Genomic DNA, 111,601 nt, shown 5'->3' with positions numbered 1-111,601 from the left:
GGAGACGGGTGCGGGCGGCTTTATTCTTCCGGGTGACCGTGTGGATGTCATCGTGTCCTATGAAGCCGAGGAAGAGGGCGGGACACGCCGCCGTTTCTTCGTGGCCGAAACCGTTGTCGAGAATGCGCGCATCCTGGCCATCGACCAGTCCTTTGGCGATGATCCCGATGCCGAAGGTGTAGTGGTTGGCGAGACGGCGACGCTGGAGCTGACACCGGAGCAAGCCAATGCGGTCGTTCTGGCGGTCGCGCGCGGAGAAATCTCGCTGTCGCTGCGCAGCCTTTCCGATGGCGAGGGCGGGCCGCGCCTGGTTTCGCGCCAGTCCAACCCGAACCTGTCACGCCCGGATCCGGAAAATGTCGAACCGCTGCGCGACGAAGATCAGATGGTTGTCTATCGCTATGGTCAGGCCCGCGTGGTCTCGGCCGGTGACAACTAGGAGGCCGGACATGTTACGCGCTCTCATACTCGCGCTGGTGACGATGCTTCCTGCGGGAACGGCATTGGCACAATCGGCAACAGAATCGACCACCATGCAGGTCTATATCACCCGCGCGGGCTACGGTCCGGCATCGGAAGTGCTGGAGCTGCCGCTCAACAAGGCGGCGATCATCCACCTGCCCGTCGATGCTGCGGATGTGCTGGTCACCAATCCGGAAGTGGCCGATGCCGTGATCCGGACGCCGACCCGCGCCTATCTGCTGGGTCAGGCGGTCGGTCAGACCAATGCGTTTTTCTTCGATGCCGAGGGCAATCTGATCCTCGATCTGGATATCCGGGTCGAGCGTGACATGCGCGCCTTGCAGGAGGCGATGGACCGCTTCCTTCCGGATCGCCGCGTTACCGCAGAAGCCATGAACAATCATATCGTCCTGTCCGGATCGGTGCGCAGTGCCTCGGAAGCCGATACGGCTCTGCGGCTGGCGCAGCGCTGGACGGACAATCCGGAGAATATCCTGTCCATGCTGGCGATTGAAGGCCGGGAGCAGGTCATGCTGTCGGTGCGCATCGTCGAGATGCAGCGCACCATTGTCCGCCAGCTCGGGATCAATCTGTCCGCCGCCGGTCAGCTGGATGATGTCGCCTTCAATATCGCGACCGAGCAGGAATTTTCCCTTGTGGGCCGCGCTCTCAGCGGTGTCAGCGGCCAGTTCGACTATACCAATACCGGGGGTGGAGATATCCGTACCGCCGGGGCGCTGATCCAGGCGCTGGAACGCGTCGGCCTGGTGCGCACGCTGGCGGAACCGAATCTGACCGCGATTTCCGGGGAAGCGGCCAATTTCCTCGCCGGGGGAGAATTCCCGGTGCCGGTCGGCCGTGACCGCGATGGCAATATCACCGTGGAGTACAAGCAATTCGGTGTCGGGCTCGGCTTTACGCCGGTCGTCCTCTCGGAGGGCCGAATCTCATTGCGGATCTCGACCGAGATCTCCGAACTGACCAATCAGGGGTCTTTGCAGCTGGGTGCGCAGGATGTGACTGATGATCAGGGCAATGTCATCGGCACGGTTGCCGGCCTCCAGATCCCGGGCCTCAACGTCAATCGCGCGGAAACAACCGTGGAATTGCCTTCCGGTGGCAGCCTCGTGCTCGCCGGCCTGATCCAGGAAGAGACACGGCAGAATCTGGATGGAGTTCCCGGTGTCCAGAACCTGCCAGTCCTTGGCGCGCTGTTCCGCTCCCGCGATTTCGAGAACCGGGAAACCGAGCTGGTGATCATCGTGACACCCTATCTGGTGGACCCGATCAACCAGAATGAAGCCGCCACGCCGGCGGACGGTTATGTCCGGACCAGCGAGCTGGAAACGCTTTTCCTCGGCAATATCAACCGCGCCTATGCGGTGCCGGGTGCGCAGACCGAAGGCCGGTCCTGGACCGGTCCTGTCGGCTTCATGATCGAGTAGGGGAGACGGCAAGATGAAGATGACACACGCTTTGACCGCCCTTGTCCCCGCCCTGTTCCTGGCGGCCTGCGGGACCACGGCCACGACGACCAATCTGATGGGCTTTCCAGAAGCCCGTCCGGTGCAGGAAACCGCGCGCATGGACCTGCTGGTCGATGCCGAAGCCGATGGCCTGCTGTGGTCGCAGCTGGGCATGTTCCAGGTCTTTGTCGAGCATTACAAATCCAATGGTCATGGCCCGATTGTTGTTTCCTATCCGCATGGCGGAGCCGAGGATGCGGCTGCCCGTTCGGCGATGAGCGAAGTGCGGGCCTTCCTCGATTCCCAGGGCGTTTCCGCGCGATACACGGAAGAAGGCCCGTATGACGCGTCCGGCATGGGCAATGCGCCGCTGATCGTCAGCTTCCTGCACTATGTCGCGGAAATGCCGGCCGAATGTGAAAACCGGCGCTGGGATGATCTGGTCCGCGAACGCGATAACCAGGCCTATGCCGGGTTTGGCTGCTTCATGGCGCAAAACCGCGCTGCCATGGTCGGTGACCCCTATCATCTGGCCGGGCCGACCGGTTCCGGCGATCCGGACGGGGTCCGCCGTCAGACCGTGCTTGATACTTATCGCCGGGGTGAACCCACCGGCACGCCGCGCCGCGACGATGAAAGCGGCGCGGTTTCCTCTGCGGTTGAATAAAGCTGGATAGACATAATGGCTGAACCACAGACATATGATGATGATTTCCTGGATGAGGACGAGTTTCTCGATCCGGCAGAAGTCGAACGCCGTCTGCTGAGCGATGGGGGCGAGGACGGGTTCGAGGAATTCGGCGATTTCGACGGATTCAGCGAGCCGGCCGAAGAGTCGCGCCCATTCGGTTCACGTGCCGCGCCGGCTGCGCCCAAAGCGCCGGTTGAAGCGCCGCGCGAGGAGTGGGACGAGCCAGAAGATGTTGCGCCGTCCGAGCTTTCCTCGCCAGAGGCCGAATTTGACGCTTTCGAGCCGGATGCCTTTGCGCCGGAGCTGATTGATCCGTTTTCCGGCGAGATCGACGACGATATTCCCGACCAGCCGATTCCGCGGATCACCATCCATGCCTTCTGCGAGCGTCCGGAAAGCGGTGCGCTGGTCCACAATGCCGCGAATGACCGGCGTTTGTCCAAGACCCATGTCGATGTCGAGCTGGGCGGATTGCCGGCGGCGATTGAACGCTTCGCTACCCAGTCGACACCCGATCTCCTGATCATCGAGACCGGCATGCGCGGGCAGGGGCTGTTTGACCAGCTTGAAGAACTCGCCGGCAGTTGTGATCCGGGTACCAAGGTCATCATCATCGGTGCCGCCAATGACATTTCGCTCTACCGCGAGCTGATGAAGCGCGGTGTCAGTGAATATCTGGTGCCGCCCATGTCGCCGCTGCACCTGATCCGCACGATTTCCGGCCTCTATCTCGACCCCGAAGCGCCGTTTGCCGGCAAGACGATTGCCTTTATCGGCGCCAAGGGCGGTGTCGGCGCATCGACGGTCGCACACAATACGGCCTGGTGCATTTCCGAGAATTCGCAAGCCGACTGCGTGCTGGTCGATATGGACCTGTCTTTCGGCACGGCGGGGCTCGATTTCAACCAGGACCCGGCGCAGACGCTGGGCGATGCGCTGACCGATCCGGATCGGCTGGATGACGCCCTGCTTGACCGCCTTCTGGTACGCTGCACGGAGCGCCTGTCCCTGTTCTCGGCTCCGGCAACGCTGGACAAGGACTGGGATTTCGGTCCGGAAGCCTATGAAACCGTGCTCGACAAGGTGCGGCGTCAGGCGCCTTTCATCACGCTGGATCTGCCGCATACCTGGTCGCCCTGGGTGAAGCACACCCTTCTGGCTGCTGATCAGGTCGTGGTGACCGTGACACCGGAGCTTGCCTCTCTGCGCAATGCCAAGAATCTGTTTGATCTCATCCACGCCTCACGCCCGAATGACGAGCCGCCGAAAGTGGTGGTCAATATGGCGGGGATCGCCAAACGCCCGGAAATCCCGGTCAAGGATTTCGCCGAGGCGCTGGGCGTTCAGCCGGCTCTGGTTCTGCCATTCGAGCCCCACCTCTTCGGCAAGGCGGCCAATGACGGGCAGATGATTGCCGAGGTCGATCCGAAATCGAAGGCCGCGGAAGGGTTCTCGCACCTGGCGGCGCTGCTGTCCGGCCGGATTGCGGCGCCTCAAAAGAAAGGTCTTTTCGGAGGCCTGTTTGGAAAGTGATGTAAGCCATGTTCGGTAAGCGCGACGCCATAGCGCAAAGACCAGAACCGAAGCCGGCCCCCGCGCCGGCTTCCGCTGCGCCTGCGAGCCGTCCGGCGGCCCGCACCGAGGCGCCGGCTGCGCCCAAGCCGGCGGCGAAGCCCGCGGCAGTGGTCGGTCCGAAGCCGGCCCCGAAGGTGAAGCCCGTAGCCACAACGGCGGATTCAAAGCGCACCGACGAATATTACGCGACCAAGACGACCATCTTCAACGCGCTGATCGACACGATTGATCTTGGCGCGCTGGCACAGCTGGACAATGAAACCGCTGCGGAGGAAATCCGCGACATCGTCACCGAGATCATCTCGATCAAGAATGTCGCGATGTCGATTGCCGAGCAGGAACGCCTGCTTCAGGACATCTGCAATGACGTGCTCGGCTATGGTCCGCTGGAGCCCTTGCTGGCCCGCGACGATATTGCCGACATCATGGTCAATGGCGCGGGTGATGTGTTCATTGAGGTCGGCGGCCGGGTGGAGAAGACCAATATCCGCTTCCGGGACAATGGCCAGTTGATGAATATCTGCCAGCGGATTGTGAGCCAGGTCGGCCGCCGGGTGGATGAATCCAGCCCGATCTGTGATGCCCGCCTGGCGGATGGCTCGCGGGTGAATGTCATCGCGCCGCCGCTGGCGCTGGACGGTCCGACCCTCACCATCCGGAAGTTCAAGAAAGACAAGCTGCGGATGCAGGACCTGGTCGATTTCGGCTCGATCACGCCGGAAGGGGCCAAGGTTTTGTCTATTATCGGAGCGTCGCGCTGTAACGTGCTGATCTCTGGCGGCACCGGTTCGGGCAAGACGACTCTGCTCAACTGCCTGACCGCTTTCATCGGCGAGGAAGAGCGGATCATCACCTGCGAGGACGCCGCGGAACTGCAATTGCAGCAGCCGCATGTGGTGCGCCTGGAGACGCGTCCGAAAAACCTGGAAGGATCGGGCGAGGTCACGATGCGGGATCTGGTCAAGAACTGCCTGCGGATGCGCCCGGAACGGATCATTGTCGGCGAGGTGCGCGGCCCGGAAGCCTTCGATCTACTGCAGGCCATGAATACGGGTCATGACGGCTCGATGGGCACGCTGCACGCCAACAGTCCGCGCGAAGGCCTGTCACGGCTGGAATCGATGATCACCATGGGCGGCTACAGCCTGCCCTCGAAAACCATCCGGGAAATGATCTCCGGTTCCATCGATGTCGTGATCCAGGCCTCGCGGATGCGCGATGGCTCACGCAAAATCACGCATATTACCGAAGTGATGGGCATGGAAGGCGATGTCATCATCACCCAGGACCTTTTCGTCTACGAGATGGACGGGGAAGACGGCGATGGCCGGATCCTCGGCAAGCACAAATCCACCGGGATTGCCCGGCCGCGCTTCTGGGACCGCGCCCGCTATTATGGCCTGGAGCGCGAACTCGCGGCTGCGCTTGATGCGGCGGAGGACTAGACCATGCAAGGCCAGCTTCCCCTGATGTTTGCTGCCGTGGCCGCCTTCATCGCCGTTGGCGGTGTCGGCTGGGTCGTGGCGGGAGCCATGGGCGATGGCCAGAAAGCCGCCCGCCGCAAGGCGGTTGTGACCAGCAACGGACCGCGCAAATCCCGTGCGCAGCAGACGGATCAGACCGTTCAGCGGCGCAAGCAGGTGCAGGATTCGCTGAAAGAGATCGAGGACAAGCAGAAAAGCGCGAAGAAAAAGTCGCTGACGCTGAAATCGCAGATCGAACAGGCGGGCTTCAGCTTCTCGCCGAAGACTTTCTGGATCGCGTCCGGTGTGCTGGCAGTGCTGGCTTTTCTCGGCGCGGTGATCACCGGGCAGAGCCTGCTGATCGCGGCCGGATTATCGATTGCCGCCGGGCTGGGCCTGCCGCGCTGGTATCTGGGGATGCGCCGCGCCGGACGGCAGAAGAAATTCACTGGCGAATTCGCCAATGCGCTCGACATTATCGTGCGCGGTATCAAGTCGGGCTTGCCGCTGAACGAATGCATCAAGGTGATTGCGCGCGAATCCGCCGAGCCGGTGGCGTCCGAATTCACAAAGCTGGTCGAGGCGCAGGCGGTCGGCGTCTCGCTGGAAGATGCGATCAAGAAAATGGTGCAGCGCATGCCGCTGCCGGAGCTCAACTTCTTCGCCACGGTGCTGACCATCCAGGCCAAGACCGGCGGGAATCTGGCCGAAGCGCTGGGCAATCTGTCCGCCGTGCTGCGCGCCCGCAAGATGATGCGCGAGAAAATCAGCGCGCTGTCGTCCGAGGCCAAGGCTTCGGCCATGATCATCGGGGCCTTGCCGCCGGGTGTTCTGGCCATCGTCTATTTCACAACCCCGTCCTACATGACCGCCATGTTCGTCGAACCCAAGGGGCAGCTGATGCTGCTGGGCGGCGGGCTGTGGATGGGGCTCGGCATCCTGATGATGCGCGGCATGATCAACTTCAAGCACTAGGGGGCGGCGATGAGCTTTTCAGATATCGCTGACCTCGTCACCAACCCGCAATTCCTGTGGTCGGTGATTGCCGCGATCGCGGTCTTTGCCACCGTGGTGACGCTGACCTCGCCCATGATGGGGCAGAACAAGCTGGATAAGCGGATCAAGGGTGTCCAGAACCGCAAGGAAGAGCTGCGCCGGAAATCGCGCGAAGCGATGGAGGAAGCCCATGCCTCCAAGCTGCGCGGCAAGGAAAACAAGGGCGTTACCAAGACGATTGTGGAAAGCCTCAATCTCCAGAAACTGTTCGAGGACCCGGATCTCAAGGACAAGCTGACCCAGGCCGGTTTCCGCGGCAATGGCCCGGTCATGACCTTCTATTTCTTCCGGCTGGCGGCCCCGATCCTGCTGTTTGGCGGTGCCGCGCTCTATGTCTTCTTCGTCAATGATTTCGGCCTGCCGACCATTACACGCTGGAGCCTGGCGGCCGGTATCGGTATTTCCGGCTATTACGCGCCGAATCTCTATCTCACCAACGCGGCGGCCAAGCGCCAGCAATCCATCATGCAGGCCTTTCCCGACGGGCTGGACCTGTTGCTGATCTGCGTCGAGGCGGGCATGTCGATTGAGGCAGCGTTCCAGAAAGTGTCCGGCGAGGTCGGGGCGCAATCGATCGAGCTGGCGGAGGAATTGTCGCTGACCACGGCGGAGCTCTCCTATCTCCAGGACCGGCGGACGGCATACGAGAATCTGGCCAAGCGTACCAATCATCCCGGCGTGAAAGCCGTGGCCACGGCGCTTATCCAGGCGGAACGCTATGGTACGCCGCTGGGACAGGCCTTGCGGGTGATGGCGAAGGAAAACCGCGATATGCGGCTCGCCAATGCCGAAAAGAAGGCGGCCGCCCTGCCGGCGAAGCTGACGGTTCCGATGATCGTCTTCTTCCTGCCGGTGCTTTTCGTGGTCATTCTCGGCCCCGCCATCATGCGCTACCAGTCGATGTAGGTTTCGCCTGTCTGGCGTTCAGGCTCGCCAAGTTCTATTCGCATGCTAGAAACACCTCATGCTAGGCCGCAGAAAAAGCGAAGAACGGGCCCAATCCAATGTGATTGCCAGCCGCGCCAGTGAAGCCGCGCTCAAGGCGTTGGGCGGTGGCGATGTGGCGCGTGCCCGTGACGAGCTGACGGCGGTCCCCAAACGCATCGAGTTTGCCGAAACCGGCTGGAAAGTGGCTCTGGTGCTGGCCCTGACGGATCTGTCGGCCGGCAAGACGAAAAACGGCCTCAATCAGCTGATCAAGGTGTTCGAGCGGCTCGACGACACCAGCCTGTCGCGGGACGACAAGGGCTATCTGCGCCTGTTTGCGCTCTACCGGGCGATCGAGAATACGCGGGATGGCCGCCCGCCTTCGGCCTTGCGGGATCATGCCGAGAATTTCCGCTTTGACACGACGCTGGTCGATCCGGCGCTGAAGGCGCTGTTTCCGCTCAAGCGTGTCGAGGAAAAGCCGGATGACATTCCGCCACCACCGTTTCCGGCGGGCATGGGATCGACGGAAATCTGACCGGGACTAAGGCGCGCCGCTGTCGTCGCGAATGGCATCCCAGCGGCGTCCGGTGGTCAGCATGGCACGGATATAGGCCATATTGGCTTCTGCCGTCTGCGGGCTGACATCAACACGGGCCATGGCCTCGGCTTCTTCAAAGCGGCCCTGAAGGGCGATGACCAGGGCCAGATTCTGGCGCACGGTGGCCGCGGCCGCCGGACTCGCCATGGCTTCGCGCAGCAGGCTTTCCGCGCGTTCCGCCTCGCCATCAAAGGCATAGGACAGCGCCAGATTGGACAGGATGGCCGGCTCGCCGGGCGCCAGCTGCAGGGCTTCGGTATATTTCTGACGGGATTGCTGGCGCAGCCCGGCCTGCTCATAGGCGACGCCGAGAATATTCAGCACCTGCCAGTTGCCGGGGCGGGCGGTATTCACGCGAGTGAGGGATTCAATGGCTGCGGCGCCGCGTCCCGCTTCGGTGAGGGCGGTGCCATAGGCCAGCTGGAGGTCGACATCCTGCGGGAAGAGCGCCATGGCCTGCCGGGCCACCGTGGCGGCGCGCTGGGTCTGGCCGAGGCTGCGCAGCACGCGGGAGAGCTCGACAGCGGCCTCGCGGTCGCCGGGATTGAGTTCATGGGCTTCGGCCCAGAATGCCGCCTGGGTGAGCAGGTCCTGGCTGCGGATCGCCTGCCGTTCAGCGGCGCTGGCCGGTACAATGGAGGCGCGCTGGGTGAGATCCTCGGCCAGGGCCTGTTCCTGTTCGGTGCGCGCGGTGGCGCAGGCCGTCAGCATGGCGATTGATGCCATCAGGGTAAATTTCGTCAGGGTCCGCATGGGCGAAGTCCTTTACCGGCAGAATCAGGGGATTAGTCTTCGCCGCGCCGGTCAAGATTACGTTAATCTGTTCCGGTGGTTTGATAACACATAGAGATTTTCCGGAGCCGCGCCCGTGACCGACATATTCCCGACCAATTCTCCATCGGCCCGCCGCCTGCTGGTAGTGGCCGCCAGCCTGGCCGGGGATTTGCCCGCGCCGCTGAACGAAACGGGACGGGCCATTGCCAGAGCCAACAGCTTCAAGGGCGAGGCCGGACAGATCGTTGTGATGCCGGAGACTGCCGGCGTTGACGCCCTTATCGGGCTGGGCAATGCAACCGACGCCTTTGCGCTGGGCGATGCCGCCAAACAGCTTCCGGAAGGCGACTGGTCGCTGGAAGGCGATCTGGGTGAAATCGATCCGACGCTGGCGATGGTGGCCTTCGGGGCCGGTGCCTATCAGTTCTCCCGATACAAGAAGCCTGGCCGGGCGCCTGCCCGGCTGACACCGATTGCCGGGGCGGATGCGGCGGAAGCGGAGCGGGTCGTGCGGTCGATCTGGCTGGCGCGCGATCTCGTCAACACCCCAGCCGGTGATATGGACCCGGATGCCCTGCAGGCGGCGGCGGAAGCCCTGGCGCGGGAGTTCAAGGCCGACATCCGCACCACGACCGGCGACGAATTGCTGAAGCAAGGCTATGGCATGTTGCATGCCGTCGGACGGGCCGCGCACAGTGCGCCGCGCCTGATCGAGCTGGAATGGGGGGATCCGGACCATCCGCGCCTTGCCATTGTCGGCAAGGGAATCACCTTCGATTCCGGCGGGCTGGACATCAAGGCGTCGGCCGGCATGCGGCTGATGAAGAAGGATATGGGCGGGGCGGCCAATGCGCTGGCGCTGGCCCGCCTGATCATGGATGGCAAGCTGCCCGTGCGCCTGCACCTGCTGGTGGCGGCGGCGGAGAATGCGATCAGTGCCGGGGCGTTCCGGCCGGGCGATATTCTTACCTCGCGACTCGGTCTGACGGTTGAAATCGACAATACCGATGCCGAGGGGCGGCTGGTGCTGGGGGATGCGCTGACGCGGGCGGTCGAGGACGAACCGGATCTGATCCTCGATTTTGCCACGCTGACCGGTGCGGCGCGTGTGGCGCTGGGCCCGGACCTGGCGCCCTTCTATACCGATGATACGGCCTTCGGTGAGGCGTTGTGCGCGGGCGCGGCGAAAGTCGCCGACCCGGTCTGGCGCATGCCCTTGTGGGATGGCTATGACAGCCAGCTCGACGGCACGATTTCCGATCTGAAAAACATGGGCGATAGCGGTTTTGCCGGATCGATCACGGCGGCGCTTTTCCTGCGCCGGTTTACCGGCGGCCGCCGCTGGTGCCATTTCGACATTTTCGCCTGGAATCCCAAGGACCGGCCCGGCCGTCCCACGGGCGGTGAAATGCTGGGGTCACGGGCGGCCTGGGAGGCCCTGAAAGCACTGTACGGGAAATAGGATGACGCATCCGAGACTGCTTGCGGCCCGCGGCGATGTGGCGGCCGCCCACCTGAAAGGACAGATCGAGGCCGGGCGCTATGTCGAGCCGGTGGACATGCAGGTCACGGCCGGTGTGGCCGCCATCCGCCGCACGCCCCGCGATGACGGGCCGATGGATACGCAGGCACTGTTTGGCGAGGTCTTCGCCGTGCTGGAGGAAAAGGATGGCTGGGCGTGGGGTTTTTCGCGCCATGACGGCTATGTCGGCTATATCGACATGGCGGCGCTGTCCGCGCCCGTCCGCCCGGTGACGCACCGGGTTTCGGCGCTGCGCACCTATCTGTTCTCCGGGCCCGATCTGAAATCGGCGCCGCATTGCCTGTTGTCGATGAATGCCAAGATCAATGCGGGGGAAAAACGGGGCCGCTTTGTCGATGCGGGCGGGTCAGGCTGGGTATTTGAAGGTCATCTGGTTTCCCTAGACCATGCAGAACCGGATTATGTGACCGTGGCGGAACGATTTGCGGGCACGCCCTATCTGTGGGGCGGCAAGGAAAGCCTGGGGCTGGATTGTTCCGGCCTGGTGCAGACCTCACTGGAAGCGGCCGGTATCAGCATATTGCGCGATACCGATATGCAGGAAAGCGAGCTGGCGGCACGATTTTCCACGATCGCGGCCGATGCGCCGCGTCAGCGCGGTGATATTGTCTTCTGGTCCGGTCATGTCGGGATCATGGTGGATGAAACCCGCATCCTTCATGCCAATGCGCATTACCTGCAGACGGTGATCGAGCCGGTGTCAGAAACGGAAAGGCGAGCCGTCAGCAACGACTCGCCTGTCACATCGGTTTTCCGGCTGACGGCCTAGTTTCCGCCCTCATCAGCGGTTTCGTCCGGCAGTTGACCTTCGCCCGCCTGATCCTCGATCACGGCCTCGCCGGCGTCTTCCAGCGCTTCGATCTGGTCGTCAACATCCGCAGCGGTTTCCGTCATCCCGTCATCAGCGGCGTCCATCTCATCGCCGCCGGTGGTGCCGGTCTCGTCTTCGGCCGGAGCAGGGGCCGGGAATGCCACCGGGTTATCCGACAGGGTCTGGAGATAGGCGAGGAGGTCGGCGCGATCCTCGTCATTGCGGATGCCGGCAAAAGCCATCGCGGTGCCGTCGAGCCAGCCGCGCGGATTGGCAATGAAATGATCGAGGTTTTCATATGTCCAGTCACCTTCGAGGCCGGCCATGGCCGCGGAGTATGAAAATCCGTCATAGGAGCCGATATCACGGTCAACAATGTCCCAGAGATTCGGCCCCTGGAGGTTGCCGGCGCCCGGCGCGGCATTGTGGCAGGAGACACAGCGGCGGAAGGTGCGTTCGCCCGCGGAAGCATCGGCGCTGGCCAGTAGCGTGCCCAGGTCCACGACGTCTTCCTCGACCGGTCCGGCTCCGCCGGTGCCGCCCATAACGGCTGCAAGGTCAATCGGATAGGCCAGGGCGGCCTCTTCGTCGCCGCCATGCTCCTCAGGGAAAACGATATCCCCGACCACACCGATCACCATCACCATCAATACAAGGCCGATGATGACAGCGGCTACTTTGTTCCAGAAAAGATCGCCCATGCTGGTCCCCAGAGAAGTCTGAATAATTTCGCGGTGTTTGCCATGCGTCCTGCGGGCAATCAACCAGTTGATGTTGTCAGTCACTTACCGGGCGGGGGCAGCTTCGTCCAGTGGCGCATCGTCGCGGGCTGCAGGAGGCGCAGGCTGGCCGGACCGGTGCCATTATTCAGTCAATATTCATCGCCAGAATAATATCTGCAAAAATTGAGGGATGGCCCTTGCGAAACAGAATTTGCGGGCACACCTCATTGCCAATGATCGGTGGTCGATTGTATTGAAAGACAGATGTCTTCCCACGAAAGGACTCAAAAATGTTGCGCACACTTGTTTCTGCCTCTGCCATAGCGCTTGCCGCGGCTTCGGTCTCCTTCGCCGATGATGGCGACTTCACATGGAGTGCCGGATATTCGGCTATCGAAATCAGCGATGGCGGACAGTCCGTTGATGTCGGCGCGGTCACCTTCCGCGGCGGCTATGAATTCACCCGCCATTTCGGTTTTGAAGGCCAGCTTGATGTCGGTGTCAGCGATGACAGCATCATCATTGCCGCGACGCCGGTGGATGTCGAGCTGAACTATGCCGCCAGCCTGTTCGGCATTGCGCGGGCTCCGGTTTCCGAGAATGCCAGCCTTTTCGTTCGCGCTGGCTATACGGCCGCTGACGTCGAAGCCTCCATTCCGGGCGTTTCGGTGACCAGCGATACGGATGGCTGGGCCTATGGCGTGGGTGGCGAGGTCTTCTTTGACCAGCGCAATGGTTTCCGCGCCGGTTACACACACCACGACTTCGATTCTTCGGATGCCGATGTGTGGAGCCTTTCCTATGTCCGCCGCTTTGGTGGCGGCCGCTAATCCGGCCCTTTTTTCGGAATAGTGGGTAATAATGACGGCCGCGCTGGTTCCAGCGCGGCCGTTTTTCCTTGCTCAACCGGTCGTCGCCCAGACTTCAAGCAGGCGGCGCGCAATCGCGATTTTCGGCGGCAGATCGACGTCGGGATGATCTCCGGCCAGCATGCTGCGGACCTCGTCCCGCGAAAACCAGCGCGCCTCTTCCAGCTCATGGCGGTCAATGGTGATGCCCACCGACACGGCTTCGATGATCAGGCCGATCATGAGTGACGAGGCAAAGGGCCAGGGCTGATCGGCGACCACCCGTGTGGAATCGGGATCGGTCCGGATTCCGGCCTCCTCCCAGATCTCGCGTGCGCAGGCCGCGGCGATGGTCTCGCCCGGCTCCATGAAACCGGCGAGCGCTGACCACATGCGCGGCGGCCAGGGCTGCTGGCGGCCCAGCAGACACCAGTCATCCTTGACCACCAGCATGATGACAACGGGATCGACGCGCGGAAAATGCTCGGTGGCGCAGGACGGGCAGGCGCGCTTGCGGCCCGCTTCGAGCTCCAGCGTCGGCGTGCCGCAATTGGCACAGAAGCGGTGGCGGCGGCGCCATTCGATCAGCGAGCGCGCCTGTGCCAGAATGCCCGTCTCCTCGATGGCCAGCTGCATCGCCGCCGAGCGTGTGTCGGTGATTTCGACGCCGCCGGGAAGGGCCGCCTCCGGATCGAGTTCCACCGCATAAAGCGGATTGCCGTCCTCAAGTCCCAACAGGACAGGCGCATTGATCCGGGCCATGTTGGCGGTTTCGGAGAAGGGCCGGCGCAGCAGGGCGCGGCCATCAAGTGCCGGATCGCCATTCAGGAACAAGAGGGCGTGTGCGCCGTTATGTTTCTCCAGAGCGGCGAGCGCCTGCTCGTCGCGGCGGATGTCCTCGGCGCGATCCAGCGGCGTCAGGCAGAAGGCCAGTGGCGGCAGTGGGTTCATGGATGACTTCCCGTTCGCGAACGCCGCCTGTATGTGGCAGAGCAGAGGCCGGGTAAACCGTTGAACCGTATCCGGTGCAGCAAAGGACATACGGTATGGCAGGCCAGCGTCTCCATCTGATCCATAATGAATCGTCCGGCGCATTCATGCGTGGACTGGAACTGGATGTGCTTCGCGGAAAGCTGGAAGCGGCTGGCTGGGAGATGGCCGGCGAAACCGCTCTGGCGCTGGACGATCAGCCCGATCCCGCCGCTCTGGCGGGGTCTGCGGATGCGCTTGCCATTGCAGGCGGAGACGGATCGATCAAGGCGGTCCTGAATGCCCTGGCCGGGCAGGAGGGGGCGCCGCCCGCATTGATCCTGCCCTGCGGGACCGCCAATCTACTGGCGCGGCATGTCCACGCCTCCATTGATCTCGACATGATTATCGAACGCTCGGCGTCCGCAACAGCCCGGCCATTGCTGCTGGGCGAAGCCAACGGGCATGTGTTTGCCGTCGCCGCTGCTGTGGGCGTGTCGCCGGCGCTGGTGAAATTCCGCGAAGACATCAGGAAGCTGGGTTTCTGGGGCCGCGCCCGGCGGTCGCTGGCCTCCCTGCGGGTCGGCTGGCGGTCCATGTTCCGGCAGCCCTTTCTGGTCCGGGCTGAAGGCGAGGCCGCGCCGCGCCGGGCGACTGCGATTTACGTCACCTGCCCCGATTCCCCCGTGTCTGAAGGCCAGTTTCTGGTGTTCGGCGGGCGGATGAAAAATGTCGCGGACCTCCTGAGCGGGCTGGCCATGGCGGCGTTGCCGGGTGTGGATGAATCCGGGCGGAACTGGACGGTCGAGACGCGGCAGCTGCAAATCCGCTCCATGCGGCCGCTTCCGGTCATTCTGGATGGCGAGCCGCTCACGCTGGAAAGTCCGCTGACCCTTGAATTCGGCCGGAAGTGTGTTGAAGTCATCATCACATGACCCGGCTGGCCCACATTGCAGACCTGCATTTCGGCGATGAAGATCCGTCTCTTGTGACCGATTTCCTGACCCGCCTGCCGGAGGCGGGTGTGGATGTGGTCGTGGTTGCCGGTGATCTGACCCAGACCGGCTCGCGCCGGGAATTCGCGCTGGCCGCAGACTTCCTCGCCGCGATTGACCCGCCCGTCGTGCTGACACCCGGTAATCACGATACACCGCTGCTGGATATTGCATCGCGCCTGACCCGTCCGTGGCGGCGGCTGCAAACAGCGATGGCCGCCCATGCCGCGCCGCGTTTTGCTGATGACGATATTCATATCGAGAGCTTCAACTCGGCCCGCGGCGCGCAATTCCGGCTTGACTGGTCGCTGGGCGTCATCTCCCGCCGCAAGCTGGCGGCGCCGATCAAGGCGCTGTCCGAGAGCCCGGCCGGAACCCGGATTCTCACCGCCCACCACCCCATCCTGTCACCGCTGGAAAACCGGGGCCGGGCCCGCACCCGCCGCGCCCCGCGCTTCGCGCAACAAATCGCTGAAACGGCAGATCTCGTTCTTACCGGCCATCTGCATCAGCATTTTGCCTGCCCGGTAGACACCGGCGCACGGACAAGCTGGTTTGTCGGTGTGTCGACCGCCTTTTCCTCGCGTACGCGGGAGGAGGCGGCCGGATTCAATCTGATAGACATATCAGACACGCATTTTGACCTGCACCGTTTCGACGCCGTTGATCATGATGGCGGCAAGCGGTTCGAGCAGACCGGGGAGACCCGGCTGGACCGGCAATAACGCTGTCAGCCGCGGCAAGATGCCCATAGCCGGAAAGGCCTGATCTGGCGTAAGGTTATCCAATGAGGCTGATTTTCCTGTTCCTTCTTCTGCTGTTGCCGGTCACGGCACTGGCACAATCGCCGGGTTTTACCGGCCCGGACCGGTCCGGGGCGCTGGAAAGCCTCGTCAATATGATTGCTGATGCAGACCGTCATGGTCTGCGGCCCGAGGACTATCACTTCGAAACCCTGGCCGGTGCGGACCCGACGATTGCGTCGGCGGATATTGACCGCCTCGCGGAATCCGCTTTCCGGAATATGGCGGCAGATTTGCTGACCGGCCGGATCGCGCCGCTCTCGGTGGAGCGGAACTGGCCGTTTGCGCCCCGGAGCGGCGATATTGATGCCGCGCTGTTGCGGGCGCTGGAAAGCGGCGATGCCGCCGGGGAGCTGGCGGGCTTTGAACCGCAAACACCCGCCTATCAGGCATTGATCCGGGCGCGGCAGTTCTGGTTGAAGCAGCCGGAAGAGGCCTGGCCACCGCTGACCACGCGGCGCGATCACATGGAGCCGGGCGATAGCGGTCCGGATGTCCGCGCCCTGCGCGCACGTCTGGTACAGCTGGGGCGATTGCGGCCGTTTTCGCCGGCCGTTCCCGTTGATTCCATCGTCTTTGATTTCATGCCGGCCACGATGCCGCCGGATTACGGTATCGAGGTCGAGACCGCTGTGCGGAATGTGCAGCGTCTGGCGCGGTTGCGGCCGGACGGCATAGCCGGGCCCGCGACCCTGGACTGGCTCAATCGCACGCCGCGGCAGCGCGCCGATACGCTGCGCGCCAATCTGGAGCGTTTGCGCTGGATGCCGGACGAATTGGGAGACCGGCATATCGCCGTCAATGTGCCAGACTTCACGCTTCAGGTAGTTGAAAATGGCGTCACCGTCCGCCGCCATGATGTGATCACCGGGCGGGTGTCGCGTCCCTCGCCGGTGTTGTCGGCGCAGCTGGAATACGTGATCGTCAATCCGTGGTGGGAAACGCCGCACAGTCTCGCCGTGAATGACGAATTGCCGCTGTTCCGGCGGGATCCCGGCGCTGTAGCGCGGCTCGGTTTCCAGGTGCTGGACCGGGCGGGCAATGTCGTGGATGCCTCGGCGATTGACTGGACCACCGTCAGTGCGGCGGCCTTTCCCTACCGGTTGCGGCAGGCGCCAGGACCGCTGAATGCGCTCGGCGTTGTGAAGCTGATCTTTCCCAATCCGCACAGCACTTTCCTGCACGATACGCCGGGACGGGAGCGATTCAATGAATTGCCCCGCGCCCTGTCTTCGGGCTGCGTGCGGGTGCGGGATGCGGATGCGCTGGCACAATGGGCGGTGGATGCGGGCGCGGCGGAGGCGGTTGATATTGGCGCGCTTGTCGAGAGCCGGCGGGAGACCCGAATCGATATTGCCGAAGAAATACGTGTGCATTTCCTGTATCTTACCGCTTTTGTCGATGCGGATACTTCCGTCCGCATGGTGCACGACCTATATGGAAAAGACCCTTCAATCATTGAGGCTATGGACCGGTCCTATGAAGATGATCCAACTCGCAACACTCGGACTCGCCCTGACCGCGCTCTCGCTTCCGGCGCGGGCGGCGGACATGTCGGAGCTTGCCCCGCCTGATCCGGCGACACGCGCCGTCAGCGGTTATGATGCCGGACGCGCCGGGTTCTCCGTGCTGATCAACGAGGCCATCGAAGCCGATTACCGGACCTTCGCGACGCTGGTCATGCCGGGCGAACAGGTGCCGCTCTCGGCCAGCACGGCTGTGCGCTACTCCGCTGAGGCCGGGCTGCAAACGCTGTCATCGACCGATGCGGTCTGGCAGGCCCCGGACACGCCGGGTCACCATGTCATCGAAATCCGGGATATGGCCGGAAATCTGATCCGCCTGAATGCCTTTGTCCTGCGGCCGGCCTCGGAGATCGAGGCGGGTGTGCTCCAAGGCTATGCCATCGGACAATACCCGCAGGAGCCCTATCGCGGACAGGACGCCTATCTGCCGCCGGAGGGCTTCATCGAAGTACCGCCCGAATTGCGCGACCTGCCGGTTTCCCCACATTTCACCCTCGGCCAGTTCCTGTGCAAGCAGGAAGGCGGGCCGGTGCGCTATGCCATTGTGCGCGAGCGGTTGCTGCTGAAGCTGGAACGCTTGCTGGAAGAAGTGAATGCGCATGGCTGGCGTACGGACGGCTTTGTCGTAATGAGCGGATATCGCACGCCGGTCTATAATGCCGGCATCGGCAATGGCCGCTATTCCCGCCATGTCTATGGCGGGGCTGCCGATATCTATATCGACGAGGACAATGACGGGATCATGGATGATCTCAACGGGGATGGTGTGCTCGACCGCCGGGATGCCGCCGCCCTCTACGACTTTATCGACCGTATCCTGGAACGGCCGGACTGGACCGATTTCCATGGTGGTCTCGGCGAATACGGCTCGACATCCGCCCATGGTCCCTTTGTCCACGTGGACGAGCGCGGCTGGAATGCGCGCTGGGGCCGGTCCTGATTTTGTAAAAACAGTTGCGAATCATTCGCAACTGAGGCAGTCTGCTTCCGGATCAGATGAATCACTCCGGGAGGAAACATGCCGGCTGCATCGCGTTTACATTGTGTGGCTCCGTCGTCAGATGTCGGCGCGCGGGCCGCAACAGAGATCGCCGTCAGGGACTGGCTGGAGACGCAGGCGCGTATTGCCAGCTACTGGCGCGACCTTCTGGTCGACCGCAATGGCGATCTCGACCTCATTGAAGCGCTGGATGCGCATGAGCGCTTTTTGCGCGCATCTGCGGTGGGTTGATCTCCTTTCAATCCGTAGGGTCTTTGGCTCGATTGTGTTAGGCTTTCCGTCCAACCGGGGAGTCCTCAATGAATCTGATCCGTTCGGCCATGCTTGCCGCCGTCATGAGTGCCAGTGCGGCGGGGGCGCAAACATCTGTCTCACAAGTTGATAATGACGTCGAAGCCTGCCCGGCCTTCGATTTGATTCAGCAGCGCCTTCTGGAAGTCGTTCGCGGTGTGTCCTTTGAAGGCAGCGAAGATGTCGCGCCGGAAGGCGAGGGACCTGTCGCGGTTCAGTTTATTCTGGATGCATCGGGATCGATGGCCGGCGATGCCGGTGGCCCTTCCAAAATGGACGTGGCCCGCACGGCTTTCATCCATGCGCTGGAGGTGATCGAGGAAGCCAATATTACCGCCTCTCTCCGCGCTTATGGCTTTGACGCCAGTGTGGATCATACAGCGGAAGCCTCCTGCCCGAATACCGAGCGCCTGACAGATTTTCTATCCGGTGAACTCGGTGAGCTGCGCGCCGCTGCAGGCCGTTTGTCGCCCTACGGATATACGCCGATTGCCGCGAGTCTGGAGGCGGCTGCTGCCGATCTTGAAGCCGTCGCGGCGCGTGAACGGTTGATCGTGCTGCTCTCTGACGGGGAGGAGACCTGCCATGGCGATCCGGTCGCGGCGGCTGCGGCCTTGCGGGCGGAGAACATCAATGTCTCAGCCTATGTGGTCGGCTTTGATCTGGACCCCGAACAGGAAGCGCAAATGCGCGCCGTCGCCGAAGCCGCGGGCGGCCGGTATATTCCCGCGCCTGATGGCGAAGCCCTGGCCGCAGCGATGCGGGAAGTGGCTGGGATGACCGTCAGCCGGTCCTCACGCGAATTGATCCGCTGTGAAAACCCGGTGCAGGGCGGTCTGACTCCGGATGACGCGGTGCTTCTGGAACCCGGCATCTACACGATCGGCGAACTCGTTCCGGAAGGTGAGTATCGCTATTACCGGGTGGAAACCGATGAAGGCGAGATGGGCGTCGTGCGGGGCCTCCTGCAAAGTTACGCTTATACGGGCGAGGGTGAGGCAGCGGTAGAAACGCAAGCTGCTCTGGGCGCGATGACAATCCAGATGCTCAATCCGGACGGTGAGCGGGCCGGGTCCGGTTTCCCGCGCGAACGCAACCTGCCGGGAGAGAGCCTGATCGGCTATTATGTCGACACGACGGGCGAGGGTTTCATCATCGGCGTTGGCGATAATTATGAAACCGTGACGCCCTTGAGCCTGTTTGAAATTACCATCGAGGATGCCTCGGATACAGGTGGCGGCGATGCCGATTCCGGGCGCGAGGGGGATTATCCGTCACTTGCCGCGGGTGAGACCGGCACCGGCCTGGTCGGGCATGATGATCTGACCGATCTCTGGCGCATCGACGCAACCGGCAGTGTCGCGATGACCGTTTCATTCGAAAGCGATGACATGCGTTACGGTATCATTGTGTACGACGCAGAAACGGGACGCCGCATACAGCGCGAACGCCCGGAGCCCGGCCACCATGAATTTACGGTCGAGGCGGCCGCGCCGTTCATCGTGGAAATCTCAACCCAGGAACCGCGTCTGGCATCGCGCCACAGCCGTTATGAAATCAGTGTGAATCCGGGCTGAGTCGCATACCTTGTCATGCGGTGCCCGACATCCGATATTGGTCAGTGGAAGATCGGCGCGGACGGACGCCTCGCCAACCCGGTCAGGTCCGGAAGGAAGCAGCCGTAACGAGTTTCGCTCCGGGTCGCTGTCCGGTCTTCCACCTATCTCCGGAATCAGCCCAGAAAGTGGCCATGGACGACGCTCCCGAACCAAAGACGGACACCGATCCGGGGCCGTCTCCGGGGCTCGGGCTTCCGGAGCATGATGCCGGCTATCAGGTGCTGGCGCGCAAATACCGCCCGCTCCGCTTTGAAGATCTGATCGGCCAGGAAGCCATGGTGCGGACGCTGACGAATGCGTTCAAATCCGGCCGTATCGCCCATGCCTATATGCTGACCGGGGTCAGAGGCGTTGGCAAAACCACCACGGCGCGCCTGATTGCCCGGGCGCTGAATTATCTCACCGACGATGTGGATGGCCCGTCCATCACGCTCGATCCGCCCGGTGTGCATTGCGATGCCATCCAGAAGGGCGGCCATGTCGATGTGATGGAAATGGATGCTGCCTCGCGCACGGGTGTCGGCGATATCCGCGAAATCCTTGAAGGTGTCCGCTATGCGCCGGTCTCGGCGCGCTACAAGGTCTATGTGATCGACGAAGTGCACATGCTGTCGAACTCGGCCTTCAATGCGCTTCTGAAGACGCTGGAAGAGCCGCCGCCCCACGTCAAATTCATTTTTGCCACTACGGAAATCCGCAAAGTGCCGGTGACCGTCCTGTCGCGGTGCCAGCGCTTTGACCTGAAACGCGTCGACCGTGATGTCCTCGCCGGGCACCTGTCGGGTATCTGTGAAAAAGAAGGCGCATCGGTGGAGGCTGACGGGCTGGCCCTGATTGCTCGCGCGGCCGAGGGCTCGGTTCGCGATGCGCTGTCCCTGCTCGATCAGGCAATCGTCCAGGGCGAAGGCTCGGACGGACCGGTCACCGCCGTGCAGATCCGCGACATGCTGGGGCTCGCCGACCGGGCCCGGGTGCTAGATTTGCTCGAAGCGGCGCTTGCCGGCGATCACGCCAAAGCCCTGGCCGAGATTGCCTCGCTTTATGATTCCGGCGGCGATCCCGCCATTATTACCCGCGATTGCCTTGACTATGTGCATGCCCTGACCCGGGTGAAAGCCGCGGGACCGGATGCTGATCTCGCCGAAGCGAAGGAGACCGTTCAGCGCCTCGTAATGATCGCCGAAACGCTCTCGATTGCGCAGCTGACGCGCTTGTGGAAAATCCTGCTGGTCGGGCTGGACGATGTGCGGCGGGCCCCCGATCCGCTGACCGCTGCGGAAATGACGCTTTTGCGGCTGGGCTCTGCCGCCTCCCTGCCATCGCCGGAAGATGCGGCGAAACTTCTGCGCGGCGAAGAGGGGGCCGCGCCCTCCGCCCCAAAGCCTGAGCCGGCTGCGCCGGCGGATAAGCCAGCTGCCGAACCTGTGGCGCAGGATGCGGCCGACCCGCCAAAGACGGTTTTTGAAGACCCTTCAGATGAGGCCGCGCCTCTCCTTGAGATCAAGGATGCCCCGGCCTCGCTCGACGACATGGTCGAAGCGATGACGGATCGCACCGATGCGGCCCTGCGGTCGGATCTCATCCGCTTTGTTCGCCCGGTGTCGTTCAAGCCGGGCCGGATTGTGTTTGAACCGGCCGAGCATGCGCCGCCCGATCTCGCACAGCGGCTGGCCAAGCGGCTGCAGGACTGGACCGGCGTGACCTGGGCCGTTCTGCCGACGCATGATTCCCGGGGCGGGGAGACGATTCGCGAACGTCAGAAGCGCGAAGAGCGCGAACATCTGGAACGCGTTTCCCGGGATCCGGCGGTGCAACAGGTTCTGCGGATTTTCCCCGGCGCAGAGATCGTGGACGTCAGACGTCCGGCCGGGATCGAGGACGATGCCGCTGAAAGCAACGCAAAGAGCCAGTCATGAAAGACCTGATGGGATTGATGAAGCAGGCGCAGGAATTGCAGGGCCGCATGAAGGAGGCGCAGGAGAAGCTGGACGCGGAAAGCGTGACCGGCGAATCCGGGGCCGGCCTTGTCCGCATCACACTGTCCGGAAAGGGCGATATCCGGGATATCGCGCTGGACCCCTCAATCCTGGTGGCCAGTGAAAAGGAAGTGGTCGAGGACCTGATCAAGGCGGCGTTCGCGGATGCCCGTGGCAAGATCGAAGCAGTCCAGGCGCGGGTGATGAAAGAGGCGGCGGGCGGATTGCCGCTGCCACCCGGCTTCTCCTTTCCGGGGTGATAGGTGGCGCGGCGAACCGCAAAAGAGTTCGACTCCTTTGAGAATGCTATCGATGCAGCGTTCGGATACGCCTGTACAAAATTTGGGTTTTGTAGCGTGGCAATCGGTTTGAAACAGGAAATCGGGATGAAACCGGAAATATCTGCTCTCGATCTCGCAGCGCTGATTGTTGTGGCGGAGGGCATGAACCCGCTCACAAGCCCTCATGCTGGGGAATTGGAGATGTTTTTCGAGTCGTTCTTCGAAGGGCCGGCGTTGAATAGACAGGACTTTGCATGACCACCCATTCCGCCGGACCTGAAATCGAACGCCTGATCGCGCTGCTGGCCAAGCTGCCGGGGCTGGGGCCCCGCTCGGCGCGGCGTGTGGCGCTGCATCTTCTGAAAAAGCGGGAGGCTCTGATGGGGCCTCTGGCCGATGCGCTGGCGGATGCCGCTGACAAGATCACCGCGTGTTCCACCTGCGGAAATCTGGATGTCTCCGATCCCTGTGCCATTTGCGCGGCGCCGGGGCGTGATCCGGCGGTGATCTGCGTGGTCGAAACAGTCGGGGATATATGGGCGCTGGAGCGTGCCGCCGCTTTCAAGGGGCGCTATCACGTGCTTGGCGGCGTGTTGTCACCGCTTGATGGCGTCCGTCCGGATGACCTCAATATCGGCAAGCTGCTGGACCGGGCGGGTGATCCGGTGGTGACCGAAATCGTGCTGGCGCTGAATGCGACGGTCGATGGCCAGACCACGGCGCACTATCTGGCCGACCGGCTGGATGGCCTTGCCGTGGAGATTACCAGCCTTGCCCGCGGCGTCCCGGTGGGGGGCGAGCTCGATTATCTCGATGACGGCACGCTGACAGCGGCGTTCAAATCCCGCCGGCCGGCCTGAGCCCCGGCTTCCGGTCAGGCGGCTGAAATCTGCGCCCGGAATCCGCGCGCGAATGTCTTCAGTCTTGGCCCCAGATCGGGCTCGAAAGCACTGACCTGCGCCCAGCGGCGGCGGGCCCGTGCCGGCAAGTCACCGAGCTTTCCGGGCAGGAATTTGGCGCATTGTTCTGCGGCATCCCAGGAGTGCAGGCCGAGCGCGGCAAAACCGGGGGCGATGAGACGGCCGGACTCCAGCGGCACTTCATAGGAGGCATAATAGGTCTTGTAGTGGGCCCCGCCCTTGCCGAGATCGACCCGCGACAGGCCCAGCTCCGGTGCGGCCTTGAAGATTTCATGCAGCAGGAGCAGGCCGGGCGAGACTTTTGCAAAGCGCTCGTCATAGGCCGGGAACCAGGAATGATAGACATCACCGGCGCGCAGGCCGAATTCGACGGCGGCCAGTTCGTCGCCGAAATAAAGGGCGAATGTCAGGCCCTGAAAGCCGGTGTCCGTTGAGGTGTTCAGATTGGCCAGAAGCTGACGCGCCCAGCCGATATTGAAGATGTCGAGCTTGCCGGTGGCATCATACTGCTCGGATTTCCAACGGGCGAGCGTATTGAAATGGGCGCCGCCAGCATCCCCGACGACCAGCCTTGCCGGTCCGAAGTCGCGCTCTGCATTGCGCAGGCGGCGGCCGATTTTCTTGAACTGGGATTTGTGCGCCGCCCTGCGGCCGGCGAAATAGGCGTCCGGCCCGTCAGACAGGTCCACCACGACGGAGCCATCGCGCTCGCGGGCGATACCGGGCTTGCAGGCTGCGCTACTCCACCAGTTGTCATACGCCATGAAGCCGGCGCCGAGCCGGGTCAGGAAGTCCTTCGGGCAGATGGACACGCCGGGCTTTACGATGATGCCCTGATAGTCGGACATGGGCGCGCCGACCGGGCGCAGCGCAAAGTGCCGCGGGGCGTGATAGGCGAAATAGCCGATCGTTTCCGCATCCTGCCCGATCACCGCAATGCGGACATCGGAGCGGACACGATCAACAGCCTGCGCAAATTCAGGCAGCAGGTAGGGGCTGACCAGATGCCCGTCCTGATACGCCCAGCTCCGCCACTGGCCGAGTTCGGCTTCGCTCAAGTCCCGTATCGAAACGCTTTTCACGCGCATTCGGCCCGCTCCTCTTTCTCTTGAGAGGAGAAAAGCAAGAAGAGTGCCGGTTTCGGCATGGCAGGCAAAGGATTAGGCTGGTCCCTCATATGACGGGATGATTCGATGTTCGATGCGCTGACCCTTGAGACCATTCTGATTGTTTCCGCCCCGGTCGTGACGCTGGGGCTGCTGGTGCTGTGGATGACAACCAACACGGCAAAATCGCGTCTGGAGCGGGAGCTGACGGAGGTCCGGAACAAGGCGGCGATTGCGGACCGGCTGGAGCAGGATCTGGCGGAAGCGGAAACCGCGCTCCGGCATGCTAATGAGGCGCGGGAAAAGGCTGAAACGCGGTTTGCGCGGCTGGAAAGCGAGCTGCAGTCGGCCGAGCGGCATCATGCCGAGAAACTCGCCGATCTGGAAAAGGCGCGCGAGCAGCTGAAGGAGACGTTCAAGGTCACGGCCAGCGAAATCCTGAAGTCCAGCGGCGAGGAATTGAGCAAGTCGAGCAAGGAATCGCTCGACAAGATGCTCAACCCGCTGCGCGATCAATTGAAGGAATTCCGCGAAAAGGTGGAAACCGACTCGCACAAGCGCGTGGAACAGACCTCCGCCCTCGACCGCATGGTCCAGATCCTCCGCAAGGACGCGCAACAGATGTCCGAGGACGCCGCGAATCTCGCCAATGCGCTGCGGTCCTCGTCCAAGATGCAGGGGGATTGGGGTGAGCTGATCCTGACCAGCATTCTGGAAAAGGCGGGATTGCGCGAGGGCCAGGAATTTCACACCCAGCAGACGGAGACTGACGGGGAGGGCGCGCGTTTGCGGCCCGACGTGGTGGTCGACATGCCGGGCAGCCAGCGCCTCGTGATCGATTCCAAGGTCAGCCTGAAAGCCTTCGAGATGTGCGTGAATGCGGAAAGCGATGATGACCGTGACGCCGCGCTGAAACAGCACCTCGCCTCGATCCGCGCCCATATCAAGAGTCTGCACGAGAAAAACTATCCCCGGCTCTATGAAGGGGTCAGTTTCACGCTGATGTTCATTCCGCTGGAAGGGGCGGCCAGCCTCGCGTTCCAGAGCGATCCGGATCTGGCCGGCTTTGCCTGGGAGCGCGATATCATGATCGCCACCCCCACGAATCTGATGATGGCAATGCGGACGGTACAGAATCTGTGGACGATCGACCGGCAGAACCAGAATGCCCGCGAGATCGCCGACCGGGCCGGTCAGCTCTATGACAAGCTGGTGGGCTTTGTGGAGGAGCTGGACACGGTGGGACAGAGGCTGGATCAGGCGCATGACGCCTGGTCGACGGCAAAGAACCGGCTGTCGTCCGGGCGCGGCAATGTCATCCGCCAGACCGAAATGCTGAAATCCCTCGGGGCCCAGACCAAGAAATCGCTGCCGGCGTCTTATCTTGATGCGGCGGATAACGACGAGGCCTTGCCCGCGCTGGACGCTCCGGACACAGACGAGACTTGAAGAAACACACTGGCTCGCATACTTAATCCCTCATGGCCGTACGCGAAATACTCACCGTCCCGAATCCGATCCTCAAGGAGGTTTCGAAGCCCGTCGACACCGTCGATGAGGAGCTTCGCTCGCTGATGGATGACATGCTGGATTCCATGTACGCTGCTGACGGGATCGGCCTTGCCGCCATCCAGGTGGGTGTGCCCAAGCGTGTCATCGTCATGGATCTCGACTGGGGAAGGGGGGAGCGCAATCCGCGCTATTTCGTCAATCCGGTCCTGTCCGACCCGTCCGACAACAAGCTGCCCTATGAAGAGGGCTGCCTGTCGGTGCCGACCTATTATGACGAGGTGGAACGCCCGGACCGTGTGCGCATCGATTATCTCGATTATGACGGCAAGCCGCAGACCGAGATTGCCGAGGGCATGTTCGCGGTCTGCATCCAGCACGAAATGGATCACCTCGAAGGCGTGCTGTTCATCGACCATCTCTCGCGCCTGAAACGCCAGCGCGCCGTGCAGAAGGTGAAGAAACTGGCCAAGCTCCGCGATCAGGACGACGCGGCTTGATCCTGCGGCCGGCGGTGCCGGGTGATGCCGCCCTGCTGGCCCGTTGGGACGAGAAACCTCATGTCAAATGGTGTACCGGTCTTGACCCGGACCAGCCCCTGCCTGACGTCGAGCGCGAGGACTGGGCTGGTCAGATTGCGCGCGATGTTGACTGGCTGGATATCCTGATCGGTGAGGTGGAGGGCCGCGCCATCGGCGTTGTCCAGATCATCGACCCGCATCTGGAAGAAAGCCATTACTGGGGAGATTGTGCGCCGCATCAGCGCGCGATCGATATCTGGATCGGTGAAGAAAGTGATCTGGGCAAGGGGCATGGCACGAAGATGATGCAGCAGGCGATTGATCGCTGTTTTGCCGACCCCGCGGTCACGACCATCCTGATCGATCCCCTGATCATCAACACCGCTGCGATCCGTTTTTACCGGCGGCTAGGTTTTGTGGATGTCGGTGAACGCCGGTTTGGCGAGGATGACTGTCTGGTGATGGAATTGCCCCGTGCGGTCTGGCAGTTCTGAACGAAAACCGGAGCGGCACCAGCAATCCCACACGCATACGGCTCGACATTCGCGCGCGTATCCTGTCTCCTGCCACTGATTTCATAATGGGCATTGAGCCAATACGTAGAAACATAGAGGCGGGCCTCGTCACCAGGGCGGGATTGGGAGACATGACTATGAGTGGCACATCAGGAAAGATGAGTGGCGTATCCGGAAAACTGACGCTGGCAGGCATTGCGGTGGCCACGAGCACGGTCCTTGCAGCCTGTTCCATGGGCGGCGGACAGGAGCCGGAGGCCGCAGCGCCGGCCGATCTGTTCGAGGCGCTCACGGCCTATTGCGGGCAAGCGTTTGCAGGCCGGGTCGACAGTGAGGATCCGCGCGATGCGGATTGGGTGGGGCAGACCCTTGTCATGCATGTGCGCGAATGCTCGGACGATGAGATCCGGATTCCCCTGCATGTGGGCGAGGATCGCTCGCGGACCTGGGTGGTGACGCGCACAGAGGATGGCTACCGCCTGAAACATGATCACCGGCATGAGGACGGGTCGGAAGACGTGCTGACGCAATATGGCGGCGACTCCTCTGTTGTGACCGCGTCGCGCATCGAATTTCCGGCCGATGAATTCAGCCGCGACCTCTTTGTCCGCGAGGGCATTCCGGATTCCGCGCAGAATACCTGGATGATGGAAATCGAAGGCGGGAGTTTCACCTACGGGCTCGACCGTCCGGGGCGGACATTCCGCGCCGTGTTCGACCTGTCCACGCCGGTCGAGGCCCCGCCGGCGCCCTGGGGATTTGAAGACTGACAGCGGATAGTCCTTGATCTTGGCGGCGCGATTGGCTGAAACGCGGCCATGACCTTGCGCCTTGCCTTCATGGGAACACCGGACTTCGCTGCTGCCTCGCTGGCCGAGATCGCCGCGGCGGGGCATGAGGTGGTGCGGGTCTATACCCAGCCGCCACGCCGCAAGGGGCGGGGCAAGGCGGAGCAGAAAACGCCGGTGCACGCGCTGGCGGAAACGCTGGGGCTGGATGTGCACACGCCGGAAAGCTTCCGCGATCCGGACGTGCTGGCGGATTTTGCCGCGCTGGATCCTGATCTGGCGGCCGTCGTGGCCTATGGACAAATCCTGCCGCAGGCGGCCCTGGATGTGCCGCGCCTGGGCTGCCTCAACCTCCATGCCTCGCTATTGCCACGCTGGCGCGGTGCTGCGCCGATACAGCGGGCGATCATGGCCGGGGACGAGCTCACCGGCGTGCAGATCATGCAGATGGAAGCGGGGCTCGATACCGGGCCGATCCTGCTGTCGGAAACGGTACGCATCTTCCCGTTTGATACGGCGGGCAGCCTGCATGACCGGCTGATGGCCACGGGCGCCCAGATGTGGCCCCGGGCGCTGGCGGCGCTGGAGCGGGGTTCGCTGGAAGCGGTGCCGCAGGCGGACGACGGCGCGACCTATGCGAAGAAAATCAGCAATGAGGAGGCGCGCATCGACTGGCGCCAGCCGGCAGAGACGGTTGCCAACCAGATCCGCGGCCTGTCGCCCTTTCCCGGGGCCTGGTTTGAATGGCCCGCGGACAAGGGCGCGGTCCGCGTAAAGGCGCATATGGCGAAGGCCGAAGATGGTGAAGGCCAACCGGGCCTGGTGCTGGATGACGGGCTGTTGATCGCCTGCGGTGAGGGGGCGGTGCGCCTGACCCGCCTGCAGCGCGAGGGCCGGGCGGCCATGGACGCGGATGATTTCCTGCGCGGGCGTGCCCTGCCGGCCGGCACCGTGCTGAGCTGATGCCCCGCTACAAGCTGACCCTGGAATATGATGGCGGGCCCTTCATGGGCTGGCAGTGGCAGGATCACGGCCCCAGCGTGCAGGGCAGTCTGCAGCGTGCGGCGGCGAAGCTGAATGGCGCGCCCGTCGAGGTCATCGGGGCCGGCCGGACAGACAGCGGCGTCCACGCGCTGGGACAGGTGGCGCATCTGGATCTGGTGAAGGATTTGCGCCCGGACACGGTCCGTGATGCCATCAACCAGCATCTGCGTCCCGACCCGGTTGCGGTGCTGGACTGCGTGGAAGTGGACACGGATTTCCACGCCCGGTTTTCGGCCGCACGGCGGCATTACATCTATCGCATCATCGACCGCCGGCCGCCGCTGACGCTGGACCGGGGCAAGGTCTGGCGGGTGCCGGTGAAGCTGGATGCCGACGCCATGCACGCCGCGGCGCAGTGCCTCGTGGGGGAGCACGATTTTTCCACCTTCCGCGATGTGCAGTGCCAGGCAAAGTCACCGGTAAAGACACTCGACCAGATTTCGGTGCGCCGGGTGGCGGACGAGGTGGAGCTGACCTGTTCGGCGCTGTCCTTCCTGCATCGCCAGGTGCGCTCGATCACCGGGTCACTGGTCGAGATCGGGCGCGGCAAATGGACAGGGACCGATCTGGTCCAGGCGCTGAAAGCCCGCGACCGGGCGGCCTGCGGGCCGGTCGCTCCCGCCGATGGTCTTTATCTGGAGCGGGTAGACTATTAGCGCATCAGCTCGATGAGGGCGAAATCGACGATGACGGGGATGAGCCCCATGACGATGCCGAGCCCGGCCGGGAGGCCCAGCGCGGCGACCGCGATCCGGGCGTGCAGAAAGAAGCGGAAGATCAGATAGACGCTGGTCAGCAGGCTGTAGGATACCGGCGCGCTGGAAAGCCCGGCCAGATAGAACAGGAAGATCAGGCCTTGTAGCAGGAAGAGGAAGAGCACCGCCCAGTTGTGCAGGATTACCCATTGCACAAAGCGGTGCTTCACCCCGGCAATGCGCGTCAGCAGCGCGGCCAGGATCGGGAAAACCAGCCAGATCCGCACCAGATCGATGAGGAAATCGCCGCCCGTATAGCTGTTCTGGAATCCGGGTGACAGCTCGGTAAAGAGCCGTGTCGTGCCTTGCAGGATGAACCAGAAGACCGGCAGAACGAACAGCGCGGCACTGAAGCTGCGGACAAATCCGCCGGCACTCAGATTCAGATGACGCTCCCAGTCATCGCGAAAGGCCATGGCGTGAAGGACAGCCTTCAATCCCGAATAGGCCTCATATATCAGGCGGATCATGCGGCCAGCCCGAAATAGGTTCTGATCAGCCGGGCATAGATACGGGTCAGGGTTTCGATGTCGCTTGTGTCCACGCGCTCATCCACCTGGTGCATGGTGGCACCGACCAGGCCGAATTCGGCGACCTGTGTGTAGTGGCGGATAAAGCGCGCATCGGAGGTTCCGCCGCCGGTGGTCAGGGCCGGTGTCAGGCCGGTCTCGGCCTCGATCGCGGCTTTCAGGGCGCTGGTGAAATGATCCGGCGTGGACAGAAAGGCTTCGCCGGTGACCGTCAGGTCCAGCTCGATCCGGCCTTCAAAGCCGACGCTGGCCGCCTTGGCCTCGGACTCGATCCAGCGTTTGAGCTCATCGCCTGTATGCGCCGTGTTGAAGCGGATATTGAACTTGGCGCGGGCTTCGCCGGGAATGACATTGTGCGGTTCATTGCCGACATCAATCGAGGTGACTTCCAGATTGCTTTTCTGGAAATGCGGCGCGCCCTCATCCAGCACCCGATCGGTCAGATCGTTCAGCAATTCCAGGAGTTTGGGCACCGGATTGTCGGCCAGTTCCGGATAGGCGACATGGCCCTGGCGGCCGATGACGCGGATCACGCCATTCAGGCTGCCGCGGCGGCCGACCTTGATGGTCTCGCCCAGCCGGTGCGGATTGGTCGGTTCGCCGACGAGGACATGATCGAAGCGCTCGCCCTCCTCATGCAGGGCCTCCATCAGGCGTTTGGTGCCGTTGACGGCCGGACCCTCTTCATCGCCGGTGATGAGGAAGACGATGGAGCCGGGAATGTCGTGCGCGGCCTTCACCTGCGCCACAGCGGCCACCATGGCGGCGAGTGCGCCCTTCATGTCGGCGGCGCCGCGGCCCCAGAGGACGCCCTCCTCGATGCGGGCCTCGAACGGGCCATTGGTCCAGCTCGCCGCGTCGCCGGGCGGCACTACGTCGACATGGCCGGCAAAACCGAGCACCGGGCCTTGCGTGCCCAGCCGGGCATAGAGATTGTCGACCTCGTCAAACGGATAGCGCGTTGCCGCAAAGCCGACCGCCTCCAGCGCGCCCTGCAGCACGTCCATCACGCCTTCGTCTTTCGGGGTGACGGAGGGCGCGCGGATCAGCGCCTGGGCGAGCGGGAGGGGATCGGCAGAGGACATATGAAAGAGGTAGCCTTGCCCCGCCGCCCTGCCAAGCGGGATAGAGGTTTTTGCCTCACTGAAATTCATTGAGCATGCCCGGCATCGTTCTATGATTGTGTTCATGTCGAACTTGGAGACGAGCTAATGAAACGCAACTTATTGATACTGATGGCAATCATGAGCTTGGCGACTGGCAGCGCGTACGCACAAGATGCCGACAGCGGTTTGGATATTTCTGATCCGCTTGCCTGGGTCGAGGCCTATGTCTTGGCGATGAATGAGAATGGGGCGGACCAATTCGTCACATTGGGAGTCAGCCTTGGAATGCCGGAGATGCAGATGCGGGCGCAGTCGGCTCAGATTGCTGTCGCGATTAGCCCTGATGGCCTGCTCGAAAATCATGTGGTGAGTTATTCAGCCTGCGGCGATGGTTTCCGCCAGATATTCGTTTACACGCTGTGGGAGCCAATGCAGCCCCTGTTTCTAAAGTTCGACTTCTTGCGGTCAGGCGACACTTGGATCGTTGGTCATTTCAATATCAACACGCAGCTTGCGGCCTTGCCGCCGTTTGATTCTCCTTCTTGTGAAGGAATGCGTTTCTAGTCCCTCAGGAGCTCGTTGATAGCGGTCTTGGCGCGGGTGCGCTCGTCCACGGTCTTGACGATGACGGCGCAGGCGAGGGAGGGGCCGCCCTTGGGATCTGGCAGGGTGCCGGGGGCCACCACCGCATAGGGCGGGACTTCGCCATAAGTGACTTTACCGGTGGCGCGATCGACGATCTTGGTCGAGCCGGAAATGAAAACGCCCATGGCCAGCACCGCGCCTTCACGGACAATGACGCCTTCCACCACTTCCGAGCGCGCGCCGATAAAGGCGCCGTCCTCGATGATGGTCGGATTGGCCTGCAAGGGCTCCAGCACGCCGCCAATGCCCGCGCCGGCGGAGACATGCACATTCTTTCCGATCTGGGCGCAAGATCCGATACTGGCCCAGGTATCCACCATGGCACCTTCCCCGACATAAGCGCCGATATTGACATAGGAGGGCATCAGCACGGCTCCGGGCGCGATGAAGGCGCCCCGGCGCACGGCACAGGGCGGGACGGCGCGGAAACCGGCGGCCCTGAACTCGGCCTCACCCCAGCCTTCGAATTTGGACGGAACCTTGTCCCACCATTTTGCGCCGCCAATGCCGCCCCCGATCACCCCCATCGGATTGAGCCGGAAGGAGAGGAGGACGGCCTTTTTCAGCCATTGATTGACAACCCATTCGCCGCCGGAATTTTCCCCCACCCTTGCCTTGCCGGCATCCAGCAGACCGATGGCCTGTGCCACGGCATCGCGGACCCCGTTCGTCAGGGCGGCGGGATCGTCGCGTCTGTCCCAGGCGGTATTGATGACGGTTTCGAGGGCGGCAAGATCGGTCATGCGGCTTCGTCTTTCGTTTTTGCGGTGGAGAGGAAGGTTTTCAGGCAATCCACGGCAAAATGGACATGGTCCGGGTGATCCTCCGGTCCGGCACTTTCCTCGTCGCGCGGACCCGGCCTGGCCCGCACCAGAATCGTGGTCCAGCCCAGCTCGTACGCGGTCTTGAGGTTGCGGATCGAGTCCTCGAAAAACGCGCTCTCCGGTGCTTTCACGTCAAAGCGCGACGTGAAAAGGTCGAAGCCGGACCGATGCGGCTTGGGCTGGAAGTCCGCCGCCTCGACATCGAACATGTCATCGAAACAGTCCGACAGGCCGAGATGATGGCAGATATCCTCGGCATGTTTCATGGAGCCATTGGTATAGACATAGCGCCGTCCCGGCAGGGCGCGGATATGCGCGGCCAGCTGCGGATCGGGGGTGATTACGCTGTGATCGATGTCATGAACGAAGTCGAGAAAGTCGCGGCCATTGCGCACCTGGCCATTCGCCATCAGCCCGTTCAGCGTGGTGCCGTATTCGCGCCAGTAATCCTTCTGCACCTTGCGGGCATCTTCATGTGACAGGTTGAGTTCGCGGGCGACAAATTCTGTCATCCGGCGATCGACCTGTGACATGACGTCGGCGTCGGACGGGTAGAGCGTATTGTCCAGATCAAAGACCCAGGTCGATACGTGTGAAAGGTCGGGCGGGCTCATTGTCCGGGGTCCTCCGGAGCGGGCTGCTGCGCCGGCACCCTGAAATCGGCAATCGTCAGCTCGACGCGGCTGGTGCCATCCACAGGGTCCGGGATCTGCCGGAAGGGGGCCGTGGAGTAGCCGCGGCCGGCACATTCGGTGCGGCCTTCGGCCACAAAACGGGAGGGCGAATAACAGAAGTTTTCGGTGCCGCCCTGGAGCCGGCCGCCGGTTCCACCCGTGCGTTCGGCATAGAACCAGGCATTGGCCGTGGACAGATGGTCGGCGATCAGGCGGGCGCAGCCTCCGGCGTCCAGCCGCCACCAGCCGCGAGCTTCCCATACGGATTCGCGCTGACGGCCCAGTGCGACCGCAATCCGTCCTTCGGTCTCGTTGCAGACGACCAGGCCGGCCTCGGCATTACGGCGGATTGCAGCGGCTTCCAGAGCGTCGATCAGTTCCGGCCGCGGCGGCGTCCGGGGCAGGCCTTCGGCCTGGACAAAAGCGGCAATCGCGCGGGTCGTGCGGCGGCCATCCAGACCATCAATGAGGCGGATATCATAGCCGGCATCGCGCAGGAGCCGCTGGATTCCGGCTTCCTGAGCGTCCTCGCCAAAATCGGCGGGCTCGACCAGCACGGTGCGGAAGCGGTGTTCGCCGCGCAGGACATCAAACCCACGGCGGTCGAGACCCAGCGCGTCGCAATCGCTGACCGCTTCAACGGCAAAATCGGACGCGCCGACACAGAGGTCGAGCTGTCCGCCCCATTCACGGACGCCGCCCAGATAGGCCGCCGTCGAGCGCGCATAGAATAACAGCGGATCCTCGCTTTCCGGGTCAATCGACGGGCCGGCTTCCACACATTCGCCGGGGCGGATGCGGGTCCAGCCCTCCACCGCGATGTCGCGTTGCGGCGTCGCCCAGCCGAGGGCGGCTTCGACAATGAAGCTGGTCTCATTGCAGATATCCGCCGCCTGCGCGGGCACAGCGGGGAACAGCAAGGCCAGAAAGAGAAGGGCGCGAAACATCATCGCTCTACCTTATCCGGAAAATTCCGGCGTAAACGCGGCAATCGCATCGCGAAGATCATCCAGGCCGGATTTTTTTGTCGACGACGTCCGGATGATTTCCGGGAAGGCGGCGGGTCGTTTGACAATCCGTTTCAACGTGGCCTCCTCCATGGCGGTCAACTCCGCGGGTTTCAGCTTGTCCGCCTTGGTGAGGATGATCTGGTAGCTCACCGCCGCTTCGTCCAGCCCGTCCATCATGGTTTCGTCGGCGGGCTTCAGGCCGTGGCGGGCATCGATCAGAAGATAGACGCGCTTGAGATTGGGGCGGCCCCTGAGAAAGGCTTCTGTCAGTTTCGTCCAGACCTGCGCCGTTTTCTTGGGAGCCTTGGCAAACCCGTAGCCCGGCAGGTCGACCATGCGGATGGCGCCGCCCAGATCAAAGAAGTTGAGCTCGCGCGTGCGGCCCGGTTCGCCGGAGGAGCGCGCCAGCTGTTTGCGGTTGGTCAGCGCGTTGATCAGGCTGGACTTGCCGACATTCGAGCGGCCCCAGAAGGCGATTTCGGGCGTATCGGCGGGCGGCAGGCCGGCGAGGTCCACCGCGCCCTTGATAAACTCGCAGGGGCGGGCGAAGAGCGCACGTCCGCGCCCGGAGCCGGAGCTGCCGGGCTCGGCGGTCAGCTTGCTTCTCCGCCGCGATTGCGCAGGGACTTGATCAGCTTGTCGAGCTGGGTTTCCACGCCCTGACGCCGCATGATGACGTATTGCTGGACGACGGACAGGAAGTTGTTCCAAGCCCAGTAGATCACCAGGCCGACCGCAAATTGCGCAAGCACGAAGGTGAAGACGATCGGCAGGAAGGCGAAGATGCGCGCCTGCATCTTGTCCGGCGGCGGCGGGTTCAGGGATTGCTGCGCCCACATGGTGATGCCCATCAGGATCGGCCAGGCACCAATGGCGAGCGCGCCGCCGATGAGCCACACGCCGGACGGATCGTAAGGCAGGAGGCCGAACAGGTTCCAGACATTTGTCGGGTCCGGCGCGGCCAGATCCTGAACCCAGCCCGGAAACGGCTCATGGCGCATTTCCAGGGTCACGAACAGGGTCTTGTAGAGCGCATAGAAAACCGGGATCTGGAACAATATGGGCAGACAGCCGGCCAGCGGATTGACCTTCTCGCGTTGATAGAGCGCGATGGTTTCCTGTTGCTGTTTCTGTTTGTCATCCGCGTATTTCTCGCGGATTTCCTGCATTTTCGGCTGCAGGTTTTTCATCTTCGCCATCGACACATAGGCCCGGTTGGCGAGCGGGAAGAACAGGATCTTGACCAGAACCGTCACCGCCAGAATGGCGAAGCCGATGCCGCCGAGGAAGCCGGACAGGGTGTGCAGCAGCCAGAAATAGGGGCGGGTCAGGAACCAGAACATGCCCCAGTCGACGGCCATGTCGAAGCGGGAAATGCCCAGATTTTCCTCATAGGCCTGCAAGAGATCGACGCGCTTGGCGCCGGCGAAGATGCGCGCCGTGGTGCTCAGTGTGGCGCCCGGTGCGAGCTCGACCGGCTGGGTGACATAGCCGGACTGGAAGGTGTCATCGCCCTGGCGTGCGATCAGGCGCATCGAGCCTTCGAATTCCATGGACTGATCGGGAATGACGGCGGCCATCCAGTATTTGTCGGTAATGCCCATCCAGCCGCCCGTTCCGGAGCGGGCGGTTTCGTCGCCGGGATTCATGGAGCGGTATTTCTCGTCGAGAATATTGGTGCCCACCACGCCGATCGGGCCTTCATGCAGAATGAAGAAGGGGGACCAGGGCGCCGGCGGCTCTCCGTCGCGGCGCACGCGCGCGAAACGCGACAGGCTGGCGGTCTGGCCCGACGTGTTCTCGATCTCGTCGGCGAAGGTGAACATATAGTCGTCGTCCAGCGAGATCGTACGGCGGAAAACGAGGCCGTCATTGCCCCGGTATTCCAGCACGACCGGGGTTTCCGGTGTCAGCTGATTACCGGAGACCAGCGTCCAGCTGGCATTGAAGCCTGGCGCATCGGTCGGCCCCGCGCCCAGCGCCTGCCAGCCATCCTGAGCATAGAAGGCGTTCGGGCCATCGCGGCGGTGCAGGAACTCGACCGGTGACTCATCGTCGACTTCGGTATCATAGCGTTGCAGGCGCAGCTCATCGATCCGGGTGCCGGTCAGGGACAGAGAGCCGGTGACGGCTTCGCTGACAATCGCGATCCGCTGTTCCTCGGCGGGGGCGGCGGCATCCGCTGCCGCAGCGTTCGAACTCGCTGCAAGGTCCGTCATTTCCGTCTGCACGGCCGTGGATTGTTCGGCGAGGCGCGCAGCCTGCTGACGCTCATTCATCGGACCGAGGACGAATATCTGATAGGGAATCAGAATGGCCGCCGAAATCACGATGGCGAGGATGATATTGCGATTGTCGCCCATGAGAGGGTGTCCCGATCCGCTTTAGTCGTCTGTGTCGCCCGAGGCCGGGCGGGCGAGGGTTTGCAGCGCAGATTGCACATCGTCAAGCAGGCGCGGCCATGCCCGGGTTGAGGTCGTCACACGGGCGATGAACACATAGTCGTTTCCAGCCTCTCCGTGGAGGGGCAATAGCAGCCTTGCCGCTTCTTTCAGGCGGCGCTTGGCGCGGTTGCGGACCACGGCATTGCCGATCTTGCGTGTGGCGGTGAATCCGGCCCGGATTTCGCCGGGCGGACAGCGTCCCTCGCGGGCCTGGATGACGACGCTGGACCGGACCGCCTTGCGGCCTTGCGCCACATACAGAAAATCCCGCCTGACGCGCAGGCGGGATATCTTCATTTCCGTATCGCGTGTGGCGATCAGGCCGACAGCCGCTTGCGGCCTTTGGCGCGGCGGCGGGCCAGAACCTGACGGCCGGCTTTGGTGGCCATACGCGCGCGGAATCCGTGCCGGCGGCTGCGGACGAGCTGGGACGGTTGGAAGGTACGTTTCACGGGCGCGCTCCATTACATGGGCAAATCTCAAGAGGCGCGGTGAATACGCGAGCGATCCGGGGCCGTCAAGAGCGTAAGCCTTGCTTGTTCAGCGGCCCGGTGTGGGCTATCGGCTTGTACGGCGAATGATATGACAAAGCTCTCACCTCCCCTCCGTGCCGCGCAACGATTCCGGAATGTCGTGATCGGTGTCTGCCGGGCAACCGTTGAAAGCCTGCCCGGCCGTCTTCTGCTGTTCACGCTGGGCTTTGTCATGCTGGCGCAGATGCTGATCTTTCTGCCGCTGGCGGCGCAATTCCGCACCAACTGGCTGTCGGATCAGGCCGAGACCGCCTTCATCGCCGCGCTGGCCGCCGATGTCGCCCGGGGCGGGACGCTGGGCGATATGGAGGTGAGCGAATTGCTGGAAGCCTCCGATGCCGTGGCCGTGGCCCGTGTGACCGAGGGCCGGAACGAGCTGGTCCTTTATGGCGGGCCGATTGATGCCCCTCTCATTGAAGCGGATCTGCGGCGCGAAAGCTGGTCGATGCGGATCAGCAGCGCCGCCCGCACCTTCACCGTAACCGACGAACGCTATATCCGCATCATCGCCAATCCGCAGGCGCGGCCCGATGACATCATTGACGTCATCGTGCCGGAAGCGCCGCTGAAAGCGGCCTTGCTGGAGTATTCGGTGGGCCTGTTGCAGCTTTCCCTGTTCATCGCCGTGGTCACCGGGATCCTGCTCTATGTGACATTGCTCTATGCCTTTGTGCGCCCGATGCGGCAGCTGGCGGCGGCGATGGCGCGTTTCCAGAAAGACCCGATGGATCCCAGGCGCGCCATCGTGCCGGATACGCGCAAGGACGAAATCGGCCAGGCGCAAAGGGCGCTGGCGGCGATGCAGGAAGATGTGCGGGCGGCTCTGAAACAACGCGAGCGGCTGGCGGCGCTGGGCGCGGCCATGGCCAAGATCAATCATGATCTGCGCAATGTGCTGGCGTCGGCGCAACTGGTCTCCGACCGGCTGGTGTCGTTCGAGGATGAGCGGGTGCGCAAGATGGGCGCGCGCATGGTGCGGGCCGTGGGCCGCGGCATCCGCCTGACGGAAGCGACGCTGCAATATGGCAAGGCCGAGGAAAGCCCGCCGCAGATGATGCGGCTCAATCTGAAACTCGCCCTGGATGAAGCCGCGGCGGATGCCATGGCGACCGAAGGTGAAGGCGAATGGGTCAATGCGATTGCCGATGGCACGGCGATCACGGCGGATCCCGATCATGTGCACCGGATTTTCCTGAACCTGTTCCGCAATGCTCTGCAGGCCATGACCCTGACCGGCGGCAAAATCCGCCTGTCGGTGAGCGCCGGGGCGGAGGACGGTTACATGCGGATCGAGATTGCCGATGCCGGGCCGGGCCTGCCGCCAAAGGCGCGCGAAAACCTGTTCGAGCCCTTCACCTCCTCGACGCGCCGGGAAGGCACCGGGCTGGGTCTGACCACGGCCCGCGAACTCGCCCGCGCCCATGGCGGGGATATCGTGCTGGTGCGGACGGGCGAGGACGGGACGGTGTTCGCGGTTACGCTGCCGGCAGCAGATTAAGGCTCTCCCACCACGCCTTCGCGGCGCGGGTCGGCACCGCCGGTCAGCGTGCCATCTTCCAGACGCCTGATGATGTGCAGGCCGGAGTTTTCCGTCCGGTTGGCATCCAGGGTGAAGCCCATGGCGCGCAATTCATCGGCGAGCTCTGCCGGGAAGGTTTCCTCGACCCGGACGACATCGCCGCGCGCGACGACATTCGGCAATTCAATGGCCTGCTGCGGTGTCAGACCCCAGTCGAGCATGCCGACAAGGGTTTTCGAGACATAGGCAATGATGGAGGTGCCGCCGGGCGAGCCCGTGGCGAGCTCGAACGCGCCGTCCGCATTGAACACAATCGTTGGCGACATGGAGGAGCGCGGGCGCTTGCCGCCTGCGGGCGCATTGGCGGCCGGACTGCCATCGGCGTTCAGCGGATTGAAGGTGAAATCGGTCAGCTGATTGTTGAGGAAAAACCCGCCGGCCATGCGGTTGGACCCGAACAGGAATTCGACGCTGGCGGTCATCGAGACGACATTGCCGTCCGCATCGACGACCACGAAATGGCTGGTGCCGGGCACATCCGGTGTCCCGGCGGGTACGCTGGGAATGGCCGTGTCGCGGTCGATCAGGGCCGAGCGCGCGGCGATGTAGTTATCAGACAAAAGCGCCTCGACCGGAACGTCCACAAAGGCGGTATCTGCGATAAACGCATCGCGGTCGGCATAGGCGAGGCGGCTGGCCTCGATGAAGCGGCGCCAGCCTTCGGCCGTGTCCGGGCCGGAGGCCGCCATGTCAAAGGGCTCCAGCATGCCCATGATCTGGTTGACCGTCACGCCGCCGGATGAGGGCGGCGGGGCCGAACAGATATTCCAGGCGCGATATTCGCGGCAAACCGGCGCGAGGACTTCGGGCGTGTAGGTGGCCAGATCCTCAAGCGTCATCTGGCCGGGGATGGGTCCGGCGGTGACGGCCTCGACGATGTCCTGTGCCAGAGGTCCTTCATAGAAATTGCGCCAGTCTTCGGCGATGAGGCGCAGGCTGGCGGCATAGCCGGCATTGGTCAGGACATGACCCGCGGGAAGCGCCTCCCCGACCTCGTCGAAGAGATAGTTGCGCATGGCCGGCGACGCCGAGACATCGCGGATCTGGGCCGTCCGCAGAATGAGGGAATGGAGCCGCGGGCTGATTTCGAAGCCGTCTTCTGCCAGCCCGGCGGCAAAGGTGAAATTCTCTGCCCAGTCCAGCGCGCCATGATCTTCATGCGCCGTTGCCAGCATGGCGATAACGCCGGGTACGCCCACGGCGCGGCCACTGGTCCAGGCGGTGAGGAAGGGCAGGGGCGTACCCGTCTCGTCGAGCCAGTGTTCCGGTGTTGTCGCCGCCGGGGCCGTTTCGCGGCCATCATAGACAATGGTTTCGCCTGTGGCGGCATCATAATAGACTATGAAGGCGCCGCCGCCGATGCCGCTCGATTGCGGCTCGACCAGCGAAAGCGTGGTCTGGATGGCGATGGCGGCATCAATCGCGTTGCCACCGTCGCGCAGGGCTTCGAGGCCGGCCTCGACCGCATGCGGATTGGCTGCGGCGACCATGGCCGGGCCGGGCTCGGTTTCCTGCGCAGAACAGGCAGCGGTGGCGAGGCCAAACAGAGTCAGGCTTAATATACGGATCAACACACTTGCTCCCGGTCCAGTCGGTGGCACCATAACGCGAAGCGGAAGCAGCGGAAGACCTGAAGATGGCAAAACCCGGCGCGATGAACACGATGACCGATGTGCCCGGCCTGAAAGTCGGGCAGGCGCAGGATGAGGCTGTGCGGACCGGGGTGACGGTAATCCTGCCGGATGAACGGGCGGTCTGCGGCGTGGATGTGCGCGGCGGCGGTCCGGGGACGCGGGAAACCGATGCGTTGCAGCCGCATACGCTGGTCGAGGCCGTCGATGCGGTCGTGCTGTCGGGCGGTTCGTCCTACGGTCTGGCGGCCGCCGATGGTGTGGCGGGAGTGCTGGGGGCCCGGCGGCGCGGATTTGAATTGATGCCCGATCCGGCCGTGCCGGTCTCGCCGGTCGTTCCGGCGGCGATCCTCTATGATCTCGCCAATGGCGGGGACAAGCATTGGGGCGAGCTTCCGCCCTATGCGGCGCTGGGGCGGACGGCTGTTCAGGCTGCGGCCCGGGACTTCACGCTGGGACGCGCCGGGGCCGGTTATGGTGCCAGCGCCGGACGCCTGCCGGGCGGGACCGGGTCGGCGAGCGTGGTGACGGATGACGGCTATACAATCGGGGCGATTGTGGCGGTCAATTGTTTTGGTTCGGTCAAGGTGCCGGGGACGGACGCCTTCTGGGCCGCCCCGTTCGAATTCGGCGGTGAATTCGGCGGTGTGCCTTTCCCGGCCAGCGTGGATTTCGATGCAGAAGACTGGGGCGTTGCCAAATTCAACCCGGCCCCCGGCACGAATACGACGATTGCCGTGGTGGCGACGGATGCCGTGTTGTCATCCGCTGACGCCAAACGCCTGGCGCAGATGGCTTCGGCCGGGTTTGCCCGTGCCATACGCCCGGTCTTCACGCCGTTTGACGGCGATGTGGTGTTTGCCCTGTCGACGGGACAACGCGCCCTGGCCGATCCGGAGGCTTTCACCCTGTCGCGCTTGGGCTCGCTGGCGGCGGACTGTCTGACACGGGCAATTGCACGGGGCGTTTTTATGGCTGCAAGGGACTGATTTTTGTGGCTTTCGCATTCCGCTCCGGCTAGCGTCGGTTTTTCAGCGCCGGTCTGCGGTGCCTTTCGGGGGATATCCATGCACAGAATTCTTGCCGGCCTAGCCGTGTCTGTTGCCGTGTCCGTTTCGGCTTTCGGCCAGGACATGTTCACAAACGTAGAGTCCATTTCCGCCGCAGACGGCGGCCCGGACATCATCCGGTTCGACGGGCTGTCACCTGACGTCATGCGGATGTCTCCAGGCGATACGGTCGCACTCAATTTCGGGCCGGGTTATGTGGCCGAGCTGGACCGCATGGCGACCCAGTCCATGGGGGCGCAAGTCTGGGTCGGCCGGCTTGAAGGCGGAAGTCTTCTGGATCGGATTTTGATCACGGAAACCAACGGGCACGCTTTCGGCCGGATCGTGACCGAGGACGGCATCTGGCACATCATCCCGGAGGGAAATGGCCATCGCATCATGCAGATGCCGGCAAGTGCTCGGCCACGTATGAGTGCCAATGACATGATGATTCCCGATCCGCTGGTGCTGGCGCGGTTGGCCGAGGCCGGTGAATTGGAATTTTCCGGTGAGATAGCAGAAGCCGTGCCGGTCGGGTCGAACGGCATCATTGATATTGCGGTATTCTATTCCCAGAGCATGACCGCCCATTGGGGTCTGGCGACTGGCGGACGCATTCAGTATCTGATGGCGGTTCTCGATCAGGCGCTTGTTGACAGTGATACGGGATTGCGGGCGCGGCTCGTGCATCTGGATTCCGTCAATCTGACGACCGACAATGCGGATCAGGGCGTCACGCTGGAAAACCTGTCAGGCAATCCAAATGGCAATGCACAGATCACTCAGGATCTGAGCGCTCTGCGGGCAGCTGGCGTCACTTACGGTGCTGACCTCGTTGGAATTATCCAGCGTGCTCTGCCCGGTCAGACGTCTTGTGGCATTGCGTGGACCAACGGCACCAATGGAACGATGGACGCTTCAAATCTGCCCTTTGGGTATTCGGTTTCAGCCGACTGGCTGACACCAGATCAGTCATCTCTTTGTGACCCCGCGACTTTTGCGCATGAAATCGGGCACAATATGGGCTTTGTTCATAACGTCGAGGAGACAGGTCAGGTTGGCGGCGGTGTGCGGACTTTTGCGCACGGTCACCGGGTTGACTGTAATTTCAACACGATCATGTCTTATCCGTCTACCAACGCGCAAATACAGGCCTGCCCGGCAGGATCGCCAAATGGCATTGGCGGCGAAACAACGGCGTTTTTCTTCTCCAATCCGGAGCTGATGCGTTGTCCGCCAAACGGAACTGGCGCTTGCGGACGTCCGTTTAACGATGCTGATCCGGCTGACGTTGCGCGCGCCGCGCGTGAGGAGAGCCGGAATGTCGTGAATTTCCGTGCCGAAGCGCCGCGCGTTGTTTCTTCGGTTCTGCCGATTACACGTTCGGTCCAGAACGGAACGGTCGCCACGGCCTTCGCCACGATCATCAATCCGGCGGCAACCGGTTCCACGGCGACAGGCTGCGGTTTGCGGCTGGCCGGGACGACGCCGGCGCAGTTTTCCTATCAAACCACCACACCGGCCAACGCCTTGTCGGGCACGGCCAACACACCTGCGGATATCGCCGCCGGTGGTGCCCAGAACTTTGTGTTCTCGGTTACCAGTGCGACGGATTTTGCCGACAATCAGGGCCTTCCCCAAGCCTCGACAAATAACGAAACACATCTGTTCGTCGAGGCCTTCTGCAGCAATCGCCGCTCCGGTGAGTATACGCTGGGCCTGAATTCGCTGATCTTCAGCTCCTCTCCGACGCCGGTGCCGGATATCGTTGCCCTTGCGACCTCGGGTGATCCGGGGCGGGTGAATGTGCCGACGACCGGAAATTTCGTCGGCGTGTTTGCCGTGGCGATTTCCAATGTCGGAGCCGCGGGCACGATTACGGCCTCCGGCGATACAGGTGGGCGGGCGCTGGCGATCCAGAATATCGAGGTCTGCCCGACGAACCCCGCTACCGGCGTATGCACGTCGCCGCGGGCCGCCACGGCACAGTTGAATGTCGGCGCCAATGGCACGGCCACATTCGGCGTCTTCGTTCGCGGAAATGGTCAGGCCATTGCCAATGACCCGGCCCAGAACCGCGTTTTCGTCCGCTTCAATGAAGGCGCGAATGCCCGCGGCGCAACAAGTGTGGCGGTCCGGACGCAGTAATTCGCGCCAGGCACGGCGCCGGTCCGCACACGCAGTAGCGCGGCAGAAATGCCGCGCTATTTGCTTGCATCCGACCCCGCATTGGCGGCATTAAGACCATTGCGAGGGGATGAGTATTCCGTGCGGGCTTCAGACGCCCGGAACACTCCGCCGGGACAGGCTTTTTGAATATGACACATAGCTCGCCCATAACGGGCGTGATGATTTGCGGGGCCGGTCATTCCGGCTCTACCCTGCTGGGCTTGATCCTCGGTCGGGCGGACGGAGCCTTCTATGTCGGAGAAGGCGCGAAAATCCGCTATCTCCACGATCTGAACAAGCCGCTGCGCAAACGCGCCTGCAAGGTCTGTGGTGAGGCCTGCCCGGTGTGGTCCGACTTTCACTGGGACCGGGACAGACCGCTTTACCGGCAGGTGGCCGCCCATACCGGTACCCGCATCATTGTCGACTCAACCAAGAATGCCGCCTGGATCCGGGCGCGTTCGGATGAGCTGACGGCGGCCGGTGATCGCGGCGCACTGATTTTCCTGCAGCGTGATGGCCGCGCGGTTCTCAATTCACGTTTCCGCAAATATCCCGAGCGCGATGCCGCCGGGCAGATCCGGTCCTGGATGGATCAGATCATCGACAGCCGGGCGGTGTTTTCGGCCTATGACGGCCCGAAAATCGTGGTGCGCTATGAAGAGCTGGCGACCCGGCCCGAGGCCGTGGTCCGGCAGATCTGCGAGGTGGCGGGCCTGCCTTTCCGGGCAGAGATGCTGGCCTTCAATGACGGCGAGTCGCATCCGCTGGGCGGCAATACCGGCACCCAGTTCGTGGCGGCGCGCGGCAAGGTCGCGCATGACCCGGACGCCATACTCAAGCTGACACCGCGCACACATGATTATTATGCGAAGCATTCCGGCGGCATAAAGCTGGACCTTCGCTGGAAAACCGAAATGTCCGCGCCGCATCTGGCGTTGTTCAATGACATGGCCGGAGACTTCAATGCCGACATGGCCTGGGGAGAAGAGACTAAATGACCAAGATTGATCTGGTTTTCCGGCAGATTGACGAACGCACGCGGGATGTCTCGCTGGCGCTGGCGAAAAAGCATATCCGGCCGGATGCCGTGCATATCATTGATGATGTGCGGCCTTTCACCGAATGCGTGAATCAGATGCTGCGCATTGATCATGACTGCGATTACGTCGTCTATCTGGATGCGGACTGCCTGATCCTCGAGGAGATGCGCGAATTCATCGAGCAGACCGATGCCGCCTATGTCGATGCCTATGTCACGGACCGCTTCCGCGGCCGCCTGCATTGCGGCGTGCATATCACGCGGATCGATCTCGTTCGCGCCATGGCCGCTATCGAACCGCCGCTGGATGATCTGAAATATGTGCTGCGGCCGGAATCGCGCTTGCGTAATCTGGCGATGAAGCCGTTGCGGATGAGCAAGCAATTCCGCAATTTCGATATCCTGCACGACTATTTCCAGTATTACCGCCACGTCTTCATGAAATATGCGCTGCGCGAATTGCGCAGCCGGACAAAGGTCCAGTTCAAGCGCCTGTCCTCGGCGATGAAGCACTGGCCGGACGTGTCCGGCCCGGTCGATGATTTTGTTATCGCCCAGCATGCCGTGCGCTATGCGCGCGAACATGTCTCCAAAGATGCCGGCGCCGCAGAAACCCATGCCTTCATCGAAAACCTGCCCCAGCATGCCGAGCGCGAGCTGGCGCGGCTGGGGATTGAGGAGAAGGACCCCTTCACCCTGGCGGATCTGGAAGCCTGGCTGGAGAAGAATGACCAGCGCCATGTCTACGGATCGGCCGCCGAGAAGCCGAAAGTCTTCGGTCTGGGCCTGTCGCGCACCGGGACGCGGTCGCTGACGGCCGGCCTGCAGATGCTCGGATGGGACACATCGCACTATCCGATCGACGAGGATACCTATACCGAACTCGCCTATGGCCAGTATGACCTGACCCTGCTGAAATATCATGACGGGCTGACCGACATCACGACGGTGCCCTATTACCAGCAGCTGGACGAGCAATATCCGGGATCGAAATTCATCCTCACCGTGCGGGACCGGGAAAGCTGGCTGCGCTCGTGCCAGAATCACTGGTTCAACCGCCCGGCCTTCAAGCACACGGAAGACCCGGACGAGGAGACCCATCTCCTGATGCGCCAGCTTCTGCGGGCGGCGGTCTATGGCTGCTACAATTTCCAGCCGGAGCGATTTGTCTGGGTCTATGAAAAGCATGTGGCCGAAGTGAAGGCCTATTTCAGGGACCGGCCGGACGATCTGCTGATCCTGAATGTGTGCGAGGGCGAAGGCTTCGACAAGCTGGCGCCCTTCATGGGCGTGCCCAAACCGGCCGAGCCTTTCCCGCACAAGGGCAATATCATGTCACAGCGTGTGGAAGCGGCCCGGATTGCCGCGAAAGTGGCGGAGTAGAGGCCGCCGGTCATGGCCCAGACGGATACGCCTTTCAGTGACATCGAGCCACCCGGTCTCCGTCAGTCGCTGGGCTTTGCCGGCCGGACGCTGGCCCTGGTCTGGGCCACCGCACCGCGCCTGACCCTGATCATTGCGGTGACAACGGCGCTGGTGGCGCTGGTGCCGGCACTGGCGGCCTATCTGGCCAAGCTGATCGTTGACACCGTACTGGCGGCCATCGAGACGCAGGCCGCGGCCGACCGGCAGATGGCCCTGATCTGGGTGGCGGCCGAGGCCGGCGTGCTGGGCGTGGCCATGGCGTTGCGGCGGATTCTGGTTCACCTCAAACGCCTGCTGCATGCCGAGCTGGGTTTTGCGGTCAGCACGAAAATCTTTGACAAGACCAGCCGGTTTGATCTGGAGACCATCGAGCGTCCGGACGTGCAACAGCAGATCCTGCTGGCGCGCCAACATGCCAGTGCGCGGCCCTATAATCTGGCCAACCGGATCATTGAAAGCGGCCAGCACGGTCTGACCCTCGTCTCGCTGGCGATTGTACTGTGGACCTTCTCGCCGCTGGCCGTGGCGATCATCATCGCGGGCGGTGTGCCCCTGTTCCTGAGCGAGCTGGGCTTTGCCGGCTCGGCCTTCCGCTTCTATACCGGCCGTACACCGGAAATGCGGCGGCGCAATTATCTGGAAGGCCTGATGACCAGTGACAGCGCCGCCATCGAGCGCCTGCACGCGGTGTCCAGCCCGGCGATCCGTACCCGCTATACCGGCCTGTTCCGCTGGCTGTTCGGCGAGGACCAGGCGCTGCAGACAAGGCGTACAACATTCGGCGTGCTGCTGCTGATGGTCAGTTCGGCCTTCTTTCTCGGCGGCAAGGCCTGGGTGGTGTGGGCGACCGTCATGGGGGCGCTGACGCTGGGCCAGATGACGATGTATGCGGCCATCCTGAAACAGGGGCAGAACACGGTCACCACCCTGTTGGCAACGCTCAGCGGCGGGTATGAAGACCTGCTCTATGTCTCCAATCTCTACGCGCTTCTGGGCCGGGAAAGCGGACAGGAACGGGGCGGGGCGCAGGCCGGGCCGGCGCCGGGGCAGGGCTATGTGCTGGACGATGTCCACTTTGCCTATCCCAACGGCAAACGGCCCGCCCTGACCGCGGTCTCGCTGGCCATTCCCGCCGGGGAGAAGCTCGGTATTGTGGGGGCCAATGGCTCGGGAAAATCGACGCTCGTCAAGCTTTTGACCGGGCTCTACCTGCCGCAATCGGGCCAAGTGATGCTGGACGGGTTGGACACGAAGGACTGGGATCCTGCCACATTGTTCGCGCGCACGGCGGCCGTGTTCCAGCCCTCGCAGCGCTACAGCCTGACGGCCGGCGAGAATATCGCCATGGGCGAGGGCTTGCGGGTGGCGGACCAGGCGCGTCTGGAACGCGCCGTTGAGGCCGGGCTGGCGGGGCCGGTGATTGCCGATCTGCCGGAGGGGCTCGACACGAAGCTGTCGCGGCAATTCCTCGACGGACGGGAGTTGTCCGGCGGACAATGGCAAAGGCTGGCGCTGGCCCGGGCGATGCTGCGCGAGAGCGCGGACATTCTCATTCTGGATGAGCCGACTGCGGCGCTCGACCCGGCCGCAGAGGCCGATTTCGTGCGCGGTCTGCGCGGCCGGCCCGGCACGCTGGTCGTCATCAGCCACCGCCTGTCGACCTTGCGCTGGTGCGACCGGATCGTGGTGCTGGAAAAGGGCCGGATCGTCCAGTCCGGCACGCCGGAGGCGCTGGCCGGATCACCGGGTCCGTATCGCGATCTGTTCCGGGAACAGGCCGAATTCTACGGCGGCCAGACGCCCGCAACAGCGCCTGAAAAAGACCGGTAAGGCCTCTTGCTATTGCCAAATCGCGCGGCTAGTTTCCGCGCCTTCCCGGGGCTGGATGCCGGTCCCGGGCGGTCTGCACCGGTAGCTCAGTTGGATAGAGCACCAGACTACGAATCTGGGGGTCGGGAGTTCGAATCTTCCCCGGTGCGCCATCTATTTATCTCGCGGCAATTCGCTTCGCTCATGCCTCCGATGGGGCAGCCTGACCGGCTGGCGCGCGGGCGCGCTTGCGAACCCTGCCGGGTTCGGGGCGCTGGCGCAGCTTCAAATCCCGTATCCATAGCGCGATGGCCATGGGCATAAGGGATTGGCGCCTCTGAGCGGCGTTAATCATTCGCTAGCGTGAACGGGATTAGGCCGTGAGCCTGATGGAAATGTTCCGCGACAAAACATATCGCCTGCAGGGCGTCTGGCGTGCCGCCATTATCGGCGCCGCGGTCATCGGGCCGGTGGCGTTGCTTCTTGCGACCGTGTTGCAGCCCTGGTTCGAGCCGGAATGGATGTTCATGGACGTGCTGACCGCGGCCCGGCAGGCGGAGACCTGTTGTCATGCCACATTCGGTTTCGTATCCCAGATCGGATTGTTTCTCTGGATATCAGCGGCCTCCTTCGCTCTGTTCGCTGCCCTGATCCTCCATTTGCTGGGTGCCGGTCGAGGTCTGGCCGGATTCATGCTGTATGGCGGATTGCTGAGTGCCGGTCTGGCCATGGATGATGCCTTCCTCCTTCACGAAAGCATTTTGCCCGGGTTTGGAATTCCCCAGAATCTCGTGCTGGCCCTCTATGGCTTTCTTGGCCTTGTATACGCGGTGGTGTTCCGGCGGCTCATCCTGCGAACCGACCCCCTGCTTCCCGGGGCCGCCGGCATGGCCGTTGGGGCCAGCCTGGCCATCGATGTCTTTATCGGGATCCAGACGCCGGCAATTGCCATTCTGGAAGACGCGTTCAAATTCATGGGCATCGCCTTGTGGGCCGCGTTCCAGCTGAATGCCGGGGCCGGGCTGGTCATGGCGACAGTGAAAGCGAATCGTCCGGACAACAGGTCATGACCGTTCTGCCCGTCGGCATCTGTCGCCATTCCCGGCCGAAGCATTGATGAGTCCGGACGTGATCCGTTTCCGGCACGCGCGCCATCCTTGAAACCGTGGACTGTGAAAGCCACAAGCTTTCAGAATAAAAGAAGACCGGGGGCGCAGGTCAGGGGGTTTTCCTGATTTCATGATCCGCAAAAAGCCTCCTGGCCCGCCTTGCCGCATTTCCGCACCGTGAAACCGGTTCCCTCTTTCGCTGAAAATGCTCTAGAAGGCCCGCAATGCGCCATATCCTGATAGCCGATGACAATGATCTGATGCGCGCCACGCTGTCGCGGCTTTTGAGCCCGTATGGTGCGGTGACGGCTGTGGCCGATGGTCAGGCGGCCCTTGCGGCGGCGCAATCGCAGGCCTTCGACCTGATCCTTCTGGATATCAAAATGCCCGGGATTGACGGGATTGCGGCGTGTGAAGCGCTGCGCGCGTCCGGCTTTGACGGGCCGGTCATTGCCCTGACCGCAGACGGAAGTGTCGAGCGGGATGCGCGCTATAAGGCGGCCGGCTTTACCGGGCTGATCGAGAAACCCTTCGCCGCGGCCGATCTGGTCCGGGAGGTGCTGGGGGCACTGGAGCGGGTGAAGGGAATCGCACCCTCGTCGTAAGCTTGGGAAGTTTGAAAGCCTCTCATTTTGGGCGGCGGCCTGCTCTGTTCGCGCCAGATTATCAAGGCGTATCAACTTCCGAGCATTCGCCTTCAGAAATATGGGCCAGCGCCGCGCACATGGCCTCAGCGTCAATCAGCGCGTTCTGCCACCATTCGGTAAGTGCCAACTGAACACGATGACCCCGTACGAGCATCTCCGCGAACTCGGGGTCTGCTCGTATTTCATCGACATTGATCAGGGTGCGAATTTGGTAGGGGTAATCTGGCGCGAATACGTCTGTTGTGCTTTGGGAAACCCAATACGGCTCCCTTATCGATAGTCTTTGTATGTAGCCTGACATCCCGTTCAGATAATCGATCGACGAATAGTATTCGGTCACCGCGGTGCGTAGTTCGGCGTCTCCCATATCAGCAAAACGACCAGAGGCGATGACTTCGTCATATGCAGACCGAGGGGGAGCTGCGGGGGGCGCTCTACCTATCGTGATCACTCCGAGCGCCATTTCATCATTGATGAAATTTTCCCAATTGTCCTCGCGCAATCGCGTGAGCAATTCCACTCGGCTCAGATTTCCCTCCTGAAACCGGTCTATCGATCTACGAAGATACCTGATCGATTCTTCGGATTCCGAGAGTAAGCGCTCAAGGGCAGCCCGTTGCTCTGCTTTTTCCATCCTCTGCTGGCTCCATGAATTTATCTGGAACGCGAGCAACACGCCGACCAACACAATTATAAAATCGAGTACAACCGCAGCCCAGTTCTGTCTCCTGACATGTTCCCGAAGGCGGCTGGGCAGCATGATTTTCTCCCTGGTGGCCCATCATGGGGGGGTGGGCATTGTCATTGAATCCCGGCGCGCAGGCCAAATTGACACCGGCCTTTTGGTTCTGCCGATGGTAGAATGGGGCTGGGCCTTTCATAGACCATGGTATCAAGGATGGCGAGAACCGTGGAAATGCTGGCGCTCAATGCTTCCATTTCTCCCGGTTATCTGACCCCGCATCATCACCCCGCCATGCACATGCGGATTGCGGTTTCCGGTGATTGCCAACATGCGTTCTTCCCGTCCCGCCTCGTGCGGGAAAACCGGATCCTTCACCCACACAGGGAGACGTGTTGGAGCGGGTGAAGGGAATCGAACCCTCGTCGTAAGCTTGGGAAGCTTCTGCTCTACCATTGAGCTACACCCGCGCGCCGCGCCAATTCTATCCCGGCGGATGGGGAGGGCAAGCGGCATGCGCGCTGTTGCAGGCTGGCGGCTAGCCCGAAAAATATTTCGCCAGCTTGAGTTTCTGTGCCTGGTAGTTGGACCCCTGCATGCCGTAGGGCCGGGCCGGGCGGGCGGTCATCGGTTCATAGACGAGGCGGGCGGCGGCCTGGCCATGTTCGAGGAAGAAGGGCACGTCGCGGCCGCGCACTTCCAGCACGGCGCGCCCGCCGGTTCCTCCGGCCTCGGCGACGCCGAAACCGGGATCGAAAAAGCCGGCATAATGGGCACGGAACTCGCCGATCTCCGGGGCGATGGGGGCCATTTCGGCGGCCTCATCGAGCGGGATGATGACGGGTTCGCGCGAGGCAAGGATATAGAATTCGCCGGGATCGAGGATCATCCGCCCCTGACGGACATCGATCTCTTCCCAGAAATCGCGCGGATCATGCCCGCCGATTTTCGCCAGATCGATGAGGCCGGAATGACGGCGGGCACGATATCCGATGCGGCCGCCAATCCCTTCCAGATCGACCGAGACGGTGATTTCGCGCGTCGCCTGCCGCAGGCCGCGGCGGAAGCGGGCCTGGACCAGGCGGTCTCCGGGCCGGGCGAGAATGGAAAAGGTGCGCGGCGAGATCTCGACATAGAGCGGGCCGGCATAGCCGGCGGGCGCGGAGTCAAAGGCGGTCGCGTGATCCGCGATGACGCGGGTGAAAACGTCAATCCGCCCGGTGGAGCTCTTGGGATTCATGGCGGCGCTGATCTCTGGCGGCAGATCCAGGCTCTCCATCAGCGGCACGAGATAGACACAGCCGGTTTCCAGCACCGCCCCGGCGGACAGGTCGAGCGTGTGCATGACCAGGCCGCTGTCGAGCACGTCGGCAACGGTGCGCGATTGTCCCGGCAGGAAGCTGGCGCGCAGGCGGTAGGCGGTCCGGCCCAGCCGCAGATCAAGGCTGGCGGGCTGAACCTGATTTTCCACGAAGGGTGCGGGCGCAGCAATGCCGCCCTGTCCGGCGAGGGCGGAAATTTCCGTATCGGGCAGAATACCGGCTATGCTCATCAAACTATCCATCTGCGCAGGACGATATCTACTGGTTAGGGGATAATGCGATTGCGAGAAAGAGCGGAATGCGGGGCTTGAGCCCGGCGGCATTCGGGGAGATCATTGCGGCATGACCAGAACGCATGAAATCAGCCGGTATGAATGCGAAACCCGCGGCGTCGTCGTGCGGGTCGAGCCGGAATTCCTGCAGGCGCAATCCGATCCGGATGCCGGACGCTATCTCTGGTCCTATACGATCGAAATCGAGAATCGCGGCGAGGAGACGGTGCAGCTGATCTCGCGGCACTGGCTGATCACCGATGCCTCCGGCCGGGTGGAAACCGTGCGGGGACCCGGCGTGGTCGGCGAGCAGCCGGTGCTGGAGCCGGGTCAGAAGTTTTCCTACACGTCCGGTGCGCCGCTGAAAACGCCTTCGGGATTCATGCGCGGCAGTTTCGGGATGGCCTGTTCGGGGGGTGGGCAGTTTGATGCGATCGTTCCGGCCTTCTCGCTCGACAGCCCGTATGAGCGGACGGTGATCCATTAAACGGCCGGAGCCCCTCTGATGAGTTCGTCGGTCCGCACCGTGCTGTTCGTGCTGGGCATTCTGGTTGCCAGCCTGTCGGCAGCGAAACTGATTCCCGCTTTCATGGACCTCAATGCCGGCGCCACCGAAAGTGCCGCGGCGTTTTTCTGGTCGGCCGGATTTGGCGTGTTTTTCGGCCTGGCCGTGGCGCTGGCGGTCCGGCCGGATGACCGCAACCTGACCACGCGGTCGGCGTTTCTGGTGACGGCCGGCTCCTGGGTGGTGATGGCCTTCTTTGCCGCCCTGCCGCTGCGGTTTGGCGGTCATGAGCTGGGCTGGACCGATTCGATGTTCGAGGTGATCTCGGGTCTGACCACGACCGGCGCGACTGTAGTGTCGGGACTGGACGGGCGGCCGCCGGGCTTCCTGATGTGGCGCGCCATCCTGCAATGGATTGGCGGGATCGGGATTATCGTGACGGCGATGGCGATCTGGCCGCTCCTGGGTGTCGGAGGCATGCAGCTTTTCAAGCTCGAATCCTCGGACAATTCCTCGGAAAAAGTCCTGCCGCGCGCCGCAGAGATCGCCGCCGCCGTCTCGCTCATCTATCTGTCGCTGACGGCGGCTTGCGCCATGGCGTATGGCGTCACCGGCATGGGGGCGTTCGATGCCATCGCCCATGCCATGACGACTGTGGCCACGGCGGGATTTTCTACACGCGATGCCTCCATGGGAGCATTCACGGAAGGCGGATCCGATTATGTCGCCATGGTCTTCATGCTTCTGGCGTCGCTGCCTTTCGTGGCCTATCTGATGCTGGTAAGGGGGCATCCATCCGCCTTCTGGCGCGATCCGCAGGTGCGGGGATTCTTCACCGTGATTGCCGCGGCGATTGCGGCCATGTCGGCCTTTGTCATTGCGGCCGATCTCTATGCGCCCGGGGCGGGCATTCGCACGGCCGCCTTCAACACCATTTCCGTGATCACCGGCACCGGCTATGCGACGGCGGATTTCGGCATCTGGGGTGCCCCGGCCACGGCCGGCTTCTTCGTGCTGATGTTCGCCGGCGGCTGCGCCGGTTCCACGACCTGCTCGGTCAAGATTTTCCGCTACCAGATCGCGCTTCTGGCCATGCGCCAGCATATTGTCTCGCTGGCCCATCCGCGCGCCATCACCCCATTGCGCTATGGCGGGCGGCCGGTCTCGCCGGAGCTGGTCTATTCGGTGCTGGGATTCCTGTTTGCCTTCATTGCCGTTTTCACTGTGTCGGCGGCCGTGCTGGCGGCGATAGGGCTGGACACGACGACTGCCCTGTCCGGTGCGGCCTCGACCCTGGCCAATGTCGGGCCGGGGCTCGGCGAGATCATCGGGCCGGCGGGGACGTATCAACCGCTGCCGGATGCCGCCAAATGGGTGATGTCGGCAAACATGCTGATCGGACGGCTGGAAGTGCTGACCGTGCTGATCCTGTTCACGCCGCGTTTCTGGCAATCATGAGCCGGCGGCGGTGCCGATCTCTCCGGGGCTGAATTCGAACAGGCGGTTGCAGTATTCGCAGGTCATGCCGATCCGGCCATCCTTTTCCATTTCCGCCTGATCTTCAGCAGAAAAGCGCGCGAGAATTTCCGCCAGCCTTTCCCGGTTGCAGGGGCAGTGCTTGGTCAGGCGTCTCGGCTCGAACAGGCGTGCGCCGTCTTCATGGTAAAGGCGATAGACGAGGGTGGCGGCGGAAATGTCGGGGTCGATCAGCTCGTCATCGGCGATGGTTTCAAACAGGGCCCGGCAATGATCCCAGTCTTCGGATGCATCACCGCGGGCCGCGTCGCCGGCGATCTGCTGCAATATGGCCCCGCCGCCGCGCCAGATGGATTGTCCGCCGGTCTGCACGTTTTCGCCAACGGCCAGCCTAATGCGGGTCGGGGTCTGCTCGGATTGTTCGAAATAGCGTTCGGCGCACTGGCCCAGCCGCTCGCCTTCCAGCGCGACCACACCCTGATAGCGTTCCATGCCTTCGCCGGGATCAATCGTCATGGCAAAGGATCCGGTGCCGAGCAGGGCGGAAATGCCGGCATCCGCGCTGACCGGTGCGCCGGAATATTGCGCCATGCCGCGCACGGCACCGCCGGAATTCCACTCCGCAACCACGAACTGGACCGGCCCGTTGCCGCTGGCCTGGATGATAAGGCGGCCCTCGAATTTCAGCGAGTCGCCGACCAGCGCCGCCAGCAACACCGCTTCGCCGACCAGGCGGCGGACGGCGGGCGGATGATCATGGGCGGAGACAATGTCATCCAGCACACTGCCCATGCGCACCAGGCGGCCGCGCGCTGCATGGCCATCGACCTGGAAGGCCGCGACCAGATCGTCGTCTTCGCCCAGAGGGTCGGTCATCAGGCCTGCTTCGCGTAATCGCCCAGCGTGTCGTCGAGAATACCGATGGCTTCGCTGGCATCGGCTTCGTCGATCACCAGCGGCGGCGCCATGCGGGCGACATTATCGCCCGCCGCGCCGATCAGGAGACCGCGATCCCGCACCTTGCCGGCAAATTCCTTTGCCACCACATTGTCGACCAGTTTGAGCCCCATCAGGAGGCCCTTGCCGCGGACTTCGGTGACAATGCCGGAATGGCGGTCGGCCAGGCCGGTCAGCTGTTGCTGCATGAAATTGGCGACCTTGTTCACATTGTCGAGGAAGCCGGGCGCGGTGAGCTCGTCAAAAACCACATTGCCGACCGCCATGGCCAGCGGATTGCCGCCGAAGGTCGAACCGTGCGTGCCTACGACCATGCCCTTGCCGACCTCTTCGGTGGTCAGGCAGGCGCCCATGGGGAAGCCGCCGCCGACGCCCTTGGCCACAGCCATGATGTCGGGACGGGCCTCGCCGGCCCATTCATGCGCGAACAGCTTACCGGTCCGGCCGGCGCCGCACTGGACTTCATCATACATCAGCAGAAGGCCATGCTCGTCGCACAGCTGGCGCAGGCCGCGCAGGCATTGCTCCGGTACGGCGCGCACGCCGCCTTCGCCCTGGACCGGCTCGATCAGGATGGCAGCGGTTTCCTCGGTGATGGCCGCTTTCAGCGCATCGTGATCCCCGAATTCGACCTGGTCGAAGCCCTCCATGCGCGGGCCGAAGCCCTTGAGATAGGCCGGGTTTCCACCGGCATTGATGGCGCCATAGGTTCGGCCATGGAATGCGCCGGTGAAGGTGATGATGCGGTAGCGGTGCGGCTCGCCCTTGTCGAAGAAATAGCGGCGCGCGGCCTTGAGGGAGCATTCCACCGCCTCGGCACCGGAATTGGTGAAGAAGACGCGGTCGGCAAAGGTGGCGTCCGTGTATTTCTTCGCCAGCTCGATCTGGCCCGGCACCTGGAACATGTTGGACAAATGCCAGAGCTTGTCGGCCTGGTCTTTCAGGGCGGCGACGGCTTTCGGGTGGTGATGGCCCAGCGCGTTGACCGCGATACCGGAAATGAAGTCGAGCCAGGATTTGCCTTCAGCCGTGTAGAGGCGGACGCCTTCGCCCCGCTCGAAGACAAGATCCGGCGGTGCATAGGTGTCCATAAGCGGTGCGGGCATGAAGCGATCTCCCTCGAATGTGTGATGGTATTCAAAAAGCCGTCTAGGCCTGTCCGCTCAACTCTTCAAGCGCCAGCCGGAGCGCAATACCAGATAGGAGATCGTCATCAGAACGGCATTCAGCGCCAGAATGACGAGAATACCGGCCAGAATGCTGCCATCGGCATGGCCGGTGAAGCCATAGCGGAAGCCGTCAATCATGTAGAAGAAAGGGTTGATATGGCTGAGCGTGTAGAAGGGCTCGGGCAGTACCTCGATGGAATAGAAGGTGCCGGAGAGGAAGGTCAGCGGCGTGATGATGAAATTGGTAATGACGGCGATATGGTCGAACTTCTCCGCCCAGACGCCGCCGATCAGGCCGATCATGCCCAGCAGCGAGGCGCCCGTGATGGCATAGAAGACGATGGCCCAGACATGGGCCGGGGTCAGATCGACAAAGAAGGCCATGACGGCGCCGGTGGCCACGGCCACCACGATGCCGCGTGTCACTGCCCCGGCGATGAATGCGATCATCAATTCCAGCGCGGAAAGCGGCGGCATCAGGAAATCGACCGAATTGCCCTGCACCTTGGACACCAGGATGGAAGAGGAGGAATTGGCGAAGGCGTTCTGCAACAGGCCCATCAGGATGAGGCCGGGGGCGAGAAAGTCGGCAAAGGGCACGCCGGCAATGTCACCGCGGCGTTCGCCGAAGGCGAGATTGATCACGGCGAAGAAGAGCAGTGTGGTCACCACCGGCGCAAACACGGTCTGGAACATGACTTTCCAGAAGCGGTGCACTTCCTTGCGGTAGAGCGTCCACAGGCCAAGCGCATTCAACGCTCCGAAACGGCGGGGCACAGGGGCGGGGCGGGCGGTGTGAGTCTCTGTCATGGGCAGCCAACTAGCACGCACAGGGCCGCCGGGCGAGCCGGATGATGGTGGCCAGCTGCATCCGAATCAGCTTTCCACAGGCGAATCAGTACGCGCATCTTGTGGCAGGACGCGTTCTGGATACTGTATCTCGTACAAGACACAACATATTGCGGATGAGGGAGGCGGTGATACCGCCCATTGTATCACCGCAGAATTGGTGGAGCGAGAGAATGGCCTGGACCGATGAGCGCGTGGAAGAGTTGAAGAAGTTGTGGGCCGAGGGCCATTCTGCCAGTCAGATTGCCAAGAAAATCGGCGGCGTCACCCGCAATGCCGTGATCGGCAAGGTGCACCGCCTCGGCCTGTCCGGCCGCGCAGCGCCTTCCCGTCCGTCCAGCCGTCCGGCCCGCGCGCCCAAGCCGCGGGTGGCCGCTCCGGTCAAGGCCAAGGTGCCCGCGCCGCGCAAGGCGGCTGAACGCGCGATCGAGGCACCCGCGCCGGAACGTCTGCCGAATGGCGAATTCGCCACCGTTCTGACGCTGAAGGACTCGATGTGCAAATGGCCCATCGGCGATCCCGCCAGCGGTGATTTCCGCTTCTGCGGCCACCGCTCCAAGGCCGGGGATGCCTATTGCGAGGCTCACGCCCAGATCGCCTATCAGCCGCAGCAGAAGCGCAAGCGCAAAGTCTCCGACGCGCAGGCTGCGCTGGATGCGCTGCAATCCACAAGACGGGTGAATTTCTAGGCGCTATTTCGCATCCAGCGAATATCCGGCCGAGCGCACGGTGCGGATCGGATCGGTCTGGTTGCCGCTGATATTCAGGGCTTTGCGCAACCGTCCGATATGCACGTCCACGGTACGGACCTCGACATAGACGTCGGAGCCCCAGACAGCATCGAGCAATTGTTCGCGCGAGAAGACCCGGCCCGGATGCTGGATGAGATAGTCCAGCAGGCGGAATTCGGTCGGCCCGAGATGCACTTCCTGGTCGCCGCGGCGGACCCGGTGGGCGACGCGGTCGATGACGATATCGCCATGTGTGACCTTGTCATCGGCGAGGCCGGGGCGGATGCGCCGCATGACGGCGCGGATGCGGGCGAATAGCTCGGTCATCGAGAAGGGCTTGACGACATAATCGTCAGCCCCGGTGTCGAGGCCGCGGATACGATCGGCTTCCTCGCCGCGCGCGGTCAGCATGATGATCGGGACATTGCGGGTCTCGGGCCGGTTGCGCAGGCGGCGGCAGACCTCGATGCCGGAGAGTTTGGGCAGCATCCAGTCGACCAGGACCAGGTCGGGCGTGGCTTCATCGGCCAGCATCAGCGCCTCCTCGCCATCGCCGGCGACCGAGACCTGATAGCCTTCCTTTTCCAGATTGTACTGAAGCAGGGTGGAGAGGGCGTCCTCGTCTTCAACAACCAGAATATGCGGGTCCATCTTGATCTCCGGTTCAGGCCACGTCGCCAGGATCGCGGCGGATCTCACGGTGCAGCTCGTTACCCGTGACGAGATAGTGGATCATCTCGGCGATATTTGTGGTGTGGTCGCCGATGCGTTCGAGATTCTTGGCGACGAACAGAAGGTGTGCGCTGGCGGTGATGGTGCGCGGATCCTCGATCATGAAGGAGAGGAGTTCGCGGAACAGGCTGTTGTAATGCTCGTCGACTTCCTCGTCGGAGCGGCAGACGGCAATGGCTTCCTCGGCGGAACCGGCGGAGAAGGCATCCAGAACGCGGTGCAGGTTGGCGACCACCAGCTTGCCCATGCGCTCGACGCTGCGGGTCAGCTCCAGCGGTTCGGACTTGTTCAGCTCATGCGTCCGCCGGGCAATATTCTTGGCGAGATCGCCGATGCGTTCGAGATCGCCGGATATCCGGTAGGCGGCGATGGTGGCGCGCAGGTCTGACGCCATGGGCTGGCGCAGGGCGAGCATGCGGATCACCCGCTTTTCCGTCGCGCTTTCCAGCGCATCGACCTGGTGATCGCCCTCGACCACCTGATCGGCCAGTGCCGGATCGCGGCGCATGACGGCGGCAATACAGTCGGAGACCTGGCTCTCGCAGAGGCCGCCCATGCGCGCGATTTCATCAGACAGCGCATTGAGTTCGTCGGAATAGGCGCGAACCGTGTGGGCGTGGAGTTGGTTATTCATGGCTTTGCTCTTTCAGCGGCCCAGGGTCAGGACCCTAACCGAAGCGTCCGGTGATATAGTCCTGTGTCCGGGGCTCGTGTGGATTGGTGAAAATGTCTTCCGTGGGGCCGTATTCGACCAGATCGCCCATGTGGAAGAAGGCGGTCATCTGCGAAACGCGCGCGGCCTGCGCCATGGAGTGGGTGACGATGACGATGCAGTAATTCTCGCGCAATTCGTCGATCAGCTCCTCGATCTTGGCGGTGGCGATCGGATCCAGCGCCGAGCAGGGCTCGTCCATCAGGATAACTTCCGGGCTGACGGCAATGGCGCGGGCGATGACGAGGCGTTGCTGCTGGCCGCCGGACAAGCCGGTGCCGGGCTGGTCGAGGCGGTCGGCGACCTCGTCCCACAGACCGGCCTTTTTCAGGCTGGTCTCGACAATGGCATCGAGATCGCGCTTGCCAGAAGCGAGGCCGTGAATGCGCGGGCCATAGGCGACATTGTCGTAGATGGATTTGGGGAAGGGGTTTGGCTTCTGGAAGACCATGCCGACGCGGGCGCGCAGGATGACCGGATCCACGGCCTTGGAATTGACCTCGTCGCCATCAATCCGGATCGACCCTTCGGTGCGGGCAATGTCGATGGTCTCGTTCATGCGGTTGATGGTCCGCAATATGGTGGATTTGCCACAGCCGGACGGGCCGATGAAAGCGGTCACCGAGCGGTCGGGAATCACCATGGAGACGTCATGAATGGCCTGTTTGGGGCCATAGAAGACATTCACACCGTCCAGCGTGATCTTGCCCTGGAGGGTCTTCGCCGCGTCGTGATAAACCGTCGAGGACCGGGTTCCGGAATCCGCCATACCTACCATCTCCGCTCGAACCGGCGGCGCAGGAAGACCGCTACGGCATTAAACACAATCATCAGGGCCAGCAGCACCAGAATGGCGGCGGCCGTGCGGGGTTCGAAGGCGCGCTCGGCGCCATCGGACCAGAGGAAAATCTGTACCGGCATGACGGTCGCCGGCTCCGTCAGCCCGCCGACAGACAGGCTGGGCGCGTCGGCAACAAAGGCGACCATGCCGATCATCAGGAGCGGCGCGGTTTCGCCCATGGCCTGGGCGAGGCCGATGATGGAGCCGGTCAGAATGCCCGGCGCGGCCAGCGGCAGGACGTGGTGCACGACCGTCTGCAGGCGCGATGCGCCGACGCCGAGCGCGGCTTCGCGGATGGAGGGCGGAACGGCTTTCAGGGCGGCGCGCGAGGATATGATCACGGTTGGCAGCGTCATCAGGGCCAGCACCATACCGCCCACAAGCGGGGCCGAGCGCGGTAGGCCGAACAGGCTGATAAAGACGGCGAGGCCGAGCAGACCGAAAACGATGGACGGCACGGCGGCGAGATTGTTGATATTGACCTCGATGAAGCCGGTCAGGCGGTTCTTCGGAGCGAATTCTTCCAGATAGACGGCAGTCGCCACGCCGATCGGGACGGCCAGGAACATGGTGACCAGCATGGTCAGCGCCGAGCCGATGACGGCGCCAAGGACGCCGGCCAGTTCCGGTTCGCGGCTGTCAGCATTGGTGAAGAGATAGGTGTTGAAGCCGGTCTCCAGACGCCCGCGTTCGCGCAGGGTTTCAGCCCAGGCAATCTGGGCATCGGTGATGCGGCGTTCGGCCTGGGGCGTGTCCAGCGTCCAGATGGTCCAGTCATCGCCGGGGGTGGTGGATTCGAGCGCCACCAGGACACGGCCCTCTGCGGTGCGGCCGCTATCGGTGATGCGGTCAATATGAACAATGCCGCCATTCATCCGGATCAGGCGGCTGGGCAATTCCGGCGACATGTCGACGGACGGGCTGCCGGGTTCGGCGAGCGCGCGCAGGCTCGCGGCCCGGGTGCGGGCCTGCTCGGCCTCGCGGGTCAGGCTGACGCGGGCGTCCTCGCCGGCCGCATTGGCGGCGCGGGTTTCATAGCGTTCGGCGCGGTCCTCGAGCTCTTCGGCCTGGGTGGCCAAGCGCTCGCGAATGTCGGAGACGATGGGAGAAAAAACATTGGAATTGGCAAAGATCCGCACTTCGCCACTGGTGCCGGAAGGGGTCGCCATGAGGCCCGGCGCCACTTCGCCGGACGTCGTTGTGAGCCCCTGGAGATAGAGGTCGGCATCGTCGGAAATCGGGAAGGTGAAGTCGATGGTCCGACCGACAAGGCCCGGATTGGCGAGAACCTGGTTCTGTAGGCGTGCGGAATTCAGCGGTGTGTAGAGGCCAAAGAGCTCCCGCAGCTGGCCCCGGTCCTCGATTTCCGGAAACTCGTCCCGCAGGGCTTCCTGCAACAGGCTGTTATAGGCGCCGCGGCGCAGAGAGGCCTCGCTGCCATCTCCGGCGGGATCGACGCGCGCGGTTTCGAGCGTCACCGGCAAGGTCAGCTCGTTGACCCGGAAGGCGGGAATGGACTGGCTGGCAATGGAGCCGATGAGCAGGATCAGCACCGAAATCGCCGCCATGATTGCGAGAATGCCGAACATGCGGAAGCGGCCTTCCGCGCGGTATCGCTTGGCGAGGCGGGCTTCAACGGCGGCCTGTATATCGGTGCGGTTAATCATATTTTTCCCGATATCTCTGCACAACGCGCAGGGCGATGACGTTCAGCGCGAGCGTGAAAATGAACAGGACGAGACCGAGGGCGAAAGCCGAGAGCGTCTTGGCGCTGTCAAACTCCTGGTCGCCGGTGAGCAGCATGACGATCTGCACGGTGATGGTGGTGACCGATTCCAGCGGATTGGCGGTCAGATTGGCCCCCTGACCGGCCGCCATGACCACAATCATGGTTTCGCCGACGGCGCGGCTGACGGCCAGAAGGAAGGCCCCGACAATACCGGGCAGGGCGGCGGGCAGGATCACCTGTTTGACGGTTTCCGACTTGGTGGCGCCCATCGCATAGGCGCCGTCGCGCAGCGTCTGGGGAACGGCGTTGATCACATCATCGGACAGGGAAGAGACGAAAGGAATGATCATCACACCCATGACGAGGCCGGCCGACAATGCCGACTGGGTGACGGCGCTTTCAAAACCGACAAACTGGGCGGCGGCCCGGATCGCCGGCCCGACGGTCAACAGGGCGAAGAAGCCGTAGACCACGGTCGGAATGCCGGCCAGGATTTCCATGACCGGCTTGACGATCTTGCGGGTCCGCTTGCCGGCATATTCCGACAGGTAGATCGCCGCAAACAGGCCGATCGGCCCGGCGACCAGAATGGCGATAATGGTGATCATGAAGGTGCCGGCAAACAGCGGCACGGCTCCGAACGCGCCGGTCTGCCCCACCTGTTCGGCGCGGATGGCGGTCTGCGGGCTCCATTGGGTGCCGAACAGGAACTGGTCCAGACGCCAGTTGATCGCCTCGAAGAAACGCAGCGATTCAAACAGGAGTGACGCCACAATGCCGATCGTGGTCAGAATGGCGATGCCGGAGCAGAACATCAAAAAGCCCATAAAGGCGGCTTCGACGCGGTTGCGGGCGCGGAACCCGGCCTTCACGCGTGAGCGTGACCAGGCCAGCCCGGCCATGGCCAGCAGGATGGCGAGGACCGCCCCGCCGTAACGCACAATCCGGTCCACCGGGCGGAAAGCGGACGCCGTGGCTTCGATGGCGGGCGTGATTTCACTGGGCTGTCCGTTGAAGGCCAGTGCGCGTGCATCATTGGTGAACAGGCCGCGCCGTTCGGGCGGCAGATTGGCATATTCAAAACCGGCAAGCGCGAGGCCGGATGCCCCGGATTCCCGGGCTGTGTCAGCGATGCTGTCCGCAATCGCGGTCCTGCGGCTTTGAATGGCTGCCCGCGCCTGGGTGGCGGCATTGACATCCGCAGACGCGTCCAGCGTGCGCCGGGCCGACTGGATGAGCGAATCTTCCGCCAGCTGTGCCTCAAGGTCGGCGGCCAGTGGCGCAGCCGCCTGATTGAGGCGCATTTCGATGACGGACTCGGAAATGGAGGATCCGAATACGGCCATTGCCGCCATCAGGAGAAGGGCGGGCACACCGGTCCAGAGGGCGACGAAATATCCGTGATAATTGGGCAGGGAGTGAAGGCTGATGGAGCCCCGCCCGGACGCGCGCAAGGCGCGGCTCCTGCCGACATAGAAGGCGGCAGAGATCAGCACGAGCATCATCAACAAAATAAGGGCGTTGATTGGCATGTCTTCCCAGTCAGCAGCTTTATCGGCACGGCGCAGACCGCCGGATTCTCACATCCGCGTCCCCTAGCAGCCGGATCACGGCGCGCTTATGTCATTTTCATAACAGTTTGATGACGGCGGCGGTCCGGAGGGCCGGGATCGGCGTTCCGGAAAAAGGTGCAGCTTCTGTATCAGCCCTCTGCAGGCGGGGTTTCTGCTATGTGCCGCGGGATGATGACAGAAAACACCGATCCTTCGCCGGGCAGGCTTTCCACAAAGAATCCGCCGCGATGACGGCTGACAATGTGTTTGACGATGGCCAGCCCCAGCCCCGTCCCCTCCTTGGGACCGCTTTTCTGGCCATCAACGCGGTAAAACCGTTCTGACAGGCGCGGCAAATGCCGTCTTTCGATACCCTTGCCTGCGTCCCGCACGCGCAACAGGGCGAATCGGGTGCCGGCGGAACGGGCCGGCGCGGCAATGGTCAGGCGTCCGGCCTCCGGCCCCAGACAGCTGGTCAGGCGTTCGATATCCTCGCGGCCGATATCGGCGTGAATGTCACAAATGATACGCGCGCCGGGCTCGGAATACTTGATCGCATTCTCGATCAGATTCTGGGCGATCTCGAAGAGCTGGTCGCGCTCGCCGACGACTTTGGCACTGCGGTCGCCCTCGAAGTCGATCCGGATGTCCCTGGGTTTGGCCAGAGGTCCGACAGAATCGATCGTGTCCAGTGCCATGGCGGCCAGATCCGCTTCGCCGCTGGGCGGAACATGCTCGTCCATCTCGACGCGGCTGAGCGACAGCAGATCGTTGATCAGGCGCCGCATGCGCTCGGTCTGGTCCTGCATGATGGACAGGAATCTGTCGCGCGCGGCGATGTCATCCCGGGCATGACCGCGCAGGGTTTCGATGAAGCCGGCCAGCGACGCCAGCGGTGTGCGCAATTCATGGCTGGCATTGGCGAGGAAGTCGGCGCGCATGCGCTCGGCCCGCTTGCTCGACGTTTCGTCGGCGAGGACCAATAGAGCCCGCCAGGGAAAGGCGCCCGGCTCCTCGGCCTTCAGCGGAATGACATGGACCCGGACATGACTTTCGATCGGCGCCACGGTGGAATATTCGACAATTCGCGCCTTCTCGCCCTTGAGGACGGCGCTGACCGCCTCGAGCACTTTGGGCTGGCGCAGTGAGGCCGATAGCAGGCCGGATTCCGCTCCCAGACCGAGAAATTCATGCGCGGCCGGATTGGCGCGCTCGATGCGGCCGCCGGGTCCCACCAGCATGACGGGAAAGGGGAGATGATCGAGGATTTCCCGGGCCGGCGAGAGCGTGTCCGTGGATCTGTTTCCCGGCGCGAGGGCCGGCGAGGCGGGGCGGGGCGCAACGACGGTGGAAATCAGGAGGAAATAGATAAATGACAGGGCCGCGATTGCGCTGGCTGCCGAAAGCGCCACCCACAGCGAAACCGCACCAGTGATAGCCAGCACCAGCAGAACCGCCACGGCGATCGCGGTGAGCGCGACCGTGTCACGCCGCCTGAGGCGATGGCCATCCGGCTCGGACCGGGAATCCTTGCTCAAAATTCACTCGCTTCCTGAATCTTCAAGGCTCATAAGGGCCGCAATTCCGAAGGTAATCAACTGCCTCTGTGGTGGCGAACACTGCGTGTGACCGCCGTGAATTGTTCCGTAGGCATAGTGATATTCGAGAGGGTTTTCATGTTCATCGCTAAAGAATTATTGTTTTTCGATAAAAATTTGTTGACATTCGAAAAGCTGATTTTAGGGTGCATCCAAATCCGCCCTCCCCGGCATCAAGAGTTCCGTATGATAAAACGCACCCTCCTCCTCTCCGTCACCGCCATTGCGCTGGCCTCCTGTGCATCCACAGGACCGGCGATGCGTGGTGCGGACGCCCTGCCGTCCTCGCCCGCTGTGTGGGCGTCCGGCACCGATACCGATCCGGCCCGAATCGAGAACTGGATCGCGACGTTCAATGACGCCCGGCTGTCGCAACTGATAGATGAAGCGGTGACCGAAAATCCCGGCATTCTGTCGGCAGAAGCGCGTATCCGTGCGGCCCGGGCCAGTGCCCGGGCGGCCAATGCCGGACGCCTTCCCGGTGTCAGTGCCGATCTGGGTGTCACCCAGCGCGAAACCGATGCCGGAGGATCAACCAGTTATGGTGCCGGGCTGGGCGTGTCCTGGGAAGCTGATCTCTGGGGCCGGCTCGCCGCGCGGGCGCAGGCCGGTGTCCTGGAATACGAAGCGACCGATGCCGACTATGCCGGTGCCCGGCTTTCGGTTGCCGGACAGGTGGCGCGGGCCTGGTTCCTGCTGATTGAAGCCCGGCTGCAGACCGATCTGGCCGCGCGCGATGTGGAAACCAAGCGGCGCTCGCTCGGCCTGATCGAGCGGCGGTTCGGGGCCGGTGTGTCGCGGTCATCCGATGTGCGGACCTTCCGGTCTGCGCTGGCGTCCAGTGAAGCGGTGCTGGCCTCGCGTCAGCGCGCGCAGGCCTCTGCTGCGCGCAGCCTTGAAATCCTGCTGGGCCGCTATCCGGCCGGCAATATCGAACATGAGGCCGACCTGCCGGAATTCACGGCGCTGTCGGGAATCGGCGCGCCGGGCGAATTGCTGTCGCGGCGTCCCGATTTGCGGGCGGCGGAAGCGCGCCTGCAGGCGGCCGGCCTTCAGGCCGAGATCGCCCGCGATGCGCTCCTGCCCAGCCTCACCCTGCGCGGAACGCTGGATACGGGCGGCGCGGACCCGGCGGATATTTTCGACCTCGACACCTATATTGCGCAGGCCATTGGCGGACTGACCGCGCCGATCTTCCAGGGTGGTGCGCTGCGTGCCGAACGTGACCGGGCCGAAGCGGCTGCCGAAGCCCAGCTTGCCGCCTATGCCAGCACCGTGCTGGCCGCGTGGCGGGAGGCCGAGGACGCCATTTATGCAGACGGCATTCTCGCGCAGCGGGTCGAGGCGCTCCGCAATGCCTATGAACAGGCGGCCGAAGCCGAAGAGCTGGTGATCCGCCAATACGGGTCCGGACTTGCGACTGTTTTTGAACTGCTGGACGCCCAGAGTCGTAGAATTGCCTCTGAAGGCCAGTATATCAGCGCCCGCCGGGAGCGGGCCACCAATCGTATCGATATCTATCTCGCAATCGGCGGAAGCTTTGACGCTCCCGATCTGCGTGATCTGGAGGGTTAGGAAAGCGTCATGACGAAATCTTTAGGCCGTTTGCTCCTGTTATTGCCGGTGTTTCTCATTGCGGCGTTTGTTCTTGCTCTTGTGGCGATGTTCATGTTCGCACCGCAGCCCGAACGGGCCAATTCAGAGCCCCGCCCGGTCGCCGTGTTTGCGGCACCGGTTGAAAACACCAATGTCACCCTCACCGTAACCACGCAGGGCGAGGTCCGGCCGCTTGTCAGCATCAATCTGGTGCCCCAGGTGTCCGGCCGCATCGTCTATGTGAACCCGAACTTCATCGAGGGCGGTTTTTTTGAAGCCGGCGAAACGCTGATCCAGATTGACGAGGCAGATTACCGTCTCGCCGTGACCCGGGCCCAGGCCCAGGTGGCCCAGGCGCGTCAGGCGCTGGTGCGGGAACAGGCCGAAGCCGATCTGGCAGCGAGCGAATGGGCAGAGCTGGGCGAGGGCGAAGCCTCGGCCCTGACGCTGCGTGAACCGCAACTGGCCCAGGCGCGGGCCTCGCTGGCCGCTGCCGAAGCGCAGCTGCAGGAGGCACGTCTGGGGCTGGAGCGGACACGGATTTCCGCTCCGTTCGATGGCCGCGTCCGCACGAAAAGCGCGGATGTCGGACAATTCGTGTCGCCGGGCACGCCACTGGGTGAAGTGTTCGGAACAGATGCGGTCCAGGTCCGCCTGCCGCTGACCGATGACCAGTTGTCGATGCTCAATATTCCGGTGGCGTTCCAGGCCACCGAGGCCAATCCGGGGCCTTTGGTCCGGATCTCGGCCGTGCTGGCCGGTCAACATCGCGAATGGCATGCCGAGCTGGTGCGCACTGACAGTTCCATCGATACCCAGACGCGTGTGTTGTACGCCATTGCCCAGATCGATGATCCCTATGGCGTTGCGGCAGAAGAGGGCGGCTCGCCACTGCCGGTCGGCCTGTTCGTTGATGCCGAAATCCAGGGCCGCGAAGTGACCGGCGCCTATGTGTTGCCGCGGTCCGCCTTGCGCGGCTCGGACTCGGTCTATGTTGCCCAGGTCGGTGGCACGCTCGGTATTCGTAACGTGAGTGTGATTACGTCTGATCCCGACCGTCTGGTAATTTCCAGCGGCGTGACGGCGGATGATCTGGTGGTCACCAGCCCGATCCGGGCGGCCAGCGATGGCATGCGCATCCGGACCTTTGACCAGGCCGGCGAGCTGATCGCGGAGCGGTCTGCAGTGATCGAGAGCGGAAATGACGACGCAGATGAAGACGAAGAGGCTGCCGAGCCCAATGGCGAAGGCGATGACACCGCACAGGTTGCGAGTGCAAATGACTAGGCTGACGAGACCAGGGAGACGGTCATGACGGACCCGAAACAGGATACTGAATTCAAGGGTATAATTGCCTGGTGGGCGAGTAATGGCGTCGCCGCCAACCTGCTCATGCTGGTCGCCATTGTGGGCGGTATTCTCGGCCTTGCGACCATGAACCGCGAGGTTTTCCCGACGGCGAGCTTTGCCGGAGCCACGGTTTCCGTTGCCTGGCCGGGCGCGTCGCCGCAGGAGATGGAAGAGCAGATCGTGGTCCGGATCGAGGAGGCCGTCTCCTCGGTGGACGGCATCGAGAACATGACCTCGACGGCCCGCGAAGGCAGCGCCTTCATCAATATCGAGGGCTCTCGCTCGGTCGATATGCGCACCTTCATCAATGAGATCGAGCAACAGGTCAATTCCGTCAACAATCTGCCGCCTTCGGCTTACCGGCCCATCGTCAATCAGTGGCGGAATGAGGACCAGGTCGTGGGCTTTGCGGTTCACGGCCACGTCCCGCGCCGCGATCTGCAGCGGATTGCGCGCGAAATCCGCGATGAAGTCTCGGCCGATGTTCCGGGCGTTTCACTGGTCCAGATCTGGGCCACGCTGAACGAGGAAGTCTCGATCGAGGTCAATGAAAATGATCTGCGCCGCTATAATCTGACCTTTGACGAAGTCGCCCGGGCGCTGCGCAACTCCTCGCTGAATGCCTCGGCCGGACAGGTGCGGACGGACATCGGTGATGTCTCCCTGACCGCCCGCCAGCTGGGTGACAGCGCGGATGATTTCGAGCGTATCGTGGTCCGGCAGACCTCTGATGGCGGCACCATCCGGATCAGCGATATTGCCAGCGTCACGGACGGTTTTGTCGATGCCAATCTTGTCGGCACCTATAACAGTGAACCGATGGCGCTGGTGGTGATCGTCTCCAGCCCGAACATGGATGTGGTCGAGGTCTCGGACGGGGTCCAGGCCTATATCGAGCGGCGCCAGGCGACCCTACCGGAAGGCGTTTCCATGTCGCTGTGGTGGAATAATGCCGAAATGTACGAGGCCCGTGTCGACACGGTGATGGGCAGTGCGACCTGGGGCATGCTGTTCGTGCTGATCGCGCTGGTCCTGTTCCTGCGCCCCGTCGTGGCCCTCTGGGTGACGGTCGGAATCGGCGTGGCTTTCCTCGGCGCTTTCCTGGTCCTGCCGCTGCTGGGTGTGACGCTGAACATGCTGTCGCTTTTCGCCTTCCTGATCGTGATCGGGATTGTGGTCGATGACGCCATTATTGTCGGGGAGAATATCCACGACAGGGTGGAGCGAGGGGAGACCGGGCTGACCGCCGCGGTGGTCGGCACGCAGATGGTGGCGAAGCCGGTGATCTTCGCCGTTATCACCACCATTCTGATGTTCGCGCCGTGGATGATGCTGTCCGGGCCGGAGGTTCAGTTCACCCGCCAGATATCGCTGGTCGTGATCGCGGCGCTGACCTTCTCGCTGATCGAGTCACTGTTCATCCTGCCGGCCCACCTGGCGCATCTGAAGCCGGAGAAAATGGACGGCTTTTTCGGGCCGCTGCTGAAACTGCAGCGCGCCATTGCCGACACGATGATCTGGTTTGCCCGTCATGTGTACCGCCATGCCGTCGTCTTTGCGGTCCAGCGGCGCTATTCGACGCTGATCTTCTTCACCGGCCTGTTCATGGTGGCGATTGCGCTGCAGGCGACCAACCGGGTCGGCAGCGTCTTCATGCCGGAGATCGAGAATGAGACCATCCAGGCCAGCATCCAGCTCGCCGAGGGCACGCCCTGGTCGCGGACCGAACAGGTGCGCCAGCAATTGGAGCGGGCCGAGGAGCTGACGCTGGAGCATTACCGCGAGGTTTATCCGGGCGAGGGCGACATGATCGAAAGCCGCTCGACACTGGCCACGGATGGCCGGGTGCGGGCATGGATCACGCTGGCCGAACCGGAAGTCCGGCCCGGCGGCCTGACCACGCGTGAAGTCGCCCAGCAATTGCGCGATTTCCTCGGTCCCATTCCGGACGCGGAAGAAGTGCGCCTCGACACGACGCTGAATAATGGCGGCAGCGGTTTGCGGTTTGCCATTTCCGGACAGGATCTGGATGAATTGCGGCTGGCCGCAGACGAGCTGAAGGAGCAATTGCGTTCCTATGACACGCTCTATGATGTGGTCGACAACATGCAGTCGTCGGCGGAAGAATTGCAGTTCACCCTGCGGCCGGATGCGCAAGCGCTCGGTATCACGCTGGCGGATGTCACCCGCCAGGTGCGCCAGGCCTTCTATGGCGAGGAAGTCGTGCGCCTGCCCCGCAATGGACAGGATGTACGCGTCATGCTGCGCCTGCCCGAGGAAGCCCGCCGCTCGCTGGATACGCTGCGTAATTTCCGCATTCGCACAACGGATGGACGTGAAGTGCCGCTGTCGGCGGTGGCCGATGTCGAATTTGCTCCGGGCCTGAACCGGATCAACCGTCGCGACCGCATGCGGACCATTACCGTGGCTGCTGAACTGACGGATCCGACGGCACGCGGTGAGGTCATGGACAGCATGGCCTCCGATTTCTGGCCGGCCTGGCAGGAGCGTCACCCCAATGTCAGCCGGGAGGAATTCGGCCAGGCGGAGGGGGAGGCCGAATTCATGGCCGAGCTCGCCAATCTGGTGATCCTCGTGCTGGGCGGCATCTATATCCTGCTCGCCATCGCCTTCCGCTCCTATGCCCAGCCGGCGCTGATCATGATCGCCATCCCGTTTGCCTATGCCGGTGCCGTGTTCGGCCACTTGCTGTTCGGCATGCCGTTCGCATTGTTCTCCTTCTTCGGGGTCGGTGCCGCGGCAGGTGTGGTGATCAATGACAATCTGGTATTGGTCGATTTCGTGAACCGTCTGCGGGCGAATGGCGTCGGGGCCTTCCAGGCACTGGTCGATGCCGGCGTGCAGCGTTTCCGGCCGATCATCCTGACCTCGGTGACCACCTTCCTCGGCATCCTGCCGATGATGGCGGAGACCTCGACACAGGCGCAATTCCTGAAGCCGATGGTCGTATCGCTGGGCTTTGCCGTGGTTTTCGCCCTGTTCCTGACCCTGCTGCTGGTCCCCGCGCTCTACGCCATCGGCGTCGATATCAAGCGCGGCGTGGTCGGCATGTGGACCGGTCAGAAACTGCCGGGGATCGGGTCGACCTATCACGAGACCGAAGGTGGCAAGCCGGAGACCGATGTCGGTACCATCCAGCCTGCCGAATGATGCATCCGGCGCTGGCCGCTCCGCATTGCGGATTGGTCAGCGCCGCGTACATCGCCTAAGATGACTGCAATCACCATCCGCCGGTGGGGAACCGGCTTCAGAAGGGACATTGAAAATGAAGAAACTGCTATTGGGCAGCGCCTGCCTGGCCCTGCTGGCCGCGTGCAGCGAGCCGCAAACGCCTGACACCACGATCGTTGAACAGACCGATGGCACATCGGCCGAAAGCCATGAGACCGTTACCGCCTCTGCCGAAATCGGCGAGTGGGGCTTTGATCTCGACGGTATGGATACCAGTGTCGATCCCGGGAATGACTTTTTCCGCTACGCCAATGGCGAATGGCTGGATACGACCGAAATCCCGGCCGATCTCTCCAATTACGGCATGTTCACCGAGCTGGCACTGGAAGCCGAACAGCAGGTTCAGGACATCATTCTCGAGCTGGCCGAAACCGGCGGTGAAGCCGGCTCGATCGAACAGCAGGTCGGCGACCTCTATGCCAGCTGGATGAATACGGACGCGCTGGATGCGCGCGGCCTTGAAGCGGTCGAACCGCTGATGGCGGAGATCGCTGCGGCTGAAACCCATGAGGATTTTGCGGCGCTGTTCGCGACCCTGGATCATCAGGCCCTTTACGGGGTCGGCATCATTCCCGATCCGGCGGATACGACCCGTTATACGGTTTTTGTCGGCCAGGGCGGGCTGGGCATGCCGGACCGCGATTTCTATCTGAATGAAGGCGAGCGCTATGACGAATACCGCGCCGCCTATCAGGCTTATATCACGCAAATTTTCGATCTGGCGGGCATTGAAGGCGGGGCTGAAAAAGCCGAGGCCATTCTGGCCCTGGAAACCCGTATCGCCGATGTCCACTGGACACAGGAGCAGAGCCGGAACATCCAGGCCATCTACAATCCGATGCCGCTGGATCAGCTTGCCACGCTGGCCCCGCAATTCAATTTCGAAGCCGGCATGGCCGCGCTCGGGATTGACGGAGTGGAATCCTATCTGGTGGCCCAACCCAGTGCGATCGAAAGCACGGCGACCATTTTTGCCGAGACGCCGGTCGACCTGATGCGCGATTACATGACATTCCATCTGCTGAATTCGAACACCAATGCGCTGCCGCTGGCGTTTGATGCTGCGAGCTTTGAATTCTTCGGACGGACTCTGAACGGGACCGAAGAGCAGCGCCCGCGCGACCGCCGCGGCGTGAATCTGGTGGGCGGCTCCATGGGTGAAGCCGTGGGCCAGGTCTATGTCGACCGTCATTTCCCGCCGGAATCCAAGGACCAGATGGAAGATCTGGTGGCCAACCTGACGGCCGCTTTTGAAGAGCGCCTGGAAAACCTTTCCTGGATGGATGATGAAACCCGCGAGCAGGCCCTGCTCAAGCTCTCCACCTTTGAACCGCGTATCGGTTATCCGGATGAGTGGACAGATTATTCGACGCTGGTCATCGATACCGACGACCTGTTCGGGAATCTCCAGCGTATCAGTGAGTTCAACTGGAACCAGCAGGTCGAAGACCTCGCCGGGCCGGTGGACCGCGGTCAGTGGCCGTACCCGCCGCAAACCGTGAATGCGTCCTACAATCCGCTGATGAACCAGATCACTTTCCCGGCCGGTATTCTGCAACCGCCCTTCTTTGATCCCAATGCCGACCCGGCGATCAATTACGGTGCCATCGGCGCAGTCATCGGACATGAAATCGGTCACGGTTTCGATGATCAGGGCCGCGAGTTCGACGAGGCCGGGCGGATCCGCAACTGGTGGACGGAAGAAACCAATACCGCCTTCACGGAACGGGCAGAGCGCCTCGGAGCCCAGTATGACGGCTATTCGCCGATCGAGGGCGAGTTCGTGAATGGCACCTTCACCATGGGCGAGAATATCGGCGATCTGGGCGGCGTTCAGATGGCCTATTCCGCCTATCAGCGCTATCTCGACTCCTGCTGTGGCGGGGAAGCGCCGGTGATTGACGGCCTGACCGGCGATCAGCGCTTCTTCCTGGCCTGGGCCCAGGTCTGGCGCCGCCTCTATCGCGAGGACAATCTGCGTCAGCGTCTGGTCACCGATCCGCACAGCCCTTCGCAATACCGCACCAATGGCGTCGTCCGCAATCTGGACGCCTGGTATGCGGCGTTCGAGGTCACGGAAGAGGACGCCCTCTACCTGCCGCCGGAAGAGCGCGTGCGCATCTGGTAGTCACGCCTGTTGCATTGGCGGAATGGCCGGTCCCCGCGGGGCCGGCCATTTCCATTTCCGGCCCCTTGCGCGGACTGACATTCAAATATGACAGGATTGTCAGTTGAGCTTGCCCGGAACTGCGTTAGGTATCTCCATTGATTTTATCTTGGGGAGCTTGAACGTGATCAGGAAATTATTGCTGGCCTCCAGCGCCTTTGCCCTCGTCGTGGCGTGCAGCCCGGCCGATATGTCTGACGAGTCCGCGCCGGACAGCGTTGAAGACGCTGAAGAAACGCCGTCGGAAACCTCCGGGGCCGACAGTGCCGGCGGTGACATGGCCTCTGGCGAGGCCGTGCTCGGCGAGTGGGGTGTGGAAACCCAACACATTTCCGAAACCGTTGATCCGGGTGATGACTTCTTCCGCTATGTGAATGAAGGCTGGCTGGACACGGCCGAATATCCGCCGGGCTTTTCCAGCCTGAACGGCTTTACCGAGCTCTTCCTGCAAACCGAAGAGCGGGTCGAGGGCATTATTCACGCGGCCGCGGCGATGGATGCCGAGCCCGGGACACCGGAATTCCAGATCGGTACCCTTTATAACGATTATCTGGATACGGACCGGATCGAGGAATTGGGCCTGACACCGTTGCAGGCGGATATTGATGCAATTCTGGCGTCCGAGACGCATGAGGAGATCGCCCGCTGGTTCGGCATGCCTTCGCAAATGTCGATGTTCACCATGGGCGTGACCATCGATCCGGGCGATCCGTCGCGCTATGTGATCTCGACCGGACAGGCCGGGCTGGGTCTGCCCAACCGCGATTACTATCTGCGCGATGACGAGCCCTTCCCGGGCCATCGCGAGGCCTATGTCGACTATATGACCGGACTGTTTGAGCGTTCCGGCATCGAGAATGGCCGCGAACGCGCCGAAGCCATTCTGGCGCTGGAAACCGCGATTGCCGACATTCACTGGACCCGGGCCCAGGCCCGCGACCGGATTGCCAACTACAATCTGATGACAGTCGACGAGCTGACCGAATTCGCGCCGGGTTTTGACTGGCGCGCCTTCCTGGAAGCCGAAGACGTGGCGGATCAGGAAGAAATCATCGTCAATACCGACACGGCGGTGCAGGGGCTGGCACAGCTCTTTGCCGAAACGCCGGTCGAGACGCTGCGTTCCTATCTGGCCTTCCATTTCATCGACAATCACACGGCCATGCTGCCGGCGGCCTTCGATGATGCATCCTTCGATTTCTATGCCCGCCGCCTGAACGGCACCGAAGAACAGCGCCCGCGCGAATTGCGTGCCGTGCAGTTCGTGAACGGCCAGCTCGGAGAGCTGATCGGCCAAGTCTATGTCGAGCAGTATTTCCCGCCGGACTATCGTGACCAGATGAGCGAGCTGGTGGAATATCTCCGCCGGGCTTTTGCCGACCGGCTGGAAACGCTGGAATGGATGGATAACGAGACCCGCGCAGAGGCTTTCGACAAGCTGGAAGCCTTCATTCCGAAAATCGGCTATCCGACGCAATGGCGGGATTATTCCAGCATCGGTCTTGAGCCGGGTCAGCTGATCGCCAATGCCAATGCGGTGCGCGATTGGGGCCGGGCGGATTCACGGTCCCGCCTTGGCGGGCCCATCCGGAGCTGGGAATGGTTCATGAGCCCGCAGACGGTGAATGCCTATTATTCCTCGCAACGCAACGAGATCGTCTTTCCGGCGGCCATTCTGCAACCGCCCTTCTTCGATCCCTTCGCCGACATGGCCGTGAATTTCGGAGCTATTGGCGGCGTCATCGGCCATGAAATGGGCCATGGATTTGACGATCAGGGCAGCCGGTCCGATGGCACCGGCCTGCAACGCAACTGGTGGACCGAGTTTGCCCGCAACGAGTTCGAAAGCCGGACGGCCGTTCTGGAAGCCCAGTATAACGGCTTCTCACCGGTCGAAGGCCTGAACGTCAATGGGGCCCAGACCATGGGTGAAAACATTGGCGATCTGGGCGGTCTGTCCATCGCGCTCCATGCCTACCGCATGTATCTTGAGGATCATGGCGGTGGCGAGGAGATTGGCGGATTCACGCCGGAGCAGCGCTTCTTCATGGCCTGGGCCCAGGTCTGGCGCGGAATCCGCACGGATGATTCCATGCGGAACCGCGTGCTGACCGGTGTTCACAGCCCGAACCAGTACCGCACAAACGGGGTCGTCCGGAATATGGACGCCTGGTATGAGGCGTTCAACGTCACCGAGGATGATGATCTCTATCTTCCACCGGAAGAACGCGTGAGCATCTGGTAGCCCAGTCCCGGCTATCCATCAGGAAAGGCCCGGCCCAAGCGCCGGGCTTTTTTTTGATCACGCAATCGTTACGTTTCAAACACCGTATTCACTGCCCGTGCCGGAAATTTCCTGCTGTGATGGGATTTTGAAATCCGGGGAGGTTACAATGCGCCTGATCATTGCCCTTGTACTGGTGTACTTTGCGACGGCACCGATTGCCGGTGCGCAGTCCGATTCATCATCGCTGCCCGCCTGGTATCAGGCTCATATCGGCTTCATGACCCGTGACAGTGGCGCATGGATCGCGGAAAACCATGATGTCTCGGATCAAAACCCCTATACCCATTTCGGCCTTCAATGGACTGCCATGCCGGGAAATACGGGCATGACCGGCCGTCTTTACGGACTTCGAGCAGATGGCTCGACAGAAGAATTCTGGCAGTTCCGTGAGTTCTGGCATGCCGGTGACAATCAGGCCCGCGTGATGCAATGGGGTCTGGGCGGCGCTTTTGGTGACGGGGTGATGACCCGCTATGGCGACGATTTTGCCACGATCCGGCAGACGTTTTCCTGGCCGAACGGTGTGAGGACCGAAGGCGGTCATATCATCCGGACAGGTGCGGACAACACATATACAGCCGAACAATACCGCATAAATCCGGACACCGGCCAATGGGAATTCCAGCATGCGCTGACTTTCAGCAGGCAGGAGTAGAATCCGGCGGCATCGGCTGCTTATCCTGAGCTTGGTGGTTGCCTTTCCCTGTCAGGGCTGTTTTCTGCCGTTGGCAGAACGGGGTTGGGGCGTAGATGCGGATTCTGGTGACAGGCGGTTGCGGCTTTATCGGATCGGCGCTGGTGCGCCGGCTGGTGAAGGACGGACATGACGTCCTCAATCTGGACGCCATGACCTATGCCGGCGATGCACGATCCGTCGCCGATATTGCCGATTCTGAAACCTACCGCTTCCGCAAGGTCGATATCGCCGATGCGCCGGCCGTTGCGTCCGCCTTCACAGATTTCCGGCCGCAGCGCGTCTTTCATCTGGCCGCGGAAAGTCATGTCGACCGGTCGATTGACGGTCCGGGCATCTTCATCCGGACAAATGTCACCGGTACGTCGGTGATGCTGGATACCGCGCTGGCATACTGGCGCGATCTGGATGAGCCGGCCCGCGCGGCCTTCCGCTTTATCCATGTCTCGACGGATGAAGTCTATGGCACGCTCGGCCCGGGCGATCCGGCCTTCACCGAAGATACGCCCTATGCGCCCAACAGTCCCTATGCGGCTTCGAAAGCCGGGGCGGACCATCTCGCGCGGGCCTGGATGGAAACCTACGGCCTGCCGGTCATCATTACCAATTGCTCGAACAATTACGGACCCTTCCAGCATCCGGAAAAACTGATCCCGACGGTTATCCGCACGGCTCTGTCCGGCGGCGATATCCCGGTTTACGGCACGGGCGAGAATATTCGCGACTGGCTCTATGTGTCCGACCATGTGGAGGGTCTTCTGGCTGCCGCCGGCCAGGGGGTGGCCGGCCGGAAATACAATTTCGGTGGCGATGCAGAGCGGACCAATATCGATCTGGTCCGCACGCTCTGCCGCCTGCTGGACGCGAAACGCCCGGCGGACCGGCCGTATGAAGACCAGATCCGCTTTGTCACCGACCGCCCCGGGCATGATCTGCGGTATGCCGTCAACAACCAGCGCGCCCGGGACGAGCTGGGCTGGCGGCCGTCCGTGACGCTTGACAGCGGCCTGTCAGAGACCGTCGACTGGTATCTGGCTCATCCGGACTGGCTGTCGCGGGACAGGGAAGAAATTTCGCGCCTCGGGCTCGGGCGCTGACAGGAGACACGCCATGAAATCCAAGTGGAAAGGCCTGATCCTGGCCGGTGGCACCGGAAGCCGTCTCTATCCGTTGACCCATGCAGTCAACAAGCACCTCCTGCCGGTCTTCGACAAGCCGATGATCTATTATCCGCTGACCACCCTGATGCTGGGCGGGGTCAGGGATTTCGTGATTGTCTCCAGCCCGGATTCCATCCCGCAGATCCAGTCCCTGCTGGGGGATGGCAAGAAGTGGGGGCTGACGTTTGAGTATGTGGCCCAGAATCGGCCGGGGGGGATCGCCGAAGGCTTCCGCGTCGCTGCCAACGAGCTGGCAGGTCACAATATCGCGCTGATCCTCGGCGATAACATCTTTTATGGTGATGGGCTGTCCAAGCGGATTCAGGAAGCCGCGACGCAGGACAAGGGCGCGACGATTTTCGGCTATGAAGTCGCCGATCCTTCGGCCTTTGGCGTGGTCGAGCTGGGCGAGGACGGAAGGGCCATTTCACTTGAGGAAAAGCCGAAAAAGCCGAAGTCGAAACTCGCCGTGCCCGGCATCTATTTCTATGATCCGGACGTGCTGGACATTGCCTGGAAGCTGAAACCCTCGGGACGCGGCGAGCTGGAAATCACCGACGTCAACCGCGCCTATATGGAACGCGGCGACCTGCATGTGAAAACCATCGGCCGCGGTGTTGCCTGGCTGGATGGGGGCACCCATGCCGACCTGTTCGAAGCGGGGCAATTCATCAAGGTGGTCGAGGAGCGTACAGGTCTGAAAGTCGCCTGCCCGGAAGAGATCGCCTTCCGCATGGGATTCATCGACCGGGCCGGTCTGGCGGAACTGGTGGATGACAGTCCGAAAACCGAATATCAGAAATATCTGAAAGACTTGCTGGCCCGGAGCGTATAGGCTCCGGGATCGTTTGCAGCGGGAACGCCATGACAATTATACGCGCGCTGATAACCCAACAGGCTCTCCGTCGCGGTGCCATGTCCGTGAATCCGGGTGGCTGATCCCCACATGCTTCAGGATCTACTCTCGGTTTTTTCCGGCAGTCTGGTCGGTTTCATCCTCGGCCTGATTGGCGGTGGCGGGTCCATTCTGGCCGTGCCGCTGCTGGTCTATGTGGTCCGCATCGGCAGTCCGCATCTGGCGATCGGCACCGGTGCCCTTGCCGTGGCGGTCAGCGCACTGTTCAACCTTCTCACCCATGCCCGCGCCGGCAATGTGAAATGGCAATGCGCGCTGGTGTTTGCTGCGGCGGGCGTGCTCGGAGCCGTCGCAGGCGCAGCCCTGGGCAAGCGGGTGGATGGCGAACTATTGCTCGGGCTTTTCGGCCTTTTGATGATTGTCGTCGGCGTGCTGATGCTGCGGCCGCGTGCCGGAGGGAATGGTGACATCCAGCTGACCTGGAAAATTGCGCCGCGTCTGGCTGCCTCCGGCTTCGTGGTTGGCGGGCTGTCGGGCTTTTTCGGAATTGGCGGCGGTTTTCTCATCGTGCCGGGCCTGATCGTGGCAACGGCCATGCCGTTGCTCAACGCCATCGGCTCGTCACTCGTATCGGTGACCGCATTCGGCTCGGCCACCGCCGCCAGTTATGCGGTATCCGGCCTGATTGTATGGCGCATCGCCATTCTGTTCATACTGGGTGGCGTACTGGGCGGAATTGCCGGCAGCTGGGCGTCAAAAACGCTTGCGCTCCGCAAGCGGGCGCTGAATTACGTGTTTTCCGGCATCGTCATTTCGGTGGGCGTGATGGTGGCCGTGGATGGTTTGCGCACACTCTATCACGCCATGCCGCAGGGTTAGCGGGGCGGGCTGACGACCCCGTATTCGATCAGGGATTCGGCGGCGGCCTCGATGGCTTCCCGGGCCGGACGGAAAGCAATACCGGTCTTTTCCGTGACATAGGCGGTTTTCGCGATCCGGCGGCGGCCAAGGTCAGCGAGAACCGATTTCAGATTCCTGTCGAACAGCGCCATGAAGCGGACGACCCATGCCGGCAATTCCTTCGTCGGAATTTTTCTGGAAAAGGCCGGGAAGGCCGCGGCCAGTATTAGCGCCATCTCCTGCATGGAGACGGTGTCTGCCGCGGCGAGCAGACGCAGTCCGCCGGTATTGGGTGAGTCCATCGCCGCGACATGCAGGGCGGCCAGATCGCGGACATCCACTGTCGGAAACTGCAATGGCGGGCTCGCCGGGTAAGCGCCCTTGAGCAGCATTTCCACGACCGAAAGCGAAGTGCCGATACGTTCATCCAGCGACGGGCCGAGGACGAGGCCGGGATTGATCACGGTGGCGCGGTGGCGTTCACCGCGTTCGTCGAGCAAGGCCCAGAGCGCCTGTTCGGCGCGGGTCTTGGAGACGATATAGGGCGAGATGGCTTTCCAGTCCGGGTCCGACCAGTCCTCCGGGCCAGCCTCGAATTCGCCCTTGAATTTGGGATGATACATGACCGCGGCGAGTGAGGAGGTGACCACGATCCGCTTTGCACCGGCGTCAAGTCCGGCCTTGACGACACGCAGCAGGCCGTCGCGGGCGGCCGGGACCAGGGCTTCGCGGTCATCTGGCTGGGCCAGCGGAAAGGGCGAGGCGAGGTGCTGGATATAATCGCATCCGGCCACCGCTGCGGCCCAGCCATTATCGCTTGTCAGATCGGCTTCGGCGAAATGGATTTTGGTGTGATCTACGCCATGGCGGACCAGCGTTTCCTTGACGGATGCAGAGCGGGCGGTGTCACGGACGGTGCCGACGACCTCGTGTCCGGCCTGCAGAAGCTGGAGTGCGACGTGTTTGGCTATGAAGCCGCTGATACCGGTTACAAGTACACGTGCCATGCTGATCCCCCCGGATTTACTGGCCGAACAGGCCTCTCAATATATCGCGCGTTCGCCCGGCAGGGTTGCTGCGGAGGCCGCGCTCTTCTTCCCCGACATAATGGAATACCCCGTCGAGCGCTTTTTCAACCGCAAAATCGGTCACCTCACCGCGAAAGTCCCGTGCAGTGGAGCGGGCATTGCGGCTGCGGCCGAACAGCTGGCTCATACCGGACTGGCTATCGACCAGCCCGGCGGCACTGTCGAGCGCGCCGTAAGCGCCTGAGGAGGCCAGCGTCGTTTCCATGGGCGGGCGCAGAAGGCCGGTGAGCGAAGTTTCGGTGCGCCCGCGCAGATATTGCGTGGCGGCGGTATCGCCGCCGCGGAGAATATCCAGGCCGTCATTGATCGTCATTGAACGGATGGCATTGATTACCAGATCGCGGGCCTGCGGCATGACCGCTTCGGCGGCACGATTCATGCGTAATTCCAGGTCATCCAGCGGGCCGGACAAGCCGATGGGCTGCAGGCGGCGCTGGGCCGTGTTCAGCATGCCCGGCAAGGGGATGCGGACAATGCTGTCGCCGAAGAAACCATCGCGCTGGCCGAGGCGCTGCGTGGCCTGCCGTGTCGCGGTTACCAGCAGGGAGCGGATGCCGGGGGCGGCGCCCTGTGCCTGAGCCGCACCGGGCCATAGCATTGCGGCCGCAGCCGTCGTCAAAAACAGGCGGCGATGGATCATGAGCGGCTCCCGGGGGCGGTTACTCGAAGCGCAAGGCCTCGATCGGATCCAGCCTTGATGCCCTATGCGCCGGATAAAAGCCAAAGAAAATCCCGACAAAGGCCGACGCACCGATGGCGATCAGCGCCACGCTCGGCTGGATTTCGATGGGAAATTGATCCAGCGATTCAATATAGGCCGCCCCGCCAATGCCGATCAGCAGGCCGACGAGCCCGCCGGTAAAGCACAGGACCACGCTTTCGATCAGGAACTGGTTGCGGATGTCCGCGCGCTTGGCCCCGACGGCGAGGCGCAGACCGATTTCCCGGGTCCGCTCGGTGGTCGAGACCAGCATGATGTTCATGATGCCGATGCCGCCCACCAGCAGCGAGATTCCCGCTGCCGCGGCCAGCAGGACGCCGAGCTGGCTCTCGGTCTCGTTCCGGGCCCGGATGAATTCGCCCAGATTGTTGACGGAAAAATCGTCTTCCGCGCCCGGCTGGACATTGCGCCTTATGCGCATCAGCTCTTCAATGTCGGCAGTAACCAGACCGGGATCGGCTGACGCGTCGATTTCGGCATAGATGGTGAAGACCGGATCCCGCACGCCCAGATCATACCCCAGTATGCGGTCACGCACGGTGTTGATCGGTGCCAGCGCGACATCGTCCTGGTCCTGGCCCCAGCTGGATTGCCCCTTTGCCGACATCACCCCGATGATCTCCATCGGGGTCGTGCCCACGCGGACAATCTGTCCGACCGGATCGGATGCGCCATAAAGCTCCCGGGCCAGGGTCTGGCCAATCAGGATGACCCGTGCGCCGGAATTGACCTCCTCGGGATAGAAGCTGCGGCCGGATGAGGGGAACCAGTCCCGTGTCTCGAAATATTCGGCATGGACGCCCTGGATCCGGGTCGACCAGTTCACGCCGTCGGCGACAAAAGTGGATGTGCCTGACATTTCGCCCGAGACGGCGGCGATGCCGTCAATCTCGTCCCGGAGGGCCTCGACATCCTCGTCATTCATGAAAGTCGCGGTTCCGGCGCCGCCACGGCGTCCGCCAAAGGCACTCGAGCCCGGGCGGATGATCAGCAGATTGGCCCCGAATGAGGCGATCTGCTCCTCGATGGCATTGCTGGCCCCTTCAGTGACCGAGACCATGACGATCACGGCCGAGACACCGATCACAACGCCCAGCATGGCGAGGGCAGAACGCAGTGCATTGACCCTCAGCGCGGTCAGGGCGACGCGGATGGCGGCAAACAGATTCATGTCCGGTCCTCAACGATTTCACCGTCCCGGAACACGATCTGCCGCTTGGCATGAGCGGCGACGTCCGGTTCGTGGGTGACAAGAATGATGGTCATGCCGTCGCGGTTGAGCTGGTCGAATATCTGCAGGATTTCTTCCGAGGTCTGCGAATCCAGCGCGCCGGTGGGTTCATCGGCCAGGAGAATGGCCGGGTCATTGACCAGCGCCCGGGCGATCGCGACACGCTGTTGCTGGCCGCCGGAGAGCTGCGAAGGGTGGTGGTCCATGCGTTCGCCGAGCCCGACCTGGCGCAGGCGGGCCTCGGCGCGTTGCTTGCGCTCGGACGCGGATATGCCGGAATAGACCAGGGGCAGGGCGGCATTGTCGATGGCGGCTGTGCGCGGCAGCAGGTTGAATTGCTGGAATACGAAGCCGACCCGCTTGCCGCGGAAGGCTGCGAGCTCATCCGGCTTCATCGCTTCCAGCCGTTCGCCATCAATTTCCAGCGTGCCGGAGGTGGGCCGGTCGAGCGCCCCGATCATGTTCATGAAAGTCGATTTACCGGACCCGGACGGCCCCATGATGGCCACATATTCGCCGCGCCGGATATCGACGCTGACGCCGCGCAGGGCATGGACCTCGTTCTCGCCCATCTTGTAGATGCGCGTCAGGTTGCGGCAATGGATCAGGGATGCGGTCATCCCTCCGACATCCGCGCCCGCGTGACGACCGCTTCACCGGCTTCCAGATCGCCGGCCACGACCTCGGTGCGGCGGCTGTCGCCAACGCCGATGCGCAGTCGCCGTTCTTCGAGGAAGCCGTCGCCGGTCTCAACCCAGACGCTGGCAGCGCGGGTCTCGGCATTTTCGGCCTGTATCTGCTGGAACCGCCTCATCTGATCGGCGGTCAGGATGGGACGCAGCGCGTTGGCAAAGAGCTGGCTCATGGCATTGCGGTCCGGCGGCTGGCCCGATGACTGGATCTGGGTCTGCATCTGCATGAAGGCCGACCGCACGGCTTGCTGGGCGTCTTCGCGCTGACTCTCCGTCATGTCGAGCTGTTCGGCGATGCGGTCCATCATGCCGCCCCCGCCGCGGCCACCACCCTGTCCGCCACCGCCTTGCCCCGGTTGCGGCGCTTCCGCCGGGCGGGCGAGGGCTTCCAGCGCGCCGGAGGGGCGGAAGCGCAGGGCGGAATTGGGCACGGACAGCACGCCTTCGCGTTCGCCGGTGACGATATCCAGATTGGCGGTCATGCCGGGCAACAGGCGCTGACCGGGATTATCCGCTGTGATGACCACGGTATAGGTCACGACATTGGATTCATTGGTGGCGGCCAGGCGCACCTGATCGACACGGCCTTCATAGCTCTGGCCTGGAAAGGCATCGACGGTAAAGGTCGCGGTCTGGCCCTGCAGGATCTGGCCGATATCGCTTTCATCGACCTGGGCGTCGATCTGGATGACGGACAGGTCCTGAGCGATGGTGAAGAGAACAGGGGCCGAGAGGCTGGCTGCGACGGTCTGGCCGACATCGACCGCGCGATTGATGACAACGCCGTCAATCGGAGCGCGGATAACCGTGCGTTCGAGATCGATCTGTGCCCCGTTCAGCGTCGCTTCGCGCTGCTGCAGGGTGGCGCGCGCATTGCGGATCTGGGCGAGGGCAACAGCGCGCTCCGAGCGCGAGGATTCCAGCGCGGCTTCCGCCGCTTCGAATGCGGCGGTGCTGGCAATGCCGCGTTCCAGAAGCGATTCAACGCGGCCGAATTCTTCCTCGGCGACGCGGAGATTGGCGTCGACCCGCTGCAGGCCGGCCTGCTGGAGGGCGATCTGGGCATTGGCTGTGGCCACGGCGGCCTCGGCTTCGCGGACGCGGGTCTCATAGGTTTGCGGATCAATGCGGGCAATGACCTGTCCGGCTTCGACCGGCGAGTTGAAATCGACATTCAACTCGGCGACCTGACCGGACAGCTGGGAGCCGACCTCGACTGTGACGCGGGCCCGCACGGCGCCGGTGGCGGCAACAGACCGGCGGATATCGGCCAGTTCGGCGGCTTCGGATTCGATGGTGAGCTGGCCCTCCGGTGCGGCGCGCCCGAAAACGTACCAGCCAGCCGCGATGATGATCAGAACGGCCACTCCGGCGGCGATCCACAGTCTGTTCATGTCTTTCGTCCCGATATGTCTACCGGAAACGTATTCCGGGTCCCTGTTCCGTCGTAAATGACGCAGTTAACGCCAGCTTCAAGTGAATTAGAGTTCACAATGATGTGCCGGTCACAAGCCCATGCGGCTGTTGAACCGGCCTCCGGTCTCGATGCCGACAAATGAGAGGAGATGCGCGACCAGCAATAGCAGCCAGAATCCGAGCGTAATGGACAATAGCGTCCACGGGATCAGGCGCGGACCTTTTGCCGGATCGGGTTCCTTGCGGGTCTGCCAGGCGGAAAAGACAAAGGCACCGGCCGAGAGGACAAAGAGGGTGAGGGTAAGGGACAGCGACATTCCGGCTCCGGGGCCCTGGTGAATCCATGCTCGGTCTTGGCCCAGAAATAGGGCCGAATGCGCAATTCCACCAGCGCAATGATCGCTGCAATGGTTTGCAGAGGCCAATAGAGCGGAATCCGTGCCACGTCTATGCAGCGTGTTTGCAGGCCCGCCCGGTGGATGGCGGCGACCCCGCACACCATGGAGGCGGCATACCCCAGACACAGGAATCCGGCGGCGGGCAGGGTCAGGCGGATCATGCCGGATGCGGCAAGGCCGGTCAGGGCGATGATGGCAGGGCCGTGCAGCAATGCCGACATTGTGGCGGTTCCGATGGTCATGGCGAGGCTGAACGCAGCGCCCGGTGACAGGGCTGACGGATGGCGCAAATGCACGGCCAGGGTCTGGATATACCCTTTCAGCCACCGCGAGCGCTGCCGGATCCAGGGGGAAGTGTGTTCGGGGGCTTCTTCCAGTGTGGGCGGGGTGATCACACCGCTGCGATAGCCCAGCCGAGCGAGCCGGAAGCCGAGATCGGCATCCTCGGTGACATTGTAGGCATCCCAGCCGCCAGCGGCCTCCAGCGCCTCGCGGCGGAAATGATTGCTGGTTCCCCCCAGTGGCAGTGGCAGGCCAAGGCGGGCGAGGAGCGGCAGAATGGCGCGAAACTGGACGGCATATTCGATCGCGAACTGCCGGGTCAGCCAGTTGCTGTCATGGTTATACCAGTTCAGCGGAGCCTGGACGCAGCCGAGTTTTTCATTCCCCGCTAGAAAGGCCGCCGCGGCGGCGCGCAGCTGACCGGGATGGGGCACATCCTCGGCATCATAGACGGTGACGATGTCACCGCGTGCAAAGGTCAGCGCGTAATTGAGGGCGCGGGGTTTGGTGCGGGGCGTGCCCTCCGGGACGATGACAATCTCGAAGCGGCTGTCAAAGACGAGTTGCCGGGCTGCCTGAATGGTCTCGTGGTCGTCGGCCTCCATGATGATCTTGATGTCGAGCCGCCCCGGCGGATAGTCGAGGCTGGCCAGCGCCCGGGTCAGTTGCGGCAGGACCGCCGCCTCCCGGTAGACCGGGGCCAGTATGGTGAAGACCGGAAGCCGGGCTTCATCCGGCATGACGGATGGTTCCGGCCGTGCGCACCAGGCTGCGGCGGCAAGACGGAACAGGATCATCACCAGAAAGACGCTGGCGGCCACCAGCTGAAGCGCGGTCCACATCACTCCCGGCGCCCAAAGTATCAGAACAGGGCCTACAGCCAGGGTGGCGAGCCCGGCACGTCTTTGCATTGCGGTAAGGCCGGATTTTGCGGACAGCGCCGGTGATTTGTAGAACAGGCCGTTGGCAGCCCTGTCCGCCCAGCCCGGCGCCAGCCTGTGTGGCGCCAGACGTTCAACCGCACGCATATGCTGCCCGGCGAGCGCGCCCGCCCGGTATCCCTGATCATCCATCGTCCACCCCCGATGTATATCGGAAGCAACCTTAGATGGATTTTTTCAGAAAAGCGAATCGTTGGCCGGTTTTCAGGCCTTGGGATTGATCAGAAGGTCGAGGGTGACATCGTTCAGAATATCATCCGTGGTAAACACGGCAGCGGCAGATGTCGGGAAACCGTCCGGCATTTCATGATCCTGCCGGGCGCGTTCGGCCAGCGACAGGGCCAGCGCGCCAATGCCCGGATTATGCCCGACAATCATGACACTGCCGGCGCGTTCGAAGGCTTCGATGGCCGCCCGGAACAGCATTTCCGGCGAGGCATGATAGAGCGTCATCGGATCATCGAATTTGGGATTGCCCAGTGTCTCGCGCATGGCGACGAAAGTCTGCATGGTGCGCTGGGCCGGGGAAACCAGAACCAGATCCGCGGCGATACCCGCCGACTTCAGCGCCACCGCCGTGCGGACCGCCTCCTCGCGGCCGCCCGGTGTCAGGCCGCGGTCAAAATCATCGTCCGCGTCCATGCGGTCGACGGCTTTGGAATGGCGGACAAGGATCAGTCGGGGCATGGGCGATCTTTCAGTCTGACGAAAGGTAAGTTTGCCGCGACTTGCCGGAAAACGCCACTATCACGGTCATTTTTTCACATTCTGTGATTTGATAGTCAAGCACCCTTGACGTAAAGTGAGCTTGTCATTATGTGTAAAGCGAGCTTAACAAAGGAGCGTGACAAATGATCCGTAATTTACTCCTGACAGCGGCCTCCGCTGCTCTTCTGACCGGATGTTCGGGAGCCGCAACGGGCCAGGATCTTTATTCCGGCTTTACGCGAATCGACCCGGAAAGCCGGACCCTTACTGAAAACAGCTATATCATTGTCGAGGACGGCAGGATCATCCGGGTCGGTACTGGCAACCCGCCGGACATGGACTTCCGGACGGTTCACGATCTGACCGGCACTTTCGGCCTCCCGGGGTTCGTGGATGCGCATGGTCATATCACCGCCGGTCCGCACGCTGTCGACATCGTCGATGGTGCGCCGATGGTGACGATGGAAAGTCGCGAGGATGTCACCGAATTTCATGCCCGAGTGGCACTCGCTTTTGGCGTTACGTCGGTGCGCAATCCCGGCGCAGATCCGCAGGCCAATGCGGTTTACGACAGACGTATTGCCTCGGGGGAGTGGATCGGGCCGGATGCGGTTCACGCCGGTGCGGTCATGCAGCCTCCGCCCTTTGGCGGCAATGCCTTTGCCTATCCGCAAGGCCGCGAGGCTTGGTTCGCCGAAGCTGAACGGCAGGCCGGTCTCGGCATGCGCTATTTCAAACTCTATCACGGGCTAACCGAGGACGAGCTGGCGCTGGGTATCGAAGCCGCGCACGCGCATGGATTAAAGGCCATCGCGCATCTCGATCAGGTCAGCTGGCTGACCGCTGCCGAGATGGGAATTGACGGTTTGCTGCATGCCCTGCCGACCAGTTCCGACCTGCTGGAGCCGGAAGCGGCGGAGGCCTATCTTGCTGAACGCGGGCCGGATTCCCGTTTCATGTACCAATGGTTCGAATATGCCGATTTCGACAGCCCGCGTGTTCAGCGCCTGATGCGTGAACTGGCAGAACGGCAGATCGAGGTCGATCTGACGCTGCTGGTCAATGAGCTGGTCTATAGCGAGGAAGGATATCAGGCCGTGATACAGGCGGGCGATGAGCGCTACTTCCACCCCGATGCGCTTGAGTCTTCAGAGCAATTTGCCGAGCTCGCGCGTACCGGCTGGACCGGTGAGGACTATGCCCGCGCCGATGCGGCGATGGACAATGTCCACGCATTCGTGCGCCGCCTCCATGCTGCCGGTGTGCCACTGCTGATCGGTACAGATGGTCCGGGCGGCGGCCCCGGCTATGCAATGGAGCTGCAGCTGCATCACGCCGCCGGGCTCGACCGCTGGGAAATCCTGCGCCTGGCAACCTCGGCCTCGGCCGAAGGGATCGGTTTTGACAATACCGGACGCTTGGCAGAAGGCCGGGAAGCCGACATCGTCTTTCTCGATGCCAATCCGGTCGAGAATCTCGACCATGCCCGCGAGGTGCATATGGTCGTGACCAATGGCCGAGCCTTCACATTCGAACAGCTTACCGCGCCGCTGCTGCAAAACTCGCAAGACGGGGAGGGCTAAATGCCGGAACTCATCAGGAAAATCGTGCTTGTGCTGGCTTTCGCCGCATTCGGAGCCGCGTGGACCGGGGTGATCGTGACCTATTTCGTATCGGACTCGACGACCGCCTTCGTGGTCGCGGTCACTTTCGCGGCGCTGGCGACGGAAGCCCTGTTCTGGACGCTCGCCATTATTGGCGGATGGGCGGTGTTCGCGAATCGGAAAAAGCTGTGGAACCGGTTCTTCGGTCAACCCTCGCACTAGGAGCCTGCCATGGATCTGATGCCTGAAGCCAGTTCGGCCCCGCCGGCGGTCCGGCGCCGCTATTTCTGGCGCAGCCTGACCCTGAGCCTGGTATTCCTTGCCACCTATCTCGGCTCGGCGGTGGCGGTGACAATGGGTGGCTCGCAAGTCCTTGTTGCCGGGCTGACTCTGGCCGCTTTTGTCTGTGTGATCCTGCTCGGCTACGAGTTCGTAACGCTCATCCGGACGCTCGATGAGTTGCAGCAGATGATCCAGATCCGGGCGATGGCAATCGGGTTTGCATCCGTATTGATCGTGATGACCGCGCTGGGCCTGTTGTCGGAGCTTTTTGCAGAAGGCGCTCTGGATGGCGTGCTGTCGCTTGCCGCCGCGATATCGATGCCCGCCGGCCTGCTCGCCTATGTCGTAGCGGTCCACATAGTGAAGCGGCGCTACGAATGAAGAACCGGGTAAGGGAGCTTCGCGCCGTTCACGGCTGGAGCCAGCAGGCGCTGGGGGACAGGCTGAACGTGTCGCGCCAGACCATCATCTCGATCGAAAACGGGAAGTATGATCCCTCCCTGCCGCTGGCCTTCAGGATGGCGCGCCTGTTCGAACTGCCGATCGAGCAGATTTTCGATGACGAAGCCTAATCCAGCGTGCGGCGATAGCGCGTCAGGGCGAGGGTGGCGATCACGGCGAAGGTGATCATCAGCGGCCAGAGGCTGGGCCAGACATCGGCCATATCCGCGCCCTTGAGCATGATGGACCGGACGGCGCGGATGAAGTGGGTTGTCGGGATCATCTCGCCCAGAAAGCGCGCCCAGCCGGGCATGCCGGCGAAGGGGAACATGAAGCCGGACAGCAATATCGAGGGCAGGAAGACGAAAAAGGTCATCTGCATGGCCTGCATCTGGGTGCGGGCGAGCGTTGAAAACAGGAAGCCCAGCGAGAGATTGACCAGGATGAAGAGGGCCACGGCGATGATGAAGGCGCCGGCCCCGCCCAGAAAGGGCACGCCAAACAGATAGCGCGCCGCCAGCAGCATGAGGATGACCTGCATCGCCCCGACCAGCACATAGGGCGCGATCTTGCCGGCCATCACTTCCAGCGGCCGCGTCGGCGTGGCGAGCAGGGTTTCCAGCGTGCCGCGCTCGGCCTCCTTGGTCAGCGCCATCGAGGTCATCATCGCCATCGTCATGGTCAGGATGATGCCGAGCAGGCCGGGCACGATATTCATCGCGGTTTCGCCCGCCGGATTATAGCGCCGGTGGATGACGGGCGTCGCGGCCGCCGCCGCGCCGCTGCCGTATTCCGCCGTGGCACTGGCGACGATTTGCGGAAAGGCGCCGGCGCCGGCCCCGGCCGCGACAGGATCGGAGGCATCCACATCCAGCAATATGTCCGGCTGTTCGCCGCGTAAAAGATCCCGTTCGAAGTTTGGCGGCACAACGAGGATGAAGGTTGTCTCATTGGTGCGCAGCGCATCGTCGGTCTCACCGGGAGCGATCATGCCCTGAATGTCGAAATAGGCAGAGGTTTCCATGCCCTGAATAATGGCGCGCACGGCGGGACCATCATCGCCCAGTTCCACCAGAGTCGGCAGATGGCGCGGGTCGGTATTGATGGCGTAGCCAAAGAGCAGGAGCTGGACCAGGGGAATGCCGATCATCATGGCAAAGGTCAGACGGTCTCGCCGCATCTGGATGAATTCCTTCATCAGAACGGCCAGCACGCGGGAGAGGGAGGCCATCATGAGAAATTGTCCTCCGCGCCGGTCATCAGATAGATGAAGGCTTCCTCCAGCCCGGTCTTTGCCTCGCTGACCGTCAGACCCTCGCGGCCCTCGAATTGTCTGACGGCGCGTTCCAGCTTGTCGGCATCCTTGCCGGAGACATGCATGGCCGAGCCGAAGCGGGCGATCTGATCGACGCCGTCAGCCTTTTCCAGCGCGTCCTGTACCGGCTGCAGCCCCTTGCCCTCGATCCGCCAGGTGTGCAGCCCGACCCGGGCAGCGATTTCGTCGGACGGGGCATCGATCAGCTTCCGCCCATAGGCGATATAGGCGATGAAATCGCACTGCACGGCCTCGTCCATGTAATGGGTGGAAACAAGCACGGTGACCCCGGCCCGGGAGAGTTTGCGGATGCGGTCCCAGAAATCGCGCCGCGCTTTCGGATCAACGCCGGCCGTGGGTTCGTCCAGCAGCAGGAGGCCGGGCGAATGCAGGGACGCGGCGGCCAGCGCCAGTCTTTGCTTCCAGCCGCCGGAGAGCGTATCGGCCATCTGGCGGGCGCGCGGTGTCAGATTGTATTCTTCCAGTGCGGCGTCCACGACGGATCGTGTATCCGGCAAGGCATGAAGCCGCGCCATGAAGTCGAGATTCTCGCGCACGGTGAGATCACCATAGAGCGAGAATTTCTGCGTCATGTAGCCGACGCGGGATTTGATCTCGCGCGGCTGTTTCAGAATGTCATAACCGAGCGCCTGACCGGTTCCGGAATCGGGTTTCAAAAGCCCGCACATCATGCGGATCGTGGTGGTCTTGCCGGAGCCGTTCGGCCCCAGGAAACCGTAGATCGCGCCTTTCGGCACCGCCATGGAGAAGTCATCGACCACGGTCTTGCTGCCAAAGCGTTTGGTCAGGCCTTCGACTTCAATGGCGATCCCGGTCATGACGGCTTATCCGGGCTGAAAGGTCAGCGGCGTGCCGGGCGGTGGCGGCGGGCCCTGGAAATCCGCCTCGGCGCGGAAGACCAGGCGGCCGCGCTGGTCTTCGGAATAGATGACCGGCGGGGTGAAGGCGGGCTGCGGATCGATCCGGCGCAGCGTGGCGGTCAGACCGCCGGGACAGGAGGAACAGGCAACGGTCAACGTATCGCCGATCGACCAGGTCCCGATTGTGGCTTCCGGCAGAAAGACCACCGCATGGACCGCGCCGTCCGGCAGGAAACGCAGGACAGGCTGTGCCGGTCCGGCCATCTCGCCGGGATAGCGGATCTGGCGCTCGATCAGACCGTCGGCAGGGGCGGTGACAGAGCGGCGGCTGATCATTTCGCGCAAGCGGTGGTGCTCGGCCTCGGCGGCGGCGATCTCGGCCGTCAGGGCGCGCAGCTGGTTCTCGCGTGCGGGCAGGGCGGTCAGCGTCAGGCGCTGGCGCAATTCGGCGACGCGGGCATTGGCAGCGGCGGATGCGGCTTCTGCTTCATCGAGCCGCGCCCGGGGGATGATGCCCCGGGCAAAGAGATCGCGCTGACGGTCCAGAGTTTCGGAGGCTTCCCGCTGGGTGGCGCGGGCTGCATTGAGCTGGTCGCGGGCGGCAGCGATTTCCGGTTCGCGCCCGCCGGCTGCGGCATCGTCAAAACGGGCGGAGGCGGCCTCGATCCGGGCCTGTGCCGCGGCGAGCTGCTGGGCCTCCTGCGCGCTGTCGAGTTCGAACAGCAGGGTGCCGGCGCTGGCCCATTCGCCGTCGGCGGCGTGGAGGGTGGCAATGCGTCCGGCGGTTTCCGGCGCGATCAGCAGATAATCGCCTTCGGCATAGCCGAGATAATGCGGATCAGGATCCGGCGCGCAGGCGGCCAGCGCCAGGGGCAGAAGCAGGAGGAGATTACGCATGGGCGTCTCCGCGCGGTTTCAGGCCATTGAGGACAATGTCGGCAATGGCATCCGCCATGTCAGCGGGGTTGAATTCGGGATCATCGGGCAGGCGGAAGACTGTTGACAGCATCATGTGGGCAAGGGCCGGCCCCATGAGGGCGCGCATGGCGGCGTCTTCGGAAACCTCGCGGAACTGGCCGTTTTGCGTGCCGGTGCGGACCAGATGGCCGATGGCCATGCGGCCGACATCGATCACGCGGCGGCGGTAGAATTCCGCGAGCTCGGGAAACCGGCCGGCTTCGGCCATGACCAGGCGCGGCGCGGCGGAGATGTCCGGATCCGACAGGGCGGTGAGCGCCATTTTCAATATGGCGCGGCAGGCTTTTTCCGGATCATGGGCGGCGCCCATCAGCGACAGGGCCGAGGCGGCATTGGCGATCTGCCCGGCCGATTGCTCGACCAGTGCTTTCAGCATCGCGTCCTTGGAGTCGAAATAGAGATAGACGGCGCCCTTGGAGAGGCCGGCGCGTCTGGCGATGTCCTCGACCCGGGCAGCGGCAAAGCCCTTTTCGGTGAAGACATCCAGCGCGGCCGAGAGGATCTCGTCCGGGCGCTCTTCCGGGCGGCGGCGGGCGGTGCGGGATTTGGCAGCGGTCTTCATGCCGACGCTTATAACTGACCGGTCAGTCAGTTGCAATGGGCAGTGCAGGGATGCGGGGAATAAAGGGGTGAGGGGGGCTGGGAAAGCGGGAGGAGGGGGTGGAAGCTAGATGAGACAGGAGTGGGAGGGGATGGGAGTGAGGTATGTGGGACGGGAGCGGGATAGGGTGGGAGCGGGGTATGTGCGCGTGGGCGTTCGTGCTTTTTCCTCCCCTGTTTACGGGGGAGGTGCCGAGCGAATGCGAGGCGGAGGGAGCCGGATGGCGAGACGTGAGGGGCGGTTGTGGTGGGGCGTGACACTGTGGGAAGGCAAATCAACCCCTCACCCTCGAAAGCCGTCCATAATGATGGCCGCCTTTCTCTACCCTCTCCCCTTTTGAAAGGGGAGAGGGAAAGGCTGCGGAATCGCGAAGCGAAGAGCAGGCCGGGTGAGGGGTTGCCTGAACCCGCTCGGCATCCGCCCCGGACCGCGCTAGCATCGCCGGCAAACCGGGAGACCGCCATGTTCGAGACCTATTACACCGCCCTTCACATTCTCATCGCACCGGCCTGGCTGTTGCTGGCCATCGCGCCCGGCTGGATCTGGACCCGGCGGATCGTGCATGCCGCTTTCTATCCGCTCATTCTGGCGGCGATCTATCTGGCGTTTCTGTCGGCCGGGATCTTCTTCGGCCAGGCCGATCCGGAGGCGGGGATGTCCTCGCTGGCGGGCGTGCTAGCGCTGTTCTCGCACCCCGTTGGCGTGCTCACCGGCTGGACGCATTATCTCGTCTTCGATCTCTTCGTCGGGGCATGGATCGCCCGTGATGCGCTGCGCGTGGGACTCAATAAATGGATCGTCCTGCCGACGCTGGTCTTCACCCTGATGTTCGGGCCCATCGGTCTGGCGATCTATCTCCTCATTCGCAGATTTTCCGGCAAGGGTGGCTGGTCGCTGGTGGAGGTGCGCCGGCCCACCATTGACGAAAACCCGCGCGGGGCCTAGTTGCCGGGGCCGCAAGCCTTGTCCGTGAACCGCAGTCACAGAAAGCCTGATCCCATGTCCCTGTCCCAAGCCGCCGCCAACGCCAAAGCCTGGCCGTTCGAGCTCGCGCGGGAGATTCTCAAACGGGTCGAGAAATCCGGCAAGGACGAGGTGATTTTCGAGACCGGCTATGGCCCGTCCGGCCTGCCGCATATGGGCACGTTCGGCGAGGTGGCGCGCACCTCCATGGTGCGCCATGCCTTCCGCGTGCTGACCGATGATAAAATCAAGACCCGGCTGATCTGCTTTTCCGACGATATGGACGGGATGCGCAAAGTGCCGTCAAACGTGCCGCAACAGGAATTGCTGCAGCAATATCTGCAAAAGCCGCTGACCGATGTGCCCGACCCGTTCGGCACGCATGAGGGCTTTGCCCAGCACAATAATGCGCGCCTGCAGGCCTTCCTCGACGGGTTCGGGTTCGAATACGAATTCCTGTCGGCGACCGAGCAATACCGCTCCGGTGCGTTTGACGCGGTGCTCCTGCGGGCGCTGGAAAGATACGACGACATCATGAAGGTGATGCTGCCGACTCTGGGGGCGGAGCGGCAGGCGACCTATTCGCCGTTCTTGCCGATCTCGCCGAAGACCGGCCATGTCCTCTATGTGCCGATGAAGGCGACGAACCCAACCGAGGGCACGATCACCTATACCGACGAGGATGGCGAGGATGTCACCCTGCCGGTCACGGGCGGCAATGTGAAACTGCAATGGAAGCCGGATTTCGGCATGCGCTGGGCGGCGCTGGGCGTGGATTTCGAGATGTTCGGCAAGGACCATCAGACCAATGCGCCGATCTATTCGCGCATCTGCCGCATCCTCGGCGTCGAGCCGCCGGTGCAATATGTCTACGAGCTGTTCCTGGACGAGCAGGGCGAGAAGATTTCCAAGTCCAAGGGCAATGGCCTGTCGGTCGAGGAATGGCTGCGCTATGGCACACCGGAAAGCCTGTCGCTCTACAATTTCGTCAAGCCGCGCACCGCCAAGCGGCTCTATTTCGATGTCATCCCGAAAGCGGTGGACGAGTATTATCAGCACCTCGCCGCCTACGGGGCGCAGGACGGGACGCAGAAGCTGGAAAATCCGGTCTGGCACATTCATGACGGCCAGCCGCCCGAACACGACATGCCGGTCAGTTTTGCGATGCTGCTCAATCTCGCCTCCGTCGCCGGCGCGCGGGACAAGACGGCGCTGTGGGGCTTTCTCTCGCGCTACGCGCCCGGCGCCACGCCGAAAACCGATCCGGCGCTGGATGCGCTGGCCGAGCGCGCGGTGGCCTATTACGAAGACTTTGTGGCACCGGCCAGAGTCTATCGCGAGGCATCGGATATCGAACGCGCGGCGATGCTCGACCTGATCGCGCGCCTGAAGGCGCTGGACCCGGCGGAAAAGGACCCCGAGACCATCCAGAACGAGGTCTATGCCGCAGGCAAGGCGCAGCCGTTTGATAATCTACGCGACTGGTTCAAGGGGCTGTATGAAGTCCTGCTGGGCCAGAGCCAGGGGCCGCGCTTTGGCGGCTTTGTCGCGGTCTACGGCATTCCGGAAACCATCGCGTTGATCGAACGGGGACTGGCGGGCGAGCTGGTGAAGTCTGGCAGCTAGCAGCCGAGCTCTATGACGCGATCAGCGTAGGCGCTGCCGGCTGTTTTTGTCAGCAGACGCCGGTCGGCGGTGACCAGCTGTGTGTCTGCGGCCTCGGCGGCGGCGATGTAGAAAGCGTCATAGGCCGGGTGATCGAGTTCGGTGGCGATGGCCAGGGCGCGGGCGGCGAGTGCTGCATCGTTGAAAGCAAGGCTGATGGGTGCCAACGCATTGCGCCGGATAGCGTCCGCCGTTTCGATGCCGACATGGTTCTGCCTGACCATGAGGCGGCAGGCATTCGTCACTTCATGGACCAGCAAGGTCGGCGCGATCAGCTCATATGGCTTTGACAGCAGGTCCAGTGCGGCCGGGTTGAGCGTCGATGGTACCGCCCAAGCTAGCGCGACATTGGCGTCGATGACGCGCATCAATGCTGATCTTTCGCCTCGGAGACCAGCGCGGCCAGGTCGATGTCCGGAAGGTTGGCGTGCGCGGCCAGCCCGGCTTTCGCGCGGCGTACGCGCAGGGCGGGACTGGCGGCATCGAGGGCATGCCGCAGGAGCCGTGCGGCAGTTTGCGCAGGTGTCTCTCCGGTGGCATCGGCCAGATCCTTCAGACATTGCCGCTGATCGGCGTGGAGTGGCACGAGCAAGCCGGCCTCATAGTCCGCAGTGCTGTCCTCGGCGACCATCGTGGTCGGCAGTTTCACTTCAACCTTTCGGAAGGTCAGCGTCCGGCCGGCCATATCGACGTTGCTCGATTTCCACCCGGCCTTCAGCCAAGCCTTGGTCATAACACTGTTGGTCGGATTATTGCTCCACCATGCCCGATACCGATAGGCGCTGTCGGGCAGTCGCGCGCCAATGATCGACTCGATATCGCTGAAGGAAACCTGCCATTGCGTGCTTTTCTGGCTGTTCAAGGCGGCGGTCAAGGCGTCGTATTTCGACATTTTCGTCTCCCTTTTGGCAGATTCCAATATAAACAGTGTATATATAGTAACTATTTTATGTCAACCGGTTCTGAAGCTTGACCCGTTCCTTCCAGCGCCCGGCCGTCATGGGTATGTCAGTTAAATTTGACATCAAGTCCGCGATATCTTACATCCGGAAATGTCAAAAATAACTAACACAAGGTCCATGAGGTTTGACATGAGTTTTCACGAAAAGAGCAATGCGCTGATGCTGGGCGCCATCGTGCTGGTTTACGGGGTCTATTTCGCACTGGTGCTGGGCGCACCCTTGCTGTCGGGTGCGGGCTACAATACGGAAATCGGCCTGCCGATATCCAACGTACTGATGATCGGTACCGTGATCGCTCTGGTCGCGATTGCGATTTTCGGCCACATCGTAATCGCTTTGTTGAACCACAAGGAGGCGGGCAGCGAAGATGAGCGTGACAAGCTGATCGAGATGCGCGGCGATCAGCGTGGCGGCCTTGTGCTCGGGTTTTTTGCGGTTGGTGCGATGGGGCTGGCCATGATCGCGACGTCGCATTTCTGGATCGTCAACACGATTCTGGGGGGGCTGGTGGCGGCCGAAATCGTCAAGGCCGTTTCCAAGCTGATCGATTACCGGCGGGGAGTGTAGACATGAGTTTCAGAGAGAAAAGCACCTGGGTACTTCTGGCGGTGACGATCATCGTCTATGGCTGGTATTTCGCGACAACGCTGGGCGAGGCGCTGGGCGCCGGCGTGCCGCCTGTTGCCGACAATGTCCGCCTGTTCGGGGCGGTTGTGATCATGGTCGGGCTGACCATTGTCGCGCATATCATGATCGCCATCCTGTCCCCGAAGGAGGCCGATACCGCCGATGAGCGCGACCGGCTGATCGAGCTGCGCGGCGATCAGCGCGGCGGCTTCGTCATGACGGTGGCCCTGTTCTCGACGCTGGGTCTGGCCCTGGCCGGGGCCTCGGTGTTCTGGATCGCCCATGGCGCGCTGGCGGGACTGGTGGTCTCGGAGCTGGTGAAAGCCGTCACCAAGCTGGTCGACTACCGGAGGGGGGTGTGAGCATGGGCAAGCCCACCCGCATCACCAACCGCTTGCGCGAATTGCGCTTTCATTCGCAGGAGATGACACAGGCGGAACTGGCGGCGAAAGTCGGCGTGACGCGCCAGACCATCATCGCCATCGAGCAGGGGAAATATTCCCCGTCTCTGGAGGTCGCCTTCCAGATAGCGCGCGTGTTCGGCGTGCCGCTGGAAGAGGCATTCCAGTATCCGGCAGACTGACGGTCCGGCGGCTCAGGCCGCCGGCCGGTAGGCGCCGAAATGATCGTGGATCATGCGCCGCAGGCGCGGATCGGCATCATTCACCGCATGGCGGTTGGGGAAGGCCGGAGCCGCGCGCAATGTCTCGATCGGCACGTTCAGCACGCAACGGTCATAGGCGGTATCCAGAGTGAGGGCTTCCCACGGCACGGCGTAGAGCTGTTCGCCGAGCTCGCTGGGCTCGTCCAGCAGGATGGTGGCATGCAGGACGCGGCCGGTGGTGACACCGACGATCACATCATCCAGCGTGCCCAGCCTGCGGCCGGAGGGGCTGACTACAGAAATCCCGTGAAGGGCTGTGGCGGAGGAAATGCGGGGGAGAATGGACATGGCCTCGCTCCTTTTCATGAAGAGGCATCATCATCGACCGCGCCCGGACCCGCCGCTTCGCGATTTGGGCCCGGATGCAAGTCTCTATCGCCGGTGATTCGGCGACTTTTCAGTGACATGACTATGTCGGGAATGTGACGATGCGGGCCCGGCGCCAGCGGCTTACTGGCTGGCCCAGACGATGCGGGCCATCCAGGCGATGCCGGAGGAGTCCAGTGTCCGGCCCGGATAGTCCGGATTGAGCGACAGCAATTCGACCCCGTCTCCGGAAATCCGTGCGATTTCCTTGGCCATGACCTCGCCATCGACGGTGCGCACCACGACGCGGTCGCCCTTGCGCGGGGTTTCCCCGGGCGCGACGACGACACGGTCGCCGGCGCGATAGACCGGCAGCATGGAATCGCCTGAAATTTCCAGCGCATAGGCATGGGCATCCTCGATGCCGGGAAAAATGACGTCTTCCCAGCCCTGACCGACCGGAAATCCGGCATCATCGAAATAGCCGGCATCACCCGCCTGCGCGAAACCGATCAGCGGGACGGAACGGGTCTGCGCCGTGCCCGAGGCGAGCCCCGCAAACTCTCCGAAATCGACGCGCACCGCGGCCAGCGCCTTGGCGATGCTCTCGGTCGAGGGCCAGCGCGGGCGTGTGCCATCGGCGCTCTGCCGCTTGGAGATGTTGAAGGTGGTCGGATCCAGGCCCGCCCGTTTGGCGAGACCGGAGGGTGACAGCCCGGCGCGGGCCGCCAGAAGGTCGACCCCCTTCCAGATTTGATTATGGGTGAGCATGGTGTTTATTCCGCTCAAGCTGAGTCGCTCCTTACTACAGGAATATATTCCTTGACCACAACCAGAGATAGAATAGCAGAAGGAATGATTTCCGCAACCGCCGCAATTCCGGGGATTCGCGCATGACAAACGTGATCTACAAGCTGGTCGATCCACGCATCTGGGCCGAGGCCATGACGGCCGGCGTGTTCAAGGGCGTCGGCGTGGATGTCGAGGACGGCTATATCCATCTCTCCACCGCCGCCCAATTACCGGGGACGCTGGAAAAATGGTTCACCGGTTTCGAACGTCTCGCCCTGATCGAGGTGGATGCGGACCATTTCGGGCCGGAGCTGAAATGGGAAAAGGCGAGAGGCGGCGAGCTCTTCCCGCATCTCTATGACGAATTGCCGATGATTGCCGTGCGTACAGTGCGGCTGTTGCGCAAGGGCGATGAGGGCGGCTGGATGCTGCCGGATGATCTCTCGACATGAGCGGGATCGCCAAATTCGGCACGAAAGCCCTGCACGCCTTTCCGCCGGAAATGGCGCATGGCCTCAGCCTGAAAGCGCTGAAGGCCGGGCTGGTGCCGGTGCCGCCGCTGGTGCCCGATCCGGTCCTGCACACGACACTCGCCGGGCTCGCCCTGCCCAATCCGGTCGGGCTGGCGGCGGGCTATGACAAGAATGGCGAGGTCATTGATCCGCTGCTGCGGCTGGGCTTCGGCTTTGTCGAATGCGGCGCCGTCACACCGCGCCCGCAGGCCGGTAATCCGAAACCGCGCGTCTTTCGCCTCAGCGCGGATCGGGCCGTGATCAACCGCATGGGGTTCAACAATGCCGGGCTGGTGGCGCTGAAGGCGCGGCTCTCCGCGCGTCTGGGCCGGCCGGGCATTGTCGGCGTCAATCTCGGGGCCAACAAGGATTCAGATGACCGCGCCGCAGATTATGTCACCTCGCTGACGGCGCTGGAGGGGCTGGCGGATTTCTTCACCGTCAATATTTCCTCGCCCAATACGCCGGGCCTGCGGGCGCTGCAGTCAAAGGCGGCGCTGGACGATCTTCTGGCGCGGGTGATGACGGCGAAAGCCGCGGCGCCGGTTTTCCTGAAGGTCGCGCCGGATCTGAAGGAGGAGGATCTCGCCGATATCGCCGCCAGTGTGATCGAGCACAGGCTCGATGCACTGATTGTCTCCAACACCACGATCGAGCGCCCCGAAAGCCTGATCTCGCCGGACCGGGCGGAAGGCGGCGGCCTGTCCGGGCGGCCGCTGTTTGAACGCTCGGCGGCACTGCTCAGGGCGTTCGCGCAGACGCTGGGCGGCAAGGTGCCGCTGGTCGGTGTCGGCGGGATCGAGGATGCGGAGACCGCCTATGCCAAGATCCGCGCCGGCGCGACGGCGGTGCAGCTCTACTCGGCGCTGGTCTATAAGGGGCCGGGCCTTGTGGCAGAGATCAATCGCGGCCTCGCAGAGCGCTTGAAAGCGGATGGCTTTGCGAGTGTCAGTGCGGCGGTGGGGAGCGAGCTCTGACCTTGTTTCCCCTCCCCTTGATGGGGCGGGAAGACGGCGCAGCCGTCAGGGTGGGGTGATATCAGGATGCCCCCCACCCCTACCCCTCCCCACGGCGGGGGAGGGGAAAGGCAGATGGCTCGGACCAGTTTGGGCTACCCCACCAACCGCTTCTCCAGCCGGGGATATTGCACCGCGAGCGTGCCGGCGCGGGCGAGGTAATAGACCAGGAAGGCCATCCACACCCCGTCATTGGCGTAGAGGGGGGACAGCACGAAATCCGCGGCCAGATAGATCAGCACCGAGGCGATGGCGGAATTGCGCAGCATGGCGCCGCGCGTTGCGCCGATGAAAATGCCGTCGAATATCCACGCCATTGCCCCCAGCAGCGGGACGATAGCGCAATACGGCAGATAGCGGATGGCTTCGCGGCGGGCATCCTCATCGCCGATGACAAGGGCGAGGGCTTCATCGCCCCAGGCCCAGGTCAGCACGGCGAACACCGCTCCGGCCGCCAGCGCCTGTTCCGCGGTCAGGATCAGCGCCCGGCGCAGCGTGGCAACCGATTTGCGGCCCACCGCGCGCCCGGCCTCGGTTTCCGAGACATAGGCGAAGGCATCAAGCACGAAGGCCCAGACGGTGATGACCTGTAAAAGCACGTGATTGCCGGCCAGAATGGCTGCGCCCTGCCGCGCTCCGGCATTGGCGAACCAGGTAAAGCCGATGATCATCGCCCAGGTGCGGATCATCAGGTTGAGATTGACATCGACCAACTTCTTCAGCGCCACGGGTTCGAGCAGGGCGGCGCGTCGGAAAATGCCGTCCTGCCAGCCGCCGCGTCTGGCGATGACCCGGGCGACAAAGTACAGGCCCACGATCAGCCCGCACCATTCGGCAATCGCGGTTGCCGCGCCGACACCGCCCGCGGCATAGCCCAGCCCCATGACGAACCAGAGATCGAGGACGATATTCACCACGCTGATGACGCCATGCACGATCAGGGTCTCGGTCGAGCGCCCCAGCCCGATCAGCCAGCCGGTGAGGGCAAAGACACCGAAGGCGCCCAGAGCGCCCCAGCTGCGGGCGAAGAAGTAATGCGCGCCATTGGCCTCCACGGCTTCGCCGCCCTGCAGGAGGTGAAAGCCGATCGCCGCGATGGGCTGGCGCGCCAGCATGATGAACAGGCCGATGGCCCCGGCCAGCAGGCAGGCGCGTACCAGAGAGCGCTGCACCTCGGTCTCATTGCCCGCCCCGTCCGCCTGCGAGGTGAGGCCGGTCGTGCCCATGCGCAGAAAATAGAAGCTCCAGTAGACGACGCTGAACAGTGCCGCGCCCAGTGCCACGCCGCCCAGATCGGTGGCATCGCCGGCAATGCCGAGCACGAAGGTGTCGACCACACCGGCCAGCGGTATGGCGGCATTGGCGAAAACCAGCGGCCAGGCGCGCAGCAGCACGTCCTTGCGGGTAAGGGCGACAGGATCCATGCGCGCCCGATATCCGCATACGGGGTGGGACGCAATGACAAGTCACCTATATGCTGCCCCTGACGGTTTGAGGGAGAGACACGATGATCCGCGCATGGGCAGCGAAAGAACAGGGCGGCGCGCTGGAGCGTCATGATTATGATCCGGGGCCGCTACCGGCCGACGAGGTCGAGATTGCGGTGGAAAGCTGCGGGCTGTGTCATTCCGATGTCTCGCTGATCGATAATGAGTGGTTTGTCTCCGAATATCCGCTGGTGCCGGGCCATGAAGTGATTGGCCGCGTCAGCGAAGTGGGCGCCCATGTCACCCATCTGAAGATTGGTGACCGTGTCGGGGTCGGCTGGTTCGCGCATTCCTGCCTGACCTGCCACACCTGCATGAGCGGTGATCACAATATGTGCAATGATGCCAAAGGCGTTGCCGCAGCCCATCAGGGCCGGTTCGGCGGCTTTGCCGACAAGGTGCGCGCGCAGGCGGCCTGGGCGATTGCGCTGCCCGAGGGTGTGGACGCGGCCAAGGCCGGGCCGCTGTTTTGCGGCGGGATTACCGTCTTCAATCCGATCGTTCAGAACAATATCCGCCCCACCGACAAGGTCGGCGTGATCGGCATTGGCGGGCTGGGCCATCTGGCGCTGAAATTCCTGAAAGCCTGGGGCTGCGAGGTGACGGCCTTCACCTCGTCGGAAGCCAAGGCGGAGGAAGCGCGTGCCATGGGAGCCCACCGTATCGTCAACAGCCGCGACAAGGAGGCGCTGAAAGCCGAAGCGGGCCGTTTCGACATGGTGCTGTCCACCGTCAATGTGCCGCTGAAATGGTCCGCCTATATCAATGCGCTGGCGCCGCGCGGCAAGCTGCACATGGTCGGTGCGGTGATGGACCCGGTACCGGTCGTGGCCGCCAGCCTGTTCGGCAATCAGCGCAGCATTACCGGCAGTGCGGTGGGCGCACCGGCGACGATTGCCACCATGCTGGATTTCTGTGCGCGCCATGACATTGCGCCGCAGACCGAACACTTGCCGATGTCGAACATCAACGCGGCGATTGCCCGTCTGAAAGACGGCGATGTGCGCTATCGCTTCGTTCTGGAAAACGATTTCGATTGATTTGACGCCACTGGTTTTCCATCCGCTCTATGTGGCGGCGGACGTGCCCGCCACGCACCGCTTTCCCATGGGCAAGTATCGCGCCGTGGCCGAGGAATTGGTGCGGTCGGGCGCTGTGGCGTCGATGGAGGCTTATCATCAGCCGATTCCAGCACCGGAAAGCTGGCTGACGCTGGCGCATGAGGCCGATTATGTCGCGGGCGTGCTGGGCCAGACGCTGGACGAAGGCACACAGCGCCGGATCGGCTTCAAGGTGACGAAATTCATCGAGCACCGCACGCGCCATTCCGTGGCCGGAACGGTGCTTGCGGCGCGGCTGGCGCTGGAACATGGCGTGGCGGGCAATCTGGCCGGGGGTTCGCACCATGCCCTGCCCGGGGGCGGGGCAGGCTTTTGCGTCTTCAATGATGTCGGCGTGGCCGGAAAGCTGCTGTTGATGGAAGGCGCGGTCTCGAAAATCCTGATCGTCGATCTCGATGTGCACCAGGGCGATGGCACGGCGAAAATCTTTGCGCAGGACAAGCGCGCCTTCACCTTCTCCCTGCATTGCGAAAAGAACTGGCCGCGGCGGAAAATCGCCAGCGATCTCGATATCGGGCTGGACGAAGGCACAGGGGACGATGCCTATCTGCGCGTTCTCGCCGATACGCTGCCGGGCCTGATCGCACAGGAAAAACCAGATCTGGTCTTCTACAATGCCGGGGTCGATCCGCACCGCGACGACCGGCTCGGCCTGCTGGATCTGTCCGATGAGGGTCTGGCGAAGCGTGAGGCCTATGTCATCGACACGGTGAAACGCGCCGGTGTGCCGCTCTGCGTGGTCATGGGCGGCGGGTATTCAAGGGATGTGGACGCGCTGGCCAAGCGGCATGCGTTGGCGTTTGCGGAAGTGATGCGGGCACGCTAACGCCGCCCCGCACACCGTTTCGAACAGTATTTCACCTCATCCCAGACGCGCTCCCACTTCTTGCGCCAGGTGAAGGGACGCCCGCAGGTGACGCAGATTTTCGCGGGCAGATCAGCTTTGGAGGTCGCACGCGCCATCGGCACATTTCCGGCGGGGGCGGTAAGGCGCGACAAAGCGGTAGATCTTGTCCAGCGGCCATTTGATGACCGCCGGGCGGGTCAGCGCGGCGAGCCAGCCAAAGCCCGGGCTGCGTTCCCAGATGGCGATGAAGGCGTCCCAGCCGGTCACCAGCTCGCCATCGCTCTTGCGCACCCAGAGCGCGTCCAGCGCGGCCTGCCGGTCGATATCCTCGGGGATGTCGCCATTGACATCGTGCAGCAGGACACGGCCCTGACCGCGGCGCTGATAGACGCCCATCTCGTGGACGCAGATCGGGCACAGCCCGTCGTAATAGGCGATGACGATATCGGTTTTCATGGGCGACAAGATAGAGTGGCGGGCGGCCGGTTCAAATGCGGCGCGGTGGCGCAGCGTGCTTTGGTCTGTCGATGACAGCCCCCGACCATGAGGCAACTTATACTTGGCGTCTTGCTCCGGCTTGACCGGAGCATCTCGATCGAGGCCCTCCGATCAAGTCGGAGGGTGACGAAATATTAGACCTCATACTGAGGTGCTCGCGACAGCGAACCTCGAAGGAGCGATCAAGAATTCGCCACCGGTTCCGGCTTGATCAGGAAATGACCATGCAATGTGGCAACCGGCGCCTCGCGGCGGCCCTGCCAGGCCTCGACGCGAACATTGGCAACCCGTGCGCCGGAGCGGCCGATGACGGCGCGGGCATAGACATCGGCTGCGCGGGCGGGGCGCAGATAATCCACCGCGACATCGATCGGCTTGGGCAGGCGGACCAGTGTCTGCGAGGCCAGCAATGCCCCGGACGCAACAATTTCCATGAAGGCGCCGACCGCGCCGCCATGCAGGGCCGGAACCAGCGGATTGCCGACCAGATGTTCCTCATAGGGCAGAACGCCGGTCAGCTCGTCGCCCTTGCGCTCGAAGCGGACACCGAATTTGGCGACATAGGGAGCTTTGAGCAGGGTTTCGATCAGCGCATCGCTCATGACAATTCCCCGGTCTCGATGGCTTTTCTGACGCGTTCGGCGGCTTCGCGGGAGGGGCGTGTCACCATGAAAGCGGCCGATGCCGTGGCGACCGGATCGCTTTCATCTCCGTCATGCGCGGTGGCGCGGACAAAGGCGATGAGGCCGTGGGCGCGGATACATTCGGCTTCGGCGATGATATCGCGTCCGGGTTCCGCCGGGCGCATATAGTCGATGCGTAGATCCAGCGTCGCCGGGGTTTCCTTTGCGCCGAGGCCGGAGAAAGCCGCGACACCGCAGGCATGATCAAGCAGGGCGGTGACCACGCCGCCATGCATGACGCCGGTGTCGGGATCGCCGATCAGATCCTCGCGATAGGGCGCGCGCATGGTGGCGCGCCCCGGGCCGAGCCCGTCCAGTGCCAGGCCGAGCGCCTGGGCATGCGGCGAGCCATCGACGATGAGCGGCGCGAGGCGGTTCAGCAATTCCTGGAGTGATTCCGGCATGGGGCATCCTTGATGGTCAGGCCCCTGAGATAGGCTTTATCGGAAAGCAGGGCTAGGGTCCTGACCCTAAAGCCGCGACAGGCGCATCTTCACGACATCCTCGAGGCCCTGGACCACGCTGATACGGACGGCGTCATTGGCATCGCGGGCGCGCTCGAGCTGGACCAGGGCGGCGCGGTGCATTTCGACGATCTCGTTTTCCTTCGGACCGAAATCGCGGACAGCCCCGAGATAACGGTTGAGCGAGACCGAGACACGGCGGGCCTGCAGGCAGCCGTCGCGGGCCACTTCATAGGCCAAAGCCAGACAGGCATTGCGGGCCGCGGTGAGGGAATCGACCAGGCCGTTCTCGACATCCTTGTTGCGTTTGAAGGCGGGATCGCGGCCCTCGCGCGGTTTGCGGCGGCGATCGGGGCCGCCATAACGGGTCTGTTTGACAAAAAGGCGGGGGATGGCGGCGTGTTCCACGCGTTGCAGGAAATGTCCGGTGGACAGCGGTTTTTTCAGAAATTCGCTGACGCCGAAATCGCGTGCGCGCTCAATGTCGGTGCGGGTTGTATACTGGCTGGTCAGCACGATCGGCACATCCCGGATGGCGAGATTGTTGCTGTTGCGGACCGATTTGACGAGCGACAATGCTTCCCGGTGATCGTGTTGACCGGCGCGCCAGTCGGTTACCACCATGCCGGGCATGTCACTCTCGATGATGGACTTCGCCTCGGCCTCGCTGCCCGCCGTGATGATGGTGCGGGCTCCGGCGGTTTTCAGCGTGCTGGTCAGAAGGCGGCGCATCAGGGCGGCATGTTCGAGCACGAGCACGGGCCGGTCTCTCCACGTGTCGCCACATGAAGACCAGTGTGCAAAGCTCTCGATGGCAGCCGCTGCGCCCATACACCCCTCCAAGGCCGTTATCCTTAATCGGAAGCCTTGGAATTTTCACGCGATTTCGGTGATCAGGGTGAACGTTTTCCTAATGCGCGGACGATGTGGATGACGATCCAGATGGGGACCACCAGAATGGCCCCGAGGATGAGATAGTCGAAGGACCATCCCACCAGATCCACGGAAATACGCAGGAATTCCTGCCACGCCTCGGCGATGGTGCCGAAGAAATCGACCCACAGATTGCGCGGGTCGACCCGGAAGGCCGCCAGTACCAGACCGGCGATGATCGAGATCAGGGCCACGCGCAGCAGATCGCCCGGTGTTACCGCTAACAAACGCTGAAGCCGGGTTTTCGGCGCCGCTTCGGGTGTGGAATTTTCTGACTCGGTCATGATGTCATTCTTTCCGGCGATTGCGGCGCCATTGTGGCTCTAGGCCTTCTTGCGGACTTCGACCTGGTGCGGATAGGGAATTTCGATGCCATTGGCGTCAAAGGCTTCCTTGATACCCTTCATGGCGTCGAAATAGACGGACCAGTAATCGGGTGTCTTCACCCAGGCGCGGGTCACGATATCGATCGAGGAGGTATTGTGGGCGATGACGCCGAGGAAGAATTCCGGATCCTTCAATACCCGTTCGTCGGCGTCGTAATGCGCGCGGATGACCTCCATCGCCTTGTTGATGTCATCATCATAGGAAATGCCGAAAGTGATATCGACGCGGCGTGTCGGTTTAACCGAATAATTGGTGATCACATTGCCCCAGGCCTGGCCGTTGGGAACGATGATGGTCTTGTTGTCCGGCGTGTTGAGCTCTGTGGTGAAGAGATTGATGTCGGCCACGGTGCCGGAGACGCCGCCGACTTCCACGAAATCGCCCAGTGAATAGGGCCGGAAGAAAACCAGCATGACACCGGCGGCGACATTGCCGAGCGTGCCCTGGAGGGCCAGACCGACGGCAAAGGCGGCGGCACCGATGGCGGCGACCAGCGAGGTGGTCTCGACGCCAAAGCGGCTCAACACCGCGATGAAAACCACCACCAGAATGGCGTAACGCACCATTGAGGCGAAGAAGTTCGCCAAAGTACGGTCAATCCGCGGGTTGCGTTCCACGGCACGCAATACGGCTTTCTTGATGCCGCCGGCGACCATGTAGCCGACGACCAGAATGGCGAGGGCCAGAAGCACGTTGACGCCCCCCTGGGTCACGATCCGGATGACCTGATCAACAAGGGCCTGATTGTCCGTCAAGAATTGTTCCACGAGCTGCTCCATGAACGGGTAGACTTGATTTTGCGCTTCCCTAGCATGGTTATCTTCGTCTGCAAGCCTTTCGGCGGCCTCTGCGTTGCGTTTTCAGCCAGTGCTGCTAACCCTTCTCAATCGCAGATTTTCGGGGAGTGATATGGCGTCTGATTCCACACCTGCACAGCCGGATGCCCAGAAGGGTGTTCTGGGCTGGATCGAGCGGACCGGCAATGCGTTGCCGGACCCGGTTTTCATCTTCTTCTACCTGATTGCCGTGCTGGTCGTGATCAGCGTTGCGCTGTCGGCCCTCGGGGTCTCGGTCCAGCTGAATGACCAGATCCTGACCGGGCTGGGGGACGCCGGCCGGGCCCGTTTCGGGATTGGCGATGACGGTGTCATATCGGTGGCGAGTCTGCTGAATCCGGCGAATCTGCAGCAATTGCTGACGCAGATGCCCACAACCTTCACCCACTTCCATCCGCTCGGCTATGTGCTGGTGGTGATGCTGGGGGCCGGTGTGGCCGAACGGGCCGGTCTTTTCGGCACCGCCATGCGCGCCGGCGTGCGCAATGCGCCGACCTTTCTTCTGACGCCGGTCGTGGCGCTGATTGCCATGCTGGGCAATCACGCCGCCGATGCCGGATATGTCGTGCTGATTCCGCTGGCCGGGGTGCTGTTCGCGGCGGCGGGCCGGCATCCGATTGCCGGGATTGCAGCGGCTTTTGCCGGCGTTTCGGGCGGGTTTTCGGCCAATATCGCACCGGGCCAGCTGGATGCGCTGTTGTTCGGCATCACCCAGGCCGGTGTGGACCTGATCAATCCCGGCTATATTGTGAATATCGCCGGAAACACCTTTTTCATCATCGGCCTGCTGGTGCTGTATCTGCCGATCATCTGGTATGTCACGGACCGCATTATCGAGCCGCGCCTGGGCAAGTGGACCGGCGGCGTGGCGCCCGGCGGGGAAGCCGATGAGGATGATGATCCGACCAAGCCGCTGACCGCCGGCCAGAAAAAGGGCCTGATGTGGGCCGGTATTGCGACCCTGGCCGTGATCCTGGTCTGGGCGTTTCTCACCCTCGGACCGGGCACGCCGCTCTATGATGAGGCCGCCGATACGGTCACGGCTGCGCTCTCGCCCTTCTTCACCTCTCTCGTGGCCGGATTCTTTGTCCTCTTCCTCGCCGCCGGTACGGCTTATGGCGTGTGTGCCGGAACCATCAAGAATCACCGCGATCTGGTGGGCATGATGTCGAAGGCGATGGGCGACATGGCCTATTATCTGGTGCTGGCCTTTGCCGCCGCGCATTTCGTGGCGATGTTCGGCTGGTCCAATCTGGGGCTGATCACGGCGGTGACAGGGGCCGGCGCAATCGAATCCTCCGGACTGCCGCTGCCGCTGGTTCTGGCCTCGCTGGTCCTGCTGACCGGCTTCATCAACCTGTTCGTCGGTTCGGCGAGCGCGAAATGGGCGCTGCTGGCCCCGGTCTTCGTGCCGATGTTCATGCTGCTCGGCGTCTCGCCGGAAGCGACAACAGCGGCCTATCGGGTGGGCGATTCCGCGACCAATATCATCACCCCGCTGATGGTATATTTCCCGCTCATCCTGGTGTTTGCCCGGCGCTGGCTACCCGGCTTCGGCCTGGGCAGCCTGACCGCGATCATGGTGCCGTATTCGGTTCTGATGATGGTCGTCGGCTTCCTGATGATGCTCGGCTGGGTCTATCTCGGCTGGCCTCTGGGACCGGGTGCGGGCGTTGAATACATCGCGCCGGCTGCCGGCGGATAGGAGCGTGGTCTCGAGAATCCCCGTGTGCTGGCTGGCAGGCTTTGCGCACGGGGATTTGAATGGACATGTCAGGGGATTGGCCTAATCTGCGCCTGTCCTTGGGGGACACCGGTGCTGGTGCTTCAATTTGGGTGGATTCCCGATCCACCCAGTGGAGCCGTTTATGCGAAACCGATTTTTTCTTGCTATCGTCACGACGATTGTGATCCATGGCGCGAGTTTGGCGCAATCCCAGCAATTGAATGACCGGTCAACGGCGATCCATGCGCCCATCGACTATGCGTCAATCAATGCAGAGATCGAAGCGAATATCGAACGTCTTGGACTTGCACGCGCTTCCGTTGCTTCTGCGTCGGCAACGCGAGACAGCTTTGATCGTCTGATCTATCCGGTTCGCGCCGCCCCGAATGCGGATGTCTTCCGGATTCATCACACGTCAAATTACGTGGATCTTGATCCGGTCAGTCCCGGTTCGCTCATGGATTATGCTTGCGGGGCGCGGACATACGACCTCAATTCCGGATATGATCATGCCGGCATCGACATCGTGGTGACACCTTTCAGGGCCCATGCGATGAATCAGAACTGGGCAGAGGTCATCGCCGCGGCGCCGGGGACAATCATCGCCCGAAATCATCTCGCTGCTGACCGGAATTGCGGCGGGATCAGCGCCAGCCCGGATGCCAATTTCGTGACCATTCTCCAGGATGATGGCATCACGGCCTATTATTATCATATGGCGCGGAATTCCCTGACTGACAAACAGGTCGGGGACAGGGTGGAAGCGGGTGAGTTCCTGGGCCGGATAGGCAGTTCGGGCCTGTCGGCGGAACCGCATCTTCATTTTGAACTGAGACATCCAAATGGTTCGGTCGTTGACCCGAATGCCGGCGCCTGTGGAGCCGATGATACGCTCTGGCGACACCAGCCTGCCTATAGTGATTCCGTTATAACGGCGATTTTCAGTCATAATTTTACACCCGAATATCCGGCCTCCTTTTGCAGCCCGGAATATCCGAGATTTCGGACCGCCTTTTCGCCCGGGGATCGCGTTTATCTCGGTCTCTATGTCCGCGATCGCGGTGTTGGTGCCATTTCCGCCGTGACGGTTCTTGACCCGGAAGGCCGTGACGTTTTCAGCCAGGATTTTGGCGCGGCCACCACATTCAGTGCCCGGGGCGATTTCCAGACGAGCTATTTACTGCCTGCTGATGCCCCTGAAGGGCGTTGGACCATCCGTGGCGATTATCAGGGCGATATCCGCGAGCGGGCTTTCTACGTTGGTCCGGCGCCCGAAGAAAACGCGCGGCTGGCCTCGGCTGTCCTGCCAGGAAGCCGGTCATTCCAGGCCGGACAGACTGCGACGGTATTCGCAACCGTGCTCAACCCCTCCTCCGTCACAGCGTCCGGGTGCTGGATTTCTCCGGCTGCGCCGGTGGCCGGTCAATTCGAATACCGGGAAACCGATCCCGCCACAAATGCCGTTACCGGCCGTCCGAATGCCGTGTTCGATATCGCGCCTTCCGGCTCCAGAAGTTTCCTGATTTCGATCACACCAAGCGTGGGCACTGCCGCCGACTCATTGGATCTGAATCTTCGCTACAAATGCGACAATAGTGATGCGGCAAACATCGTCTCCGGTGTGAATTCCGTGCTGCTTTCTTTCGGCGCGGCTGCTGTGCCGGACCTCATCGCCGTCGCGGTGACGCCATCAGGCGACGGAATCCTGCGCATTGCCGATGAGAATTCCGCCGCGGCGTTTGCCATGGCGGTTTCGAATGTCGGTGCAGAGGGTGAACTGACGCTGCAGCCGGAAGGGCTGAGCGCGGCCAGCACCTTGCGCTTGCGGATTTGCGAAACGGATCCCGCCGCCGGCACCTGTCTTGATGCTCCCGCCGAAACCGTCACGCGCAGCTTTGCGGCCAATGAGACGGCGAGCTTTGCCATATTCGGCCGCGCACAGGGCGAGGCAGTGCCTTTTGCCCCGGCCCGTGCGCGTGTACGCCTGATCGCACAGGATACCGCCGGTGTCGTGCGCGGCTCGACGAGTGTTGCCGTGCGGACGAACTAGGTCGCGGCAACGACGGCGGCGGTTGTGGCCGCTGTGGTCGCGGCGATCATCGCGGCCTGCGCGGCCAGTATCGCGGCATAATCCGCCGCAGCCCCGGCCGGGGTGCGCAAACCGGTCATTGTGGCCGCCAGTCTGACGGCCAGCCGGCCGGCCACCATGCTGCTAACGCGGGGCCGCAGGCTGCGGACAAAGGCATCCGCTTCCAGCAGGGCATCGCCGGCATCCGAGCCATCCTCGACCTGGGCGGCCAGTGTGGCCAGTCCGGCCCAGCCCGCGCGCTGGCGCAAGCCGCGCTGCTGCTGGACGGCCA

The 111,601-nt window shown here is 62.8% G+C and carries 112 protein-coding genes, 2 tRNA genes and 1 other RNA gene (2 of these 115 running past the window's edge); 65 read left to right on the top strand and 50 right to left on the bottom strand.

Annotation, left to right across the window (positions count from 1 at the left end):
* The 8 genes in view from cpaB to DBR16_RS10150 are tightly spaced (at most 58 nt apart) and all read left to right on the top strand, a layout consistent with a single transcriptional unit that may run on beyond the window.
* A protein-coding gene (cpaB, locus tag DBR16_RS10185) for a Flp pilus assembly protein CpaB (RefSeq protein ID WP_109261148.1) crosses the window boundary here: on the top strand, window positions 1-439 show its 3' portion. 410 nt of this gene lie to the left of the window's left edge; only the last 439 of its 849 coding nucleotides appear in the window; its start codon lies off the left edge, out of view; the stop codon is at window positions 437-439.
* A 10-nt stretch (window positions 440-449) separates the two neighbouring features.
* On the top strand, window positions 450-1,907 hold the full coding sequence (locus tag DBR16_RS10180; protein WP_109261147.1) for a type II and III secretion system protein family protein: 1,458 nt from the start codon (window positions 450-452) through the stop codon (window positions 1,905-1,907).
* Window positions 1,908-1,920: 13 nt separating this feature from the next.
* The gene (locus tag DBR16_RS10175) at window positions 1,921-2,595 is read left to right on the top strand and encodes a CpaD family pilus assembly protein (RefSeq protein WP_109261146.1); all 675 of its coding nucleotides are present in this window, start codon (window positions 1,921-1,923) and stop codon (window positions 2,593-2,595) included.
* A gap of 15 nt (window positions 2,596-2,610) precedes the next feature.
* Complete coding sequence (locus tag DBR16_RS10170; protein ID WP_109261145.1) at window positions 2,611-4,152, top strand: AAA family ATPase; 1,542 nt, start codon at window positions 2,611-2,613, stop codon at window positions 4,150-4,152.
* Window positions 4,153-4,160: 8 nt separating this feature from the next.
* Window positions 4,161-5,639: a CpaF family protein gene (locus DBR16_RS10165; RefSeq protein ID WP_109261144.1), complete on the top strand. Its 1,479-nt coding sequence runs from the start codon at window positions 4,161-4,163 to the stop codon at window positions 5,637-5,639.
* Between the two features lie 3 nt (window positions 5,640-5,642).
* Window positions 5,643-6,632 carry a type II secretion system F family protein gene (locus DBR16_RS10160; RefSeq protein WP_109261143.1) on the top strand — a complete coding sequence of 330 codons (990 nt, stop codon included), beginning with the start codon at window positions 5,643-5,645 and terminating at the stop codon, window positions 6,630-6,632.
* A gap of 9 nt (window positions 6,633-6,641) precedes the next feature.
* Window positions 6,642-7,619, top strand: coding sequence for a type II secretion system F family protein (locus DBR16_RS10155; RefSeq protein WP_109261142.1), 978 nt, complete (start codon window positions 6,642-6,644; stop codon window positions 7,617-7,619).
* Between the two features lie 58 nt (window positions 7,620-7,677).
* A complete protein-coding gene (locus tag DBR16_RS10150) occupies window positions 7,678-8,178 on the top strand; it encodes a hypothetical protein (protein WP_109261141.1) in 501 nt (166 codons plus the stop codon).
* 6 nt (window positions 8,179-8,184) lie between these two features.
* On the opposite strand, the gene DBR16_RS10145 is transcribed toward DBR16_RS10150, so the two are convergent.
* Window positions 8,185-8,994 carry a tetratricopeptide repeat protein gene (locus DBR16_RS10145; protein ID WP_109261140.1) on the bottom strand — a complete coding sequence of 270 codons (810 nt, stop codon included), beginning with the start codon at window positions 8,992-8,994 and terminating at the stop codon, window positions 8,185-8,187.
* Between the two features lie 115 nt (window positions 8,995-9,109).
* On the opposite strand from DBR16_RS10145, the gene DBR16_RS10140 reads away from it, so the two are divergent.
* The gene (locus tag DBR16_RS10140) at window positions 9,110-10,477 is read left to right on the top strand and encodes a leucyl aminopeptidase family protein (protein WP_233347744.1); all 1,368 of its coding nucleotides are present in this window, start codon (window positions 9,110-9,112) and stop codon (window positions 10,475-10,477) included.
* 1 nt (window position 10,478) lies between these two features.
* A complete protein-coding gene (locus DBR16_RS10135; RefSeq protein WP_109261139.1) occupies window positions 10,479-11,327 on the top strand; it encodes a C40 family peptidase in 849 nt (282 codons plus the stop codon).
* Here DBR16_RS10135 and DBR16_RS10130 read toward each other — a convergent pair.
* Window positions 11,324-12,070 (bottom strand): c-type cytochrome, encoded by a 747-nt coding sequence (locus DBR16_RS10130; RefSeq protein ID WP_233347742.1) that lies wholly within the window; start codon window positions 12,068-12,070, stop codon window positions 11,324-11,326. The two genes, DBR16_RS10135 and DBR16_RS10130, sit on opposite strands and share 4 nt — an antisense overlap.
* Window positions 12,071-12,381: 311 nt before the next feature.
* Here DBR16_RS10130 and DBR16_RS10125 point away from each other — a divergent pair, with 311 nt between their 5' ends.
* Window positions 12,382-12,921: a porin family protein gene (locus DBR16_RS10125; RefSeq protein WP_109261138.1), complete on the top strand. Its 540-nt coding sequence runs from the start codon at window positions 12,382-12,384 to the stop codon at window positions 12,919-12,921.
* Between the two features lie 72 nt (window positions 12,922-12,993).
* Here the strand turns inward: DBR16_RS10125 and nudC are convergent, their stop codons facing one another.
* The gene (nudC, locus tag DBR16_RS10120) at window positions 12,994-13,890 is read right to left on the bottom strand and encodes an NAD(+) diphosphatase (protein WP_109261137.1); all 897 of its coding nucleotides are present in this window, start codon (window positions 13,888-13,890) and stop codon (window positions 12,994-12,996) included.
* A gap of 95 nt (window positions 13,891-13,985) precedes the next feature.
* Between nudC and DBR16_RS10115 the strand changes: the two genes are divergently transcribed.
* The 11 genes from DBR16_RS10115 to recR all read left to right on the top strand — a co-directional run bounded on the left by DBR16_RS10115 (window position 13,986) and on the right by recR (window position 23,259).
* Window positions 13,986-14,843: a diacylglycerol/lipid kinase family protein gene (locus tag DBR16_RS10115; protein WP_109261136.1), complete on the top strand. Its 858-nt coding sequence runs from the start codon at window positions 13,986-13,988 to the stop codon at window positions 14,841-14,843.
* Window positions 14,840-15,628 carry a metallophosphoesterase family protein gene (locus tag DBR16_RS10110; protein ID WP_109261135.1) on the top strand — a complete coding sequence of 263 codons (789 nt, stop codon included), beginning with the start codon at window positions 14,840-14,842 and terminating at the stop codon, window positions 15,626-15,628. The genes DBR16_RS10115 and DBR16_RS10110 overlap by 4 nt, the downstream gene beginning before the upstream one ends.
* A gap of 62 nt (window positions 15,629-15,690) precedes the next feature.
* Complete coding sequence (locus tag DBR16_RS10105) at window positions 15,691-17,280, top strand: L,D-transpeptidase family protein (RefSeq protein WP_109261134.1); 1,590 nt, start codon at window positions 15,691-15,693, stop codon at window positions 17,278-17,280.
* A complete protein-coding gene (locus DBR16_RS10100) occupies window positions 17,186-18,172 on the top strand; it encodes a D-Ala-D-Ala carboxypeptidase family metallohydrolase (protein ID WP_161539471.1) in 987 nt (328 codons plus the stop codon). The genes DBR16_RS10105 and DBR16_RS10100 overlap by 95 nt, the downstream gene beginning before the upstream one ends.
* Before the next feature lie 78 nt (window positions 18,173-18,250).
* Window positions 18,251-18,463: a hypothetical protein gene (locus DBR16_RS10095; RefSeq protein ID WP_125184550.1), complete on the top strand. Its 213-nt coding sequence runs from the start codon at window positions 18,251-18,253 to the stop codon at window positions 18,461-18,463.
* A gap of 68 nt (window positions 18,464-18,531) precedes the next feature.
* Window positions 18,532-20,100 (top strand): vWA domain-containing protein, encoded by a 1,569-nt coding sequence (locus DBR16_RS10090; protein WP_109261131.1) that lies wholly within the window; start codon window positions 18,532-18,534, stop codon window positions 20,098-20,100.
* Window positions 20,101-20,146: 46 nt separating this feature from the next.
* An RNA gene (gene ffs / locus DBR16_RS10085) (signal recognition particle sRNA small type) lies at window positions 20,147-20,244 on the top strand.
* A gap of 29 nt (window positions 20,245-20,273) precedes the next feature.
* Window positions 20,274-22,058, top strand: a complete 1,785-nt coding sequence (locus tag DBR16_RS10080; protein WP_109261130.1) for a DNA polymerase III subunit gamma/tau — start codon at window positions 20,274-20,276, stop codon at window positions 22,056-22,058.
* A complete protein-coding gene (locus DBR16_RS10075; RefSeq protein ID WP_109261129.1) occupies window positions 22,055-22,378 on the top strand; it encodes a YbaB/EbfC family nucleoid-associated protein in 324 nt (107 codons plus the stop codon). The genes DBR16_RS10080 and DBR16_RS10075 overlap by 4 nt, the downstream gene beginning before the upstream one ends.
* A 3-nt stretch (window positions 22,379-22,381) precedes the next feature.
* A complete protein-coding gene (locus DBR16_RS13895) occupies window positions 22,382-22,657 on the top strand; it encodes a hypothetical protein (protein WP_125184549.1) in 276 nt (91 codons plus the stop codon).
* The gene (gene recR, locus DBR16_RS10070; protein WP_109261128.1) at window positions 22,654-23,259 is read left to right on the top strand and encodes a recombination mediator RecR; all 606 of its coding nucleotides are present in this window, start codon (window positions 22,654-22,656) and stop codon (window positions 23,257-23,259) included. Before DBR16_RS13895 ends, recR begins: the two co-directional genes overlap by 4 nt.
* A 14-nt stretch (window positions 23,260-23,273) precedes the next feature.
* On the opposite strand, the gene DBR16_RS10065 is transcribed toward recR, so the two are convergent.
* On the bottom strand, window positions 23,274-24,407 hold the full coding sequence (locus tag DBR16_RS10065) for a GNAT family N-acetyltransferase (RefSeq protein ID WP_109261127.1): 1,134 nt from the start codon (window positions 24,405-24,407) through the stop codon (window positions 23,274-23,276).
* Window positions 24,408-24,512: 105 nt separating this feature from the next.
* Between DBR16_RS10065 and rmuC the strand changes: the two genes are divergently transcribed.
* The 6 genes from rmuC (at window position 24,513) to truA (ending at window position 29,458) form a co-directional block, all read left to right on the top strand.
* Window positions 24,513-25,874, top strand: a complete 1,362-nt coding sequence (gene rmuC / locus DBR16_RS10060) for a DNA recombination protein RmuC (RefSeq protein WP_109261126.1) — start codon at window positions 24,513-24,515, stop codon at window positions 25,872-25,874.
* 32 nt (window positions 25,875-25,906) lie between these two features.
* Complete coding sequence (gene def / locus DBR16_RS10055) at window positions 25,907-26,434, top strand: peptide deformylase (RefSeq protein WP_109261125.1); 528 nt, start codon at window positions 25,907-25,909, stop codon at window positions 26,432-26,434.
* Window positions 26,431-26,949: a GNAT family N-acetyltransferase gene (locus DBR16_RS10050; RefSeq protein ID WP_109261124.1), complete on the top strand. Its 519-nt coding sequence runs from the start codon at window positions 26,431-26,433 to the stop codon at window positions 26,947-26,949. Before def ends, DBR16_RS10050 begins: the two co-directional genes overlap by 4 nt.
* A 158-nt stretch (window positions 26,950-27,107) precedes the next feature.
* Window positions 27,108-27,740, top strand: coding sequence for a hypothetical protein (locus tag DBR16_RS10045; protein WP_233347740.1), 633 nt, complete (start codon window positions 27,108-27,110; stop codon window positions 27,738-27,740).
* A 54-nt stretch (window positions 27,741-27,794) separates the two neighbouring features.
* Window positions 27,795-28,721, top strand: coding sequence for a methionyl-tRNA formyltransferase (gene fmt, locus DBR16_RS10040; protein ID WP_407657723.1), 927 nt, complete (start codon window positions 27,795-27,797; stop codon window positions 28,719-28,721).
* Complete coding sequence (truA, locus tag DBR16_RS10035) at window positions 28,721-29,458, top strand: tRNA pseudouridine(38-40) synthase TruA (RefSeq protein WP_109261122.1); 738 nt, start codon at window positions 28,721-28,723, stop codon at window positions 29,456-29,458. The genes fmt and truA overlap by 1 nt, the downstream gene beginning before the upstream one ends.
* Here the strand turns inward: truA and DBR16_RS10030 are convergent.
* Together DBR16_RS10030 and dapE are read right to left on the bottom strand one after the other, a co-directional pair.
* Window positions 29,455-30,027, bottom strand: coding sequence for a hypothetical protein (locus tag DBR16_RS10030; protein WP_109261121.1), 573 nt, complete (start codon window positions 30,025-30,027; stop codon window positions 29,455-29,457). The two genes, truA and DBR16_RS10030, sit on opposite strands and share 4 nt — an antisense overlap.
* A complete protein-coding gene (gene dapE / locus DBR16_RS10025) occupies window positions 30,024-31,172 on the bottom strand; it encodes a succinyl-diaminopimelate desuccinylase (protein ID WP_109261120.1) in 1,149 nt (382 codons plus the stop codon). Before dapE ends, DBR16_RS10030 begins: the two co-directional genes overlap by 4 nt.
* A 126-nt stretch (window positions 31,173-31,298) precedes the next feature.
* Here dapE and DBR16_RS10020 point away from each other — a divergent pair, with 126 nt between their 5' ends.
* Complete coding sequence (locus DBR16_RS10020) at window positions 31,299-31,757, top strand: hypothetical protein (protein WP_125184548.1); 459 nt, start codon at window positions 31,299-31,301, stop codon at window positions 31,755-31,757.
* On the opposite strand, the gene dapD is transcribed toward DBR16_RS10020, so the two are convergent.
* From dapD to rpmH, 7 genes are all read right to left on the bottom strand, one after another.
* Complete coding sequence (gene dapD, locus DBR16_RS10015; RefSeq protein WP_109261118.1) at window positions 31,754-32,581, bottom strand: 2,3,4,5-tetrahydropyridine-2,6-dicarboxylate N-succinyltransferase; 828 nt, start codon at window positions 32,579-32,581, stop codon at window positions 31,754-31,756. The genes DBR16_RS10020 and dapD overlap by 4 nt on opposite strands.
* Window positions 32,578-33,276, bottom strand: coding sequence for a pyrimidine 5'-nucleotidase (locus DBR16_RS10010; RefSeq protein WP_109261117.1), 699 nt, complete (start codon window positions 33,274-33,276; stop codon window positions 32,578-32,580). Before DBR16_RS10010 ends, dapD begins: the two co-directional genes overlap by 4 nt.
* Window positions 33,273-34,283 (bottom strand): DUF1036 domain-containing protein, encoded by a 1,011-nt coding sequence (locus DBR16_RS10005; protein ID WP_233347738.1) that lies wholly within the window; start codon window positions 34,281-34,283, stop codon window positions 33,273-33,275. Before DBR16_RS10005 ends, DBR16_RS10010 begins: the two co-directional genes overlap by 4 nt.
* Before the next feature lie 12 nt (window positions 34,284-34,295).
* On the bottom strand, window positions 34,296-34,874 hold the full coding sequence (gene yihA, locus DBR16_RS10000; protein WP_407657722.1) for a ribosome biogenesis GTP-binding protein YihA/YsxC: 579 nt from the start codon (window positions 34,872-34,874) through the stop codon (window positions 34,296-34,298).
* 65 nt (window positions 34,875-34,939) lie between these two features.
* A complete protein-coding gene (yidC, locus tag DBR16_RS09995; RefSeq protein WP_109261115.1) occupies window positions 34,940-36,709 on the bottom strand; it encodes a membrane protein insertase YidC in 1,770 nt (589 codons plus the stop codon).
* 21 nt (window positions 36,710-36,730) lie between these two features.
* Entirely contained in the window at window positions 36,731-37,087 is a 357-nt protein-coding gene (gene rnpA, locus DBR16_RS09990) for a ribonuclease P protein component (RefSeq protein ID WP_109261114.1), read from the bottom strand.
* 20 nt (window positions 37,088-37,107) lie between these two features.
* On the bottom strand, window positions 37,108-37,242 hold the full coding sequence (rpmH, locus tag DBR16_RS09985) for a 50S ribosomal protein L34 (RefSeq protein WP_109261113.1): 135 nt from the start codon (window positions 37,240-37,242) through the stop codon (window positions 37,108-37,110).
* A 130-nt stretch (window positions 37,243-37,372) separates the two neighbouring features.
* Between rpmH and DBR16_RS09980 the strand changes: the two genes are divergently transcribed.
* Window positions 37,373-38,821 (top strand): HAMP domain-containing sensor histidine kinase, encoded by a 1,449-nt coding sequence (locus DBR16_RS09980; RefSeq protein ID WP_109261112.1) that lies wholly within the window; start codon window positions 37,373-37,375, stop codon window positions 38,819-38,821.
* On the opposite strand, the gene ggt is transcribed toward DBR16_RS09980, so the two are convergent.
* Window positions 38,818-40,506, bottom strand: coding sequence for a gamma-glutamyltransferase (ggt, locus tag DBR16_RS09975; protein ID WP_109261111.1), 1,689 nt, complete (start codon window positions 40,504-40,506; stop codon window positions 38,818-38,820). The genes DBR16_RS09980 and ggt overlap by 4 nt on opposite strands.
* A gap of 32 nt (window positions 40,507-40,538) precedes the next feature.
* Here ggt and DBR16_RS09970 point away from each other — a divergent pair, with 32 nt between their 5' ends.
* The 8 genes from DBR16_RS09970 (at window position 40,539) to DBR16_RS09935 (ending at window position 49,741) form a co-directional block, all read left to right on the top strand.
* Window positions 40,539-41,522 (top strand): P1 family peptidase, encoded by a 984-nt coding sequence (locus DBR16_RS09970; protein ID WP_109261110.1) that lies wholly within the window; start codon window positions 40,539-40,541, stop codon window positions 41,520-41,522.
* A gap of 78 nt (window positions 41,523-41,600) precedes the next feature.
* Window positions 41,601-43,730, top strand: coding sequence for a reprolysin-like metallopeptidase (locus tag DBR16_RS09965; RefSeq protein WP_109261109.1), 2,130 nt, complete (start codon window positions 41,601-41,603; stop codon window positions 43,728-43,730).
* Window positions 43,731-43,900: 170 nt separating this feature from the next.
* Window positions 43,901-44,752, top strand: a complete 852-nt coding sequence (locus tag DBR16_RS09960) for a sulfotransferase (RefSeq protein WP_109261108.1) — start codon at window positions 43,901-43,903, stop codon at window positions 44,750-44,752.
* Entirely contained in the window at window positions 44,749-46,176 is a 1,428-nt protein-coding gene (locus DBR16_RS09955; protein WP_109261107.1) for a sulfotransferase family protein, read from the top strand. Before DBR16_RS09960 ends, DBR16_RS09955 begins: the two co-directional genes overlap by 4 nt.
* A 12-nt stretch (window positions 46,177-46,188) precedes the next feature.
* Window positions 46,189-48,048 carry an ABC transporter ATP-binding protein gene (locus tag DBR16_RS09950; RefSeq protein ID WP_109261106.1) on the top strand — a complete coding sequence of 620 codons (1,860 nt, stop codon included), beginning with the start codon at window positions 46,189-46,191 and terminating at the stop codon, window positions 48,046-48,048.
* 75 nt (window positions 48,049-48,123) lie between these two features.
* Window positions 48,124-48,200, top strand: a tRNA-Arg gene (locus tag DBR16_RS09945).
* Between the two features lie 207 nt (window positions 48,201-48,407).
* Window positions 48,408-49,097, top strand: a complete 690-nt coding sequence (locus DBR16_RS09940) for a hypothetical protein (RefSeq protein WP_145959649.1) — start codon at window positions 48,408-48,410, stop codon at window positions 49,095-49,097.
* Between the two features lie 263 nt (window positions 49,098-49,360).
* Complete coding sequence (locus tag DBR16_RS09935) at window positions 49,361-49,741, top strand: response regulator (RefSeq protein WP_109261104.1); 381 nt, start codon at window positions 49,361-49,363, stop codon at window positions 49,739-49,741.
* A gap of 61 nt (window positions 49,742-49,802) precedes the next feature.
* On the opposite strand, the gene DBR16_RS09930 is transcribed toward DBR16_RS09935, so the two are convergent.
* The 3 genes from DBR16_RS09930 to DBR16_RS09920 all read right to left on the bottom strand — a co-directional run bounded on the left by DBR16_RS09930 (window position 49,803) and on the right by DBR16_RS09920 (window position 52,017).
* A complete protein-coding gene (locus DBR16_RS09930) occupies window positions 49,803-50,543 on the bottom strand; it encodes a DUF6090 family protein (protein WP_109261103.1) in 741 nt (246 codons plus the stop codon).
* 318 nt (window positions 50,544-50,861) lie between these two features.
* Window positions 50,862-50,935: transfer RNA gene (locus DBR16_RS09925), tRNA-Gly, on the bottom strand.
* 68 nt (window positions 50,936-51,003) lie between these two features.
* Complete coding sequence (locus DBR16_RS09920) at window positions 51,004-52,017, bottom strand: 2'-deoxycytidine 5'-triphosphate deaminase (RefSeq protein ID WP_109261102.1); 1,014 nt, start codon at window positions 52,015-52,017, stop codon at window positions 51,004-51,006.
* A 112-nt stretch (window positions 52,018-52,129) separates the two neighbouring features.
* Between DBR16_RS09920 and apaG the strand changes: the two genes are divergently transcribed.
* Both apaG and DBR16_RS09910 read left to right on the top strand, forming a co-directional pair.
* Entirely contained in the window at window positions 52,130-52,546 is a 417-nt protein-coding gene (apaG, locus tag DBR16_RS09915) for a Co2+/Mg2+ efflux protein ApaG (RefSeq protein WP_109261101.1), read from the top strand.
* A gap of 18 nt (window positions 52,547-52,564) precedes the next feature.
* The gene (locus tag DBR16_RS09910) at window positions 52,565-54,022 is read left to right on the top strand and encodes a TrkH family potassium uptake protein (protein WP_109261100.1); all 1,458 of its coding nucleotides are present in this window, start codon (window positions 52,565-52,567) and stop codon (window positions 54,020-54,022) included.
* Here DBR16_RS09910 and DBR16_RS09905 read toward each other — a convergent pair.
* The 3 genes from DBR16_RS09905 to DBR16_RS09895 are packed head-to-tail and all read right to left on the bottom strand — an operon-like array spanning window position 54,017 to window position 56,976.
* A complete protein-coding gene (locus tag DBR16_RS09905; RefSeq protein ID WP_109261099.1) occupies window positions 54,017-54,916 on the bottom strand; it encodes an Hsp33 family molecular chaperone in 900 nt (299 codons plus the stop codon). The two genes, DBR16_RS09910 and DBR16_RS09905, sit on opposite strands and share 6 nt — an antisense overlap.
* Window positions 54,916-56,103 carry an aspartate aminotransferase family protein gene (locus tag DBR16_RS09900; protein WP_109261098.1) on the bottom strand — a complete coding sequence of 396 codons (1,188 nt, stop codon included), beginning with the start codon at window positions 56,101-56,103 and terminating at the stop codon, window positions 54,916-54,918. The genes DBR16_RS09905 and DBR16_RS09900 overlap by 1 nt, the downstream gene beginning before the upstream one ends.
* Before the next feature lie 57 nt (window positions 56,104-56,160).
* Window positions 56,161-56,976: an ABC transporter permease gene (locus tag DBR16_RS09895; protein WP_109261097.1), complete on the bottom strand. Its 816-nt coding sequence runs from the start codon at window positions 56,974-56,976 to the stop codon at window positions 56,161-56,163.
* A 212-nt stretch (window positions 56,977-57,188) separates the two neighbouring features.
* Between DBR16_RS09895 and DBR16_RS09890 the strand changes: the two genes are divergently transcribed.
* Window positions 57,189-57,704 (top strand): GcrA family cell cycle regulator, encoded by a 516-nt coding sequence (locus DBR16_RS09890; protein WP_109261096.1) that lies wholly within the window; start codon window positions 57,189-57,191, stop codon window positions 57,702-57,704.
* A 3-nt stretch (window positions 57,705-57,707) separates the two neighbouring features.
* On the opposite strand, the gene phoB is transcribed toward DBR16_RS09890, so the two are convergent.
* The 6 genes from phoB to DBR16_RS09860 all read right to left on the bottom strand — a co-directional run bounded on the left by phoB (window position 57,708) and on the right by DBR16_RS09860 (window position 64,851).
* On the bottom strand, window positions 57,708-58,397 hold the full coding sequence (gene phoB / locus DBR16_RS09885) for a phosphate regulon transcriptional regulator PhoB (RefSeq protein WP_109261095.1): 690 nt from the start codon (window positions 58,395-58,397) through the stop codon (window positions 57,708-57,710).
* Window positions 58,398-58,410: 13 nt separating this feature from the next.
* Window positions 58,411-59,112 (bottom strand): phosphate signaling complex protein PhoU, encoded by a 702-nt coding sequence (phoU, locus tag DBR16_RS09880; RefSeq protein ID WP_109261094.1) that lies wholly within the window; start codon window positions 59,110-59,112, stop codon window positions 58,411-58,413.
* 34 nt (window positions 59,113-59,146) lie between these two features.
* Complete coding sequence (pstB, locus tag DBR16_RS09875) at window positions 59,147-59,959, bottom strand: phosphate ABC transporter ATP-binding protein PstB (protein WP_233347735.1); 813 nt, start codon at window positions 59,957-59,959, stop codon at window positions 59,147-59,149.
* Between the two features lie 2 nt (window positions 59,960-59,961).
* The gene (gene pstA / locus DBR16_RS09870) at window positions 59,962-61,698 is read right to left on the bottom strand and encodes a phosphate ABC transporter permease PstA (protein WP_109261092.1); all 1,737 of its coding nucleotides are present in this window, start codon (window positions 61,696-61,698) and stop codon (window positions 59,962-59,964) included.
* A complete protein-coding gene (pstC, locus tag DBR16_RS09865; RefSeq protein WP_109261091.1) occupies window positions 61,691-63,292 on the bottom strand; it encodes a phosphate ABC transporter permease subunit PstC in 1,602 nt (533 codons plus the stop codon). The genes pstA and pstC overlap by 8 nt, the downstream gene beginning before the upstream one ends.
* A gap of 170 nt (window positions 63,293-63,462) precedes the next feature.
* Entirely contained in the window at window positions 63,463-64,851 is a 1,389-nt protein-coding gene (locus tag DBR16_RS09860; protein WP_233347733.1) for an ATP-binding protein, read from the bottom strand.
* Between the two features lie 246 nt (window positions 64,852-65,097).
* Between DBR16_RS09860 and DBR16_RS09855 the strand changes: the two genes are divergently transcribed.
* The 9 genes from DBR16_RS09855 to DBR16_RS09815 all read left to right on the top strand — a co-directional run bounded on the left by DBR16_RS09855 (window position 65,098) and on the right by DBR16_RS09815 (window position 79,152).
* A complete protein-coding gene (locus DBR16_RS09855) occupies window positions 65,098-66,486 on the top strand; it encodes an efflux transporter outer membrane subunit (protein ID WP_161539470.1) in 1,389 nt (462 codons plus the stop codon).
* Between the two features lie 9 nt (window positions 66,487-66,495).
* Entirely contained in the window at window positions 66,496-67,794 is a 1,299-nt protein-coding gene (locus DBR16_RS09850) for an efflux RND transporter periplasmic adaptor subunit (protein ID WP_109261089.1), read from the top strand.
* A 24-nt stretch (window positions 67,795-67,818) separates the two neighbouring features.
* Window positions 67,819-71,028, top strand: coding sequence for an efflux RND transporter permease subunit (locus DBR16_RS09845; protein WP_109261088.1), 3,210 nt, complete (start codon window positions 67,819-67,821; stop codon window positions 71,026-71,028).
* A gap of 115 nt (window positions 71,029-71,143) precedes the next feature.
* Window positions 71,144-73,237 (top strand): M13 family metallopeptidase, encoded by a 2,094-nt coding sequence (locus tag DBR16_RS09840; RefSeq protein ID WP_109261087.1) that lies wholly within the window; start codon window positions 71,144-71,146, stop codon window positions 73,235-73,237.
* Between the two features lie 163 nt (window positions 73,238-73,400).
* Window positions 73,401-75,521 carry a M13 family metallopeptidase gene (locus DBR16_RS09835; protein WP_233347731.1) on the top strand — a complete coding sequence of 707 codons (2,121 nt, stop codon included), beginning with the start codon at window positions 73,401-73,403 and terminating at the stop codon, window positions 75,519-75,521.
* 148 nt (window positions 75,522-75,669) lie between these two features.
* Entirely contained in the window at window positions 75,670-76,218 is a 549-nt protein-coding gene (locus tag DBR16_RS09830) for a hypothetical protein (RefSeq protein WP_109261086.1), read from the top strand.
* 95 nt (window positions 76,219-76,313) lie between these two features.
* A complete protein-coding gene (rfbB, locus tag DBR16_RS09825; RefSeq protein ID WP_109261085.1) occupies window positions 76,314-77,354 on the top strand; it encodes a dTDP-glucose 4,6-dehydratase in 1,041 nt (346 codons plus the stop codon).
* Window positions 77,355-77,367: 13 nt separating this feature from the next.
* Entirely contained in the window at window positions 77,368-78,252 is an 885-nt protein-coding gene (rfbA, locus tag DBR16_RS09820; protein ID WP_109261084.1) for a glucose-1-phosphate thymidylyltransferase RfbA, read from the top strand.
* Between the two features lie 111 nt (window positions 78,253-78,363).
* A complete protein-coding gene (locus tag DBR16_RS09815) occupies window positions 78,364-79,152 on the top strand; it encodes a sulfite exporter TauE/SafE family protein (protein WP_199288386.1) in 789 nt (262 codons plus the stop codon).
* On the opposite strand, the gene DBR16_RS09810 is transcribed toward DBR16_RS09815, so the two are convergent.
* The 7 genes from DBR16_RS09810 to DBR16_RS09780 form a co-directional block, all read right to left on the bottom strand.
* The gene (locus tag DBR16_RS09810) at window positions 79,149-80,180 is read right to left on the bottom strand and encodes an NAD-dependent epimerase/dehydratase family protein (RefSeq protein WP_109261082.1); all 1,032 of its coding nucleotides are present in this window, start codon (window positions 80,178-80,180) and stop codon (window positions 79,149-79,151) included. The two genes, DBR16_RS09815 and DBR16_RS09810, sit on opposite strands and share 4 nt — an antisense overlap.
* A gap of 16 nt (window positions 80,181-80,196) precedes the next feature.
* A complete protein-coding gene (locus tag DBR16_RS09805; RefSeq protein ID WP_109261081.1) occupies window positions 80,197-80,901 on the bottom strand; it encodes a DUF4197 domain-containing protein in 705 nt (234 codons plus the stop codon).
* Window positions 80,902-80,920: 19 nt separating this feature from the next.
* Window positions 80,921-82,153 (bottom strand): ABC transporter permease, encoded by a 1,233-nt coding sequence (locus tag DBR16_RS09800; RefSeq protein ID WP_109261080.1) that lies wholly within the window; start codon window positions 82,151-82,153, stop codon window positions 80,921-80,923.
* Window positions 82,150-82,833 (bottom strand): ABC transporter ATP-binding protein, encoded by a 684-nt coding sequence (locus tag DBR16_RS09795; protein ID WP_109261079.1) that lies wholly within the window; start codon window positions 82,831-82,833, stop codon window positions 82,150-82,152. The genes DBR16_RS09800 and DBR16_RS09795 overlap by 4 nt, the downstream gene beginning before the upstream one ends.
* Window positions 82,830-84,299 (bottom strand): efflux RND transporter periplasmic adaptor subunit, encoded by a 1,470-nt coding sequence (locus DBR16_RS09790; protein ID WP_109261078.1) that lies wholly within the window; start codon window positions 84,297-84,299, stop codon window positions 82,830-82,832. Before DBR16_RS09790 ends, DBR16_RS09795 begins: the two co-directional genes overlap by 4 nt.
* A 230-nt stretch (window positions 84,300-84,529) precedes the next feature.
* Window positions 84,530-86,074 carry a glycosyltransferase gene (locus DBR16_RS09785; RefSeq protein WP_109261077.1) on the bottom strand — a complete coding sequence of 515 codons (1,545 nt, stop codon included), beginning with the start codon at window positions 86,072-86,074 and terminating at the stop codon, window positions 84,530-84,532.
* Between the two features lie 72 nt (window positions 86,075-86,146).
* Entirely contained in the window at window positions 86,147-86,629 is a 483-nt protein-coding gene (locus tag DBR16_RS09780; protein ID WP_109261076.1) for a SixA phosphatase family protein, read from the bottom strand.
* A gap of 164 nt (window positions 86,630-86,793) precedes the next feature.
* Here DBR16_RS09780 and DBR16_RS09775 point away from each other — a divergent pair, with 164 nt between their 5' ends.
* From DBR16_RS09775 to DBR16_RS09760, 4 genes are read left to right on the top strand one after another with little or no spacing between them, the layout of a single operon-like run.
* Window positions 86,794-88,233, top strand: a complete 1,440-nt coding sequence (locus DBR16_RS09775; protein ID WP_109261075.1) for an amidohydrolase family protein — start codon at window positions 86,794-86,796, stop codon at window positions 88,231-88,233.
* Window positions 88,234-88,476, top strand: coding sequence for a hypothetical protein (locus tag DBR16_RS09770; protein ID WP_109261074.1), 243 nt, complete (start codon window positions 88,234-88,236; stop codon window positions 88,474-88,476).
* Between the two features lie 9 nt (window positions 88,477-88,485).
* On the top strand, window positions 88,486-88,917 hold the full coding sequence (locus tag DBR16_RS09765) for a hypothetical protein (RefSeq protein ID WP_109261073.1): 432 nt from the start codon (window positions 88,486-88,488) through the stop codon (window positions 88,915-88,917).
* Window positions 88,914-89,108 carry a helix-turn-helix transcriptional regulator gene (locus tag DBR16_RS09760; RefSeq protein ID WP_109261072.1) on the top strand — a complete coding sequence of 65 codons (195 nt, stop codon included), beginning with the start codon at window positions 88,914-88,916 and terminating at the stop codon, window positions 89,106-89,108. The genes DBR16_RS09765 and DBR16_RS09760 overlap by 4 nt, the downstream gene beginning before the upstream one ends.
* On the opposite strand, the gene DBR16_RS09755 is transcribed toward DBR16_RS09760, so the two are convergent.
* The 4 genes from DBR16_RS09755 to DBR16_RS09740 are packed head-to-tail and all read right to left on the bottom strand — an operon-like array spanning window position 89,105 to window position 92,713.
* Window positions 89,105-90,211 carry an ABC transporter permease gene (locus DBR16_RS09755; protein WP_233347728.1) on the bottom strand — a complete coding sequence of 369 codons (1,107 nt, stop codon included), beginning with the start codon at window positions 90,209-90,211 and terminating at the stop codon, window positions 89,105-89,107. The genes DBR16_RS09760 and DBR16_RS09755 overlap by 4 nt on opposite strands.
* A complete protein-coding gene (locus tag DBR16_RS09750) occupies window positions 90,208-91,131 on the bottom strand; it encodes an ABC transporter ATP-binding protein (protein WP_109261071.1) in 924 nt (307 codons plus the stop codon). Before DBR16_RS09750 ends, DBR16_RS09755 begins: the two co-directional genes overlap by 4 nt.
* Window positions 91,132-91,137: 6 nt before the next feature.
* Complete coding sequence (locus DBR16_RS09745; protein ID WP_109261070.1) at window positions 91,138-92,070, bottom strand: HlyD family secretion protein; 933 nt, start codon at window positions 92,068-92,070, stop codon at window positions 91,138-91,140.
* Window positions 92,063-92,713 (bottom strand): TetR/AcrR family transcriptional regulator, encoded by a 651-nt coding sequence (locus tag DBR16_RS09740; RefSeq protein WP_109261069.1) that lies wholly within the window; start codon window positions 92,711-92,713, stop codon window positions 92,063-92,065. Before DBR16_RS09740 ends, DBR16_RS09745 begins: the two co-directional genes overlap by 8 nt.
* 501 nt (window positions 92,714-93,214) lie before the next feature.
* Between DBR16_RS09740 and DBR16_RS09735 the strand changes: the two genes are divergently transcribed.
* Window positions 93,215-93,697, top strand: a complete 483-nt coding sequence (locus DBR16_RS09735; protein ID WP_109261068.1) for an ABA4-like family protein — start codon at window positions 93,215-93,217, stop codon at window positions 93,695-93,697.
* A 54-nt stretch (window positions 93,698-93,751) separates the two neighbouring features.
* A complete protein-coding gene (locus DBR16_RS09730; protein ID WP_109261067.1) occupies window positions 93,752-95,341 on the top strand; it encodes a lysine--tRNA ligase in 1,590 nt (529 codons plus the stop codon).
* On the opposite strand, the gene DBR16_RS09725 is transcribed toward DBR16_RS09730, so the two are convergent.
* Together DBR16_RS09725 and DBR16_RS14010 are read right to left on the bottom strand one after the other, a co-directional pair.
* Window positions 95,338-95,748, bottom strand: a complete 411-nt coding sequence (locus DBR16_RS09725) for a type II toxin-antitoxin system VapC family toxin (RefSeq protein WP_161539469.1) — start codon at window positions 95,746-95,748, stop codon at window positions 95,338-95,340. The two genes, DBR16_RS09730 and DBR16_RS09725, sit on opposite strands and share 4 nt — an antisense overlap.
* A complete protein-coding gene (locus DBR16_RS14010; protein WP_161539468.1) occupies window positions 95,748-96,272 on the bottom strand; it encodes a DUF7662 domain-containing protein in 525 nt (174 codons plus the stop codon). Before DBR16_RS14010 ends, DBR16_RS09725 begins: the two co-directional genes overlap by 1 nt.
* A gap of 199 nt (window positions 96,273-96,471) precedes the next feature.
* On the opposite strand from DBR16_RS14010, the gene DBR16_RS09715 reads away from it, so the two are divergent.
* From DBR16_RS09715 to DBR16_RS09705, 3 genes are read left to right on the top strand one after another with little or no spacing between them, the layout of a single operon-like run.
* Entirely contained in the window at window positions 96,472-96,909 is a 438-nt protein-coding gene (locus DBR16_RS09715; RefSeq protein ID WP_125184546.1) for a hypothetical protein, read from the top strand.
* Between the two features lie 2 nt (window positions 96,910-96,911).
* A complete protein-coding gene (locus tag DBR16_RS09710; protein WP_109261063.1) occupies window positions 96,912-97,331 on the top strand; it encodes a hypothetical protein in 420 nt (139 codons plus the stop codon).
* Between the two features lie 2 nt (window positions 97,332-97,333).
* The gene (locus DBR16_RS09705; RefSeq protein WP_109261062.1) at window positions 97,334-97,552 is read left to right on the top strand and encodes a helix-turn-helix transcriptional regulator; all 219 of its coding nucleotides are present in this window, start codon (window positions 97,334-97,336) and stop codon (window positions 97,550-97,552) included.
* A 12-nt stretch (window positions 97,553-97,564) separates the two neighbouring features.
* Here the strand turns inward: DBR16_RS09705 and DBR16_RS09700 are convergent, their stop codons facing one another.
* Window positions 97,565-97,921, bottom strand: a complete 357-nt coding sequence (locus DBR16_RS09700) for a PRC-barrel domain-containing protein (RefSeq protein ID WP_161539467.1) — start codon at window positions 97,919-97,921, stop codon at window positions 97,565-97,567.
* A 162-nt stretch (window positions 97,922-98,083) separates the two neighbouring features.
* Window positions 98,084-98,710, bottom strand: coding sequence for a S24 family peptidase (locus tag DBR16_RS09695; RefSeq protein WP_109261060.1), 627 nt, complete (start codon window positions 98,708-98,710; stop codon window positions 98,084-98,086).
* Window positions 98,711-98,832: 122 nt separating this feature from the next.
* Here DBR16_RS09695 and DBR16_RS09690 point away from each other — a divergent pair, with 122 nt between their 5' ends.
* Window positions 98,833-99,183: a DUF952 domain-containing protein gene (locus DBR16_RS09690; RefSeq protein WP_109261059.1), complete on the top strand. Its 351-nt coding sequence runs from the start codon at window positions 98,833-98,835 to the stop codon at window positions 99,181-99,183.
* The gene (locus tag DBR16_RS09685) at window positions 99,180-100,220 is read left to right on the top strand and encodes a quinone-dependent dihydroorotate dehydrogenase (protein WP_109261058.1); all 1,041 of its coding nucleotides are present in this window, start codon (window positions 99,180-99,182) and stop codon (window positions 100,218-100,220) included. The genes DBR16_RS09690 and DBR16_RS09685 overlap by 4 nt, the downstream gene beginning before the upstream one ends.
* A 134-nt stretch (window positions 100,221-100,354) precedes the next feature.
* Here the strand turns inward: DBR16_RS09685 and DBR16_RS09680 are convergent, their stop codons facing one another.
* Window positions 100,355-101,683 (bottom strand): MATE family efflux transporter, encoded by a 1,329-nt coding sequence (locus DBR16_RS09680; protein ID WP_109261057.1) that lies wholly within the window; start codon window positions 101,681-101,683, stop codon window positions 100,355-100,357.
* An 83-nt stretch (window positions 101,684-101,766) separates the two neighbouring features.
* Here DBR16_RS09680 and ahr point away from each other — a divergent pair, with 83 nt between their 5' ends.
* Window positions 101,767-102,786 (top strand): NADPH-dependent aldehyde reductase Ahr, encoded by a 1,020-nt coding sequence (gene ahr, locus DBR16_RS09675; RefSeq protein ID WP_109261056.1) that lies wholly within the window; start codon window positions 101,767-101,769, stop codon window positions 102,784-102,786.
* Window positions 102,746-103,693 (top strand): histone deacetylase family protein, encoded by a 948-nt coding sequence (locus DBR16_RS09670; protein ID WP_109261055.1) that lies wholly within the window; start codon window positions 102,746-102,748, stop codon window positions 103,691-103,693. The genes ahr and DBR16_RS09670 overlap by 41 nt, the downstream gene beginning before the upstream one ends.
* Here the strand turns inward: DBR16_RS09670 and DBR16_RS09665 are convergent.
* From DBR16_RS09665 to DBR16_RS09635, 7 genes are all read right to left on the bottom strand, one after another.
* The gene (locus DBR16_RS09665; protein WP_109261054.1) at window positions 103,690-103,830 is read right to left on the bottom strand and encodes a DUF2256 domain-containing protein; all 141 of its coding nucleotides are present in this window, start codon (window positions 103,828-103,830) and stop codon (window positions 103,690-103,692) included. The genes DBR16_RS09670 and DBR16_RS09665 overlap by 4 nt on opposite strands.
* Entirely contained in the window at window positions 103,805-104,170 is a 366-nt protein-coding gene (locus DBR16_RS09660; protein WP_109261053.1) for a thiol-disulfide oxidoreductase DCC family protein, read from the bottom strand. The genes DBR16_RS09665 and DBR16_RS09660 overlap by 26 nt, the downstream gene beginning before the upstream one ends.
* Before the next feature lie 224 nt (window positions 104,171-104,394).
* Window positions 104,395-104,814: a PaaI family thioesterase gene (locus tag DBR16_RS09655; protein ID WP_109261052.1), complete on the bottom strand. Its 420-nt coding sequence runs from the start codon at window positions 104,812-104,814 to the stop codon at window positions 104,395-104,397.
* Entirely contained in the window at window positions 104,811-105,299 is a 489-nt protein-coding gene (locus DBR16_RS09650) for a PaaI family thioesterase (protein WP_109261051.1), read from the bottom strand. Before DBR16_RS09650 ends, DBR16_RS09655 begins: the two co-directional genes overlap by 4 nt.
* 66 nt (window positions 105,300-105,365) lie before the next feature.
* Window positions 105,366-106,190, bottom strand: a complete 825-nt coding sequence (locus DBR16_RS09645) for a response regulator (RefSeq protein WP_109261050.1) — start codon at window positions 106,188-106,190, stop codon at window positions 105,366-105,368.
* Window positions 106,191-106,252: 62 nt separating this feature from the next.
* Entirely contained in the window at window positions 106,253-106,576 is a 324-nt protein-coding gene (locus DBR16_RS09640) for a DUF6460 domain-containing protein (RefSeq protein WP_109261049.1), read from the bottom strand.
* A gap of 39 nt (window positions 106,577-106,615) precedes the next feature.
* Complete coding sequence (locus tag DBR16_RS09635; protein WP_233347724.1) at window positions 106,616-107,446, bottom strand: mechanosensitive ion channel family protein; 831 nt, start codon at window positions 107,444-107,446, stop codon at window positions 106,616-106,618.
* A 142-nt stretch (window positions 107,447-107,588) separates the two neighbouring features.
* On the opposite strand from DBR16_RS09635, the gene DBR16_RS09630 reads away from it, so the two are divergent.
* Together DBR16_RS09630 and DBR16_RS09625 are read left to right on the top strand one after the other, a co-directional pair.
* Entirely contained in the window at window positions 107,589-109,220 is a 1,632-nt protein-coding gene (locus DBR16_RS09630) for an AbgT family transporter (RefSeq protein WP_109261047.1), read from the top strand.
* 163 nt (window positions 109,221-109,383) lie between these two features.
* On the top strand, window positions 109,384-111,291 hold the full coding sequence (locus DBR16_RS09625) for a M23 family metallopeptidase (protein ID WP_109261046.1): 1,908 nt from the start codon (window positions 109,384-109,386) through the stop codon (window positions 111,289-111,291).
* Here the strand turns inward: DBR16_RS09625 and DBR16_RS09620 are convergent.
* Window positions 111,288-111,601, bottom strand: the 3' end of a protein-coding gene (locus tag DBR16_RS09620; protein ID WP_109261045.1) for a hypothetical protein. It continues 640 nt past the right edge of the window; only the last 314 of its 954 coding nucleotides appear in the window; its start codon lies beyond the right edge, outside the window; it ends in the stop codon at window positions 111,288-111,290. The two genes, DBR16_RS09625 and DBR16_RS09620, sit on opposite strands and share 4 nt — an antisense overlap.

Origin of the sequence: Hyphobacterium indicum (assembly GCF_003129605.1) — a bacterium.
GTDB lineage: Bacteria > Pseudomonadota > Alphaproteobacteria > Caulobacterales > Maricaulaceae > Hyphobacterium > Hyphobacterium indicum.
Note: the sequence above shows the minus strand (reverse complement) of the source record. Positions and strands in the feature narration are given on the sequence as shown.

Bases quoted from the DNA above. Each gene is read 5' to 3' on its own strand.
- DBR16_RS10180 (WP_109261147.1), top strand. From the start codon at position 450: ATGTTACGCGCTCTCATACTCGCGCTGGTGACGATGCTTCCTGCGGGA.
- DBR16_RS10175 (WP_109261146.1), top strand. From the start codon at position 1,921: ATGAAGATGACACACGCTTTGACCGCCCTTGTCCCCGCCCTGTTCCTG.
- DBR16_RS10170 (WP_109261145.1), top strand. From the start codon at position 2,611: ATGGCTGAACCACAGACATATGATGATGATTTCCTGGATGAGGACGAG.
- DBR16_RS10165 (WP_109261144.1), top strand. From the start codon at position 4,161: ATGTTCGGTAAGCGCGACGCCATAGCGCAAAGACCAGAACCGAAGCCG.
- DBR16_RS10160 (WP_109261143.1), top strand. From the start codon at position 5,643: ATGCAAGGCCAGCTTCCCCTGATGTTTGCTGCCGTGGCCGCCTTCATC.
- DBR16_RS10155 (WP_109261142.1), top strand. From the start codon at position 6,642: ATGAGCTTTTCAGATATCGCTGACCTCGTCACCAACCCGCAATTCCTG.
- DBR16_RS10150 (WP_109261141.1), top strand. From the start codon at position 7,678: ATGCTAGGCCGCAGAAAAAGCGAAGAACGGGCCCAATCCAATGTGATT.
- DBR16_RS10145 (WP_109261140.1), bottom strand. From the start codon at position 8,994: ATGCGGACCCTGACGAAATTTACCCTGATGGCATCAATCGCCATGCTG.
- DBR16_RS10135 (WP_109261139.1), top strand. From the start codon at position 10,479: ATGACGCATCCGAGACTGCTTGCGGCCCGCGGCGATGTGGCGGCCGCC.
- DBR16_RS10130 (WP_233347742.1), bottom strand. From the start codon at position 12,070: ATGGGCGATCTTTTCTGGAACAAAGTAGCCGCTGTCATCATCGGCCTT.
- DBR16_RS10125 (WP_109261138.1), top strand. From the start codon at position 12,382: ATGTTGCGCACACTTGTTTCTGCCTCTGCCATAGCGCTTGCCGCGGCT.
- nudC (WP_109261137.1), bottom strand. From the start codon at position 13,890: ATGAACCCACTGCCGCCACTGGCCTTCTGCCTGACGCCGCTGGATCGC.
- DBR16_RS10115 (WP_109261136.1), top strand. From the start codon at position 13,986: ATGGCAGGCCAGCGTCTCCATCTGATCCATAATGAATCGTCCGGCGCA.
- DBR16_RS10110 (WP_109261135.1), top strand. From the start codon at position 14,840: ATGACCCGGCTGGCCCACATTGCAGACCTGCATTTCGGCGATGAAGAT.
- DBR16_RS10105 (WP_109261134.1), top strand. From the start codon at position 15,691: ATGAGGCTGATTTTCCTGTTCCTTCTTCTGCTGTTGCCGGTCACGGCA.
- DBR16_RS10100 (WP_161539471.1), top strand. From the start codon at position 17,186: ATGAAGATGATCCAACTCGCAACACTCGGACTCGCCCTGACCGCGCTC.
- DBR16_RS10095 (WP_125184550.1), top strand. From the start codon at position 18,251: ATGCCGGCTGCATCGCGTTTACATTGTGTGGCTCCGTCGTCAGATGTC.
- DBR16_RS10090 (WP_109261131.1), top strand. From the start codon at position 18,532: ATGAATCTGATCCGTTCGGCCATGCTTGCCGCCGTCATGAGTGCCAGT.
- DBR16_RS10080 (WP_109261130.1), top strand. From the start codon at position 20,274: ATGGACGACGCTCCCGAACCAAAGACGGACACCGATCCGGGGCCGTCT.
- DBR16_RS10075 (WP_109261129.1), top strand. From the start codon at position 22,055: ATGAAAGACCTGATGGGATTGATGAAGCAGGCGCAGGAATTGCAGGGC.
- recR (WP_109261128.1), top strand. From the start codon at position 22,654: ATGACCACCCATTCCGCCGGACCTGAAATCGAACGCCTGATCGCGCTG.
- DBR16_RS10065 (WP_109261127.1), bottom strand. From the start codon at position 24,407: ATGCGCGTGAAAAGCGTTTCGATACGGGACTTGAGCGAAGCCGAACTC.
- rmuC (WP_109261126.1), top strand. From the start codon at position 24,513: ATGTTCGATGCGCTGACCCTTGAGACCATTCTGATTGTTTCCGCCCCG.
- def (WP_109261125.1), top strand. From the start codon at position 25,907: ATGGCCGTACGCGAAATACTCACCGTCCCGAATCCGATCCTCAAGGAG.
- DBR16_RS10045 (WP_233347740.1), top strand. From the start codon at position 27,108: ATGAGTGGCACATCAGGAAAGATGAGTGGCGTATCCGGAAAACTGACG.
- truA (WP_109261122.1), top strand. From the start codon at position 28,721: ATGCCCCGCTACAAGCTGACCCTGGAATATGATGGCGGGCCCTTCATG.
- DBR16_RS10030 (WP_109261121.1), bottom strand. From the start codon at position 30,027: ATGATCCGCCTGATATATGAGGCCTATTCGGGATTGAAGGCTGTCCTT.
- dapE (WP_109261120.1), bottom strand. From the start codon at position 31,172: ATGTCCTCTGCCGATCCCCTCCCGCTCGCCCAGGCGCTGATCCGCGCG.
- DBR16_RS10020 (WP_125184548.1), top strand. From the start codon at position 31,299: ATGAAACGCAACTTATTGATACTGATGGCAATCATGAGCTTGGCGACT.
- dapD (WP_109261118.1), bottom strand. From the start codon at position 32,581: ATGACCGATCTTGCCGCCCTCGAAACCGTCATCAATACCGCCTGGGAC.
- DBR16_RS10010 (WP_109261117.1), bottom strand. From the start codon at position 33,276: ATGAGCCCGCCCGACCTTTCACACGTATCGACCTGGGTCTTTGATCTG.
- DBR16_RS10005 (WP_233347738.1), bottom strand. From the start codon at position 34,283: ATGTTTCGCGCCCTTCTCTTTCTGGCCTTGCTGTTCCCCGCTGTGCCC.
- yidC (WP_109261115.1), bottom strand. From the start codon at position 36,709: ATGGGCGACAATCGCAATATCATCCTCGCCATCGTGATTTCGGCGGCC.
- rnpA (WP_109261114.1), bottom strand. From the start codon at position 37,087: ATGAAGATATCCCGCCTGCGCGTCAGGCGGGATTTTCTGTATGTGGCG.
- DBR16_RS09980 (WP_109261112.1), top strand. From the start codon at position 37,373: ATGACAAAGCTCTCACCTCCCCTCCGTGCCGCGCAACGATTCCGGAAT.
- ggt (WP_109261111.1), bottom strand. From the start codon at position 40,506: ATGGTGCCACCGACTGGACCGGGAGCAAGTGTGTTGATCCGTATATTA.
- DBR16_RS09970 (WP_109261110.1), top strand. From the start codon at position 40,539: ATGGCAAAACCCGGCGCGATGAACACGATGACCGATGTGCCCGGCCTG.
- DBR16_RS09965 (WP_109261109.1), top strand. From the start codon at position 41,601: ATGCACAGAATTCTTGCCGGCCTAGCCGTGTCTGTTGCCGTGTCCGTT.
- DBR16_RS09960 (WP_109261108.1), top strand. From the start codon at position 43,901: ATGACACATAGCTCGCCCATAACGGGCGTGATGATTTGCGGGGCCGGT.
- DBR16_RS09955 (WP_109261107.1), top strand. From the start codon at position 44,749: ATGACCAAGATTGATCTGGTTTTCCGGCAGATTGACGAACGCACGCGG.
- DBR16_RS09950 (WP_109261106.1), top strand. From the start codon at position 46,189: ATGGCCCAGACGGATACGCCTTTCAGTGACATCGAGCCACCCGGTCTC.
- DBR16_RS09935 (WP_109261104.1), top strand. From the start codon at position 49,361: ATGCGCCATATCCTGATAGCCGATGACAATGATCTGATGCGCGCCACG.
- DBR16_RS09930 (WP_109261103.1), bottom strand. From the start codon at position 50,543: ATGCTGCCCAGCCGCCTTCGGGAACATGTCAGGAGACAGAACTGGGCT.
- DBR16_RS09920 (WP_109261102.1), bottom strand. From the start codon at position 52,017: ATGAGCATAGCCGGTATTCTGCCCGATACGGAAATTTCCGCCCTCGCC.
- apaG (WP_109261101.1), top strand. From the start codon at position 52,130: ATGACCAGAACGCATGAAATCAGCCGGTATGAATGCGAAACCCGCGGC.
- DBR16_RS09910 (WP_109261100.1), top strand. From the start codon at position 52,565: ATGAGTTCGTCGGTCCGCACCGTGCTGTTCGTGCTGGGCATTCTGGTT.
- DBR16_RS09905 (WP_109261099.1), bottom strand. From the start codon at position 54,916: ATGACCGACCCTCTGGGCGAAGACGACGATCTGGTCGCGGCCTTCCAG.
- DBR16_RS09900 (WP_109261098.1), bottom strand. From the start codon at position 56,103: ATGCCCGCACCGCTTATGGACACCTATGCACCGCCGGATCTTGTCTTC.
- DBR16_RS09895 (WP_109261097.1), bottom strand. From the start codon at position 56,976: ATGACAGAGACTCACACCGCCCGCCCCGCCCCTGTGCCCCGCCGTTTC.
- DBR16_RS09890 (WP_109261096.1), top strand. From the start codon at position 57,189: ATGGCCTGGACCGATGAGCGCGTGGAAGAGTTGAAGAAGTTGTGGGCC.
- phoB (WP_109261095.1), bottom strand. From the start codon at position 58,397: ATGGACCCGCATATTCTGGTTGTTGAAGACGAGGACGCCCTCTCCACC.
- phoU (WP_109261094.1), bottom strand. From the start codon at position 59,112: ATGAATAACCAACTCCACGCCCACACGGTTCGCGCCTATTCCGACGAA.
- pstB (WP_233347735.1), bottom strand. From the start codon at position 59,959: ATGGCGGATTCCGGAACCCGGTCCTCGACGGTTTATCACGACGCGGCG.
- pstA (WP_109261092.1), bottom strand. From the start codon at position 61,698: ATGATTAACCGCACCGATATACAGGCCGCCGTTGAAGCCCGCCTCGCC.
- pstC (WP_109261091.1), bottom strand. From the start codon at position 63,292: ATGCCAATCAACGCCCTTATTTTGTTGATGATGCTCGTGCTGATCTCT.
- DBR16_RS09855 (WP_161539470.1), top strand. From the start codon at position 65,098: ATGATAAAACGCACCCTCCTCCTCTCCGTCACCGCCATTGCGCTGGCC.
- DBR16_RS09850 (WP_109261089.1), top strand. From the start codon at position 66,496: ATGACGAAATCTTTAGGCCGTTTGCTCCTGTTATTGCCGGTGTTTCTC.
- DBR16_RS09845 (WP_109261088.1), top strand. From the start codon at position 67,819: ATGACGGACCCGAAACAGGATACTGAATTCAAGGGTATAATTGCCTGG.
- DBR16_RS09840 (WP_109261087.1), top strand. From the start codon at position 71,144: ATGAAGAAACTGCTATTGGGCAGCGCCTGCCTGGCCCTGCTGGCCGCG.
- DBR16_RS09830 (WP_109261086.1), top strand. From the start codon at position 75,670: ATGCGCCTGATCATTGCCCTTGTACTGGTGTACTTTGCGACGGCACCG.
- rfbB (WP_109261085.1), top strand. From the start codon at position 76,314: ATGCGGATTCTGGTGACAGGCGGTTGCGGCTTTATCGGATCGGCGCTG.
- rfbA (WP_109261084.1), top strand. From the start codon at position 77,368: ATGAAATCCAAGTGGAAAGGCCTGATCCTGGCCGGTGGCACCGGAAGC.
- DBR16_RS09815 (WP_199288386.1), top strand. From the start codon at position 78,364: ATGCTTCAGGATCTACTCTCGGTTTTTTCCGGCAGTCTGGTCGGTTTC.
- DBR16_RS09810 (WP_109261082.1), bottom strand. From the start codon at position 80,180: ATGGCACGTGTACTTGTAACCGGTATCAGCGGCTTCATAGCCAAACAC.
- DBR16_RS09805 (WP_109261081.1), bottom strand. From the start codon at position 80,901: ATGATCCATCGCCGCCTGTTTTTGACGACGGCTGCGGCCGCAATGCTA.
- DBR16_RS09800 (WP_109261080.1), bottom strand. From the start codon at position 82,153: ATGAATCTGTTTGCCGCCATCCGCGTCGCCCTGACCGCGCTGAGGGTC.
- DBR16_RS09795 (WP_109261079.1), bottom strand. From the start codon at position 82,833: ATGACCGCATCCCTGATCCATTGCCGCAACCTGACGCGCATCTACAAG.
- DBR16_RS09790 (WP_109261078.1), bottom strand. From the start codon at position 84,299: ATGAACAGACTGTGGATCGCCGCCGGAGTGGCCGTTCTGATCATCATC.
- DBR16_RS09785 (WP_109261077.1), bottom strand. From the start codon at position 86,074: ATGGATGATCAGGGATACCGGGCGGGCGCGCTCGCCGGGCAGCATATG.
- DBR16_RS09780 (WP_109261076.1), bottom strand. From the start codon at position 86,629: ATGCCCCGACTGATCCTTGTCCGCCATTCCAAAGCCGTCGACCGCATG.
- DBR16_RS09775 (WP_109261075.1), top strand. From the start codon at position 86,794: ATGATCCGTAATTTACTCCTGACAGCGGCCTCCGCTGCTCTTCTGACC.
- DBR16_RS09770 (WP_109261074.1), top strand. From the start codon at position 88,234: ATGCCGGAACTCATCAGGAAAATCGTGCTTGTGCTGGCTTTCGCCGCA.
- DBR16_RS09765 (WP_109261073.1), top strand. From the start codon at position 88,486: ATGGATCTGATGCCTGAAGCCAGTTCGGCCCCGCCGGCGGTCCGGCGC.
- DBR16_RS09760 (WP_109261072.1), top strand. From the start codon at position 88,914: ATGAAGAACCGGGTAAGGGAGCTTCGCGCCGTTCACGGCTGGAGCCAG.
- DBR16_RS09755 (WP_233347728.1), bottom strand. From the start codon at position 90,211: ATGATGGCCTCCCTCTCCCGCGTGCTGGCCGTTCTGATGAAGGAATTC.
- DBR16_RS09750 (WP_109261071.1), bottom strand. From the start codon at position 91,131: ATGACCGGGATCGCCATTGAAGTCGAAGGCCTGACCAAACGCTTTGGC.
- DBR16_RS09745 (WP_109261070.1), bottom strand. From the start codon at position 92,070: ATGCGTAATCTCCTCCTGCTTCTGCCCCTGGCGCTGGCCGCCTGCGCG.
- DBR16_RS09740 (WP_109261069.1), bottom strand. From the start codon at position 92,713: ATGAAGACCGCTGCCAAATCCCGCACCGCCCGCCGCCGCCCGGAAGAG.
- DBR16_RS09735 (WP_109261068.1), top strand. From the start codon at position 93,215: ATGTTCGAGACCTATTACACCGCCCTTCACATTCTCATCGCACCGGCC.
- DBR16_RS09730 (WP_109261067.1), top strand. From the start codon at position 93,752: ATGTCCCTGTCCCAAGCCGCCGCCAACGCCAAAGCCTGGCCGTTCGAG.
- DBR16_RS09725 (WP_161539469.1), bottom strand. From the start codon at position 95,748: ATGCGCGTCATCGACGCCAATGTCGCGCTAGCTTGGGCGGTACCATCG.
- DBR16_RS14010 (WP_161539468.1), bottom strand. From the start codon at position 96,272: ATGTCGAAATACGACGCCTTGACCGCCGCCTTGAACAGCCAGAAAAGC.
- DBR16_RS09715 (WP_125184546.1), top strand. From the start codon at position 96,472: ATGAGTTTTCACGAAAAGAGCAATGCGCTGATGCTGGGCGCCATCGTG.
- DBR16_RS09710 (WP_109261063.1), top strand. From the start codon at position 96,912: ATGAGTTTCAGAGAGAAAAGCACCTGGGTACTTCTGGCGGTGACGATC.
- DBR16_RS09705 (WP_109261062.1), top strand. From the start codon at position 97,334: ATGGGCAAGCCCACCCGCATCACCAACCGCTTGCGCGAATTGCGCTTT.
- DBR16_RS09700 (WP_161539467.1), bottom strand. From the start codon at position 97,921: ATGTCCATTCTCCCCCGCATTTCCTCCGCCACAGCCCTTCACGGGATT.
- DBR16_RS09695 (WP_109261060.1), bottom strand. From the start codon at position 98,710: ATGCTCACCCATAATCAAATCTGGAAGGGGGTCGACCTTCTGGCGGCC.
- DBR16_RS09690 (WP_109261059.1), top strand. From the start codon at position 98,833: ATGACAAACGTGATCTACAAGCTGGTCGATCCACGCATCTGGGCCGAG.
- DBR16_RS09685 (WP_109261058.1), top strand. From the start codon at position 99,180: ATGAGCGGGATCGCCAAATTCGGCACGAAAGCCCTGCACGCCTTTCCG.
- DBR16_RS09680 (WP_109261057.1), bottom strand. From the start codon at position 101,683: ATGGATCCTGTCGCCCTTACCCGCAAGGACGTGCTGCTGCGCGCCTGG.
- ahr (WP_109261056.1), top strand. From the start codon at position 101,767: ATGATCCGCGCATGGGCAGCGAAAGAACAGGGCGGCGCGCTGGAGCGT.
- DBR16_RS09670 (WP_109261055.1), top strand. From the start codon at position 102,746: ATGTGCGCTATCGCTTCGTTCTGGAAAACGATTTCGATTGATTTGACG.
- DBR16_RS09665 (WP_109261054.1), bottom strand. From the start codon at position 103,830: ATGGCGCGTGCGACCTCCAAAGCTGATCTGCCCGCGAAAATCTGCGTC.
- DBR16_RS09660 (WP_109261053.1), bottom strand. From the start codon at position 104,170: ATGAAAACCGATATCGTCATCGCCTATTACGACGGGCTGTGCCCGATC.
- DBR16_RS09655 (WP_109261052.1), bottom strand. From the start codon at position 104,814: ATGAGCGATGCGCTGATCGAAACCCTGCTCAAAGCTCCCTATGTCGCC.
- DBR16_RS09650 (WP_109261051.1), bottom strand. From the start codon at position 105,299: ATGCCGGAATCACTCCAGGAATTGCTGAACCGCCTCGCGCCGCTCATC.
- DBR16_RS09645 (WP_109261050.1), bottom strand. From the start codon at position 106,190: ATGGGCGCAGCGGCTGCCATCGAGAGCTTTGCACACTGGTCTTCATGT.
- DBR16_RS09640 (WP_109261049.1), bottom strand. From the start codon at position 106,576: ATGACCGAGTCAGAAAATTCCACACCCGAAGCGGCGCCGAAAACCCGG.
- DBR16_RS09630 (WP_109261047.1), top strand. From the start codon at position 107,589: ATGGCGTCTGATTCCACACCTGCACAGCCGGATGCCCAGAAGGGTGTT.
- DBR16_RS09625 (WP_109261046.1), top strand. From the start codon at position 109,384: ATGCGAAACCGATTTTTTCTTGCTATCGTCACGACGATTGTGATCCAT.